The sequence below is a fragment of the Virgibacillus sp. 6R genome, from assembly GCF_001895305.1.
Taxonomy (GTDB): Bacteria; Bacillota; Bacilli; order Bacillales; family Amphibacillaceae; genus Virgibacillus; species Virgibacillus pantothenticus.
The window spans coordinates 4093946-4209288 of the sequence record NZ_CP017762.1 but is presented as its reverse complement, the minus strand read 5'-3'; the positions used below and the strand labels follow the sequence as shown (position 1 = coordinate 4209288).

General features: G+C 37.5%; 101 protein-coding genes, 2 pseudogenes and 1 riboswitch (2 of these 104 running past the window's edge). Of the genes and pseudogenes, 18 read left to right on the top strand and 85 right to left on the bottom strand.

What is annotated here, in order from left to right:
• Positions 1–1118 carry the 3' portion of a flotillin lipid rafts scaffold protein FloT gene (locus BKP57_RS19025; RefSeq protein WP_050352509.1) on the top strand. Its footprint begins 427 nt before the window's first position, so the window shows 1118 of its 1545 coding nt (coding positions 428–1545); its start codon lies beyond the left edge, outside the window; the stop codon is at positions 1116–1118.
• Positions 1119–1550: 432 nt separating this feature from the next.
• Here the strand turns inward: BKP57_RS19025 and BKP57_RS19020 are convergent, their stop codons facing one another.
• The 4 genes from BKP57_RS19020 to BKP57_RS19005 form a co-directional block, all read right to left on the bottom strand.
• Positions 1551–2315: a FixH family protein gene (locus BKP57_RS19020; protein ID WP_050352508.1), complete on the bottom strand. Its 765-nt coding sequence runs from the start codon at positions 2313–2315 to the stop codon at positions 1551–1553.
• Positions 2316–2345: 30 nt separating this feature from the next.
• Positions 2346–2918, bottom strand: coding sequence for a DeoR family transcriptional regulator (locus tag BKP57_RS19015; protein WP_050352507.1), 573 nt, complete (start codon positions 2916–2918; stop codon positions 2346–2348).
• 494 nt (positions 2919–3412) lie between these two features.
• A complete protein-coding gene (locus tag BKP57_RS19010) occupies positions 3413–3781 on the bottom strand; it encodes a DUF4111 domain-containing protein (RefSeq protein ID WP_072742169.1) in 369 nt (122 codons plus the stop codon).
• 302 nt (positions 3782–4083) lie between these two features.
• Positions 4084–5331, bottom strand: a complete 1248-nt coding sequence (locus tag BKP57_RS19005) for a YeeE/YedE family protein (protein ID WP_232231244.1) — start codon at positions 5329–5331, stop codon at positions 4084–4086.
• A 245-nt stretch (positions 5332–5576) separates the two neighbouring features.
• Between BKP57_RS19005 and BKP57_RS22570 the strand changes: the two genes are divergently transcribed.
• The 4 genes from BKP57_RS22570 to pabB all read left to right on the top strand — a co-directional run bounded on the left by BKP57_RS22570 (position 5577) and on the right by pabB (position 9967).
• Positions 5577–5714, top strand: a complete 138-nt coding sequence (locus tag BKP57_RS22570) for a hypothetical protein (RefSeq protein WP_169770803.1) — start codon at positions 5577–5579, stop codon at positions 5712–5714.
• Positions 5715–6200: 486 nt separating this feature from the next.
• Positions 6201–7253, top strand: a complete 1053-nt coding sequence (locus BKP57_RS19000; RefSeq protein WP_050352504.1) for a C45 family autoproteolytic acyltransferase/hydrolase — start codon at positions 6201–6203, stop codon at positions 7251–7253.
• Positions 7254–7665: 412 nt separating this feature from the next.
• Positions 7666–8256: an anthranilate synthase component II gene (locus BKP57_RS18995; protein ID WP_050352503.1), complete on the top strand. Its 591-nt coding sequence runs from the start codon at positions 7666–7668 to the stop codon at positions 8254–8256.
• Complete coding sequence (pabB, locus tag BKP57_RS18990) at positions 8243–9967, top strand: aminodeoxychorismate synthase component I (RefSeq protein WP_072742168.1); 1725 nt, start codon at positions 8243–8245, stop codon at positions 9965–9967. Before BKP57_RS18995 ends, pabB begins: the two co-directional genes overlap by 14 nt.
• Positions 9968–10249: 282 nt before the next feature.
• On the opposite strand, the gene BKP57_RS18980 is transcribed toward pabB, so the two are convergent.
• The gene (locus BKP57_RS18980) at positions 10250–11068 is read right to left on the bottom strand and encodes a ZIP family metal transporter (protein WP_244969450.1); all 819 of its coding nucleotides are present in this window, start codon (positions 11066–11068) and stop codon (positions 10250–10252) included.
• Positions 11069–11688: 620 nt separating this feature from the next.
• On the opposite strand from BKP57_RS18980, the gene BKP57_RS18975 reads away from it, so the two are divergent.
• Positions 11689–12075 carry a TIGR02328 family protein gene (locus BKP57_RS18975; RefSeq protein WP_050352500.1) on the top strand — a complete coding sequence of 129 codons (387 nt, stop codon included), beginning with the start codon at positions 11689–11691 and terminating at the stop codon, positions 12073–12075.
• Positions 12076–12481: 406 nt separating this feature from the next.
• Here the strand turns inward: BKP57_RS18975 and splB are convergent, their stop codons facing one another.
• From splB to BKP57_RS18950, 5 genes are all read right to left on the bottom strand, one after another.
• Entirely contained in the window at positions 12482–13510 is a 1029-nt protein-coding gene (splB, locus tag BKP57_RS18970; protein WP_050352499.1) for a spore photoproduct lyase, read from the bottom strand.
• Entirely contained in the window at positions 13503–13760 is a 258-nt protein-coding gene (locus BKP57_RS18965) for a transcriptional regulator SplA domain-containing protein (protein WP_050352498.1), read from the bottom strand. The genes splB and BKP57_RS18965 overlap by 8 nt, the downstream gene beginning before the upstream one ends.
• Positions 13761–13918: 158 nt before the next feature.
• The gene (locus BKP57_RS18960) at positions 13919–14743 is read right to left on the bottom strand and encodes a phosphoenolpyruvate hydrolase family protein (RefSeq protein WP_050352497.1); all 825 of its coding nucleotides are present in this window, start codon (positions 14741–14743) and stop codon (positions 13919–13921) included.
• A 1-nt stretch (position 14744) separates the two neighbouring features.
• Positions 14745–15971, bottom strand: a complete 1227-nt coding sequence (locus BKP57_RS18955) for a Tm-1-like ATP-binding domain-containing protein (RefSeq protein ID WP_050352496.1) — start codon at positions 15969–15971, stop codon at positions 14745–14747.
• Between the two features lie 394 nt (positions 15972–16365).
• Positions 16366–17553, bottom strand: a complete 1188-nt coding sequence (locus tag BKP57_RS18950; RefSeq protein WP_072742167.1) for a phosphoenolpyruvate hydrolase family protein — start codon at positions 17551–17553, stop codon at positions 16366–16368.
• 1504 nt (positions 17554–19057) lie between these two features.
• Between BKP57_RS18950 and BKP57_RS23190 the strand changes: the two genes are divergently transcribed.
• Positions 19058–19189 (top strand): DUF6544 family protein, encoded by a 132-nt coding sequence (locus BKP57_RS23190; protein WP_257786692.1) that lies wholly within the window; start codon positions 19058–19060, stop codon positions 19187–19189.
• Between the two features lie 395 nt (positions 19190–19584).
• Here the strand turns inward: BKP57_RS23190 and BKP57_RS18945 are convergent, their stop codons facing one another.
• Both BKP57_RS18945 and BKP57_RS18940 read right to left on the bottom strand, forming a co-directional pair.
• Positions 19585–20400, bottom strand: coding sequence for a lipid II flippase Amj family protein (locus tag BKP57_RS18945; RefSeq protein WP_050352494.1), 816 nt, complete (start codon positions 20398–20400; stop codon positions 19585–19587).
• A gap of 579 nt (positions 20401–20979) precedes the next feature.
• Positions 20980–21810 carry a metallophosphoesterase gene (locus tag BKP57_RS18940; RefSeq protein ID WP_050353517.1) on the bottom strand — a complete coding sequence of 277 codons (831 nt, stop codon included), beginning with the start codon at positions 21808–21810 and terminating at the stop codon, positions 20980–20982.
• Between the two features lie 461 nt (positions 21811–22271).
• On the opposite strand from BKP57_RS18940, the gene BKP57_RS18935 reads away from it, so the two are divergent.
• From BKP57_RS18935 to BKP57_RS18925, 3 genes are read left to right on the top strand one after another with little or no spacing between them, the layout of a single operon-like run.
• Entirely contained in the window at positions 22272–22811 is a 540-nt protein-coding gene (locus BKP57_RS18935; RefSeq protein WP_050352493.1) for a TetR/AcrR family transcriptional regulator, read from the top strand.
• Between the two features lie 11 nt (positions 22812–22822).
• Positions 22823–23146, top strand: a complete 324-nt coding sequence (locus BKP57_RS18930) for a DMT family transporter (RefSeq protein ID WP_050352492.1) — start codon at positions 22823–22825, stop codon at positions 23144–23146.
• A 15-nt stretch (positions 23147–23161) separates the two neighbouring features.
• The gene (locus BKP57_RS18925) at positions 23162–23509 is read left to right on the top strand and encodes a DMT family transporter (protein ID WP_050352491.1); all 348 of its coding nucleotides are present in this window, start codon (positions 23162–23164) and stop codon (positions 23507–23509) included.
• A gap of 200 nt (positions 23510–23709) precedes the next feature.
• On the opposite strand, the pseudogene BKP57_RS23005 reads toward BKP57_RS18925, so the two are convergent.
• From BKP57_RS23005 to BKP57_RS18900, 6 genes and pseudogenes are all read right to left on the bottom strand, one after another.
• A pseudogene (locus BKP57_RS23005) lies at positions 23710–23883 on the bottom strand (HD domain-containing protein); the annotation flags it as partial.
• A 130-nt stretch (positions 23884–24013) separates the two neighbouring features.
• Complete coding sequence (locus BKP57_RS18920) at positions 24014–24400, bottom strand: ectoine synthase (RefSeq protein ID WP_050352490.1); 387 nt, start codon at positions 24398–24400, stop codon at positions 24014–24016.
• Positions 24401–24429: 29 nt separating this feature from the next.
• On the bottom strand, positions 24430–25710 hold the full coding sequence (gene ectB / locus BKP57_RS18915; protein ID WP_050352489.1) for a diaminobutyrate--2-oxoglutarate transaminase: 1281 nt from the start codon (positions 25708–25710) through the stop codon (positions 24430–24432).
• 12 nt (positions 25711–25722) lie between these two features.
• Positions 25723–26202, bottom strand: coding sequence for a diaminobutyrate acetyltransferase (gene ectA, locus BKP57_RS18910; protein WP_050352488.1), 480 nt, complete (start codon positions 26200–26202; stop codon positions 25723–25725).
• Between the two features lie 584 nt (positions 26203–26786).
• On the bottom strand, positions 26787–28031 hold the full coding sequence (locus BKP57_RS18905; RefSeq protein ID WP_050352487.1) for a metal-dependent hydrolase family protein: 1245 nt from the start codon (positions 28029–28031) through the stop codon (positions 26787–26789).
• Positions 28032–28046: 15 nt separating this feature from the next.
• The gene (locus BKP57_RS18900) at positions 28047–29216 is read right to left on the bottom strand and encodes a hypothetical protein (RefSeq protein ID WP_072742166.1); all 1170 of its coding nucleotides are present in this window, start codon (positions 29214–29216) and stop codon (positions 28047–28049) included.
• Positions 29217–29670: 454 nt separating this feature from the next.
• On the opposite strand from BKP57_RS18900, the gene BKP57_RS18895 reads away from it, so the two are divergent.
• Entirely contained in the window at positions 29671–30090 is a 420-nt protein-coding gene (locus BKP57_RS18895) for an Hsp20/alpha crystallin family protein (RefSeq protein WP_050352485.1), read from the top strand.
• Between the two features lie 1055 nt (positions 30091–31145).
• Here the strand turns inward: BKP57_RS18895 and BKP57_RS18890 are convergent.
• The 3 genes from BKP57_RS18890 to BKP57_RS18880 form a co-directional block, all read right to left on the bottom strand.
• On the bottom strand, positions 31146–31682 hold the full coding sequence (locus BKP57_RS18890) for a sulfite exporter TauE/SafE family protein (RefSeq protein ID WP_232231242.1): 537 nt from the start codon (positions 31680–31682) through the stop codon (positions 31146–31148).
• 316 nt (positions 31683–31998) lie between these two features.
• Positions 31999–32703: a hypothetical protein gene (locus BKP57_RS18885; protein ID WP_072742165.1), complete on the bottom strand. Its 705-nt coding sequence runs from the start codon at positions 32701–32703 to the stop codon at positions 31999–32001.
• A 4-nt stretch (positions 32704–32707) separates the two neighbouring features.
• The gene (locus tag BKP57_RS18880) at positions 32708–33574 is read right to left on the bottom strand and encodes an ABC transporter ATP-binding protein (protein WP_072742164.1); all 867 of its coding nucleotides are present in this window, start codon (positions 33572–33574) and stop codon (positions 32708–32710) included.
• 577 nt (positions 33575–34151) lie between these two features.
• Between BKP57_RS18880 and BKP57_RS18875 the strand changes: the two genes are divergently transcribed.
• The gene (locus tag BKP57_RS18875; RefSeq protein WP_050352482.1) at positions 34152–34604 is read left to right on the top strand and encodes an SRPBCC family protein; all 453 of its coding nucleotides are present in this window, start codon (positions 34152–34154) and stop codon (positions 34602–34604) included.
• A 252-nt stretch (positions 34605–34856) separates the two neighbouring features.
• Here BKP57_RS18875 and BKP57_RS18870 read toward each other — a convergent pair whose 3' ends face one another.
• The 15 genes from BKP57_RS18870 to hpaB form a co-directional block, all read right to left on the bottom strand.
• On the bottom strand, positions 34857–36038 hold the full coding sequence (locus tag BKP57_RS18870; RefSeq protein ID WP_072742163.1) for a hydroxymethylglutaryl-CoA synthase: 1182 nt from the start codon (positions 36036–36038) through the stop codon (positions 34857–34859).
• A gap of 379 nt (positions 36039–36417) precedes the next feature.
• A complete protein-coding gene (locus tag BKP57_RS18865; RefSeq protein ID WP_050352480.1) occupies positions 36418–37209 on the bottom strand; it encodes a YtvA family blue-light photoreceptor in 792 nt (263 codons plus the stop codon).
• A 44-nt stretch (positions 37210–37253) separates the two neighbouring features.
• A complete protein-coding gene (locus BKP57_RS18860) occupies positions 37254–37706 on the bottom strand; it encodes an antibiotic biosynthesis monooxygenase family protein (protein ID WP_050352479.1) in 453 nt (150 codons plus the stop codon).
• Between the two features lie 622 nt (positions 37707–38328).
• Positions 38329–39633: a TRAP transporter large permease gene (locus BKP57_RS18855; RefSeq protein WP_050352478.1), complete on the bottom strand. Its 1305-nt coding sequence runs from the start codon at positions 39631–39633 to the stop codon at positions 38329–38331.
• Entirely contained in the window at positions 39623–40111 is a 489-nt protein-coding gene (locus tag BKP57_RS18850) for a TRAP transporter small permease (RefSeq protein ID WP_050352477.1), read from the bottom strand. Before BKP57_RS18850 ends, BKP57_RS18855 begins: the two co-directional genes overlap by 11 nt.
• Before the next feature lie 15 nt (positions 40112–40126).
• Entirely contained in the window at positions 40127–41158 is a 1032-nt protein-coding gene (locus BKP57_RS18845) for a TRAP transporter substrate-binding protein (RefSeq protein WP_232231240.1), read from the bottom strand.
• Positions 41159–41770: 612 nt separating this feature from the next.
• Positions 41771–42460 (bottom strand): GntR family transcriptional regulator, encoded by a 690-nt coding sequence (locus BKP57_RS18840; protein ID WP_050352475.1) that lies wholly within the window; start codon positions 42458–42460, stop codon positions 41771–41773.
• Positions 42461–42548: 88 nt separating this feature from the next.
• Positions 42549–42932: a 5-carboxymethyl-2-hydroxymuconate Delta-isomerase gene (locus tag BKP57_RS18835; RefSeq protein ID WP_072742162.1), complete on the bottom strand. Its 384-nt coding sequence runs from the start codon at positions 42930–42932 to the stop codon at positions 42549–42551.
• A 21-nt stretch (positions 42933–42953) separates the two neighbouring features.
• Positions 42954–43715, bottom strand: coding sequence for a fumarylacetoacetate hydrolase family protein (locus tag BKP57_RS18830; RefSeq protein WP_050352473.1), 762 nt, complete (start codon positions 43713–43715; stop codon positions 42954–42956).
• Positions 43712–44503: a fumarylacetoacetate hydrolase family protein gene (locus BKP57_RS18825; RefSeq protein ID WP_050352472.1), complete on the bottom strand. Its 792-nt coding sequence runs from the start codon at positions 44501–44503 to the stop codon at positions 43712–43714. The genes BKP57_RS18830 and BKP57_RS18825 overlap by 4 nt, the downstream gene beginning before the upstream one ends.
• A gap of 109 nt (positions 44504–44612) precedes the next feature.
• Positions 44613–45533 (bottom strand): 2,4-dihydroxyhept-2-ene-1,7-dioic acid aldolase, encoded by a 921-nt coding sequence (gene hpaI, locus BKP57_RS18820; RefSeq protein WP_232231239.1) that lies wholly within the window; start codon positions 45531–45533, stop codon positions 44613–44615.
• Between the two features lie 132 nt (positions 45534–45665).
• Positions 45666–46646, bottom strand: a complete 981-nt coding sequence (gene hpaD / locus BKP57_RS18815) for a 3,4-dihydroxyphenylacetate 2,3-dioxygenase (protein ID WP_050352470.1) — start codon at positions 46644–46646, stop codon at positions 45666–45668.
• A gap of 14 nt (positions 46647–46660) precedes the next feature.
• Complete coding sequence (gene hpaE, locus BKP57_RS18810) at positions 46661–48130, bottom strand: 5-carboxymethyl-2-hydroxymuconate semialdehyde dehydrogenase (RefSeq protein WP_050353516.1); 1470 nt, start codon at positions 48128–48130, stop codon at positions 46661–46663.
• A gap of 106 nt (positions 48131–48236) precedes the next feature.
• Positions 48237–48710 carry a flavin reductase family protein gene (locus BKP57_RS18805; protein WP_050352469.1) on the bottom strand — a complete coding sequence of 158 codons (474 nt, stop codon included), beginning with the start codon at positions 48708–48710 and terminating at the stop codon, positions 48237–48239.
• A gap of 50 nt (positions 48711–48760) precedes the next feature.
• A complete protein-coding gene (hpaB, locus tag BKP57_RS18800) occupies positions 48761–50227 on the bottom strand; it encodes a 4-hydroxyphenylacetate 3-monooxygenase, oxygenase component (RefSeq protein ID WP_072742161.1) in 1467 nt (488 codons plus the stop codon).
• Positions 50228–50676: 449 nt separating this feature from the next.
• On the opposite strand from hpaB, the gene BKP57_RS18795 reads away from it, so the two are divergent.
• A complete protein-coding gene (locus BKP57_RS18795) occupies positions 50677–51555 on the top strand; it encodes a LysR family transcriptional regulator (RefSeq protein WP_050352467.1) in 879 nt (292 codons plus the stop codon).
• A 264-nt stretch (positions 51556–51819) separates the two neighbouring features.
• On the opposite strand, the gene BKP57_RS18790 is transcribed toward BKP57_RS18795, so the two are convergent.
• Positions 51820–53172, bottom strand: coding sequence for an MFS transporter (locus tag BKP57_RS18790; protein ID WP_050352466.1), 1353 nt, complete (start codon positions 53170–53172; stop codon positions 51820–51822).
• 192 nt (positions 53173–53364) lie between these two features.
• Positions 53365–53961, bottom strand: coding sequence for a lysophospholipid acyltransferase family protein (locus BKP57_RS18785; RefSeq protein ID WP_072742160.1), 597 nt, complete (start codon positions 53959–53961; stop codon positions 53365–53367).
• A gap of 616 nt (positions 53962–54577) precedes the next feature.
• On the opposite strand from BKP57_RS18785, the gene BKP57_RS18780 reads away from it, so the two are divergent.
• Positions 54578–55204 (top strand): metal-dependent hydrolase, encoded by a 627-nt coding sequence (locus BKP57_RS18780; protein ID WP_050352464.1) that lies wholly within the window; start codon positions 54578–54580, stop codon positions 55202–55204.
• Between the two features lie 186 nt (positions 55205–55390).
• On the opposite strand, the gene tkt is transcribed toward BKP57_RS18780, so the two are convergent.
• The 5 genes from tkt to BKP57_RS18755 all read right to left on the bottom strand — a co-directional run bounded on the left by tkt (position 55391) and on the right by BKP57_RS18755 (position 62356).
• On the bottom strand, positions 55391–57391 hold the full coding sequence (gene tkt, locus BKP57_RS18775; protein ID WP_072742159.1) for a transketolase: 2001 nt from the start codon (positions 57389–57391) through the stop codon (positions 55391–55393).
• 41 nt (positions 57392–57432) lie between these two features.
• The gene (locus BKP57_RS18770; RefSeq protein WP_050352462.1) at positions 57433–58791 is read right to left on the bottom strand and encodes a PTS ascorbate transporter subunit IIC; all 1359 of its coding nucleotides are present in this window, start codon (positions 58789–58791) and stop codon (positions 57433–57435) included.
• Positions 58792–58819: 28 nt separating this feature from the next.
• The gene (locus BKP57_RS18765; RefSeq protein ID WP_050352461.1) at positions 58820–59101 is read right to left on the bottom strand and encodes a PTS sugar transporter subunit IIB; all 282 of its coding nucleotides are present in this window, start codon (positions 59099–59101) and stop codon (positions 58820–58822) included.
• Positions 59102–59116: 15 nt separating this feature from the next.
• On the bottom strand, positions 59117–61144 hold the full coding sequence (locus BKP57_RS18760) for a BglG family transcription antiterminator (RefSeq protein WP_050352460.1): 2028 nt from the start codon (positions 61142–61144) through the stop codon (positions 59117–59119).
• A 663-nt stretch (positions 61145–61807) separates the two neighbouring features.
• Positions 61808–62356, bottom strand: a complete 549-nt coding sequence (locus BKP57_RS18755; RefSeq protein ID WP_050352459.1) for an NADPH-dependent FMN reductase — start codon at positions 62354–62356, stop codon at positions 61808–61810.
• Between the two features lie 774 nt (positions 62357–63130).
• On the opposite strand from BKP57_RS18755, the gene BKP57_RS18750 reads away from it, so the two are divergent.
• Positions 63131–63754, top strand: a complete 624-nt coding sequence (locus BKP57_RS18750; protein ID WP_050352458.1) for a helix-turn-helix transcriptional regulator — start codon at positions 63131–63133, stop codon at positions 63752–63754.
• A 456-nt stretch (positions 63755–64210) separates the two neighbouring features.
• Here the strand turns inward: BKP57_RS18750 and BKP57_RS18745 are convergent, their stop codons facing one another.
• The 4 genes from BKP57_RS18745 to BKP57_RS18730 form a co-directional block, all read right to left on the bottom strand.
• Positions 64211–66058 carry an LTA synthase family protein gene (locus BKP57_RS18745; RefSeq protein ID WP_050352457.1) on the bottom strand — a complete coding sequence of 616 codons (1848 nt, stop codon included), beginning with the start codon at positions 66056–66058 and terminating at the stop codon, positions 64211–64213.
• The gene (locus BKP57_RS18740; RefSeq protein WP_050352456.1) at positions 66046–67665 is read right to left on the bottom strand and encodes a GNAT family N-acetyltransferase; all 1620 of its coding nucleotides are present in this window, start codon (positions 67663–67665) and stop codon (positions 66046–66048) included. The genes BKP57_RS18745 and BKP57_RS18740 overlap by 13 nt, the downstream gene beginning before the upstream one ends.
• 2 nt (positions 67666–67667) lie before the next feature.
• Positions 67668–68225 (bottom strand): glycerol-3-phosphate acyltransferase, encoded by a 558-nt coding sequence (locus BKP57_RS18735; RefSeq protein ID WP_072742158.1) that lies wholly within the window; start codon positions 68223–68225, stop codon positions 67668–67670.
• 597 nt (positions 68226–68822) lie between these two features.
• Entirely contained in the window at positions 68823–69290 is a 468-nt protein-coding gene (locus BKP57_RS18730) for a hypothetical protein (protein WP_050352455.1), read from the bottom strand.
• Positions 69291–69612: 322 nt separating this feature from the next.
• Here BKP57_RS18730 and BKP57_RS18725 point away from each other — a divergent pair, with 322 nt between their 5' ends.
• A complete protein-coding gene (locus tag BKP57_RS18725; protein WP_050352454.1) occupies positions 69613–70455 on the top strand; it encodes an aldo/keto reductase in 843 nt (280 codons plus the stop codon).
• A 775-nt stretch (positions 70456–71230) separates the two neighbouring features.
• On the opposite strand, the gene BKP57_RS18720 is transcribed toward BKP57_RS18725, so the two are convergent.
• The 14 genes and pseudogenes from BKP57_RS18720 to fdhA form a co-directional block, all read right to left on the bottom strand.
• On the bottom strand, positions 71231–71923 hold the full coding sequence (locus tag BKP57_RS18720) for an OmpA family protein (RefSeq protein WP_050352453.1): 693 nt from the start codon (positions 71921–71923) through the stop codon (positions 71231–71233).
• Entirely contained in the window at positions 71913–73751 is a 1839-nt protein-coding gene (locus BKP57_RS18715; RefSeq protein ID WP_072742157.1) for a MotA/TolQ/ExbB proton channel family protein, read from the bottom strand. The genes BKP57_RS18720 and BKP57_RS18715 overlap by 11 nt, the downstream gene beginning before the upstream one ends.
• Positions 73752–73852: 101 nt before the next feature.
• Positions 73853–74704 (bottom strand): YihY/virulence factor BrkB family protein, encoded by an 852-nt coding sequence (locus BKP57_RS18710; RefSeq protein ID WP_072742156.1) that lies wholly within the window; start codon positions 74702–74704, stop codon positions 73853–73855.
• Positions 74705–75079: 375 nt separating this feature from the next.
• A complete protein-coding gene (locus tag BKP57_RS18705; RefSeq protein WP_156875384.1) occupies positions 75080–75331 on the bottom strand; it encodes a hypothetical protein in 252 nt (83 codons plus the stop codon).
• Between the two features lie 612 nt (positions 75332–75943).
• Positions 75944–77674, bottom strand: coding sequence for a M56 family metallopeptidase (locus BKP57_RS18700; protein ID WP_198035010.1), 1731 nt, complete (start codon positions 77672–77674; stop codon positions 75944–75946).
• Between the two features lie 6 nt (positions 77675–77680).
• Positions 77681–78730, bottom strand: coding sequence for a LolA family protein (locus tag BKP57_RS18695; protein ID WP_083547331.1), 1050 nt, complete (start codon positions 78728–78730; stop codon positions 77681–77683).
• A gap of 56 nt (positions 78731–78786) precedes the next feature.
• On the bottom strand, positions 78787–80244 hold the full coding sequence (locus BKP57_RS18690; RefSeq protein WP_072742153.1) for a sensor histidine kinase: 1458 nt from the start codon (positions 80242–80244) through the stop codon (positions 78787–78789).
• A gap of 2 nt (positions 80245–80246) precedes the next feature.
• Entirely contained in the window at positions 80247–80942 is a 696-nt protein-coding gene (locus tag BKP57_RS18685; RefSeq protein WP_050352445.1) for a response regulator transcription factor, read from the bottom strand.
• A 659-nt stretch (positions 80943–81601) separates the two neighbouring features.
• Positions 81602–82393: a CPBP family intramembrane glutamic endopeptidase gene (locus BKP57_RS18680; protein WP_072742152.1), complete on the bottom strand. Its 792-nt coding sequence runs from the start codon at positions 82391–82393 to the stop codon at positions 81602–81604.
• A gap of 414 nt (positions 82394–82807) precedes the next feature.
• Positions 82808–83035, bottom strand: coding sequence for a DUF3923 family protein (locus BKP57_RS18675; RefSeq protein ID WP_050352443.1), 228 nt, complete (start codon positions 83033–83035; stop codon positions 82808–82810).
• A gap of 287 nt (positions 83036–83322) precedes the next feature.
• Positions 83323–83673: a DUF2200 domain-containing protein gene (locus BKP57_RS18670; RefSeq protein ID WP_050352442.1), complete on the bottom strand. Its 351-nt coding sequence runs from the start codon at positions 83671–83673 to the stop codon at positions 83323–83325.
• Positions 83674–84187: 514 nt separating this feature from the next.
• A pseudogene (locus BKP57_RS23000) lies at positions 84188–84812 on the bottom strand (DUF4349 domain-containing protein).
• Positions 84813–84912: 100 nt separating this feature from the next.
• Complete coding sequence (locus tag BKP57_RS18655; RefSeq protein ID WP_050352439.1) at positions 84913–85098, bottom strand: hypothetical protein; 186 nt, start codon at positions 85096–85098, stop codon at positions 84913–84915.
• A 527-nt stretch (positions 85099–85625) separates the two neighbouring features.
• Positions 85626–86843, bottom strand: coding sequence for a formaldehyde dehydrogenase, glutathione-independent (fdhA, locus tag BKP57_RS18650; protein ID WP_128743467.1), 1218 nt, complete (start codon positions 86841–86843; stop codon positions 85626–85628).
• Between the two features lie 398 nt (positions 86844–87241).
• On the opposite strand from fdhA, the gene BKP57_RS18645 reads away from it, so the two are divergent.
• Positions 87242–88840 (top strand): M4 family metallopeptidase, encoded by a 1599-nt coding sequence (locus BKP57_RS18645; protein WP_072742477.1) that lies wholly within the window; start codon positions 87242–87244, stop codon positions 88838–88840.
• Positions 88841–89213: 373 nt separating this feature from the next.
• Here BKP57_RS18645 and BKP57_RS18640 read toward each other — a convergent pair whose 3' ends face one another.
• From BKP57_RS18640 to BKP57_RS18620, 5 genes are all read right to left on the bottom strand, one after another.
• Positions 89214–91001, bottom strand: a complete 1788-nt coding sequence (locus tag BKP57_RS18640; protein ID WP_072742149.1) for an alpha/beta hydrolase family protein — start codon at positions 90999–91001, stop codon at positions 89214–89216.
• Positions 91002–91536: 535 nt separating this feature from the next.
• The gene (locus BKP57_RS18635) at positions 91537–92772 is read right to left on the bottom strand and encodes a dihydrolipoamide acetyltransferase family protein (RefSeq protein WP_050352436.1); all 1236 of its coding nucleotides are present in this window, start codon (positions 92770–92772) and stop codon (positions 91537–91539) included.
• 15 nt (positions 92773–92787) lie between these two features.
• A complete protein-coding gene (locus BKP57_RS18630) occupies positions 92788–93819 on the bottom strand; it encodes an alpha-ketoacid dehydrogenase subunit beta (protein WP_072742148.1) in 1032 nt (343 codons plus the stop codon).
• 19 nt (positions 93820–93838) lie between these two features.
• Entirely contained in the window at positions 93839–94804 is a 966-nt protein-coding gene (locus tag BKP57_RS18625; RefSeq protein ID WP_050352434.1) for a thiamine pyrophosphate-dependent dehydrogenase E1 component subunit alpha, read from the bottom strand.
• A 243-nt stretch (positions 94805–95047) separates the two neighbouring features.
• Positions 95048–96850 carry a sigma-54-dependent Fis family transcriptional regulator gene (locus BKP57_RS18620; protein WP_050352433.1) on the bottom strand — a complete coding sequence of 601 codons (1803 nt, stop codon included), beginning with the start codon at positions 96848–96850 and terminating at the stop codon, positions 95048–95050.
• 747 nt (positions 96851–97597) lie between these two features.
• On the opposite strand from BKP57_RS18620, the gene BKP57_RS18615 reads away from it, so the two are divergent.
• Positions 97598–98074 carry a hypothetical protein gene (locus tag BKP57_RS18615; RefSeq protein WP_050352432.1) on the top strand — a complete coding sequence of 159 codons (477 nt, stop codon included), beginning with the start codon at positions 97598–97600 and terminating at the stop codon, positions 98072–98074.
• Positions 98075–98101: 27 nt separating this feature from the next.
• On the opposite strand, the gene BKP57_RS18610 is transcribed toward BKP57_RS18615, so the two are convergent.
• From BKP57_RS18610 to BKP57_RS18525, 19 genes are all read right to left on the bottom strand, one after another.
• Positions 98102–98347, bottom strand: coding sequence for a hypothetical protein (locus BKP57_RS18610; RefSeq protein WP_050352431.1), 246 nt, complete (start codon positions 98345–98347; stop codon positions 98102–98104).
• Positions 98348–98613: 266 nt separating this feature from the next.
• Positions 98614–99429: a hypothetical protein gene (locus tag BKP57_RS18605; protein ID WP_050352430.1), complete on the bottom strand. Its 816-nt coding sequence runs from the start codon at positions 99427–99429 to the stop codon at positions 98614–98616.
• A gap of 115 nt (positions 99430–99544) precedes the next feature.
• On the bottom strand, positions 99545–100120 hold the full coding sequence (locus tag BKP57_RS18600) for a DUF5067 domain-containing protein (RefSeq protein ID WP_050352429.1): 576 nt from the start codon (positions 100118–100120) through the stop codon (positions 99545–99547).
• 312 nt (positions 100121–100432) lie between these two features.
• Positions 100433–100744 (bottom strand): DMT family transporter, encoded by a 312-nt coding sequence (locus BKP57_RS18595; protein ID WP_050352428.1) that lies wholly within the window; start codon positions 100742–100744, stop codon positions 100433–100435.
• Entirely contained in the window at positions 100744–101085 is a 342-nt protein-coding gene (locus BKP57_RS18590) for a DMT family transporter (RefSeq protein ID WP_050352427.1), read from the bottom strand. The genes BKP57_RS18595 and BKP57_RS18590 overlap by 1 nt, the downstream gene beginning before the upstream one ends.
• Before the next feature lie 1048 nt (positions 101086–102133).
• Complete coding sequence (sufB, locus tag BKP57_RS18585) at positions 102134–103531, bottom strand: Fe-S cluster assembly protein SufB (protein ID WP_050352426.1); 1398 nt, start codon at positions 103529–103531, stop codon at positions 102134–102136.
• A gap of 71 nt (positions 103532–103602) precedes the next feature.
• Positions 103603–104037, bottom strand: coding sequence for a Fe-S cluster assembly sulfur transfer protein SufU (gene sufU, locus BKP57_RS18580; protein WP_050352425.1), 435 nt, complete (start codon positions 104035–104037; stop codon positions 103603–103605).
• Positions 104027–105247: a cysteine desulfurase gene (locus BKP57_RS18575; RefSeq protein ID WP_050352424.1), complete on the bottom strand. Its 1221-nt coding sequence runs from the start codon at positions 105245–105247 to the stop codon at positions 104027–104029. The genes sufU and BKP57_RS18575 overlap by 11 nt, the downstream gene beginning before the upstream one ends.
• Positions 105247–106554, bottom strand: coding sequence for a Fe-S cluster assembly protein SufD (sufD, locus tag BKP57_RS18570; protein WP_050352423.1), 1308 nt, complete (start codon positions 106552–106554; stop codon positions 105247–105249). Before sufD ends, BKP57_RS18575 begins: the two co-directional genes overlap by 1 nt.
• Positions 106555–106571: 17 nt before the next feature.
• Complete coding sequence (gene sufC, locus BKP57_RS18565) at positions 106572–107357, bottom strand: Fe-S cluster assembly ATPase SufC (RefSeq protein ID WP_050352422.1); 786 nt, start codon at positions 107355–107357, stop codon at positions 106572–106574.
• A 634-nt stretch (positions 107358–107991) separates the two neighbouring features.
• On the bottom strand, positions 107992–108162 hold the full coding sequence (locus tag BKP57_RS22345) for a YuzK family famiily protein (RefSeq protein ID WP_156875382.1): 171 nt from the start codon (positions 108160–108162) through the stop codon (positions 107992–107994).
• Positions 108163–108364: 202 nt separating this feature from the next.
• A complete protein-coding gene (locus BKP57_RS18560; protein WP_050352421.1) occupies positions 108365–109192 on the bottom strand; it encodes a MetQ/NlpA family ABC transporter substrate-binding protein in 828 nt (275 codons plus the stop codon).
• A gap of 28 nt (positions 109193–109220) precedes the next feature.
• The gene (locus BKP57_RS18555) at positions 109221–109889 is read right to left on the bottom strand and encodes a methionine ABC transporter permease (protein WP_050352420.1); all 669 of its coding nucleotides are present in this window, start codon (positions 109887–109889) and stop codon (positions 109221–109223) included.
• Complete coding sequence (locus BKP57_RS18550; RefSeq protein ID WP_050352419.1) at positions 109879–110910, bottom strand: methionine ABC transporter ATP-binding protein; 1032 nt, start codon at positions 110908–110910, stop codon at positions 109879–109881. The genes BKP57_RS18555 and BKP57_RS18550 overlap by 11 nt, the downstream gene beginning before the upstream one ends.
• Before the next feature lie 98 nt (positions 110911–111008).
• Positions 111009–111120: riboswitch (SAM riboswitch) on the bottom strand.
• 131 nt (positions 111121–111251) lie between these two features.
• Positions 111252–111563, bottom strand: a complete 312-nt coding sequence (locus BKP57_RS18545; RefSeq protein WP_050352418.1) for a thioredoxin family protein — start codon at positions 111561–111563, stop codon at positions 111252–111254.
• A 22-nt stretch (positions 111564–111585) separates the two neighbouring features.
• Complete coding sequence (locus BKP57_RS18540) at positions 111586–111942, bottom strand: toprim domain-containing protein (RefSeq protein ID WP_050352417.1); 357 nt, start codon at positions 111940–111942, stop codon at positions 111586–111588.
• A 520-nt stretch (positions 111943–112462) separates the two neighbouring features.
• Entirely contained in the window at positions 112463–112843 is a 381-nt protein-coding gene (gene gcvH, locus BKP57_RS18535; RefSeq protein ID WP_050352416.1) for a glycine cleavage system protein GcvH, read from the bottom strand.
• Between the two features lie 442 nt (positions 112844–113285).
• Positions 113286–113642 carry an arsenate reductase family protein gene (locus tag BKP57_RS18530; protein WP_050352415.1) on the bottom strand — a complete coding sequence of 119 codons (357 nt, stop codon included), beginning with the start codon at positions 113640–113642 and terminating at the stop codon, positions 113286–113288.
• Positions 113643–114892: 1250 nt separating this feature from the next.
• Positions 114893–115343, bottom strand: partial view of an acyl-CoA dehydrogenase family protein gene (locus tag BKP57_RS18525; protein ID WP_050352414.1) — the 3' portion only. The gene runs 1334 nt beyond the window's last position; 451 of the gene's 1785 nt are visible here — the last part of the coding sequence; its start codon lies off the right edge, out of view — the gene reads right to left on this strand; it ends in the stop codon at positions 114893–114895.

The window sequence follows — 115343 nt, the reverse complement described above, 5'->3', positions numbered from 1 at the left end:
TTCGTTCTATTTTAGGCTCTATGACAGTAGAAGAAATTTACAAAAACCGGGATAAATTCTCTCAGGAAGTACAGCGTGTTGCCTCGCAAGATTTAGCTAAAATGGGACTTATTATTGTTTCATTTACCATTAAAGATGTTAAAGATAAAAACGGATACTTAGAATCACTCGGTAAGCCAAGAATCGCCCAAGTAAAACGAGATGCAGATATTGCTACTGCGGAGGCAGATAAAGAAACTAGAATTAAACAAGCAGAGGCTGCCAAGGATGCTAAAAAAGCCGAATTAGAGCGCGCCACTGAAATAGCTGAAGCAGAAAAAGTTAATCAATTAAAAACGGCAGATTATCGCCGGGAGCAAGATATTGCAAAAGCTCGTGCCGACCAAGCTTATGATTTGGAAACAGCAAGAGCAAGACAGGACGTAACAGAACAAGAAATGCAAATTAAAATTATTGAACGTCAAAAGCAAATTGAATTAGAAGAAAAAGAAATTTTACGACGTGAAAGACAATATGATTCTGAAGTTAAAAAGAAAGCAGATGCAGATCGTTATGCTGTAGAGCAAGCAGCTTCAGCAGATAAAATGAAGCAAATGGCAGAAGCGGAGGCAAATCAATACCGCATTGAGGCAGAAGCTAAAGCAGAAGCGGAACGAGTGCGTGTGGATGGTCTTGCTAAAGCGGACTCACAACGAGCACAAGGGGAATCTGAAGCAGAGGTCATCAGGCTTACTGGTTTAGCAGAAGCAGAAGCAAAACGAGAAATTGCGCAAGCATTTGAGCAATACGGTCAAGCAGCGATTTTAGATATGATTATTAAAATGCTTCCAGAATATGCAAAAGAAGTAGCTAGCCCACTATCCAATATTGATAAGATTACTGTCGTGGATACAGGTGGTAATGGTACCGATGGTGGGGCCAACAAAGTTTCCGGTTACGCTACGAACTTAATGGCAAGTTTACAGGAAACGCTCAAAGCTTCATCAGGAATTGATGTCAAGGAATTATTGGAAAATATAAGCGGAAAACATCAATCCACTCCTGATTATGATTTAAATCGCCCGCGCTATCAAAAGGAAGAAATCGATAAGGAATTAGCTGAGGTAGAAAAACAATAAGCTATATGTTGAATAGAGAGACATTTGTTTCAATGTCTCTCTTCTATTTGCTTCCTGTTTTCAGCAATTATCTATCATATAAATCCTTTTTATCTAATACTTATATACTTAGCTGTATAGGTTCTCTATAGTACGATATATACGAGCTCAATGAGTATAATATATGATGGTCACTTCTAAAGCGTGCTCTCGTGAGGATAAAACTGTAATTTTACGTTTAGCCCATTATCTGCATTAATAAGCAAGATAAATAAAAAGCAATCCACCTTGCCCGACAAATTAGGACGTAGATTACTTTTTAAACTTTCATGTCACCGCCATTTTGCCGTATAAATGGCAGTGTTACGATTATATATTGATAATTATAACATATGCAAACTATCTTTGATTTTCAAAAAAGCAGCATTAATTAATTTGTTTTAGAGTCACACTTTATTTAGTCACAGCAATTTCATACTCTTGATGTTCATGTAAATCTTCACCACTTTCCACATGTATCATTACTTGATACGTTCCTTCTTCAGCAAATGTATGGGAAGCAGTGTATTCACCTGCTTTGCTCTCTTTCGCATCTGCCCATTCTTTATTCTCTGCATCTTTACGACCAAATTCATAACGGACAGAAGCTTCCTCTAAAGGATTCCCATCCATTTGTAAATGAACCATTAGCTCCGTTTCTTCTCCTGCTACCACATTTTCAGGTTCCATAAAGTGCAGATCGAAGCCTCCAGCAGCTTCCTGATCGGCATGTTCATCATCTTCAGATGCATCTTCCGTTTGTCCACTATCTCCTGAACCAACTGTAATGAATTTTTTAGGCATGGTATGCAGATCTCTAGCTGTTGTATGAGCATACATCTCATAAACTCCATCTTTATCAAATGTAATTTTTGCTGTGTAGGTGCCATCTTCATGGTTGGTTGAGTCTAATTTGGTACTGTCGTCTTTATTCCCTTTTTCCCAAACTTCGAAAACAACTTCATCAGCGTCTGTTACTTTTTCTTCACCATAGGTTACGGTTGCCTTTAATTCAACATTTTCACCTGGTTCAGCTGATTCAGGAACTTTAAAATCTACTTTTAACTTCTTAAGTTCTTCTTCCGAATCAGCAGCATCTTTTTCTTTTGTTGTTTCTTGCCCACATGCTGTTATAAACAATAAAACAGCGACTGCGATAAAGATCCATATTTTTTTCATGATACAACAAATCCCCTTCTTCTCTTCAAGTTAGTGATGCTTGCATTGCATCGTTCCATTCATTTGTTTCATTAAAACTTCTTTTGCTTTCTCAAAAGAATACACTTTCCCTCCAAAACCCTTTACAAATTTCTCTGCATGCTCTCGAAACTCGAAAGTTAATAATTGCGGATGACAGCACCCCATATGTAAAGTAGTATCGGTTACGTACCAAGCGATTGGTGCACTGATGGTAGTTTGTCTAAGAAAATCTGGGCAAATGGCTTGAATCACTTTATCTCCAAGTTGTTGTTGACGAAGCAACCCACAATGTGCACAGCAGGCCACTTCAATATCGTGATTAGATAAAATTAACCGATAAGCTAATTTTTCATGGATCGATCTGCTGCAATAGACGCAACGGTCTTGCTTGCTTTCCTCCGTTTTCACTAAAGAAATACCACCGAACGTTTTTGTGATGATGCCTTCTTGCTCCAATATTTTAACATCACGGTGAATCGTCATCTCAGAGACACCGAACATCTTGCTTAAGTCAGTTATCTTTAAATTTTTCTTTTGCAAAATCAGCTCTTTAATACGCGCTTTCCTTTCGAGTGGTAACATAGAAACCTCCTCTCGTTTTATAACATATTCTAACAGTCTACAACAAAATATATCATTTGTAATCGGATACAGCAATACATTTTAGGTGACATGTTTGTGAATTTAATTGTGAATTTTATCACATATAATGAATCTTCAATCACCAGCTATTTTCTCCCTACTGATTGTTAGTACCATAATGGTATGACCTAAAGGGCTCTTACGAAACAGGGCATCTAGGTGCTGTTAACTTCCGCTTAGACTTGTTGCTATACAGATTACCATTACCCAACTCCTGAAGTAGGTGTCTTACGGCACCTTATATTCGGGATAAAATGACCTTTCAATTACTGGGTTTTCTTCACTCTCTATTGATTGTTAGTCAATTAGAATCGGAATTCGACTTGCGCTAGATCTTATTCTGCAGTGGTTCAGTTGACTTTGACAGATTAGAAGACAGGTCTTACTCCCACATGTAAGGTAAAACACAAATAGCCATAAAAAACACATAGCTATTACTCGAGGCCTATTTTCTTTAGCATATATGTAGCAAAGTTGACCAAATGCTCCTGGTCCCAACTTGGGTTCGTTAATTTCTGCTGATAATGATCTAACGTTAGATTTATTAATGGTTTCCAGTTATCAGAAATAATCTGCTTCGCCCATTTGCCTCCTTCTAGCTTGGAAGCTATCACACCTTCCCGAAAATAGTAAAGTGCACGACATAAATTTAAACTATAATAGACTGGAGACTGTATTATAGCAGTTTGTGCGTCTTTTATATCACTGCTTATAGAATACATGAAATACTTTTTATCGATCGGCGGAATAACATCTTCCTTATTTGGACCGTCAACAGTCTTTCCTCTATAGAGCGTTACCACAAGGTGTGCGACTAAATCTGGGTCTGTTCCATTATCACAACGATAATCCTCATCATTTTCATAGCGATGCTTATGGAATGGAGAATAATGTAATTCAAACGGCGGAGGAAATTGAAAAGGAGATAACGTAGCCGAGTTAATTACGCTAGTTTCAATTTGGACTTGGTAATCAGCTTCTAAAGCGATAAATTGATATATTAATTGCTTTTTTTATTTCGTTATCCACAAGCACTCATTTTATAGGTTCCTATACAGTAAAAAAAACTGCCGTATGAAGCTATTCCTTCAACGACAGTTTTTCTTTAACAAAACGAATCTTTTGATTTTGGTACAGATAGACCAAATAACGGACGTAAATATAAGGCAATAAATGTTCCGCCTAAAGCTAGTATCCCCCATATATAACCGTGTAAGCTAAATGAGGCAATACCACCGAAATACGCTCCGATGTTACAGCCAAAAGCTAATCGAGCTCCATAACCCATTAATAGACCACCTATCACTGATGCAGTGACGTTTTTCATATTTAAGCTTGTAAATTTAAATAAACCACCAGCAGCAGAGGCGATGAAAGCACCAAGAAGGACGCCAAAGTTCAGTACAGTTGTTGAATCAGCAAAAATGGAAGCTTGCAATGATTGAGCATTCTCGCCTTGCCAATAACCCCAGCTTGCAACATCTACACCTAATAGCTGCGCAATTTTTGAACCCCAAAGCGCAAAGCCAGACGTAATTCCCCAAGGAGTTCCTCGAGTCATAAGCGTAAGTGCGTTTAAAACAGCTAATACAATTGCCGCTGCAAATAAAGGCCATGAACCACGTAATATACGCTTCCACCCTTTTGCCGAAGGAACAGTAGCCATTTTAGGAGGTTGTTTTTTTCGCTCTACGATAAAGGTGATCCATGTAATGATTCCGAATAAAATGATAGATAGCAGCCATGCACCACCATACCCCAGTCCTGTTGATGTAGCTAAAGAAATAGTTCCAAAACTCGGTAAATCATCTGTCCAAAACGGAAGATGCATTGCGCCGATCGTTGAGCCAATAATAAAGAAAACTAATGTTACAAACATGACGGATCGTCCCCCACCAACAGCGTATAGGGTACCAGAAGCACACCCGCCACCAAGCTGCATGCCGATTCCAAAAATAAACGCTCCTACTAGCAAGCTGACCCCAACTGGTGAAACATAGCCGCTTACTTCAGCACCAAAAAAAGAATATCCATATGCAAGAATTGGTGCAAATAGCGTAACCGCTACAGCAAGCATTACCATATGTGAACGTATAGCCTCTCCATTGCCTACTGACATAAACCTTCGAAACGCAGAAGTAAACCCAAAACGCGCATGGAATAACGTATAGCCTAATAATAAACCAAGTACTAGCAAAATTGGCTGTACAATTGCTTGAGTCGCAAATAAATATATTACCAGTATGAAAGCAATCATCAAGCCACCTGTAATCAGTGCTGTTTGTGGTTTCTTTAAACGAGAATTACTTGCGGGTATAGGGTCTCTAACTTCACTTACTGGTTGGACTTTCACACAAACCACCCTTTCCTTATAAAAATAGTCGGATTTAGTTTATTATAATACGCGGAATACATTTTTGTGTCAATATTTTTAAAATAGGTCGAACGGAAAATAAAAGTTAATCGTACTTTCCGGTCCATGTCAATTTGACCTTCTAACTATTTTTCCATTTTTGAGCTTCCCCCTGTTTTAGCTCACGCATACGCATATTTTTTTACAAAAAGGTTAATCTAACAGTTACTAAAGGAGGTATTGCCATGTCTGAGCAAAATAAAAATCGTAACAAAGATAAAAACAAGCAAAATAACCAAAATAAACATAATAAACTGCGACCAGACGTTGAATTTTCCAGAGAAAACCCGATGAACCAAGAAATAACGAAACGTAATCCTTAACTTAATATGACAATAGCTGTCTAATAACTAGAGACAGCTATTTTTAATTAACTAGCTAATATAGAAGTACTCCATATTGTATTCGTTTTTGTAATCAACTCCTCTATTTTTGATAAAGCATTTTCTTAGGCTTTTTCCGTGACATCACGTAAACTCAATATAGCTTCTCATTTTATTACAAGGCAAGGTAACGATATAAAGCTATCTAACATATTTCTATGAAGTGAAGCACGATGTAATTCATTTAAATAAAGTGAATCTTCCATCAGTGAGGGTTTTCATTCACCACTGGATCGTTAGTACCGTAATGGTATGATCTAAAGGCAAGACCTCTTACGAAATAGGGCATTTAGGTGCTGTTATCTCCCACTTAAACTTGTTGTTTTACAGATTATCCAACTCCTGAAATAGGAGGCTTCCGGCACCTTATATGGGATACAGAAAATACTAGATCAGGCAATTTTGATATGTAAAGGAGTTTTTTCCGTGCAACAAGTATATAGTGATATCATCCAATATCGCGGCAAACATTACGATTTTGGCTATTATCAAGGAAGTCTGCTTAAAAATTCATTCATTCTTCCTAACCGTAAAAAGCAATGGGGACCGATAAAGGATCGTCATTTTATCATTGACCATCATAGAATAAAAGAGCTGTTACACCATTATGCACCAGGTATTTGGGAAGAATTGCATGGGTTAGCGGACGCATTAAAAATGAATATCCAGGAAGCCATTCAAGAATTTGGCGGCTATTATCTGGAATATGGACGCAGTGGTTGTTCGATTTACACGGAGGCTCATTATATGGTACGGAACTATGATAATGCACCATCTACCTATGAAGGACGTTACTTGATGTATCAACCAACAGATGTTGGATACGCCACCATTGGACCTACGATGCAAATCACTGGGCGCACGGATGGGATGAATGAACATGGATTAGTGATGGGCTATAACTTTATTAATCGCAAACAGTCAAGTGATGGATTTTTATGCAATATGATTGGCCGGATTATTTTGGAATCCTGCCGGAATGTTCAAGAAGCAATTAACTTGTTAAAAGAAATTCCACATCGGCATACATTTAGTTATGTATTACTAGATATACATGGAGAAAAGAAGGTTGTTGAAGCCTCTCCACGAGCAGTTGTTGTACAAGAATCTTCTATTTGTACCAACCACTTTCAAAAATTAACCAATGAAAACCGATTCCGAATGGACGATTCGCTTCGACGTTATCGAGCAATTGAACAGCAATCAGTGAACGTTTTTAATCCCTATCAGGCTTTTCAAATGTTTAACCGCACAGAGTACGGTGTTTTTTCTACTAAATACGGAGCTTGGGCGGGAACACTGCATACTGCATTATATTTACCAAAAACGAAAAATGCCTGGTTTGCATTAGGAGGAAATAGAGAACCTTTTATGTTTGACTTTGATCGTTGGCTGCAAGGAAGAGACACAAATTTTAAACGCATAAAAGGTGTGCTTAGCAGTTCAGAAGTTTTTGTAAATATGAAATATATGGCTTAAAGTTTACAATACAGAAAAATGGAATCTTTCTCATCACGTTCGTCAAGCGTAGAAATACCGCCACAGATGCTGCAACACCAAAATAAGGTTGCGTTTCATTGAGGGATAAAGCGATCCTTTAATCAGGGGCTATTTTCTTAGCCACTGATTGTTAGTACAGTAATGGTATGACCTAAAAAACTCTTACGAAATAGGGCATTTAGGTACTGTTATCTCCCATTTAGACTTCTTGGACAGATTATCTAACTCTTGAGTCTTACTGCACCTTATATACGGGATAAGCTGAGAAAATAGTACATTATACCAAGAATGCACGCTAAATCATAAGTAATTTATTTCGCTGCTTCGAATACTCTAAACCACTTCCCACCTATGTTATACTAATATACGCAAATGAAAGGAGCAGCTTTTAATGATCCTTATGATAGATAATTATGATTCATTCACCTTTAATTTAGTCCAATATATCAAACAGCTAGATTTCGAAGTCCATGTCGTAAGAAATGATGCTATTACTGTAGAAGAAATACAACATATGCAGCCAACAGCGATCGTCCTGTCTCCTGGGCCTGGTACGCCAAATTCAGCTGGCATTTGCTTAGAAGTTGTTGCCAAATTACATCAACAATTCCCTATACTTGGAATATGCCTCGGGCATCAAACGATTGCCCAAGCATTTGGCGCTACGATTGAAAAAGCAAAAGAACCAATGCATGGCAAAGTATCCCTCATCACCCATGATAATCGAGGAATGTTTCACAACTTAATGAACCCGCTAGCGGTGACAAGGTATCATTCTTTAATCGTGAACAAAGCCACGATCCCAGCTTGTTTGAAAACAAGTGCAACTACGAAAGATGGAGTAGTAATGGCCCTTCGTCATAAAAAATATCCTATAGAAGGGATTCAAGCTCATCCAGAAGCGATTCTATCAGAATGTGGAATCGAATTGTTAAAGAATTTTTTCGCTATGAAGGATGGTTTAGAAAATGAAGCAACATAACCCTTATTTACGCTTTGACTTTAGTAATACAAACCCTATTTCATTTACAGATCCAATTACCATTATTTCTACATATGAACAATCTGAAGTAATTCCTTGTCTACAAGCGATTGAACAATATATCCAAGCTGGTTACTATGCAGCAGGATTTCTTGCTTATGAAGCTGCTCCAGCATTTGACCGTGCATTTGAAGTTCACAACAGTGATCAGTTCCCGCTATTATGGTTTGGTATTTTTTCAGAAGCGAAACCAGCTCAAAAATGGAAGGCACGACCTTTTACAATTGATGAATGGAAACTTCCCATAACTGCTTCAGCGTATAAAAAGAATATCAATCAGATTAAATATCATATTGAAAATGGTGATACTTATCAAGTGAATTATACTGTTCCAATGTTCAGCCGTTTTGCTGGTGATACGTTTGGATATTATCAGCGATTAACCGCATCACAAGCAGCGAACTATTGCGCCTATTTACATATTGGCAGTCACTCAATTTTATCTGCTTCACCGGAGTTATTCTTCCATTTGCAAGCTGGTTTGATTACTACCAAACCGATGAAAGGTACAGCAAAAAGAGGGAATACATTAGAGGAGGATAAAGCAATTGCTGAATGGCTGTACCAATCAGAAAAAAATCGAGCTGAAAATGTTATGATTGTTGACCTATTGCGAAATGACCTAGGTACCATTGCGAAACCCGGCACTGTTCATGTTCCTCAATTATTTACGATTGAACGCTATCCAACGGTATTTCAAATGACTTCAACTGTTACAGCAGAAGTAGAACCAGATATTACTGCTATTTTTAAAGCATTATTTCCTTGTGGATCAATTACTGGTGCGCCGAAAGTAAACACAATGAAAATTATCCACGAAGTAGAAACAGCTCCACGTAATATCTACTGCGGAGCCATTGGATATATGACGCCTCAAAAAGAAGCTATCTTTAATGTGCCAATTCGAACAGTATTGATTGACAATGTTAGTGGTGAGGCCACTTATGGGGTTGGTGGCGGGATTACATGGGACTCTACAAGCGAAGAAGAGTATGAAGAAATGCTGTCTAAAACACTTGTGTTAAAAAAACAGATGAACGACTTTGAACTTTTGGAAAGTATTCGTTTAGAAAACGGAAAATTTTCTTTGCTTGATTATCATTTAAAGCGAATGGCAAAGTCGGCAGCCTTTTTTTCGTATCCATTTGAAGTAACAAAAATGGAATTGAAGTTAGAACAAATTGCTACGCAATGGAATACTGGGACATATAAACTACGTGTTTTATTAGCCAATACAGGTGAGATCACTTCTGATGTACAGCCTATAAAAACAAATCTGCAAACGTTAAAAGTTAAACTCGCGCAACAGGCAATCGATAAAAGCAATCCTTTCTATTATCATAAGACGACTAACCGAGAAATGTATCACACGTTCTTACAAGATCATCCAGATGCAGATGATGTTCTGTTATGGAATGCAGAGTTAGAAGTTACGGAATTTACAATTGGAAATGTCGTGGTAGAAATGAACGGTGCGTTCTACACGCCGCCAGTACATTGCGGGTTATTACCAGGAACCTTCCGTCAACATGCTATTGAAAAAGGAATGATTAGCGAAAAAATCATTACGATTAAGGATTTGGAATCCTGTTCACGTATTTGGCTAATCAATAGTGTTAGGGGATGGGTTCCTGTTACGCTTGACAGTTGAGCTTTTTAAAAAACGAACATAGAATATTTAAAATGCTCACATATATTCAGCCCGTTTTCTTTATTATCATCAGCTGCTTCGTTTTATTCATTTAATGGTCAACAACAAGACAGCAATCCTCTAAACAGACGCTCGAAGACATAATTTGTAGCTTTTAGCAATGAAGAATTGAGAAAACTACATTCACTTTCATATAGCGAAAAAGCTCCTGGATCGCCATTAAGTGGTTCCGGAGCTTTTGCAATTTTTAATTCTATGAAGGATTTTTTCCCTAGTCCTTTTCTAACCAAGTGCAACATCCAATATCATCATAACTGTAAAGCCAATCATTAAACTCATGGAGGCTAAATCACGGTTCCCTTGTTCTTGTGAGCCAGGAATGACCTCTTCGGCTACCACAAAAATCATGGCTCCTGCAGCAAAACTTAATGCATATGGCAATAAAGGCTGAACAAAGGTTACAGCCAAAGCTCCTATGATACCTGCAATTGGTTCAACCATTCCTGAAAACTGCCCGTACATAAAACTCCTTCTTCTCGACATTCCTTCCCTGCGCAGTGGCATGGAAACCGCAACTCCTTCTGGGAAGTTTTGAATCCCGATTCCAATTGCTAAGGCTACAGCTCCAGCAACGGTTGCTGTTGGTAGATCTGCTGCAATAGCACCAAACGCCACACCAACAGCTAAACCTTCTGGGATATTATGCATCGTAATCGCTAAAACTAGTAGCGTACTTCGTTTTTTACGATTCGGATGAATCCCTTCTGCTTCTTGGATTGGTGAAGTAGGATGCAAATGGGGTAATATTTTATCAATCCCCCAAAGGAAAATCCCACCAAACATAAAACCTACAGCAGCAGGGATCCATGGCGTATTGCCATTTGCTTCAGCCATCTCCAACGCTGGTGCTAATAGCGACCAAAAGCTAGCTGCAATCATTACCCCGCCTGCAAAACCTAACATGCTGTCCATAAAACGTTGATTAAAATTTTTGGTTGTAAAAACGAGAGCCGCGCCAAGTGCTGTCATTCCCCATGTAAATAAAGTTGCAATCAGTGCTTGAATTACTGGATGTAGTGTAAGAAAATAGTCTATGATCATGCGCATACCCTCCAAAACTTCTTTTATTTACCATAATGCCATTTTATCATACATCAGCTTCTCCACCATAAAAATTGTTTTCCTAAGAAGGCTGTAACCGATTTATTATTCTGTTGACGATTACATAAATATAGATTATTTTATTGCTATGTGTACGTGCTGATCTTTTTTATGCTTCGAGTCGCTAAATGCTTGCTTCATCTGAACCTTTGCTCGAATTTAAAACGAGAGCTTACTCATTCTAAACTATTGTATGCTCAAATTAACAAATACTTGCTCGATTTTTTTCTGCTACCTGCTCAAATGGATGCTCTACCCCTTCCGTTGCTTACCCCAGACCATCCTTTAGTCCAAAAATAATTCGCAATGATAAAGACAATGTATTACAATTATAAAGTAATACTTAATAAGAGGAGGGGGACATTCCTCCTCCACGGCTTGTTCGTACCGTAATGGTATGACCTAAGGGCCTCTGAACGAAATAGGGCATTTAGGTGCTGTTTTCTCTCACTTAGACTTGTTGCAATACAGAACTCCTGAAGTGGGGAGTCTTACAGCACCTTATATACGGGGATAAACGGTCGTAACAAATAAAATTTACCGTTTAGAAGGAAGATGTGATGAGACTTTGGCATGAAAAACTAATTACAAAACTACCGAGACAACAATTATTAGGTCAACATCGAGAATGCTGTGCTTTACGTGGCAATGGCTGGGGGAAAAAGCATGCAACCGTCAATTATTTATTTTACTATTCTCCTTATCGCCTCTTCTTATACCATCAATTGATTATGGATGAAATGAAAACAAGGGGATACTGCGTTGACCCTTTGTGGGAAAATCCATTTTATCGTGGCAAAGCTTGTAGCCAGCATACAGAGGATAGTTTATATGCGCCAGAAGGGAAAGCCCCTCAAAAGCGACCGATCTATCCGGAACATGATGAAGTATATTTACGTGAATGTATCGATAATTTAAAAGCGAAGGGAATTCATATTTGTTTCTAACTTTATGCCTTTTTAAAGGAGGCTACCTGATCACACTGAGTAGCCTTTTTTCGTTGCTGTATAGGATACTATAAAATTAGGTGCTTGGGGATAACGAAATAACCGACTAGTCACGTCCGGCGCATGAGCTCAGCAACTAGGCGAATTTAGAAATGCGCCCTACGGATAAGGCCTCATCGGTTCGTCTCTAAGAGAAGGCCGTCTAAAAACGGGCTTGCCGCCCAGACGTCGGCATACCCCAGTTTTAGTGGCATGATTCCTTTATCTTTAGTTGATTCGTTCCATTCGCTACGTTGCTAAACGAGCGCCCCGCGCCTTTGTTCCTGTTTACCTTAGTTTTATTGTCTCTATTCTCTCTTTAATACGTTGGCGACGATGAAGTACCTTCCAAAATCAACTCACTATTTCACGTAAAATACTCTATTTTTGCGTTAGGGAAAAGCTTTTCGATATATCCACCTAATGTTGCTTTTATATCAGCCTGCTCCTCATCTTTGTATACATATTTGCCGATTCCGTAACGTCCCCACTTATATTTTCTTTTCGCTTCATCTAACTCCAGCTTTGTCATCGGGTAATTTTTTTCAATAACCCGTTTAGCTGGCTTTGTAAAACGATGCTGAATCAGTTCAAAAGTCATATCTTTTTTCGCTTTTTCTGGTAGCATATCTTTTAGTTTTTCAAACATCTCGTGGTAACCGGACTTCCAGCCTTCATGTAAGTAAATTGGCGCTACAATAAATCCTAATGGATAGCCAGCTTCTGCCACTTTCACTGCTGCTTCTATTCGTTCATGAAGTCGTGACGTGCCAGGTTCAAAATATTTAATAATGTAATCATCATTAATACTGAAGCGAAAGCGCGTTCTTCCATTATGCTTTGCGTCGAGTAAATGGTCTACATGGGCGAATTTGGTAACGAATCGCAACTGTCCATACTCCGATTGTCCAAAAAATTCGATCGCTCGCTTTAACGTATGTGTCAAATGATCGACACCTACAATATCAGACGTACAAGATGCTTCAAATCGAGTGATTTCAGGAGCGCGTTCGCCCATATACCCCTCGGCAGCTTCAAATATTTCTTCTACATTAACATACGTACGAATATATGGCTTACTACCCATTGTTGTTTGTAAATAACAATAATGACAATGCCCCATACAGCCAGTTGCAAACGGAATAGCATACTCTGCGGAAGGCTTTGACGTGTCAAATTTCAATGTTTTTCGCAGACCGACCACTAAAGTAGATTTAGCTACACGATACCTTTGAAAATGATTGTCTCCTGGTAAATTACGAATTTGATTATGAGAGGTAGTTTTCCTTATTTCAATTCCCATATTTTCAAATTTTGTAATAAGCTCTTTTCCTAAAGGGTATTCCAACGCTTTTGGCTCCACATATACAAGCTGCGGTACGAACGGCTTAACCATAATAACCTTCCTGATCTGGGACACCGAACGCAGTCGCGTAAGCTGCTTCTGCCTCATCGGCAGATTTATATACCGCTACTTCCTCCGTTAAAGGATAATACGTTTCATAAACAAATAGTGCCAGCTCATTTTGGCGTTCCGGGTTTTCAACGACTGCAGCTTGTTGAATATGGGCAACATTTTGAGCATGTGGATTGCGAATAATGATATAAACTACTTCGCCTGGTTGAAAGTTATCATTCACTTCCATCTTTTCACCTAGCTTTCTTCATATTTACACTCATTATGCGCAGGACCACTTCAATTTATTACAATAAAGTTAAGAAAATAAGGATAGTTGCAAACAAATATTTCAAGGCACCTTTTGCTCCTATCCATTGAAATTGAATATATATCTGTTTTTAAAATCTAATTACGAATTTGTTTAAATGCCTCTGCTTGTTCCTTAATTCCTTTTTCTGCGGCAAAGCGTTCAATGCTGGAAGCGCCAAAGAACCCAACAATACCGTCGACTCTTTTAATCACATAAGCTGCATCGTCTGGTTCAGCGATTGGACCGCCGTGACAAATAGCTGTAATATCTGGGTTAACGGACTTACCCGCATCAACAATTTTTTGAATCCGTTCTACCGCATCATCTAATGTTAGGGCTGTTTTGGCACCAATGGTACCTTTAGTCGTTAACCCCATATGCGCTACGAGCATATCTGCTCCAGCAGCAGCCATTTTTTTAGCCTGTTCTTCATCAAATACATAAGGAGTAGTAAGCATATCCAGCTCGTGAGCTTTGCGTATCATCTCTACTTCTAAATCATAACCCATGCCAGTCTCCTCTAGATTTTGACGAAAAATACCATCAATTAAGCCTACAGTAGGAAAATTTTGTACCCCACTAAAGCCTTGATCTTTCAGCTGCTTTAAAAATACTTCCATCACTCGGAATGGATCTGTCCCATTAACACCTGCAAGAACAGGAGTATCTTTGACAACTGGAAGTACTTCACTTCCCATTTCTACTACTATTTGGTTCGCATCTCCATAAGAAAGCAGCCCTGCTAAAGAACCACGACCTGCCATGCGGTAGCGACCAGAATTATAGATAATTAACATATCTGCTCCACCAGCTTCACTGCTTTTGGCAGTAATTCCAGTACCAGCTCCAACTCCAAGCAAAATATTACCTTGATTGATTTGCTGATTAAATCGTTGCATGATCTCTTTTCTAGTTAACATATTAGTTCACTCCTTTTTTCTTTTCAATTAATTGAATTAATTTCTCTGCAGCTGCTTCTGCAAAAGCTCGGTCATTTATCGCCTGCTCCAATTCAATTACTTGTACTTTTGTTTGATCTACGTTTTCTTTTAATGTATGAAATAACATTTGATCTTCTTCAGGTCCATAAAATGGTTGCCCTTCTACATCTAGTCCAGATAACCCTTTTAAAGGAAGGATTAAAGCAGTACTACCATGTGCCAGATTTAATTTATTAGCAATGACTTTTCCAATTTGCTTATTCTCGTCCACACTTGTGCGCATTAACGTCACAGTTGGATTATGCTTGTAAAACTTGCGACCTGAAAATTTTTCGGGAACGGTTTCAAAAGGTCCAAAGTTAACCATATCCATAGCGCCAACAGAAACTACTTGTGGAATATGATTTTTCGCTGCTGCTTCCAATCGATTTGGACCAGCCGCTAAAACACCACCAACTAGCTCATCAGCCCATTCTGTTGTAGTTATATCCAGTACACCTTCAATAAATCCATCCTCAATAAGGCTTTCCATTGTTCTCCCGCCAACTCCAGTTGCATGAAAAACGAGCATTTCATAGCCTTGTTTCTCCACATACTCCTTTGCATAATTAATACAAGGTGTGGTTAAGCCAAACATGGTGGCCGCAATAAGTGGTTTCTTTTCTATTTCTTGATCATTTTTAAATTGCAACATTCCAGCAATTGCGAAAACAGCATTGGTAAATATCTTTGTAGATATTTGATTTAATCCAGCCACATCAACAATAGATGGATACATCATAATATCGCTTGTCCCAACATAATGTGCTATATTACCAGAAGCAACCGTTGACACCATCACTTTTGGAACTCCAATTGGCAATGCTCTCATCCCAGGAGTAACAATAGAGGTCCCTCCTGATCCTCCAAAAGAAAGCACTCCGGCAAATTTTCCAGCTTCATAGAGCTTCGGTAATAAAACTTCCATTCCTTTAGACAGAGCAAGTGTTGCTTTTGCACGATCTTTTGCAGTTACAATTGCTTGCATATTTTCTCCAGCAGCTTGAAAGATCGCTTCATTAGAAATATCCGGTTCAAATTGAGGCGTAAATACACCTGTGTGGATCGTCAATACTTGAAACCCTAAAGATTCAATAAGTTCTTTGACATACAAAAACTCTTTCCCTTTTGTATCAAACGTTCCTGCTAAAGCAATCGTATTTGTCAATGTACTCTCTCCTTTTACATTAATAAGAAAACGGCATCATATCGAAACGAAAATAATGGTTGTTCAATGTTTTTCCTTTCATATATATGATACCGTTTTCGCTAGTAAATATTAATGTAGTTATGTATGTTGATTTTGTCTTTTTGTTCACTTTCATCCAATAATTTGTAAGCCTTTCCTTATATATTCAAAGCTTTCGTTGAAAAAAGGTAATTTTATTTATCATATAACTGGAAGTAAGACATGCCTTTCCAACTTACAAGGTAAACACTTGTAGGAAAGCGAGAAATTCAACTGGCACGAAATACCTAATATCTTTAGAAGATTATTGGTCATATCCGTAGTACAAACGATCAGCAATCGAAAAAAGAACCCCACTGATTGAAGTTTCACTTTATTTTTTTAAGAACTGTGTTGGCGGAACTCCTTTTCTTTTTTTAAATATTTTGCTAAATTGCGCGTAATTAGGATAACCAACCATTTCAGCAACCGTTACCAAGGGAAGCTTCTCTTCCTGCATCATTTCAATTGCCCGATTTAATCTAAAATCAACTAAATATTGCACAAATGGAACCCCGACTTCTGTTTTAAATAACGTACTTACGTAAGTTCTGGATAAGTTTAAAATAGCTGCCAAATCATTTAATGTAATTTCCTCCATATAATGATGGCTTATGTAATCCTTTATAAAATCAACATAATCTTTTTTATTTGCAAAGCCTTCCATAATCTTTTGAATAGAAGCTTCATATTGTACGTTATACGTTTCTTTAAATGATTTCGTTACAGTGGTAATTACTTGTTCAGCTGGAATACGTTCAAAAACCGACCCGCCAATATATCCGTCTATGTCTGTGCCATCATACATAAACTGCACATCAATCGGTCGGCTAATAGAACCACCATATACCATTTTAATGACATTCGGATTTACTTCATCACACGCGTTAAAAATATCTACGGCTAACCTCTTAGCAGACTGTAAGGATTGAATTTGTTTTGCTCCTAATACTCCACCCGTTGTTAAACCTAGGTGGACACAAATCACATCCGCTCCAGCTTTAAGCATATCGATTGCTTGCGATTGATTAAATACAAATGCTACCGTAAATAAATTCAATTGGTTCGCTATTTGAATAGCTGCAACCTCTTTTGCAAAAGATAGACCCTGTGCTTCTAAGGCTTCTCGAAATTGACCATCAATTAAACCGACAGTCGGATAATTATTTATTCCAGCAAAACCGCACAATTTTATCCGTCTGATATAATCTTCTATATGGATCGTCGGATCTGTAGCAAATAAGCCGAAAATAGTTGGAATTTTATTTACAATCGGCAATAACTCCCGGATAGCAAAATCCATCACAATTTCATTACTATTTGCACATGCTGTAAAACCAGCTAAAGAGCTTACCCCCATTTGACGAAATCTTCCCGAGCTTAGGGCTAAGATAAAATCCGCCCCTCCTTGTTCCGCATATTTTGCTGTAAGCCCAGAACCTGCTGCAACACCAATAATATGTTTATTTGTTCTAATTTGTTGCTTTAATGTTTCCAATAATCTGCTTCTACTTAGCTTCATTTTCTACTCTCCATACCTTTAATTGAAGTATACATACGACAAGTTCAACTATTATAAAGTAAAACTTCATACAGTAGGAATCTTATTCCATCCATAACTGAATGATAGTCCTGAGCGAATCGGGAATTTATGTGCTGCTATCTAACCACTTCGTATCGACTATAACTCTTGAAGTAGTGTTTTTTGGAATATCTAATCAGAGGAACAGCAGATCATTGCTTTTTCTTCATCATTAGAATCTGTCATCATTGCGGATGAAGTAAGAATCCTTTTCTTTGCAAAAATCACATTCTCTTACGATGCTTTAGAAATCGCACCATTTTGTGGTTATCATTTTTTATTTTGTTTGCCATTAATGTATAGGTAGTTCTTCTTTCAAAAGACCTTCAAAAACAAGGGTATGGCTCTTTCATAACAAGCTTTCCTGCACCATACTTCTTATCGGTTTTAGGGTATGCTATGTGTCTTATGACTAGCTCCCCTTTTTCTAAAATAGAAGAGGAAATACAATCACAACATTAACGATCTCACAGGCAATGATAAGCTCGTTGAAAAGACGAGAAATAATGATGTTCTGGTTAATCTTGCTTGTAACTTTACTCCTAATTGTTTTGTTTTTCAAGTCTCCTTATTCCAAAACATATCGAGCATTTCAGCATAATACGAAGCACTGTGCGGAGCTGGAAAAGAAAAAGACCGAAATTCTTTTACCCTATCAGATAATAAACATCTTCCATCAGCAGTTCAAACATTTTTTGAGCATGGTGGTTATTTGCAAACTGGAAAAACTGGTTCGGCGAAAGTTTACACGAATCATGCAGCTTTGATTCAAGATAAAACAAAGCCCCCTATGAAAGTAAACTATCCGCATTACTGTCCAAGGCTTCCTGCACAGTCAATCGTCTTTTTTTGTTTTATAGGGAAACGAGTGCGATCATAGGCAGTAATAATCTCCATTTTTTTCAAAAAGAAGAAGGATGGCTTATTAAGTGCACCCTTCTACATTAAAAATGATTCCTACACGGTCTTAACATATTGTTGATGAGTAAAAAACAAAATGAAATTCTAAGAAAAACAAAGAAAACAAGAGAAAACGTTAGTATATAGAGGGAGTATAAGATTTGTTGCTTTGGGATAAGGGAATAACTGAATAGCCACGTCCGGCTTCAGCGCCCAGCAACGATGCGACTTTAGAAATGCGCCCTACGATAAGGCCTCATCGGTTCGTCTCTAAGGGGAAGGCCGACTAAACACGGGCTTGCCGCTCAGGCGTCGGCATACCCCTGTTTTTAGTGTATGATTCCTTTATCTTTAGTTGATTCGTTCCATTCACTACGTTGCTAAACGGGCGCCCCGCGCCTTTGTTCGTATACCATTTGAAGTATATGATTGTTTTCAAGATGGAAAAGGATTTATTGAGGGCTGATAACTATATTTTACCAGACTAGTTCTGATATATATGGATAAAGGAAAACTTATCACTAATTTGGGAGAGGGTTTTTGATTGCCAAACGCCATCATAAACGGTTTTATCGACTGGAAGGAAATGGATCATCAACATGTAAAAGTAACAATTACCTATGAAGGATTAACTGTAAGCTTGATCTTTAAATTTGATAAGCACGATTGGTTCTAACATTTTCTACCAGTGAACGACCTTGCATTACCCTTGATGGAAAAATTATCCACATCGACTGGTCAGTCCATTATCAGAATTACGCCAAGCAAAAAAGATTTGATCTTACTCACTCGCTTTCAAGCCACCTGGCACTATGATGATGGGACGTTATTTATTTTAATGATAGCGATGTTAATTTGAAATAAATTAAAACCAAATCAGGTTTTCTTTCCTCCCCCACTGATTTTTTAGTACTGTAAGGATAAGAGCTAAGTGCCATTGAACGAAAACATGAATTTAGTCATCGTTAACCCCAACTTCCTTGTATTTACGCTCACTCCCCGAAATGAGCGTCTTACGGCATCTTACATTTCGGGGAAACAAACACCCTGAAAGAAAGCAAGGTTTGTGTTCTAAACAATAAATTTCGTAAACCAGGCCACATACTTTGCACCTGGAATAAATAACGCTTGTGCTAACAATGTACCTAGCAAACGCGAGCTGACCATCATAAGTGAAACTCCTTTTAACGTTCGGTAGCTCCCTCTGTTATTGACAACATCATCTGCTAAAACAGAAACTTTTGGATCGACAAACACTACTAGCAAAATCGTCGCTATTCCATTAATTAAGCCGGAAGCCATTACTGCTGTCGCGGCGCGTTCTGGCACAAGCAATGATGCATATAAGGCTGCTAGTACACCTATCGTATAAATAGCCGTAATGATTGTATTTATAAGAAATAATTTCACCGGAATGTCACTTATCCGCAACCCTTTTATATCTGTTCGTTTTGGTAAACGGATATGCTTCCACCCTCGCATAAAAAATTCAATCGATAACCCTTTTTGAATAAGTGCAGGGATCGATCCTTTTTCATTAGCTAAGTGTATGATGGCCCGAGAAAACAATGCAATAAATGTCGGAAAAACGATAATTCCAGCTATCGTACCAGCCGTGGAAGCTCCAATTAAAATCCGATATTGCTCTTCTACAACTTGAAGCGCATGCTCAGGTGGTGCTGTATCTATTAAACTACCTGTAAACGGTTGTTGCATCATATTCGCTAAACGAGATACTATAACCATAACATTAAATAACGCAAGCGCAGAGGCAATCATTTTCACCCTCGCCCCTGATAAACGAACAGCATAAGCCAATGTTTCAATACTATGTATAATGAAAATAAACAGAAAAATGAGCAATAATTTACCAGTAATAACTTCCATGGTGATTAACCTACCTTTTCAACAGCAATAAGGTTATCATACCATGAATCGAAACTTCTCAGGTGGAGTTTTTTCTTCATCCCTATAAAGTTAATCTTCAATCAGTAGAGGTTTTCATTCCTCCCCCACTAATTGTTAGTACCATAAAGGTAAGATTAGGTGCTTGTGGATAACGAAATAACCGACTAGCCACGTCCGACGCATGAGCCCGGGCAACGATGCAACTTTAGAAATGCGCCCTACGATAAGGCCTCATCGGTTCGTCCCTAAGAGGAAGGCCGACTAAAAACGGGCTTGCCGCCCAGACGTCTACGTCGGCATACCCCTGTTTTAGTGGCATGATTCCTTTATCTTTAGTTGATTCGATCCATTCACAACGTTGCTAAACGGGCGCCCCGCGCCTTTGTTAAACAAACAAGCCGGACAATCAATTTATAATTGTTCGGCTTTTGCTATATAGTATTTTCTTATGTCCTAGTCTCTTGCCACATTTTACAAAATGAAACTCATGCAGCAAGATTTTGTCCATGTTATTCAAATAAGGGATACTGACGATATTTGGATTTTTTATTACAATATCTACATTGCCTTTTCTATCTGGTTATTCACTGAAAAATGATGAATGGTTATCTCGGGGCGACTGCCAATCCGAATATTAAAGCCGGTTTGACCAAGCCCTTCGCTAATATAAAATGGACGTCCCTTTAATTGATGAAGCCCTTTTACCATATTCATCTTTACTAACTGTCCCATTTTCCGAAGATGATACGGTTTTGGCCAATGAATTTGGCCTCCATGAAAGTGTCCAGAAAGTAAATAATCAAATCGATAGTCATTCATCGTTAATACTACATTAGGATCATGGGTTAAAACTAAATTAGTGCCTCGATTTATACCAGTGAAAGCTTTTTTCACATCGCTATGTTTCGTGGAATAATTGTCAATTCCAACGATATTTATTTGCTTCCCATCTATCTCTACCTGCCTATTTTCATTTTGCAATGTTTGAAAACCATATTGATTTAATACATTCTTAAGCTTGACAAAGTTTGACTCGTTTAACACATAATCATGATTTCCAAAAACAGCAAATGAACCGTACACTGGTTGCAATTTACTTAAAGCTTTTAGATAAGGAATTAGCTTGGGTATACTCCGTTTCCGGTCTAAAAAATCCCCAGTTAGAGCGATTATATCAATTTTATGAGAACCAATGCTTTCTATTAAACGGTCTGGAGTAACAGAGATGTTTTCTAAATGCATATCTGAGATATGCAATATATGAAGCGTATTTTCTTTACTATCTCTATCGTCTGTATCTATCGTAATTTCATTAACGACGAGTTTCTGTGTATTTTGGTAGCCTTTAACTAATAAGTAACTAACAAGAATACATACTACTAAACCAATATACAATATATCACCTCCTCTACCATTATAAAGGAAACTCTATCGTCTGGCTAAAGCAATATATGGAAATGATCAGCTGCTTTTTTTGCGAAGTTTAAAGAATACAAGGGAGAAAAAATCTTTGACAGTTATTTTATAGTCATATATAATTCTAAATAAAACCGTCTGGATGGTTTTTTTATTGTATAGGAACCTATAAAATGAGGTGCTTGGAGATAACGAAATAACCGACTAGCCACGTCCGGCGCATGAGCCCAGCAACGATGCGACTTTAGAAATGCGCCCTACGATAAGGCCTCATCGGTTCGTCGCAAAGAGGAAGGCCGACTAAAAACGGGTATGCCGCTCAGGCGTTGGCATACCCCTGTTTTAGTGTATGATTCCTTTATCTTTAGTTGATTCGTTCCATTCACTACGTCGCTAAACGGGCGCCCCGCGCCTTTGTTCCTGGAGGGATAAATATGTTATCTAAGGCTGAAAAGAAACGACAGCATATATTAAAATCCGGTACAGCGTTTGTTTTAGAGCATGATTTTCATTCGTTAACATTGGATGCCGTAGCAAGCTACGCTGGAATTAGTAAAGGGGGGCTGCTTTATCATTTCCCTAATAAAGATGCATTACTAAAAGGATTAGCTGACTATATTTTTGAACAATATACGCAGCATTTTCATGATTACGCTGCTAAAGACCCTGACGAAAAAGGGAAATGGACAAGGGCCCTCGTTAAAGTGTCCAAGTGGGATCTTGATCAAAATGCTAAACTTAATGTAGGTATTATGGCTAGTTCCATGCTTGATCCTCATATTACAGAAGGAATGGCGAAAGGATATCAGCATATGCAGAAACAGGTAGAACAAGATAGATTAGATCCCGTGGATGCAAGTATTATTCGGCTGGCAATTGATGGACTCTATTATTCGGAGCTGTTAAATATGGCTCCGATAGATAAAGATCTACGAGAGAAAGTAATTGAAAGACTACTTAGAATGACGAAATAGGGGGGAAGAGAATGAATCCATTTATCCTTTTGATGATTGCCATCGTGAGTGAAGTGTTTGGGAGTACCATGTTAAAAGTATCGCATGGTTTTAAACGACTCTTTCCTTCCCTAGGTGTTGTGTTAGGCATGGGAATGGCTTTTTATTTGTTGTCTATAACGTTAACAAAAATACCATTAAGTACCGCTTATGCTATCTGGTCAGGAGTTGGAACGGCGTTAACTGCCGTTGTAGGAATGGTTCTATTTAAAGAACGAGCTCACATTCAAAAAATTATTGGACTTATCCTTATAATTAGCGGAGTGGTTGCTTTAAGAATATCGAACGGGACATAATGGGAGGAATGGCTGATGAAAGGATATATGCATTTAATAATAGCGATCATTTTGGAAGTTTTTGGAACTACGATGATGAAGCTATCTAACGGGTTTAGTAATCTATTACCAACGATAAGTTTTATCATTGGATTTGGTTTCGCATTTTATTTCTTGTCGTTAAGCTTAAAAACAATTTCCTTAAGTTTAGCTTACGCTATCTGGTCAGGAGTTGGAACGGCGTTAACCGCTTTAATCGGTATTGTCCTTTGGGAAGAACCTTTTAGTTATTTAACAGGGCTAGGGCTAGTAGCGATAATTGGTGGTGTAATTTTATTAAATATTGCCCCAAAGCAAGAAAATGTTTCACAATCAGCCAGTTAAACTTATTGCTTCGTATTTTGCCATTTTCAATCATCCCCTTACACTTTGTTAAACATTGACTTATAATAACTCAGCGTAAAAATGGAAACAATCAGCCGTCCTTTATCCTAGTAGGTGGTAAAGGTGGTTAACTTAATGAACATTTGGAATATCATTGTAATACCCGTATTCTTTATCGGTGCTTTTTTTCTGTTTCATACTTTATCGACTCTACCACCAAGCTTTCTTATAAGAAGCAGTACTCCTATCGAATGCTCATAACAAGTAACATTCCATGTAGGATTTACTAAATAACTTGCTCCTCCTTGATGAACGTCCTTTAATCTTTAAATAGGTTTACTGTTGATTAAAGTTTCTAACACATCTTCTACTATACACGCTCCATATAGAGGCTACATCCTTAGTTAATGAATTTCTGGATAGGTTTTCTCTAAACAAAGTATTGCCACACGACCATATAATGAAAGAGGGAGCTGCGACATGCAACTCCTATAACCATTTTGTTTATTCGGTTAATAACGGATAATAACCTTCTTCTGTATGTGTTTCTGTCCCCACCAAAGGAGGATTAAAAACGCAAACCATCCGCATCTGTGTTTTAGCACGAAGTTCGTGTTTATCATGTTCATTTAGTAGATACATCGTTCCAGCCTTTAGTTTATATATTTCACCTGTTTCCAGTTTTTCAATTTCCCCTTCTCCTTCAATACAGTAAACAGCCTCAATATGATTTTTATACCAAAAGAAATTGGTCGTTCCAGCTTTAATAAGCGTATCATTTAAGCTAAATCCCACATTGTCCTTTTTCATGATAAATCGGCGACTCGTCCAATTATCACTCGATGTTTCATCGTCTGTACCTATAATGTCGTCAAGCGATTTCACAATCATTGGTATATCTCTCCTTTGTCTATTGATTATTATTTTTTCAATACATGCTCCATACTTACTTCTAAAATATCAAATCCTTGGTTAATTCCCTCTTTATCAATAATTAAAGGCGGTAGGAATTTGACAACTTCATCGTTTGGACCAGACGTCTCGACAATTAAACCGATATCAAATGCTGCCTTACAAATTTCTGAAGCACAATTAGGCTCTGGAATCACAATTCCTTGCATAAGCCCCCTTCCTCGAGCTTCTCCCTGTAATGATGGGAATTTATCGATGATACGATCTATACGCTGTCTAACCAGTTTACTTTTTTGGATAATAGATTTTGAAAATGTATTATCCTGCCAAAATGCAGTTAAGGCTTCTGTTGCTGCAATAAAAGCTAAGTTATTTCCACGGAATGTCCCATTATGCTCGCCAGGACCCCACTGATCATATTCTGGCTTGATTAATGTAATCGCCATTGGAAGACCGATGCCACCAATTGATTTAGACAAACAGACAATATCCGGTGCTATACCAGCTGGCTCAAAGCTGAAAAATGTGCCTGTTCTGCCGCATCCAGCCTGAACATCATCGATGATCAACAAAATATCCCAACGCTCACAAATAGAGGCAATCTTTTGTAGCCACTCTATACTGGCTGCATTAATACCGCCTTCTCCTTGTACTGTTTCAAGAATAATTGCAGCAGGTAAAGCAACGCCACTGCCGCTGTCTTCTAGAAACCGCTCTAAATAAGCAATTGAATCCTGATCATTCACATATTTATCATACGGCATCGATACGCTATGATGAAGCGGAACGCCAGCGCCATGACGTTTAAACGAGTTACCAGTAACGGATAAAGAGCCAATCGTCATGCCATGAAAAGCATTTGTAAAGCTAATCACTGTATCGCGACCGGTTACTTTTCTGGCAATTTTCAATGCACTTTCTACTGTATTCGTTCCAGTTGGTCCAGGAAACATAATTTTGTAATCCAGATTACGGGGTTTAAGAATGGTGTTATGAAATGTTTCTAAAAAGGTTTTTCTTGGTGTTGTACCCATATCCAAACTATGAATAATATGATCATCTTGAATATAAGCGATCAGTTTTTCCTGCATGGTGTCATGATTATGTCCGTAATTTAGCGCACCTGCGCCCGCAAAGAAATCAATATACATATTTCCATCTATATCCCAAAGTTTATAGCCTTTTGCTTTTTCAAAGATAGTTGGCCAGCCTCTGCTATAGCTTCTAACTGCAGATTCTAATTCTTCAAATATTTGCATCCGATTATTTTTCACTACTGTTGTAGTCACCAAATCATCCTTTTATTTATTATTTGCCCTTCTAATAGGACCGATTTTATACAATTGCTCATCTTCATGTCCTGTTCTTGGAAAATCGACCGAAGTATAATAATTGCCAACGACGCACTCTGTATCTAGCTTTTTAGCCAAGCCTAAGAATAAATACTGCGAAGGCAAATTAGATGGAGCTACTGTGGCTTCTATATATTGAACCTGTGCTATTCGCTTACGATTTAACAACTGCAACAGCATATGTGTACCTAGACCTTTTCCACGCTGCGCGGCCTCTACAGCCACTTGCCAAATAAATAATGTATTCGGTTTATTCGGATGGATAAACCCGGATATAAACCCGACGACCTCTCCTTCCTCCTCCACAACGATGGATGTTTCGGAAAACATATCACACCATAAGAGATAACTATAAGAAGAATTCAAATCCAGGTTGTCAATTTGGTGAATTAATTCCCATACTGCTGCCCCATCATTTTTTGTAGGCATACGAAATGTAAGTGATTGTTGTTCTACTTTACTGTTAATTGACGTCGTACGAATGGTTGTTTGGATGCTCTCACTTCTCCCTTCCTTTAAAAAATAGGATTCTATATAAGCTTATAAATAAATGGACGACATCGTCAAAAGGCTTTAATTGTGATATAGCCCGATTAAATGGGGTCAGCAGCGCTCACAGCTATAGAAAGGTCTATCCTTAAAGAATAGCTACGAAAAATTCTAAATAATAGTATAGTTAACGAAATTCGATTATTTATCAAACAATATTCCCCCATATTCGACAATTATTGCATTATGGTCATTCATATTCTTATATGTAAGCACGATAAAGTGAATCTTCAATCAGTGGGGTTCCCATTCATCCCTCAGTGATTGTTAGAGGAACGAATCGGGCATTTAGGTAATGTTATCTCCCACTTAGACTTGTTGCAGTACAGATATCCAACTCCTGAAGCGGTAGTCTTACAACACCTTATATACGGATAAAACCGTATAAAATCATTTCCATTTAGATTTCATACGGTTTACTTTTTTTGAGAGGGATTTTGAACTTAGGTTCTTTTTTAACAGATTTAGCTCAATATATTTTTTTCGATTTGCCCATGCTTGATAACAACTTGAATCGTATCATTATTTGCTAACGCATCAATTTCATCTAATGGATTTCCATTTACAACAATAATATCCGCTAGTTTACCAGTTTCTAAGGTTCCTACCTGCTCGTCCCAACCTAAGCATTCCGCTGCTGTTTTCGTAGAGGCAACGATTGTCTCCATAGTACTCATTCCAGCATTCCTCATTAATCCTAGCTCTCGCAAATTGGTCCCATGCTTCATAACTCCAGCGTCCGTTCCCATGGCAATTTTTACGCCTGCTTGATGCGCCTTCGCAATACTTGCATGGTGTTGTTCAATCACTTCTTTTGATTTTGCAACTGCCGAATCTGGCATTCCTACTTCTTTTGCCGTCTCTAATACAGCTACTGGAGCTAATAACGTGGGAACGAGATACGTTCCATTCTCTAGCATCAGTTCAATTGCCTCATCATCGATAAAAATCCCATGTTCAATAGAGTGAACACCTGCTCTTACCGCGTTCTTGATACCTTCAGCACCTTGAGCATGAGCCATCACCTTAACGCCTTTACGAAAACGGGCTTCTTCTACAATTACCTTCAGCTCTTCTAATGAAAATTGCGTAAATTCAGGATGGTCTGTTGCGCTTAACACGCCACCAGTCGCATGAACTTTGATGACTTCCGCACCAGCACGCAACATTTCTCTTGTTTTTTTGCGAACCTCTTCTACCCCATCACATTTACCATTTGGCATTCCTGGATAATCAGAAGCTAATAAATCTACTGTATTCCCTGATACTGTATAACCATCACCGTGACCTCCAGTGATCGTCAATGCATTAATACTTAATTGCATCCTCGGTCCTGATATAAGTCCAACTTCAATAGCCTTTTTCACACCTAGGTCAGCACCTAAAGCGTCACGAACAGAAGTTATGCCAGCATGTAATGTTGCTTTTAAATAGTTTGCTGCTTGGTAATACATAAATGAAAATGGCGTCTCTAACCGCTTAGCAATCGGGGAGTATTCAAACATCATGTGTACATGCGTATCAATAAAACCAGGTAAGATGGTTCCTCCTTGTGCATCGATTACAGTTTCCGCCCCATCCGATTGGTATTCTCTTTCATTTCCAACATACGTAATTTTTTCGTTTTCTATTACAACAATTCCATCATTTATTGGTTCTCCACCATTGCCATCAACAATAATTCCGTTTTTTATTAGCTTCTTTGCCAATTTCGCTTCCCCCTTTTACAATGTTTTTACCAGAATACCTGCAAGAACTACAGAAGCTATCGTAACAGTGGTAAAACCACCAATTAGCATTGGTGCAAGCAATTCATTAAATATAATTTTCTCTTCTTGTTTATTTCTAGCGACACTGCGACTAACTTCTTCACATAAAATGTAGTCTGCCGGAAATCCAAATAACGCTGTTAAAGCCACAGGCATTCCTTTTAGAGGATCCCATTTTACAAGCTTTGACATCACATATCCACCAACAGAGATTGCGAATGTTCCTAAAATTAAAATGATTAAAATGCTAGGTAGATTTTGTACAACCTCTTGGGGGGTCACACCTGCCATCGTTCCAATAACTACAAAAATAATTGCAACCATCGTTATAGAAAATGAATTTGCCTGTTCCAAAGATTTGCTTTCCAATAGCCCTAGTTTCAAACCAATAATGCCAATCGCCAGACACCATAAGCTATAATGAATCGGCGTTACTTCACCAAGAGCAACACCAATTGCAGCACCCACAAACACGTAAAACAGCTTTAACGTTAAACTTTGCTTTAATGGATTTATTTTATCTGTCTTGCTCGTCCCTTGTGGATACGTCAAACCTGCATCCATAGGGATAAATGTATTTGCATCCATTTGTTTCTGTAGCTTTAATGCGTACTTACGCATAAAGTTTAGTGCTAACGGCATGCCTAGCACACCTTGAAAAGCAACAACCAATGCAGGGATAACAACAAGGCTAGATTTGCCAATTGCAGCAAGTTCTTCATAAGTAATAATTAAAGCGATAATTCCTCCACTAAGTGGTCCTACTCCGGCAACAGCAGTTGCATAGTCAAAAATAAGTGAAACAACAATCAAAATAACCGCACTTGACACGATTATACCACTTAATGCAATAAAGACGGCTTTGATTTGACTCCTTAATAAAGATAAAGGAATCAGCGTCCCCATATGAACGATTGCTGGACCAATTAAAATCGCTCCTAAGGCTGCAAATTGTGATTTTTCCAAAATATCTTCTGGAAATATCCCTGTCCATACCAGGACAAGAAATCCTGTCATTGCAGTAAGCAACATAGGAATCCTTGCTCTAGAAATAATGGAGAGCCATTCTCCCAGTGCAATTAAAGCAAAAATAAGTACAGTAGCTATTAGTGGATTAGTTAACAAAGAGAATCCCCTCCTAAAAAGAATAATAACTAATATATCACCAGAATTATTTTTTGTCTATACTGTTTTTTTTGATAATTAACGTTTATTTAGACTATTTTACTCTAATATATAATTTTATGACTAATCACAATTACTTATAAATTAACTAAGGTAACGCTTCCAATATATTGCATTTAAACCATTAAATATTTCTTAAAATTTTTTAGAAACAAAGCATATTTTAGAGGTAATTCAATAGAAATAACAGGAAAATTATTGTTTTTATCATGAAATTTAGAATGTAAATACTAGGAATACATTAGTAAAGATTTTACGATCTAGTTCAAGCTTTTTGCTGCTATACTTAGCATTTGATTTAAGTGAATTCTCTATTTTTTATGCGCCCGCCCAAAACGATTGGAACAGCACAGCATATAGTAATAATAAATATGCAAGAAAGAGGTGGGATCTAATGGATCATAATCGATGGAAAAGGGGAGAACGTGGGCCTTTTCAAGGTATTATGGAGCAAATGGACGCTTTCTTCAACGAATCTGCCAAAAATTTCAATGCGCTAATTAAGCGGCCATTGAACGTTCGCACCCGTGAAACAGAAGCTAATGTAATTGTAGAAGCCGAATTACCTGGTTTTAAACGGGATCAAATTCAACTTGAAATATTTGGTAATCAATTACGAATTACCGCCGAAGATCACTCTTACACTGATAACGACACTTACAATCGCAAAGCAGAAAAAAACATTACGCTTCCATTTGCTATATCTGAAAAAGAAACAAAAGCGAGATTAAACAATGGCATTTTGCAAGTCATTATTCCCAAAAACAATTCCAGTAGAAAATTTATTGACATACATGATACAACAGATTCGTAATCAACTGCTATATCCTCTGGTTTTTCAATTCTTTGGCAAAACAGATTCCAGTATAAGTTAATGACCCCTATTAAAGGAAGCCACATGGCATTCAGATTATTAAATTAGAATCCATGTGGTTTGTCTCATTTTAATAGCGTTTTGAACAGCTCTTCTTACGTATATTTACAAATAATTTACGCTACTTTTATACAGAATTAACAACGATTTGTTACTTTTATACTAGAAGTGAACAAATCACGCATGATTGGAGGAGATTCAAGTGAAATTTGCAGGTAAGATTTTTATTTCACTTGTTATTATGGTGATCTATTATGTATAGCTTTTTCATCTAGTTCATTCATGCAATTGCTTCATGCAAACTAGCCTTTATCAGGTAAATATTATTAAATGAACCCTGAATAGAATTATGTTACTTTCTACATTTCGCGTGGGATTTTTTGCGGCTTTCCTAAGCAACTTTCGAGCTTCCCAAGCAACTTTTCCGGAGCCCCTCATTACGTTAACCAAATACTAAACATATTCCTCCTATAGCTGCCAATAGTAAAACTAAACTAGTGAACACTTTTTGTGGTATAAGTGGCAAAATCCTAACACCTAACAAGGCACCCAATAAAATAATCGGAATCATGAATTACATTCAAACTGAATGATGAACTGCTGATTAATCCTAAATACAATTAGAAAAACTTGGCTTGTCGCCAAGTCTTATGGCGGAAGCCTTTGTTTTTCTTATACTATAAACCAAAAAATTTTATACTTTCCTATAGTGGAACAAAGGCGTAAGCGCCCGTTTAGCAACGTAGCGAATGGAACGAATCAACTAAAGATTTAGGAATCATGCCACTAAAACTGGGGTATGCCGACGTCTGGGCGGCAAGCCCGTTTTTAGTCGGCCTTCCCCTTAGCGACGAACCGCTGAGGCCTTATCGTAGGGCGCATTTCTAAAGTCGCATCGTTGCTGGGCTCATGCTCTGGACGTGACTATTCGGTTATTTCATTATCCATAAGCACCTAAGTTTATACTTTCTTATTCTTATAAAAAGGAACTTTAATCAAATTGACGGTGATAAACCGATAAATTCCCTCTTTGGTACACCTTTTACTAACAAATAAATAGTCATAATAGCACCAGCAGCATTTCCTACCATCGTCGTAAAGCCACTGAGAACTCCCATGATAATTGTAAAAAATAAGGAAGTTGGTAAAAGCTGATTAAAGCGTTCTCCAAATCGATCACGAATGACTTTTAAACCAATCATAATGAGTACAATCGCACCAATAATTGGCTTTAGCTGGTCATCATTTACTTGCTGTAAAACAAAAAAACCGCTGATGATACCTAGTAATATCCATGGAAGAAGTGATATTAAATATTTCCAAATAACATTACGACGATAATAGAGAACTGCAAACAAATCCCCAATTAGAAGCATAGGAAGTAAAACTCCAATCGATTCCTTAGCTGGAAATACAAACATAATTAATGTAACAACTAATATAACTAAATTCGGAAGACCTGATTTGGAAAAGCCGATAAATAACGCACATAGTATAACGATTAGCCAGTCGATTGTCGTTAAATCAAACAAAAACGTATTCCTCCTCTATCTAAAAATCCAATAAAGCAATCTTCAATCAGTGAGGGTTTTCATTCCCCCCACTGATTGTTAGACGAACGAATCAGGCATTTAGGTGCTGTTATCTCCCACTTAGACTTGTTGCAGTACAGATTATCCAACTTCTGAAATGGGAGTCTTACAGCACCTTATATACGGAATAAAAAGATTAACAATTTAAGAAGACGCTTAGGAAGTAAGTTTGGTAATATATATAGCAAAGAACAGGGTAAATAGGTTATGTTCATACGTCAAAGCTTCCTCTACCACCCTTGGAACGGCATGTTTTTTATGAAAATTTCTTTTTACGACGATAAATAATAAAAAACGCCGCCACCATAACACCTATATATGCCACGGTCCATAAATAAACACAGAAAATGCCATGAAGGTCTAATGGCTCTCTCATAAGTAGAGCCATTTCTGAAACTGGCGGAAGGATAAATAATATGTATTTCCAATATCCCGGTATTAGTTGTTCTAACCCTAAAGAGGCAATGGACACAATAAGCATGAAGCTGAGTCCTAACCAGGAATTTATCTTTTTAGCAATGATTGCTCTAGAAAATACTCCACTTAAGGTAATTGCAACCATTCCTAATAAACAATGCCTTGCAAATCCAATTCCAAGCTCCTGCAACGTTACCTGCTTGGAAAACATCCCAAATACAAGAGGATAAAATATAGAAACAAAAGCTAACAGAGCCACAATACAACCTGCGGCTAGGTACATACTGCAAAAATATTTTTTATCGTTTCCAGCATGGAGAATGGTTACTTGTTGTTGGACTATATCTTCTGTATGGAAAAAACGAAGGGAAATCCAGGCTGCAATGATATACAAATAGATAGCTGTCGCTCCATAGCTTGCTAAAACGGGATTAGGATAGATAGAATAATTGACTACTAGGATCATAATAAAAATGCTCATTGGCGCAACGTAATTATAAGATTTAATGTAAGCTATTAAATGATACACAATTAAAGCTTTCATTCCTTTACCCCCTCTCTTTATTAAAAACGTCAATCTGTCTAGTTTGCGTAACAGAAATTATGGAAACACCAGCTTGAATCAATTGAAGAATCATTTCATCGCTTTTTAACGGGTGTACTTTGAATATAACTTTATTTGCAAGTATTTGCATCGCATTTATTTTGGGGTTGTTGTCAAATTGCTTCAGTACTAAATAGTCAGCTGGAAGGGTCGTTTCAATCGTAACTGGGTTTTCTTTTGTTGCTAAAATTGTTTCAGTAGCTTCCATGAACTTGCCATTTCGCAAATGGACGATACGGTCTGCAAGTCGTTTTAAAAGTATATCGTCATGACAGGTGAATATGATGGTCAGTCCTTTTTCTTTTAGCTCATATAAAATAGACTCGACTTCTAATTGAGCGGTATCATCCAAACCCGATAATGGCTCATCTAAAATTAGCAGACGGGGAGAATGTAACAATGCTTGCATGATGTTTACTTTTTGCCTCATTCCTTTAGAATAGAGCTTCATTACTTTAGACGTTGCTTGTAAACCAAATTGCTTGAGAAGTTGGCGGGCTCTCTTCTTCGATGTTTCACGGGATAGCCCTTCAATCCTCCCTAAATGATAAAGGTAGTCAAATGCTGTAAACGACATATTTACCGGAAATTGTTCTGGTACATAGCCAATACGACAATTATCACGTTGAATAGTACCACTCGAAGGATGCGTAATCCCAGTTAAAAGCCGAAGCAGCGTGCTCTTCCCTGAACCATTCGTACCAATAATTGCTACTGCTTCGCCTTGACAAAAGGTAAAGTCGATATGATCTAAAATACAATTATTATTCACTTTTTTGGAAACATTCTTTCCTTGAATCAGTATCCCCACTTCACCGTACTCCCTTCTTTTTCACCGTTTGCTTCTACGGCCATTTTATTTGATTTATACTGGATAGCTGGATCGAGGCTCGCTCGAGCTCTCTACTTAGTGCCCATCAGCTTGTGAGTTAAACGTTCGGTTTGCTTACTTACTCGATCTGACTTAACTATTCCCCTTACTCGGTTGCTCGATCTAGCTTGAGGCTTGAATACTATGCTTGGTTGCTCGTTCTTACTTGTGACTTAACTATTCGCCTTGCTTATACTGTGTTGTGTACTTGCTTTACACTATTTCTTCTGTAAATAGCACCTTTTGTGAAAATAATAATCTCGATTACTATACCTATTGTTCATAATTTTTCCTATTCTCCATCTAGATTGATTATCTTCCGATTGATATATGGTTAAATATAGCTTATTTGTGGTATAAAATAAACTATAGCTTAATAATTGTTTTATATTAGCTGTTGATGTACGTTATAATTATTTAAATGAGGCGCGAATTTTCTTTATCCTATTTTGTTGCTGCTAAATTTAATACCAATTGTTACTAAACCTAGATAAATAAAAGGAGGCTGAGACATTTTATGCCTAGTGGAACGAAGAAGGTTACCCTAAATGTGCCAATTGAACATGTGTGGAATTTTGTTAGCGACATGAACTATTGGGCGCCATTAGTACCTGGTTATATTGATCATGAAATTATCAACGATAAGGAATCGACATGGACGTTCAAAGGCGACCTCGGTATCGTTCATAAGAAAGTACATTTAAAGGTGATTATCACCAAATGGGAAAAGCCTGAAAAAGTAACATTTGACTTGAAAGGCTTAAGTGAAAAATTTACCGGTAGTGGAGCATTTAATGCCAAGGCTATTAACGCTGACCAGACGAAAATGACCGGCCATTTGGATATCAAAGCAGGGGGAATAATGGGACCTGTGATCAATCCAGCGTTAAAATCATTTGTTCCTAAAATGACTTCAGAATTAACGGAAGCTATTTCTCAAGAAATAACCAAACGCCAAAGTTTTTCGTAAACTTTTGGACTAAGAAAATAGTCAGAACAGTCATCCAAACGATTTATTTAACAGTAAAAACTCCATGAATTGGGGTTTTCTCTTATTTCCTACTATTTTTAATTAAACAGAAGCGGATATGTGACTTCAGTTGAATCTTCCACTTATCTTCTGAGCTTCCCTACTTACTATGGAATAGCAAGTCTTACTGCAAATTGCATGCATAAAAAACGAGCGGATTTCTCCATACACGAGAAGCCCGCTCATACCTCTTTAAACCTTCACTTGACTACTATTCATGTAATGACGGATATGACCACCAACTCCAGAAAGCTTTATTTTAGCTGGGTCAGCGTCTACATCAAGTTCAAAATCTGTTCCATCCTTAGGCAATTTTGCTTCAAAGATTTGTTCATACTCTTCCACACTCACTTCTTTTCTCGACGCGAGTAAATCCTGATGTTGTTTCGTGTTTAAATGGACTTGATAATTAGGTTGCAGAAGACCAGTAAAGAACTCTCCAACAGCTCCAGAACCATAGCTAAACAACCCTATTCTATCACCCGCATTTAGATTGCTTTGATGTTCAAGCAATGACAGAAAGCTTAAATATAAAGAGCCTGTATAAATATTACCGACATGTTTATTATAAATTTTACTGTATTCCAGGTTTTCCAGTAAGCGATCTTTATCTGTTTCAGTGCCTTGATCATAAATAGTACGTAAAGCCTTTAATCCCATTTTTGTATATGGAAGATGGTAACAAATAGCAGCAAAGTCACCAATACCTAACCCTGTTTTTTGTTTATATGCATTCCAAATTTTTTCAAAGAACGACAAGTACATTTCATTCGAAAGTTTCCCATCTACCTGTGCATATTCCGAATAAACCGGACGCCAAAAATCCATCACATCCTCTGTTAAATAGGACGACGGCTCTTCAAGTGCCAAAATTTTTGGATCCTTACTAATGATCATGGCAACTGCGCCAGCACCTTGTGTCGCCTCACCGCCAGTTCGAAGCCCGTATCTCGCAATATCTGAAGCTAATACTAAAACCTTACTGTCTGGATTTAAAGCAATATGCCCTTTTGCCATTTGAATACCAGCAGTTGCGCCAAAACATGCCTGCTTTACTTCTACTGTTCTCGTATGAGGTTGCAGGTTCAGTAAATGATGAACATAAACCCCTGCTGCTTTTGAGTGGTCAACTCCTGTTTCTGTACCAAATATAACAAAATCAACTGCAGCTCTATCCGCATCATCCAGAATTTCCATTGCTGCGTTGGCAGCTAATGTAACTGCGTCTTGTGTAAGTGGTGCAATAGCCATTTTTTCCTGACCAATACCAATGGTGAATTTTGCCGGTTCTACGTCTCTAGCTTTTGCCAAATTATTCATGTCCACATATAAATGCGGAGCGTAAAAACCTATTTTATCAATCCCTATTTTCATAATAAGCTCCTTTACTTCATACTTGATAACACTTTTTATTTAAGTGACTATTTTCACAATTCATTATAAAAGTTCTACCATAGTACATCATAATATAATCTACTATTAAACACAATATTGGCGCTTCCATTTTTCGATGGAGCTAACAGAGTTAAGCCTTTCATTTTTAAGGATTAGAATTAATTTCAAAAAACAGCTCCCCCTTTCTGGAAACGTTGGAAAGGCGGAGAGTAGAATGAATGTTAGCGATCTCTGCCTCTACCCTTGCAGTTGGAAATCTCCAGTGTAAATTAGGAAGAATTTTCAAGACACAAAAGTTCAAAAAAAGCAGAAGGAGACGCTCGAGTAGTTGTCGCCTTCTGCTTTGTTAACGTGTAACCTATTTATCCTCTTTCTCCTTATCTATAAAATGCAACGCCATCTTTACATTTTTAAACGTATTCATATCTTTAAATGTATCCTGAATAATCACCGTTTTTAATGCCATATCAGGACGAATGCCAGCAAATAATAATTTTTTTCCCATTAATGAAATAAATTGGTGAATCTTTAATAGACGTGATACCGTGTATGTATCTACTTCGTGTAGACCAGATAAGTCAATAATAATATATTCTTCATTCGCTTGTTCCATATAGGTAGATATAGTTGCCATCATTGTTTCCATCCGTTGATCATTCATATTTCCAATGAGCGGCAAGACCGCTACATCATCGCGAATCGGTACAATAGGCGTTGAAAGCTTTTCGATCTCTAACAAACTATTTTGTAATAGTCGTTCGCTCTCCTTCTCATTGGTCACATCTTTTTGCACACCGACGAAGTAATATTTTTGTTCTTCTTCCACCCACATCGGGTCAATCGATAACTCATTCCAAAAGCCTGTCCCGTCTTTCTTATAATTGTATACCTGTATTGTAATCGATTCGTTTGCTTGTATTGCTTTACGAATCCGCTCCAAACTGTAAGGATCTGTTTCTGTTCCTTGCAAAAAGCGGCAATTTTTCCCAACTACTTCATTTTCCATATACCCAGTCAATTCTGTAAAACCTCTGTTTACAAAAATAATCGGATTTTCCTCTAAATTAGGGTCAGTAATAATTAATCCAACCCCAGTATAGTTTAATGCTTTTTCAAATAAATATAATTTTTCATGTCGTTTATTTACCATACTTACAGTCCTCTTTCGTTCATAATCTGCTATTTCTCGATAATTTAATTAGTAATTGGTCGATACAACTTGTGGTAAGGTTTGTTTTTTAGTACACCTGTTTCTTGGTCAATCCCTTGCTGTGTTTTTCTTTTTCTATGTGCATGTTGGTAGGCAGTAGATGCCTGCCAGTTTCGAAAAGCCTCCTCTGTCTGCCACTGAGTCAAGACTATATATATGTCATCTTGTACTGGGCGTAATACGCGAATTGCAACAAATCCTGGCTCATTTTCTATTAATCTAGGCCGGTTTAAAAACCGTTCTTCAAAACGTCTCCTTTTTTCATCATGAACAGGAATACAATTTAAAACAATAATACCCTTTGTTTGTAAAGTATTTGCTTGATCTATAATTTCGTATTTCTTTTTTTGTGCTTCCGAAGCAATCCAAATGTTGTTCCCGATTTCATTTATAGATAATTGTTGCTTCTCGTTTAGCTCTATTATGTTTACTTTCACCGTCAGCATCCTCCCTTGCAGTTCTTAATTTCAGCATAACATATTTTTGCAAAGCTTTAGCAACATAATGAAGTCTCAGCAGTTTACTTGATAGGTTATGTTTCGTTTCTGATCAAGCAATCTTCAATAAAGAAGGGTGGAAGCACCCCACCGTTGAAGCATTAACAAAGGCTACCATCTTAGGCTTCCTAAAAGATAAATACTTTTTATACGCGCGATGTCGCTAACATAGATTCCCTTGTCCTTAAGGCTATTAACAAGCTGGACAAACATGATCACTCTCGTAAGTACGGAAAAATTTAAAAACTATCGCAAGCTATGATGCTATATTTAATGAGAATACTAATTTCTAAAACTTGAAATACTAAAAGAACAAAGGCGCGGGGCGCCCGTTTAGCAACGTAGCGAATGGAACGAATCAACTAAAGATAAAGGAATCACGGTGAGGCGACGAACCGATGAGGACTTATCGTAGGGCGCATTTCTAAAGTCGCATCGTTGCTGGGCTCATGCGCCGGGCGTGGCTATTCAGTTATTTCGTTATCTCCAAGCACCTAATTTTATACTTTCTTATTCTGTAAAAAGAAGCTCTCATGTCCTGAAAGCCCCTTTCGCTAATAATTCATCTCATTAAACTCGGTAAAACAGTGACAATGGAAGGAAAGACAATGAGGATCAGTACGCAAATTATCATCCCAGCAATCATCGGGATAGCGCCTTTAAAAATGGTTTGTACAGGTATATCTGTAGCAACTCCTTTAATTACAAAAATACTAATCCCAAGTGGGGGCGTTAATGAACCGATATTAATTGCCATTACCATAATGATACCGAACCAAACACCGTTAAATCCCAACTCTAAAATAATCGGATAGATAATGGGAATGGTAAGCACAATAAGCGACAAACCTTCAATAAAACATCCAAGCAAAAACAATGCCAACAAAATAGCAATTAGAATAACATATGGGTTCAATTCCAAATGACTAACTAAACTGGTTAGTTCCACTGGTAGTCTGCTAATCGTTAAAAACTGGCTAAATAACGTAGCGCCAATAAGAATTAAAAAAATATATGCTGTCAATTTTACGGATTCATTAAAGGCAAGTTTTAGCTTGTGCCAATTCAATCTTCTTGAAAGAAAAGAAAAAAGCATGGCCCCCATCGCTCCGACTCCAGCCGCTTCTGTAGGTGTAAAAACCCCTACGTAAATTCCGCCAATACTAATTAGAAATAACGCTAAAAATGGCCAAATACTCTTTATCGTATGGAGTTTTTCTCTTGTTGATCCCTGTTCTGATCTTACAGGTGCCAATGAAGGATCCTTCCGCACAAGCAATGCAACAATGAGTATAAAAATGATCATTTGGATCATTCCAGGGATAATACCTGCAATGAGCAACTCTCCAATCGGTTCTCTTGTTTGTATACCATATAAAATTAATATTACGCTTGGCGGTATGAGAATACCCAATGTTCCGCCTGCTGCAACACACGCTGTAGAAAGGCTTGGCTTATAATTATATTTTTTCATTTCTGGTAAAGTTATTTTAGAAACCGTTGCAGTTGTAGCATTTAACGAACCTGAGATAGCCGAAAAAACAGCTGCCGTACCTATAGTTGCCATCGCTAATCCACCTCTTAAATGACCAATCCAGCTATCAACAGCCCGGTATAAATCCTTACCCATTCCTGTATACGAAAGAAGCATTCCCATTAATATGAATAACGGAATCACACTTAACGAGTATGAACTCGCTGTATCAAAAGGAGTTCTTCCTAACTGAGCAAACGCAACATCCCAACCACGGATAAGTGTTGTACCGATCAAACCAATGAGAATTAATGCAATGCCTACTGGTATTTTTAATAACAGCAGCATAATCAATCCAATAATTCCTAACAACCCAATCAGTTCAGGAGTCATTTGTGTTGGCCCCCTTTTGCATATAACGTATCGCATGCAACAAAGCAGCCCAAGCAAATAAACTTAATCCCATAACAGCAAGCCATGCAATTGGATATAATGAAATAGCTAAATCACCTGTCACTGTATTTGCATGATACAAACGAACGGCGTACCTTCCCGTACTCCATGCAACCAAAACCAATAACACCGCAATAATTAAATGAATAATGCCATCTAGAATAAATTGCGTACGCGTTGAAAAACGTTCCACAAAAAAATCGATTGTAATATGTTCTTCCTTTACGTGTGTATAAGCAATGCTTAAAAAAATCACCATTGACAGCCCAAGTTCCATAAAGTCTACCGTTCCTGTGATCGGTCTATTCCAAAGCCACCTTGATAATACATCTAACGTAATAAACATAGCCATCAAAAACAAGATAAATTGGGCCGCAAAATGAGAAAGTTTCGCTAATTGTTTAATCCATCTATCCATTTATAATCGCCTCTTTCATCTTAACTCTTCTTTCAGTTCTAAAGCTCGCTGATAGATTTCGCCTCCAGGCAAACCGTCTTTCTCCATCTCGTTAACCCAAGCGTCAAAAATAGGATCCAAAGCTTCTTTCCATTCGGCTAAATTATTCCCCATCACTTCGTACACTTGGGCACCATTATCTTCTGCTAGCTTTCTCCCTTTTTTGCCATCTTCATCAAAAACACTGCCACTTTTTATTGCAGTTTCTATACCAGTCGCTTGTTGAACGATTGTTTTTTCTGATTCGGACAATCGCTCATACTTATCTTGATTCATAACGGCAAAAAAAGGAGTTGTAGAAAAGTTTCCAATCGTAATATAGTTTGCTACTTCATATAGGTTGTAATTGTACAACGCTTCTAAAGGAATCATCGCTCCATCAATGACGCCACGTTCCATAGATTCATATACATCTCCCATCGGCATAGATACCGGAACAGCTCCTAGCACTTCTAAAATATCATTTGCTAATGGAGAAGGAGAGCGAATTCGTAATCCCTTCACGTCCTCCGGTGATTTAATCGGCTCCGCTTTCGTTACTAGCTGTGCTGGATCGGCTGTAAATAAAAATAAAGGGATCGTGTCATTATGTTCATTTTGAATACTTGGAAACTCATCATACAAATGCTCCATGATTTCAGATCCATGCGCTGCTGATTCTGCAAAAAAAGGCAATTCCAATATCGATACTAGTGGAAACCTTCCGGGTGAATAACCGTGAACACTTAAAGCGATATCAACTTCTCCTGTAACAGCCATATCATATTGTGAACCTGCATCTCCTAATGCATTGGCAGGATACAAATCATATGAAATAGCACCATTAGACTTTTCTTTCATTTCATTACCAATCGCTTGAAAAACATCTGTTTGTATCGGATGACTTCCTGGTAAAAAGTGCGAAATTATCAAATGGTGCTCAGAGCTAGTGGAAGCAATCCCTTCTGAACACGCAACCAGAATAAATAATACTACGATTCCTATCAACATCCTTATTTTACGAAACATCATTTCACCTCCATACAAAAAACAAAACACGATAGCGCTTACAATGATACACATGCAATGTAAAGCTGTTTCTCTTTTATTACGTTTGCACCCATAGTCACGAATAATAATGCATTTTTATATTCGAGCAGTAGCGACCACTCTCATGTTCGGTTACGGCGTGTGCACCACGTTGTTTCTATCAGATCTCTCAACGTAAGCGCACATTCTTCCTCTCCATATCTCAACACCATTTACTCTGTATACCCTTTGGCAGTATGGACTTTGATTTGTTCGGCAATCTCATCCAAGTATAACCTAGCCTTCTATTGAAGTTCATGTTCCTAAAGGCGGAGATTTGCCGCCAATTTCCTTCAGATTCCGGGGTCGCCCTAGACACACTTGTCTTTAGCTAATCGTTACTACTGCCTTCACGATTCGGGACTTTAACCCTATAAAACGTGCACATGCCTGGCATACCAATAATTAATTATATATGAAATCATATATAATTAAGGATATAGCATTTGTTTACTTATTAAATATCCCCTTACATGTTGATAGTAATGGTCTATTCAACCACTATTTTAAGACGCTTCCAATCAATATATAAGGGGAAGGGAGTAAAAGATTTTATACTTTGTTATTCTGTAAAAAAGCTTCTCCATAAACATGCTGCTGACTTAAAAATGAATCTTTCGTATTTAACTTATGGTTTCTCGCCGCCTTCTCGATTGTTTCAAATTCCTTATTTTGACTTAATAAATGGATTAACTGCTTATGTTCTTCAATCGAAGCTATTGCTCGTTTTGGATGGAATGCTGAACCTGCTCTGCGAATGGAATCTAGTTTTCTCCATAATCTATGAATTTCTTCAACCAAATAGGTATTGTTACAAAATAGATAAATTAAATTATGAAAATCACGATTTAATTGTCCAAACGCTTGAAAATCAAACGCTTCTATTGCCTCCTTCATTTGTTGATTTTTCATGGTTAACTCCGCTATCTTTCCCTCTGGAATACCATGTTGGCTGCTTAATGCTGTTGCATATCCTTCCATAACAGCTAGAACGGAGAGCGTATCTACATATTCGTGTTTATCAATCGGCGTCACTACTGGGCCAATATTGTTTTGGTAATCAATGAGCCCTTCCGCTTCTAATTGCCGAACCGCCTCCCGAATCGGAATGGCGCTTGTAGATAGTTCTTTCACTAATTGGTTAATCACGATGCGTTGTCCCGGTGCATAGTGTCCTTCAATAATCCGCGACTTCATATAATCATATGCTTTTTGTTTTTTAGTAATCGGTTTATTTTCCATAGTGGATATATCATATACTAGATGATATATGATGTCAAAAAGGTGGATATTATGCCATAACTTCGATTATTTTACCCCCGCTTTAAATCTACCTTGGATAGCGTTGATGAATATTGTTTAATTTATACGTTGGGAAAGTAAATTCATACAATTCCAGCGAGATAGCTAGGTACCGTGCTTTGAAAACGGAGGTTAAATGGTCTGTCATTGCCGTAAATAAGTCATCGCAAAGCCGTTTTTTTTCAGTCTCCGTTCGTCCTTTTCCTAGTTTTAAAGTTGCATGGATAAAGGCATCATCCTCGGTACCATCAGCAATAAGATAATCTTCTAATGCGATTGCTCTGGAGCGAAGACCCCCTATTGGAATAATGTCATGATGTGATAATAACGCCTGATTGGCGATTTTTAACAAATTCGCGATATCTATTTCTTTCCGAATATTTGTTGTATACTCGATAATCAAATGTGGCATTGCATTATCTCCTTTACTAGTTCAACTGTTTTGCAACACTTCTTCACCAACTACCGTATTTACCAAGCGACCGACCCCTTCAATTTCAGTTACGACTTCATCTCCGACAACTGTATCGACTGATCCTTTTGGCGTTCCTGTTAAGATGATATCCCCTGGATATAATGTCATAAAACTACTTAAGTACTCGATTAATTGCGGTATACTTAAAAGCATATCTGCAGTTGTACCATCCTGTGTTTTCTTTCCATTAATGTAAGTTCGCAGCGTTAAATTCATCGGGTCATGTACATCTTCCTTATCGACAAGCCACGGACCTATAGGTGTGCAACCATCGCGATTCTTCACACGCAGGTTTGGGCGGTAGTAATTTTCTAAATAATCTCGAATGGCATAATCATTCGCTACCGTATAGCCTCTTACATAATCATAAGCTTCTGCTTGTTGAATATGCTTTCCTTGCTTGCCAAGCACCACCGCTAATTCACATTCATAATGCATAAATGTCACGTCATTTGGGCGAACCGTCTTTCCTTTGTGACCAATTAACGTATTCGGACCTTTAAAAAAGACAAGCGGCTCCTCTTGAACTGCTGAAAATGATAGTTCCTTTGCATGATCCGCATAGTTTAACCCTAACGCAAAAATGGTATTCGGTTGTACAGGTGGTAACCAGACTACTTCATCTTCTGTCACTAATCTACCATCAAGCAGTTGAACACCATCACCATTGACAGTTGCCTCTTGAATAAGCCCATCGTATGCTACACGTGCATGCTTCATAATCTCCCTCCTACACTTGCTTTCTCTGTGGCAATGGTATTTTCAAGTACTCCTATCTGATCTATTTCAATATGGATGTGATCTTTCGCTTTTACTCGTGGCGGGTTCTCTGGAACACCGACTAATAATACATCTCCCTTTGCAAGCGTCATAAACTCCGTTATGTCAGCAAGTAATTTTTCTACGGAACGAATAAGCTGATTGGTATTACTTTTTTGTCTCAGCTCTCCATTAACTAGCACGCGAATTTCTAATTCATTTGGATTATGAACAGCAGTTTTTGACATGATCCATGGACCAACAGGACAAAAACCATCGCGCGCTTTTTCTTTCACTGGAGGACGATAAACACTGTCGTGAGGGATGCTGACATCATTGACAATCGTATATCCTTCCACAAAGTCTAAGGCATGAAATTCGTCGATTTTGCTAGCCGTTTTTCCAATTACAACTCCTAAAGCAGCCCCCATATCCAATTCCTGCTCTTCTTCTGGAATTGGGATTAGGGATCCAGCAGCAATAAGCGTATTCTGCGGTTTTATATACAGAACAGGAGCTTGTGGTGGTGCTTGATATGGTTCCTGGTACATTGCCTCTTTTAATTGGGTATAGGCGTTGCGATAATTTAATAGTGTACCGTATATAGTTCCGGTTATAGGAATATCGAATGACAATTCTTTATTTCTGTATGAGTTACCGTCTATCCATACTTCTTGTTCATTCAAATTCACTTTGCCTTCCTGTATGGGTTGTATTCCTGATAATTTCATATATACCGTCTGCAACATTTTCACCATCCTCATTTATTGTGCATGATTTTAAAAATGAATTTAAGCAATACCCAGATGAATTCGTTCATTTGAATATTGCTATAAAATGTATATTGAAAAGCAAAGCTCACGTATGCTGTAATAACTTCCCGTAATCAACTAAAGTTTGATGAATTTCTTTTTGCAATGCCTCATTAGGAACATCCATTGGCAAGCGTAGTACAGGTTCAATTTTCCCCATCATCCCAAGTGCCGCCTTCACTGGAGCTGGGTTCGTATCTTTAAACAATACGTCATTTAATGTCATTAATTCAAAATGTAGGTCCTGCGCACGCTTAATATCTCCTTCTGCCCATGCATTATGCATCTCAGCTACCTTCTTCGGCTCGACATTAGATGTAGCACTAATGGAACCTGCGCCACCAATAGCAAGCATCGGATAACAAAGCAGTTCAATACCTGAAAATAACAAAAAATCTCTTCCGCAATGAAGTAATACACGATTCACATGTTCAAAGTCTTTATTCGATTCTTTTACACCAATTATGTTCGGACAATCTTCTCTTAGTCTTGCTAATGTTTCCACTTCCATATTTACAGCTGTCCGTCCAGGTATATTATAGACAATAATAGGTATATCGACCGTATCAGCTATTGTCTTAAAATGCTTATATAAAGCCTGTTGGTTTGGTTTATTATAGTATGGAACAATTACCATTGCTGCATCTGCACCAATTTCCCGGGCTTTCTTCGTTAAATACATCGTTTCGTCATGATTGGTAGAACCCGTTCCTGGAGCAAATGGAACTCTGCCGTTGATTGCCTGTTTAGCATTTTCCATGACATAGACACGTTCTTCTAGCGTAAGCGAGCTTGGTTCTCCCGAGGTGCCTGTAACGGAAATAGCGTGTGTTCCATTGTCCAGCTGGTATTCGATTAATTCTACTTGTTTCTCGTAATCTATTTCATAGTTCGCTTTAAACGGAGTAATTAACGGGGTGACAGATCCTCGTAAGCGTTGTTTTATCTCTTCATATTTTTTAACCAAGTGAACCATCCTTTCTAAAAGTTAGTGCTTCAAAATACGGATGAAGCAAAATGGTAACAAACTGTTTGAGCATGGACGAATGAGGTCCAATAATATGCCCTTTTATTTCCTTCTCTGTACATCTGCGATACGTTACATTACAAATTGCGGCTTACTTTTCTTCAGTTTTGGTTCCTGTAACGGCAATTTTTGTCCTGTCAGTATATCTAGAACTTCAGAAGCCTCGTCAAACCAGCAGTCAGGTGCTTGATGACCCCAAAACGTTTGCCTCATCGGGTCATCTAAATCCCATTTAATTGGCTTAAAGTCGGGATCACTCGTTAGGTAATCCCCATTGTATAATTCAATCCGATGACCATCTGGATCTCTGACATATAAGAAAAATGCATTCGAAAGCCCATGCCGACCGGGTCCTCTTTCAATATTAGCGCTATATCCTGCGGCTGCTAGCACATCACAACCATCAATGAGACTCATTGGATCTTTCAGCCAAAAACCAATATGATGTAAACGTGGTCCTAAACCATTCATAAACGCCACATCATGGACAGAAGGCTTACGATGAAGCCAAGCAGCCCAAATCTTTTCTTGTTCTCCTTCCGTATACTCAGAACACGCAAAACCTAGCTTCTGTACGTAATAATAATAAGCTGATTCGACGTCACGTACCATGCAATTAAAATGATCAATTCGTTGAACTTTGGCTCCCTTATGCAAGTCATAACGCTGCAATAATCGCTCTACAGACTCCATTTCTGCATAAAATTCCAGAGGTATACCAGTAACATCCTGAACACGAAGCGCCCGACCTATGGCGTGCTGCTCCCCTTTTGGCAGCCACTTTACTTGTCTTCCTTGGCTGTGAAATAGCTTTTCTAGTTCTTCCAAATCATTTTCACAGGTCACTTTATAACTAATTGCTTCCACAGCTGGTTCTGTCGTCTGTTTTAGCCATAAGCTATGATGGTTATGTTCTTCCAAACCGCGAAAAAATATATTTTCGCTATCCGCTTCTGTTACCACAAATCCCAATGCCTCATAAAACGGACGTGACTTCTCTAAATTGGTAACATGCAGGACAGCACGCCCCGCACGTATAATATTAAAATCCATCCCAGTGCCCCCTTCTATTTGCCAAACTGCGGTATGTGATGGTCCTTTAATGCTACATGAACAATCTGTGTTTCTGTATAAAAATCAAACGCATAGTGCCCGCCTTCACGTCCTATTCCACTATGCTTAGAGCCTCCGAATGGCGTGCGCAAATCTCTTACATTTTGAGCGTTAAGCCATAACATCCCCGAATTAATTGCTTGAGCGACTCGATGACCGCGCTGGATGTCTTTTGTCCACACATACCCTGCCAGCCCGTAGCGGACATCATTGGCCAGTTCAATCACTTCTGCTTCATCAGTAAAGGTCATTGCTGCTATAACCGGTCCAAAAATTTCTTCCTGCACCACACGCATATCATTTCTTGCATGAAGTAACAGCGTCGGCGGAATGTAATTACCTTTACTATCAGGCACATTCCCACTAATTACTTCACACCCTTCTTCTTCCGCAATTTTTAAATAATGTTTCACATTTTCATAATGTTGTTGATGAATTAACGGTCCTACTTGTGTACTTACATCTAATGGGTCCCCGACCGTTATATTAGCAATACGCTGTTTTAATCGTTTAATAAACGTTGAGGCAATACTCTCATGCACGTACAAGCGGGAATTAGCCGTACAACGCTCACCATTAAATGAGAAAATTCCCCATGTGCAAGCGTCTAACGCCCTTTCTACATCCGCATCTTCAAACACGATAATCGGTGACTTTCCCCCAAGCTCCATGGAAAAACGTTTTAATTGATCCGCTCCATTTTTCATAATTTCGGAGCCTGTCGTCGTTTCACCTGTAAATGAAATTAACGGTACATCTGGATGGGCGACAAGCGCTGCACCAGCTGTTTCTCCATAACCATGGACAATATTAAATACTCCATTCGGCAGTCCTACCTTGTCAATAATCTCTGCTAACCGATGCGCTGTAAGCGGAGACCATTCTGCTGGTTTTAGCACAACCGTATTTCCAGTAGCAAGCGCTGGGGCAAGCTTCCACGTTTCCAGCATAAATGGTGCATTCCACGGGGTAATTAAACCAGCCACCCCTACAGGCTTATGAATTGTGTAGTTTAAAAATTCATCATCTACCTGATACGCTTCTCCTACCATTCGTGTCGCAACCATCTCCGCGTAAAAGCGAAAATTATAGGCTGCTCTGCTCACCATTTTCTTTGTTTGACTTATCGGAAGCCCAGTATCAAAAGATTCCAGTGGCGCGATTTCGTCAATATGCTCATCGATGACATCGGCAATTTTGTAAATATAGGCTAATCGCTCCCTTACTTTAAGTTTTCCCCACTCGCCATGAAAGGCTTTTTTTGCAGCCTTTACAGCCTTATCAATATCTGCTCTTTCTCCCGCAGCAACTACATTGATTGTTTCGTTAGTAAAGGGACTAATATTTTCAAACACGTCCTGAGAATCTGCATCGACAAACTTTCCATCAATATAATGTTGAACAGCCTTTACTGCTTGTTTCATTTCCTCGTGCTGTTCCGCAATTTGATTTGCCATTAATCCTCCGCTCCTTTGTTAAAAATTAGTACATTGTATATAAAATAATATATGATTTGTGAGGCGGTTTCATTTACACATATTCTGCTGGCTCATACTTTCCATACTGCCCTTTATAAAACGTTAGCGGATTTCCATTATTGGAATGAATGGCTTCTACCTTCCCAATAAAAAGTGTATGGTCGCCTACTTCAAATGCTCGGTCCACTTCACATACAACCGAAACGAGTGCATCTTGAATGATGGGAACACCTTTGAGTATATCGAATGGGACCTCCTCGTATTTTTTCGCTTGATTTGCAAAATGCATGGAAATATCCTGTTGCGTATCCGCTAGAACATTTACCGCAAATTTTTCGGATTGGTAGATTTTTGTTAACATATTCGCTCGATTGTCTATAGATACCGTAATTAATTTTGGCTCTAAGGAAACAGACATAAATGCGTTTGCTGTCATACCATGCGTTTCTTCTTCCACTTTAGTTGTAATCACTGTCACCCCCGTAGCAAAACAACTCATTGCATTTCGGAAAGCTCTACTATCCATATGGATTAACCTCCTGTCAGTTCATAATAACTCCTTCATTTGAATAGCACCTAAATCTGTAATTTATTCATGTTTTGGCTGTTTAAAAACTCTCTAACTCGAGCTTTATACGTTTCTTTATCATATTTATCAAAGTAAGCCATCCCCATTTTAATTGGATCGCCAAAGAAATAATATTCATAATGTGTCTGCCTGCTTCCAAATGCACTCATTGTTAAATCCCATGCTAAGCGGAAAATTTGCACTCGCTCATATCCTTCCACATTTTTCCCTTGCATGGCACGGTGAAGAATCGGACCAATCTCCTCATGTGCAAAATCTGCCTCGGTTGGTATCCCCATCATCCCAGAAGCGCCAAGAATACGAATGATCTCTGCCATCCGCGGATACACACGCGGGAACCAATTTCTGGCAGCATCAAGCGCTGCAAAATCCGGTGTCATCATGCCCCACTTATCAAGCTTTGCATTGTTCTCTGCACGGAATAAATGAGATTTCATTGTTTCTAGCGTGAGCATAATTTCCGTGCCTTTATCTTTCACGTGCTGAAAGCCATCAATGCCAATAGAATCCATTAGAGTCAATACAACCCCAAGCAAAAATTCTGTTTTGGCAATATTTTTTGCAACTACTTGATGTGTCATATGAACAACAGCATTCGTTTCACCAAAAGCTCGATTACAAATCGATGAATTCTCCAATACAAAAATACGGTCCCATGGAACAAGTACATGATCAAAAGCTACGATCGTATCTCCTTCTTCAAATTGATGACTTAACGGATGATCATATGGGTTATCTCTATATACAAAAGATTCGCGGCTTAAATATTTTAACCCTGGTGTATTATTTGGTAGGGCAAATGCTAAGGAGTAAGGGTCATCCAACTCTCCTGACTTTTTAACAGTCGATGGAAACACTAAAATTTCATCTGTAATAGCACCCTGAGTCGCCAACAACCGAACCCCATCGACAATAACCCCATCATCATTCTTTTCCACTACATGTAACGCGACGTTAGCATCTTTTTGTTCCGCTTGTATCTTTGCCCGATTTACCTGTGGGTGGATCAATGTATGCGTTAAGCTAATATCATTTTCTCTGGCAAATGCTGCATAGTTCTTAGCATTTTCAGCAAACATAGGGTCACCCTCGGCGTAGAATTCGCTTGCCTGACCCATCGCCATCACATCAGCATTCAAATAATCGGGCGACCTTCCCATTAATCCTTTTGTAAAACTTTGCCATTCCATGATAGCTTCTCTGCGCTCAACTAATTCGTCAACAGTTGTTGGCACCATAAATGTTTTGCTTACTTTATCGCCTGTAGTTGGTGATGTATACAACATTTTGTCGGGTTTTTCATATTGAAGGTCATACAGTTTTGCCATGGATTGAACCACATTTTTAAATACTGGATGTTCTGTCACATCTTCGACTCGTTCTCCATGAATATACACATTATTATTTGCTTGTTTTAACCGTTGAATATATTGCTGTCCTGTTTTCGCTGGCATAGTTTCCCTCCTTGCATATTTAAAAAGCGTTTTCATAAAATGCGTGCTGTATTCAGGCAATTTTCTGAATAATACCTTTAATTAGAACAATATCATAATTTTTGCTATATTCATAATATCTATTTTATTAACAAACTATATAAAAATGATATACTTTTTGACAACGGCAACTAATATATATAAAATCATATATAATTATCCAGTGTTGCATAGTACACATATTTCTTTTGGTTTTAAATTGCGCCATCAGTTTATTATTGGACCACCATCCAGTTACTCACGCTTTTCCCTCACTTCTACTAATTGTGAACATGGAACCAGGGATATTTTTCTTACATACGTCACTAAATGGTGGAACATAGGCTAGAATCTTCTGGTCCCTTGAAAAACAGCTTCCGTTGAGATTACATACTTTTTAGAATTTAATGTGTACAAAAGGGGGGGAACAATTGGATTTAAGACAGTTACGGTATTTTCAAACTATTGCAAGAGAAGGGCAAATTACTCGTGCTGCAAAAAAACTGCATATGGCTCAACCACCGTTAAGCCAAAGTCTTAAAGCATTAGAAACAGAGTTGGGTGTAAGATTGATGGAGCGTAATGGGAGAAAAATGGAGTTAACGGATGCAGGTGTCATTTTATATCAAAAAATAAATCACTTATTTGATTATATGGAAGAAACGATGACGGAAGTAAAAGACATTGGCGGCGGGATAAAAGGGACTCTTTCCATCGGCTGTGTAAAAACATGCTTTCCACAAATACCCAAAAAGCTCAAGTACTATCATAATAAATATCCACACATTCAATTTCAGCTAAGAGAAGGAGATTCTTATTTACTTGCAGAACAATTACTCCAACGAACTATTGACGTTGCGGTTATTCGCTTACCAATTGAGATGAGTACCTTTGCTTCCCTCTCCCTTCCAACAGAAAACTATGTAGCAGTAATTCCGGAAAATTGGTCGACTGTTTCAGAAACCATCACGATGGAAAAGTTAAGTGAATTGCCGTTACTCTTGCTACATCGTATTAGCGGGCGAGGGCAATATGAATTAATCGTGGAACAATTTGAAAAACGCAATCTTTATCCAAACATTGTTTGTGAATGCCCTGATGTAGACATGATATTACAGTTGGTTAGCGAAGAAATGGGAGCTTCCATCATTCCAGAATCCACACTTCAAGGTCACCATTTGCACGGATTAAAACCATTGACCATTAAAGACCACACTTTCACTTCTCACTCGGCAATTATTTGGCTCAAGGGCCGTTATCTGCCAAAAAGTGCTAGACAATTTATTGAGTTGTTTGCAACAGAAAAATGATCAAGTGAGTCTTCCATCAGTCGAAGTTTTTTGTCCATCTAAACTGATTTGAAACTGAGCAAAAGTAAAAATCCTAAATTCCCTGGAAAAAGAAAAACACCACCTCTGCGTGTCACGCCTCCTGTGATTGGCATCGTACAGATCTAACAAATGGGGAATTTATTTACCGTTATTTCTTTGGATTTCCTTGTCTCGTTGCGACTCTTGATGGAAAAGTTGCAAACCTCGTGCATCCGGGATAAATTTAACCGACATAGTTTCATACTATCTATTACTGTCCGTTAATTTTCCCGGAAGCCTTAACATCATAGCAAATACCAACACGGAAAAAATTAAACAAATAATGGCAACTAGATGCAAATTTTCATAACCTACCTGTTGGTTAAACATGATTCCTAATAAACTGGAAGATAAGATGGCGCCCATATACCTGCTCGTTTGAAATAAACCCGAAGCTTGTCCTGTATCCTCTGGTCTTATATTTTCATATAATGCCGTCTGCATGGAAATATTGTTAAATCCGTTACTAGCTCCTAAAACGCTCATTATTACAAGTAACCAGCCTAACGAAGAAGTTTCATGGTACGTTAATAATAATCCTGTACCGATTACTAGCAAGCCTATCCCTACCACTGCTGGTAATTTCGACCCTAATTTATCGATCATACGCCCTGCCAATGGTGCAATAATTACGCCAAAACCGGCAAGTGCTAGCATAATAATCCCTGTCTGTGTTTCGCTATAAGTAAGGGCCTGTTGAAGAAAGATTGGGAAACCGAAAAAATAACAATAATAAATGAGATTAATACTCATAAATTGCCCATAAACCATGGTTACCTTCGTATTCTTCTTTAAACTGGTCACATCCATAAATGGTGCTCGATGCTGCGCTTCAAATTTATAAAAAATTCCCGAAGTTATCAGGAAGGCAAAGAGTGCCCACCAGCGAATATTTCCCTCCTCAAACGAAAGCAAAAACAGAATTAGGCTCGTTATGGACGCAATGAATAAACCAATTCCAATAAGATCAATCTGCTTTAAAGCAAGATTTTCTTTCGTATCCGGTAAAATAAATATAGCTAAAAGAAACGACATCAGAATAAATGGAAAGTTAATGAAAAAAATGGCTTGCCAATCCCATAAATCAATGAAGAAACCTCCAATGGATGGACCAAAGGCTGCCGATGTGGATGCGAATATAGACAAAATTGCAAGTGCCCGTCCTTGTCCTTCTGTTATATATGTCCGAATCATGCTCATACCACTAGGAAATAAAGTGGAACTGCCAATGGCCTGCAATGCTCGACAAGCTAACAAAAAAAGAAAATTTGGAGAAAAAGGTGCTAGCAATGAAGCCAATGCTACAAGCATTAATCCGGTCATAAATAACCGTTTTGGACCAAACATATCACTTAGTTTTCCCATCACTGGCTGACCTGCTGCACTTGCTAAATAAAAAATAGAGATCAGCCATGAAGCATGTACAAATGATAACGCAAAATCCTCCTGAAGGCGTGTAACTGCAACCGCGATCATGGATGAGTTTAGCGGGTTCAATAGTGTCCCTAATCCAATTGTAATAATAAACAACCATCGTTTCTTTTTTAATTCCGCCATGTAAATCACCAATCAATCTGTATTTACAGTATAAATAGAAATAACCTTTTCAAGCATCAGCTTGTTCCATTACTTCGTGCAAACGTTTATTAGAAAATTGTATCGTATTGTTGATGGAAAAGAAAACGTTATGCCGTGGTTTTTTTAAATCCCCACCGCACATGTCGCACGTCTTCTCCCCATTCTGGATGCTTATTCGAAAGCTTGCAGTTGTTTTTGTAAATCATGTAAAGACAGTTCCAATTGTTCCATCATAACTTCCATGCCTTGCTTTAAAGGCAGTTCTTCAGGTAGATAAATTGGTTCTCCAAAAATGATTCGCGGTTTTACTCGTTTAAAAAGGTCTTTCAAGTTATTTGGACCTTGATAAGCAACTGGTACGATGGGAACTTTAGCATATCCCGCCATTGTAACTGCACCCCTTTTTAGGGGGACTTCCTCACTTGTTCTTGTGCCGCTAGGAAATACGCCAACAACTTTCCCTGCCTTCAATAGCTTCCTTGGTATTTTTATCGCACTTGGTCCAGGATTTTTTCTATCCACAGGAAACGCATGCAACTGTTCCATAAACCACTTTAAAAACCGCGACTGAAACAGCTCTTTTTTAGCCATATAATGGATTTTAACAGGTAACATACTAACTCCGAGCCACAGGATATCTACCCAACCTGTATGTGTACAGGCAAGTACAAAACCACCCGGTACATTCGTATTTTCTTTTTGATACACCTTTATTCTTCCAAACATGCTGAGAATTATTTTTAAAGCATTGGCACAAAAATAGTACATGTATCTAATCTCCTTCTATGTTGCATTTATATGACTTCATTTTAACATATAGTTTTAGTATCTGGTACTAATTTTGGATTATTTTCTCCTTAGATAAACAAATCGGCATTTAGGTACTATTATCTACTGATTAGACTTGTTGCAGTACAAGATTATCCAGCTCCCTAATGTGGGAGTCTCACAGCAATTTATATGCGGGATAAAGAAGAAAATCTGTAGATGCGGCTATTTGGGGTACGTTTTTGAACAAAGCCAAATTTGCATGCGCATTAATCAATAAGTTATTCAGCCAGACAATCCATTTATAATTGCGGCTTTTGCTATATAGTATTTTCTTAAGTCCCAGCCACGTTTTTCACTAAACAGAACACACATTTTGGTGTACAATGAATAAAGAATTAAAGGTCTGCTTGCTCTACATTTTCCAAGCATTATTTTTCTTCTTACTTAGGAGAAGCATATCGTAGGGCGCATTTCTAAAGCCACCTAGTTGCTGGGCTCATGAGCCGGACGTGGCTATTCGGTTATTTCGTTATCCATAAGCACATCATTTTATAGTTTCTTATACTTTATTAAAAAAACGCTCTAGCAATCCTAGAAAGGAGGATTTCTTAACATGAACGGTACAACGCATGCAGCAATTGGTACGGTGACCGGCTTTATTATCGCAAACAACTTACAAAGTCCTCCTGCAGAAACAGCTTTACTCGTTAGCCTAGGAACGATTTCAGCGTTAATACCAGATCTTGATATTGATGGAAAATTACGCGGTAAAATTACTTTATCGCATAAACTATTTCGGACGATTGCTCAAGTCATCGGGCTTTTGCTTATCATCTATAGTTTTTATGAAGGAGAAGGGATGAAACAATGGATAGGAGCTGGCAGTGGATTTGCGTTGCTCTCTATATCCATTCGCCTTAAACAAAAGCATATGCTCACCATCACAGGCGTAGGTGTCATCATTGGCGGATTAGCATTAGAGGAACAATGGCTGCTGTTATTAGGGATTTATATTATTATGGCTTCACTTGTAGCTCATAGAAGTTATACACATTCGATTTTAGGTGTTATATTTTTTGGATTTATTGCTTTTTATTTACATCAGTCGCTGCGGGTGGAGGGGGTGTATTATACATGCCTGATTGGATATATTACCCATTTAGTTGCAGATAGTAAGATTTTACCATTTAATAAACGTGGTGTTAAATTATTTTTACCGTTTTGGAATAAAGAATTTTAAAGTTTTTCAGTGTGTATCAACACTATCGAAAAGTCCGACACAATTACGCTTACTGTGCATCACTACTTAAGGAAACGATAACAAGCACTCTTTAACATGAAACAAGTTTTGTGAACTACCCAAGATCAAAAAAACGGGATACTTATAAAATTTGGACCATCAAAGTATCCCGTGTTTACTACCGTTCTATAAAAGACCTTTAAAGTTTTTTACTACATTTTCTACGGTAAACCCAAACTGCTCGATAACCTGTTCTCCTGGGCCAGAAACACCAAATGAATCAATACTCATTACGGCACCTTTACACCCAGTGTACTCCTTCCAGCCGACCTTAGACCCCATTTCAATCGATAGGCGAGCTTGCAAACTACTTGGTAAGACACTTTCTTTATATTCCTCTGTTTGCTTATCAAATAAATCCCAAGAAGGCATACTGACAACATTTACAAAGATACCTTCAGCAGCAAGCGCATCTTGTGCTTTTAATGCCAAATGCACCTCAGAACCGGCAGCGATTAGAATACCTTGTGGTGCTTCTTTAGCCTCTGAAATAACATAGGCTCCTTTTGCAACACCAATTTGTCCTTTTTCTTCTGTCGCCTTTAATGTTGGTACATTTTGACGACCAAGCACAAGAATAGTTGGACGATCCTTTTGCGCTACAGCAATTTTCCAAGCTTCTTTCGTTTCATTTGCATCAGCTGGTCTGACCACAGTGATATTTGGCATTGCTCGAAAAGAAGCTAAATGCTCAACAGGCTGATGTGTGGGGCCATCTTGACCGACCGCTACACTATCATGTGTAAACACATATGTCACTGGAAGCCCCATTAATGCTGATAGACGAATAGCTGGACGCAAGTAATCAGAAAAAACAAAGAATGTACTTACAAAAGGTTTGAGATAGTGACGAGCCATTCCATTGGCGATGGCTCCCATAGCGAACTCTCGAACACCGAAGGAAATGTTTCTGCCTGCATAGTCTTGTTCTGTTAAATCAGCAAATGCTTGCAGCCTTGTTTTCGTTGAAGCATTTAAATCTGCAGACCCTCCGACTAACTCTGGAAAATGATTTGCTAATGCTTGTTGCACTTCACTTGCTGAAGCTCGAGTAGCGAGTGTATTTCCTTCCTTATAAACAGGTAAATCTTCATCCCAATTTTCCGGTAACTCCCCTGCAATAACTCGCTTTAATTCTACAGCAAGTTCAGGGTGAGCTTGCTCGTACTGTCTAAACAATTCATTCCACTGTTCCTCTTTCTTACTTCCATTTTCTTGAATGCTACGAAAATCTTCATATACTCCTTCTGGTACATAGAAGTCTTCCTCATAGTTCCATTTATAAAATGCTTTTGCCCGTTTAATTTCTTCTATACCGATAGGATCGCTATGCGCATCACTTTTGCCTTCAATAGTAGGAGCACCGTAGCCGATTTTCGTTTTAATTTCTATAATGGTTGGGCGGTCTTTCTCGGCTTTTGCTTCTAGTATTGCTTGTTTAATTCCTTCTACATCATTACCGTCTTCTACATACAAGTATTGCCAATGACAAGATTCAAATCGCTGCTTGATATCTTCAGAAAACGATAGTGCCAGTTCTCCATCCAAGCTAATATCATTGGAGTCATATAGAACGATTAGGCGACCTAATTTCAAATGCCCTGCTAAAGAAGCAGCTTCATAAGAAATACCTTCCATCAAATCGCCATCACCACATATGGTATACGTGTAATGGTCAACGATTGGATAACCCTCGCGATTATAAGTCGCAGCTAAATGTCTTTCTGCTAGTGCTAAACCAACACAAGCAGGTATGCCTTGTCCAAGTGGACCTGTAGTCACTTCCACTCCAGGTGTAACTCCAAATTCTGGGTGACCCGCTGTCTTACTTCCTAATTGTCTAAAGTTTTTCAACTCCTCCAACGGTAAATCATATCCCGCTAGATGTAGTAAACAATATTGTAGCATAGAACCATGCCCTGCAGATAAGACAAATCGATCACGATTAAACCAGTCTGGATTCTTAGGGTTCATGTTCATCACATGTTTCCATAAACTATACGCCATTGGAGCTGCCCCCATCGGCATACCCGGATGCCCATGCTGGGCCCTTTCTACACTATCAATGGTCAGTGTACGTATGGTGTTAATGGATAAATTGGCTACGTGTTTCTCTGATTCCGTCATAGATGATTCCTCCAGTTAGTTTTTTTATATGATTTCTTTACTTAAGCATTTTCCGTGGACTCTTTTTTCTTGCCAAAAGGAATGAGCATAATGCCAAGAATCACGATTAAGCTAATAACAATTGCGATTGGCCCCGCGTAGTTTGCCAGTGATCCGAAGAAGATTCCTGAAACGCCAAAGTCTGCATCAGAAAAGGTTGTATTAGCAAACCCTAATTCTCCAAGAACTGGTAATAAAAATACTGGTAAAAACGAAATAATAATTCCGTTTACAAACGATCCAGCAACAGCACCTTTAATCCCACCTGTTGTATTTCCTAAAACACCTGCTGCTGCTCCAGTAAAGAAGTGAGGTACTACACCAGGGAGGATAATCGTCGTTCCAGCAACAAACATAATTGCCATACTGAATATTCCGCCAATAAAGCTACTGAAAAATCCAATTAATACTGCATTTGGTGCATACGTGTAAATAATTGGAACATCAAGCGCCGGTTTGGCATTTGGCACAATCTTTGTAGAAATCCCCTTAAACGCGGGAATAATTTCTGCTAATACGAGACGAACTCCAGATAAGATAATAAATACACCAGCAGCAAAGCTACCACCTTTCATTAAAGAAAACACAAGATAATTAGTCCCATCACTTAATTCTGTTTCGATAAATGTAGAACCAGCAAAGAATGCAACAATAACGTACATAACAATCATTGTTAATGCGATACTTACAGTACTATCACGTAAAAACCCAAGGCCTTTCGGAAAATTAATATTTTCCGTTGATTGTTCCCTACTATTTTTGAATAATTTTCCAGTTAAGCCACTAATAGCATAACCAACAGCACTAAAATGTCCTAAAGCAACATTATCATTTCCAGTTAGCTGTCTCATAAATGGTTGTAAAATAGCTGGAGATAGTGTCATAACAATTCCTAATGCAACTGCTCCTGCAACAATTAATGGTATCGTGTCAAAACCTGCTACTGCCATAATTACAGCAAACATACATGCTAGGTAAAGTGTATGATGACCTGTTAAGAAGATATACTTATACCTAGTAAACCGAGCAATTAATACGTTTACAATCATTCCAAAAAACATGATTAATGCTGTATTTGTTCCATATTCATTTAAAGCTAATGCAACGATGGCTTCATTGTTCGGTACAACCCCTGATACATGAAATGCTTCTTGGAACATCGCACCGAATGGAGAAAGACCTTGTTCTAAGATCCCAGCTCCTGAAGCGATGACAATAAAGCCAACAAATGTTTTTATAGCACCTTTCATGATCTCAGATAAATTCTTTTTCTGGGCTAATAAACCGATTAGTGCAATGGCGGCAACTAAAATAGCCGGCTGGCTTAAAATATCGACTAAAACACTTAAGAATTTATTCATGGGAGTCATCCTTTCCTTAAGTTAAGTTTTAAATTAGATTTTTTTCTTTCACTACTTTGGTGACTTTGTTCCTCAATTCATCCATATCAATAATATTGTCGAGCACTACGACTTCGCCTAGATGAGCACCTCCTTCAGCAATATCTTTGGCTAAAAAGTAGACATCTGCATCTCCAGGAGCGGCTGAGCTCAAATCAGAGTGAGACACCTCTACCCCTGTGACACCTAATTCCTGCAAAATTTGTTGAATATTCATTTCTACCATAAAGCTTGTCCCTAAACCTGACCCACAAACTGCTAAAAATTTCATTGCTTTCATCTCCTTTTATTTAATAATCTCTATAACTTCCTGAGGTGTTTGAGCAGATTTTAAAGCTTGCAGCGTTGAACTATCTGAAAGCAACTTTGTTAAATGCGACAATGCTTTTAGATGTGCCTCATTATCAATGGCTGCTAAACAAATGAAAATATCAATTTTATGCTCATCTTTGCCCAACAACTTCACTGGGGTTTTTGTTCTTAAAAACGACATCCCTAAATTTACGACACCTTCTTCAGGTCGTGCATGTGGTATGGCAATACCATTACCGATATGAATATAAGTTCCTACTTCTTCAATCTTTTTATTCATAGCTTCAATATATTCTGGTTTAATTTTATGTGCTTTTAGCAAAGGTTGGGCTGCTTTAGCCACAGCGGTCCTCCAATCTAAGGGTTCTTCTGTAAATTGGATCATATCTTGTGTTAGTAGTTCTGAGAGCATTGGTTTATAACCTCCTGTATCTGTATGACTTAGATGAATAACATCAACGAGTTCTGAAAACAGCTTTTTTTCGTCTTTGATTTCCGTATATTTGGAGATCACTTCCATAATTTGATCCATTGAAAAATCATAATTATTCAAATTCGGAAATTGTTTCATTACGGATTCGATTAAATAATTTTTTTCTATCTTTGAGAGCAACGGTTTCACAGCAAAAACTGGTTTTGGTGACTCAACCTCTACTGTTGAGAATATTAAGTCATAGCTCGATAAAGGGATCAAGCATACTTGTTCAACCGTGTGCACCCTGGAAAAATGTATACTTGGAAACATCTCTTTTAATTGTGCGCGAAGCATAATCGATGAACTAATACCATTTGAACAAACAATTAATGCATGAATTTCAGTTGTATTTTTGTGTCTATTTCTTTCAAGGTATCCCCCAAAATGAAGGGTAAAAAAACCAATTTCTTCATCACTGATTGCCTTTTTGGTCCATGTCGATAGAGGGGCTAGCGACCGCTTTACAAATTGGAATAAATCTATATACTTTTGTTTAATTTCCGATGTTAAAGGGTTCACAAGCGGGATTTCAAACATGATTCTAAAAAATGCCGGCACTAGGTGATTATATAAACTTTGTTGCAAATAGGTTTTATTCTCTATCGGAAGTAATGTGTTCTTTTCAAACGCTTCGATAATTTGCACGGTCAATTTTGCTAAATAAGGGTTTTCCTCAAGCTTTGCTTCCCGCAGTGCAATTAATAACTGGAGCGTTACATAATAGTTTTCTTCAGCTTCAGCATCTGGAAAAAGTTGTTCTGCTAGTTGTTGCGTTTGCCCAAAGATACGTTGTGAACGCAACAATTTCTTCTCACCTTCCGAAAACAAAGGTACTCGTTTTGTATTTCGAATTCGAATTAATGTGAGATGGAAAATAACTTCTGTTTTCCTGTCTTTTACGAGATGGATGTTGTGACTTTGTAAAAATTCATTTACAGTTACCTGTGTATCCACATAGTAGTTTTCCTGTTTCCATGATTTTAATACAAGTACAATCATTTCTTTACCTAGCGACTTTGCGAGCAAGTAATTCAAGCAAAAGCTTGCTAATCTTCTTTTCGCCATTTCCGCACCAGTAAGATGGTAACCATCTTTTCTTGTATATTGAAAAATGACACCTTTATCCTTACAGAGATCTTTCACTTTTTTTACATCTGTTAATGCCGTATTCTTGCTCACTTGCAACATTTGCTGATAATGGTAGTTGGAAACAGGCTCCCTACGGATAAATGTATATAAGTAAATTAAATATATCCGTTCCTCTTCGGATAAAACGATTTGTTGTATCGAAATATCCAAAGGAGCACCAGCCTGAAGCAGACTTTTTACTTTCGCATCCACAATAAAATGTTGATCGTGTAGCTCGATTGGCTGCATTTTCATACTTTTTAGTGTATCGTTCACTTTTTCCAGATCGTAGTAAAATTGTCGTTCAGATAAATCCAATTTTCGCATGACCTGAGAAACAGTAATCTGATCATGTGTCATGATTTCTTCAAATAGTTTAAAAGATCTTTGATCAAACAACTTCGCCCCTCCTTTAATAAAATTGTAATCCGCTTACAACATTGGTTCAATAGCCTTTGAGCCCAAACTATGTAAGCTGTTTCACTTGACTATTGTGCTCTTTTCGAGCAAAACTTATGAAATTCGCTTTAAATTTCTCCCTCTATCAGTGGGCTTTTTCCCCTACCGATTGCTAGCACCGCAAAGGATTTGCCTAAAAGATCTTCCATAAAATTGAAAATTCAAGTTCCGTTTTCATCCACTTATACTTTTTAGCTTTTACCTTATGCTTGAAGGGGCATTCTTACAGCACCTTACATCCGGGCTACAACGACACACTCTTTATGATAAAAGGATTCCAATAATTCTCCTAATATCAAGTGAATCAATCATTGTGAGTTTCCTCTCATCCCCCAATGGTTGTTAGTACCACAAGGATATGACCTCAAGGCCTCTGAACGAGTCGAGCATTTAGATGCTGTTATCTTCCTACTTAGTTTTGTTCCGTACACACTTTCCAACCCTTGCAGTGAGTTAGAACAAAGATATCATGCTTCAAAACAAAAAAGCATTCCTTTTATACGTTGGTAACATATAAAATAGAAATGCTTTTAACAGAATTGATGTAGTCTGCTGTTTGAAAAATAAATGGTTTATTTTGTCAGATATATATGTAAAACCAAGCTATTTGATGTTTTTGCTTTGTTCACGCTGTTTGATTTCAATCATTTCTTTAGCTAGTTTACCTATTCTTTCTTTTACATCTTGATCAATAATTTCATTATCATCATTAAAACAGTCGTTGTTAATAAAAACACTACAAGTAGGGATAATTCCTTTTAAATAAGCAAGAATAGGCTTTAATTGATATTCCGATACGAGAAAATGTTTATTAGAGCCTGCAGTAGTAACAATTCCCGTAACTTTTGATTTAAAAGCATCTACCGGAAAATGGTCAAGCAAATTTTTTAAAGCGCCCGAAATAGATGCCTGATAAATAGGCGAGCCAAAAACAATCATATCAGCAGCTAATACGGTATTTACTACCTTCCATGTATCCTTATTATAGTAAGCTAAAGGAGCTCCTTTAACAAACTCTACATCATATTCTTTGAGGTCTATTAACTCTGTCTCGATTTGTTTATCAACCCTTCTGGCTGCAAGTAAAACGTCATATACTGCTTGCGACGTTTTTTCACCAACTAATGAACCAGCTACTCCGACAAGTTTCACAGCTGTCCCCTCCTGCGTTTTAGAAATAAGATATGTTAATAAAAGTGAATCTTCAATCAGTGGGGTGTTTTCATTCACCCCCACTGATTTTTTAGATGAACGAATCGGGAATTTAGGTGCTGTTATCTGCCTCTTAGACTTGTTGCTGTACAGATTACCAACTCCCGAAGTGGGAGTCTTACAGCACCTTATATACGACGGGATAAACGAAATAAAGTTTAATCACATGGCATTTCATAGAAATCACTATGGATGCATTGCATTTATTATACTTATTGGTATAATAAATATGCAAAAAGAATAGCTTACGTTACATATAATAGCAAATGATTTGCTTGCAAAATAATAATTGTATTCGTTCCAAAATTTGCAATAATGATCCTATTTGCAAACGATGAATTTTTTATACAATTGAATAAGTCAAACCTCTTGTTAGTAGGAGTTTTCCCTATTAATCAAAGTAAAACAAAGGTAGATTTTTGATCTGCGTGTCGTTCGTCTCATGATCAACAATAACGTTCCGAACGAATTAAGCATGTAGGTGCCGTTTTCTTCCGTTTGTACCTTTTTGTATCAACCCAGAATTGACAGAAGAGTCTTACAGAACTTACATGCAGGGTAAAGTGCATCTTCCATCAGGCGGGTATTCATTCATCACCCACTGATTGTTAGATAGGGATTTAGGTGCTGTTATCTCTCCACTTAGACTTTGTTATCCAACTCCTTAAGTGAGAAGTCTTACAAGCACCTTATATACGGGGTAAAGGTGATTCTATGAAGCGAAAAACAACGAAAGACAAAATATTATATCTGTTAAAAAAAGAAGGCAAGCTAACAGTTGGAGACTTTATACAACATCTGCAGATTACAGATATGGCTGTAAGAAAGCATTTATCTACCATGGAAAAGGAAGGGCTTATTTCCTCTGTGGAAATGAAGCAGCCAATTGGCAGACCAATCAAACAATACATTTTATCAGTAAAAGGCGAGCGGTTATTTCCGAAAAGTTATGAGACGCTTAGTATAGAATTTCTAAACGATATTCAAACGATTTACGGTGACAAGGCAATCCAACAATTATTTGAAAAGCGTAAACAGCGCTTAAGCAAAGAATATGCCGTTCACATGCAACATAAATCACCAGAAGAAAAAATGTTTGAACTTAAGAGGCTGCAAAACGAAAAGGGATATATGGCTGAATATAAACAAACTGGTACTAAAACTTACGAACTTGTTGAGCATAATTGCCCATTATTAGCGATCGCTCAATCATTTAAAATAGCTTGTCATTGTGAGACCTCTATGTTTCAAAGCGTATTACAGACCGAGCAAATTAAAAGGATCAGCTGTAAAACAGAAGGAAATGATCACTGTCGTTTTTCCATTATCTTCTCGTGATAAGTTATACCCCTCTCCTAAACCGGTTCCATTGTGGCGCTACCTAGTGCGTCATGGACACCGTTAATGATTTAGATGATATTACATTTCTTATAGCTGCAAGTGGAAAATATAGACTTTTTTACACTTATCGCTCACAACGGAAATCTTGTCGAGCTAACAATATTGGTATGATTTATCTTTTTTTATGCTATATAAAAGTACGTTTTTTCATTTAAAAGGAGGGGACTCTCCCCTCCCTACTACTATTTTTTATAAAAAAATCTTCATCCGTGGGGTTTTCATCATCCCCACCTATTATTAATACCGTAATAGTATGACCTAAAGGTCTCTTACGAAATCGAGCAGTTAGGTGCTGTTAACTCCCACTTAGACTTGGTGCATTACACAGATTATCCAACTCTTGAAGTGGGAACCTTACAGCACCTTTTAACTTTATAAGTCTCATTGTATTTCCTATTTCCCCATAAACCGAAATAAATCCCCAAGGATAATTTGATCAGAAGCATGCAACTCATTTCGTGCAGTTTCCAAATGAGTTGTACATTTGTTTGCGCTAACGGCTTTTTTCGTTTGTTTATCAAAGCAACGACCATTTAGATAAGCGTAATCCTTCGTAACGATACTTCCATCTCGAAACACGACTGGGGCTTCGTTATCTCTTGTAAATAAGTTTCGACTAAAATTCATTTGTTCACTATCTCGTATACCCATTAATTCTAAAATAGTTGCATGGATATCAATTGCCCCTCCTACAGTTTCAATCGTTTTACCTTTCTGATGTGGCACATGTATAATCACTGGAACCTTTTGTAACTCAAGATGGTTTAGTGCTGTCTCTTTCTGACCTAATAACTCATGCACACCAGCTTCGTATTTTTGAGAAATGCCATAATGATCGCCATAAATAACAAATATTGTATCTTCATACATCCCTTTTGCTTTTAGCAATTCGAAAAATCGCTGTAAAGCTTGATCTTCATAGCGGACTGTTGTGATATATCGGTTCACAACCCCTACAGAAGTATTTGCTGGGGAAATCATTTGATCCTCTTCCTCCAATAAAAATGGAAAATGGTTGGTCAATGTTAGGAAATTAGCCAAATAAGGCTCGGACAGTTCTGATAAATTATCCATCGATTGTTCAAAAAATGGAATATCTTTAATCCCGTAATTGACGGAGTTTTCTTCTGTCACGTCATAGTCTTTTTTCGAGAAAAACGTATCAAAGCCTAATGATTGATACATTTCATCTCTATTCCAAAATGAAGCGTCATTCCCGTGAAAAGCAGCAGCTGTATAACCATCATTTTCACGTAAGATATGCGGCAAAGATTGAAATTGGTTATTTGGCCTACGAACAAATACAGAGCCACTCGGGAGCGGATATAATCCGGTATTAATCATAAACTCAGCGTCTGATGTTTTTCCTTGGGCTGCTTGATCATAAATATTATTAAAATAAAAACTGTCACGAATTAACTCATTTAAAAAAGGAGTCACTTCTTCTCCATTCACTTTTAGATTGATAACGAAATTTTGTGTAGACTCAAGGCTAATGAAAACAATATTTTTTCCTTCAGCTATTCCAAATTCTGGAAAAGATTCTTCTTCTCCATTTCCTTTCATATACGATTGAACTTCTTGTACATCTGTCTCATCTGCAAAAGCTTTCGTTATCGGAGCTTTCACACCATCTGCCAGATTGATTAGTTGATAATTATATAAGCCAAGTGATTGTACGAGTTCTTCCCGATCGTATCCTGTTTGCAGCAGATGTGGATTTTGAATAAGTGCAGTCGCAAATGTCATGACAATAAACGCCAAACCAGTAAACGCATATTTTTTCTTATTTGGGACTACCGGCTGTTGCTTCTGTTTTTTCATTTTAAATACGATATAGCCAATAACTACAATATCTATAAATAACAAAATATCAAATGGTGAAAACAATTCAACTGTACTTGGACCTAATCCTCCTACATTATTTAGTTGCAGAAAAACAGATACCGTAACAAAATCAATATAAAATCGATAATAAAGTACATTTGCATACAATAAGCCCAGCATCAATACATAGATAATCAATAAAGTAACTGGAGACAGTTGCTTTCTCCAAAAGAAACTAAGACCAAACATTAGCATAATAATTCCAATTGGATTAACAAAGACGATGAAGACATCGAGCCAAGAATATAGTGGTAATTGAAAGCTAGTAAAAGAAACGATCACTGTTTTCAACCATAAAAGGATAATGAACGTAACTAGTAAATTTCTTTCTATGAACAGACTTAACTTTCGCATCGACTGAACTCCTTCGCTTTTGAAAACTGTTGATACACCTCAACAATAATCTTTATCCCCTTTAGAATATTAGACGCTTGGTGCTGACCCATAATAGCCACTTGAAACCAGTTATGATTTAGTAAATAACCACTTTCATAGCTTACATGAACGCCTTTTTGCTTTAAAGCATCACCGAATTTCCTTGAGTCGATCATCGGATTTAAACAAATCGTTACAATACCTGGTGAGTAATTTTCCCCTGTTAATACTTCCATACCTGCTTTTTGAAATTCTTGACAAATTTCCCTGAACAATTCGGTTCTTTCTGGTTGCAGCTGTTGTAATGCAGCTTGTAATGCAAACAGTCCATTGGAAGAATGCGTATATGGTATACTGCCATTTATTTGATACTTCCCAAGATCTAAATAACTAGGGATCGCCTCGTTTGGTAACAGCTTTTCCTGATGAAACACAATTGCCAATCCAGGATAAGACCCGAGACCTTTCCCGCTTACGGTACTTGCTAAATAAACGGATGCTAAATCAACTGACATCACACCAACCGTACTACATGTATCCATGCATAAACGCACGCCATACTTGTTACAAAGCTGTTTTAATTTTTCCAACGGATAAACATATCCCGTGGACGTTTCACAGTGTACCGTCCACAACCAGCCAATTTCACGGTGTTTGTCCAATGTTTGTTCGATTTCAGCTAAAGAAATCGGCTTACTCCAAGGCTTTGTAATCGTGTAGAAAGAAAGATTAAAGCGCGAAGCATGCTTGATCAAACGCTCGCCAAATTCTCCGTTTGCTAAAACTAATCCTTTACTTGAAATAGTTGTTAATTGTGCTGCAATCATATCATTAGCAAGTGTTCCTGTACCTACGGCGATCTCCACATAATTGGCTTTCGTTAACCTACATAGCTGTTGCTGTACATTTTCTATTACATCATGTACATCTTTAGCACGATGCGATACTGCTTTATCACCCCATGCTTTTTTTACCTCATTCGATACTTCAACGGGGCCTGGTAAAAAGTTATAATGATTTCGTTGTTCTTCTTTTCGAAGCATACGTTCAAATAATTTAGAAGCACGTTCAAAATTTTTCTTCGTTAAATACATCGGTTGATAAGGTGCTTCTTCTGTCCCGACGAGCGGTCCAAAAGCTTGAAATCCTAAATGTTTATATAGTTTCGTTTGCCTTAACGTGCCGGAAATAACCGCCATATTAAAGCCTTTTTCCAAACAATAATCTACTAATCTTTCACAAAGCCCATAGAAAATACGGCCACCGCGATATTGTTTTTTAATAGCCAGTAATCGTATTTCACAAGGTATAGCATGCTCTGGTAAAAAGTCATCTAAATTGTTCAGTTTTTGATCGAGCGAAAAAGGTCGCTGATCATTGACAGAAATCATTCCGATTACTTCATCGTTTCGCTTCGCAACGACATATGTGTTTTTATCGTTAAAGCGATCTACCAACCTATGTTCATGATTTGTTTCGTGTTGTGGTATTTCTTCGACAAATGTCTCATAGTTTAAACGATAGATTTGCTCCAATTCTTCTGCTAAATCTGCTATTTTATATACAACAGATAATGATTCTTTCATAATTAGTCCCCATTTCTATGCATAATTACAACAATAGACAGCATAATGAGAAACGTTGCTGTCAACTCTATACTTCTATCAAGTAATAATAAGCCTACAGGTATCGTGCAAAATCCAATCATCGCAATAAGCGTGAGATTTTTGTGGATTTGATATCCAATTAAAATTGTCACACCGCAAACAAGCAAAGGGATCGGCGCTAAGACAAGTGCAGCAGCCAAGTAGACAACCACTCCTTTCCCTCCTCGAAAGCCTAACTGAACAGGCCATAGATGTCCCAACAGGAGCGCAATTGCCATACATGCTATTAAAATGGAGTTCATTTCCAACAGCTTTGTAGCTATTATTAAGGGAATAATCACTTTTATAGCATCTATTACTACTGTAAAAATAAATGCAGAACGACTAAAGACTCTCCCCGCATTTCTAGCACCTGCATTTGTACTGCCTAATTCCCTAATATCTTGTCTATAATATAGCTTCCCTATATAGTAAGCGCCATTCAAGCACCCAAATATATACGCGATTACAATCGAAATTATTTCCTGCAGTGGTATCACCCCACATCAGCATATATAAATATACTCTTTTTATTTTAACATTATAATCCATAAAATTTTAGTTTACCAAAATTATTTTTTTATAAAGCCTAAAACATTGGTTTAGATAGGATTTACGAAGATTTGAATATTTACCACCTTTGTAAAACACTCCATCCTAAATGAAACATTTAAAGAAGAATTTTAGTTAAGCACGAACAGATTTATTCAACTTTTAAGAGATCGACCAAAGGCGCAAGCGCCCCCGTTTAGCAACGTAGCGAATGGAACGAATCAACTAAAGATAAAGGAATCATGCCACTAAAACTGGGGTATGCCGACGTCTGGGTGGCAAGCCCGTTTTAGTCGGCTTTCCTCTTAGCGACGAACCGATGAGGCCTTATCGTAGGGCGCATTTCTAAAGGCGCATCGTTGCTGGGCTCATGCGCAGGACGTGGCTATTCGGTTATTTCGTTATATCTCCAAGCACCTCATTTTATGCTTTCTTATCTTATAAAAAAGAGAAGGCATAACAACCTTCTCTTTTTTATTACTCCGCATCAACAATTATATTAGATCTTATCTTGTAACTTTCAAAATTCTTGGTTTGAAAAATAATCATTTTTGATTTACTATTTTATAAATTGATTTTGCCCTTTCCATTTCTCCGATTTCTTCCATATCTTTTTTGAATTTTTTTAACATGTTTATTATTATTTCTATAGGATAATTACTTTTTTCTTTTTCTGGTACTCCTAGTTCTTCAAGCAATTTTTCATGACATTCCTGTATACTTGGTATTTTACCTGTTTTTCTATACTCTACTTCCATTTTCATAGGTAAACATTTAACTTCAATATATTGTAGAGGTTCCAAATCTAGTTTTAAACAAACATACTCTATGTCTGTATTAAATTTACTAGAAAACGAACTTTCCACCATTTCTTCTACAACATAATTAAGTCTTTTTACCTTTTCACTAACCTTATGGCATTCAGTATCAATAAGATCCATAGTATATTTTAATTTTTGGTTTTCTGTTTCTAATAGTTTAATTCGCTCTTCAAGTTTCTGTATATCACTCACTTTAATGCTTCACTCCACATCTTTTCTTTATTATAGATATCACTTACAATATAACCACCCAAAAAAACCATATTTGTTATATATTATAGATTACTAGTTTGTACTAGGCAATTTTAAGAAGACGGTTGGTAGGTTTGATTTCTTTCAACAGTTACGTGAGATGGATAAAAATAATTAAGTAAAGTTGATGTCATACAAATTTATATTGAAACGTCATAAATCTCTAAACCATGCAAATGTTCCTATTTCCTAATATATTTTAGTTGGATTTTTTTCTGTTTTTATGTACTCTTAAATTAGAATTAAAAAGGAGGCATTTCCAATGAGTCAGTCTATCCCACAAATCACGCTTTATGATGGAATCAAGTTGCCGGCAATTGGTTTTGGTACGTATAAATTAAACGGGAGTGATGGTGTAAATGCGATAACAAGCGCTATTAGTCTCGGATACAGGCTAATTGATACAGCTTACAACTATGAGAATGAAGGCACCGTTGGCGAAGCTATTCGTCGCAGCTCCACTCCTAGAGATAATCTCCTTATTACCTCTAAGTTACCAGGGCGTTACCAAGAATATCAAAAAGCGCTAACAGCTATTCAAGAATCCTTATATCGTGCAAGCCTTGACTATTTCGATCTTTATCTGATTCATTGGCCAAACCCTAAACAGGATATATATGTAGAAGCTTGGCAAGCATTAATAGATGCAAAAAAATGGGGGCTTATTCGTTCGATTGGTGTATGTAATTTCTTACCAGAACACATGCATCGATTAGAAGAAGAAACGGGCGTTAAACCAAGTATCAATCAAATCGAATTACATCCATTTTTCAATCAGGAAAAACAACGCAAATGGCACGAGGAAAACAATGTACAAACGCAATCTTGGAGCCCATTAGGACGCGCGAGCAGCGTACTGGAACAAGAAACGATTAAACAGATTGCTGCTAAGCATCAGAAGACGGTTTCCCAAATCATTTTACGTTGGCATTTTCAGCTAGGCTCGATAGCCATTCCAAAGTCATCATCCTATCAACGTCAACTGGAAAATATTTCAATTTTTGATTTTTCATTAACTGATGAGGAAATGCAAGCGATTGGAGCATTGTCACATGCTGCAGGCAGATTAAAAGATCAAGACCCAGCAGTTTATGAAGAATTTTGATGAAGATAAAAACACAAATACCGATAGTGTTAAACGTTCATACTGTATGGAATAAATTGAATTTTCCATCAGTGAGGGTTTTTCATTCATCCCCGCTGATTTAGTAGCCCAACATTATGATTTAATGGCATCTTACGAAAGACGGCGCTTAGGTGCTGTTATCTCCCACTTAGGCTGTTGCACAGTACAGATTTTCCAACTACTAAGTGGGAGTTTTACAGCACCTTATATGCGGGATAATTTAAATCAATTAATCGATTTGTGACTATAAGCTAGATAGCTAATTCGTGATGAATTCATGAGCCACAATAATACAACAACTTTTCTTAATTTTTCTGTTCGCTCCCCCTGCTACAATCGTCATCATGACAAATCAAACTGAATCGGGATGAAGGTGTCTGGAGAACTTGCACCACTTACAATAATAAGTGCGGTACGGCATCTTGCATTCGAGAAAAGTCTAGGTGCCGGGTCAAAAGAATTTTCACCAAATTAAAATCCGCTCATTAGAAGCGAGGGGGATGCAAATAACCCGCTTCGGGAACTTGTTTCACCTCCCGTGGTTGGTTTGGGCTGAGCCCCATCGTGCTAGCACTCTGGGGTCTCACCGTCCCCTTTCTCTTGCCTTCCGTATATTTTTTGAAAACTATATGAATGTGTGCATTTTAGCCTAAAGTGCTAATCGTTTTGCTAAGTACTAGCCTAAGGTTTTATTAAATAAAAATATGGTTGCTGCTTTGAAATTTTAAAAGGAGACATCGTTTATGAAATGAAACTATCTTCCTAGGATTTCCCTCGTCTTATCCAGTATTTCTTCATCCTTCAAGCGAAATTTGAATTCCACCCGACGAGAATCTTTCGCACTATAATTTCCGTTTTCGTCTGTTCTTACATCAGAAAAGGATTTACTATTAACAGTTAGCTTATCCGCTAAATGCTGCTGAATGTTTTTATACGGAAAATCGTCACTTAAGATATATGAAGCAACACTATAAGCCCTATTTTGAGCTAGCTGTAAATTATACAAATACGAGCCATCACGGTCCGTATGCCCTTCAATAATGATTTCAGCAATATATTTTTCGTATCCATCTCGTAGTAAAATATCCAAATATTTGGGTACGAATTCATCTAAAAAGGTATAAGAGTCAGACTTTAACTCATGATTATCATAGGCAAACAAAATTTCAGTACTAAAAATGATCGCACCTGTTTTTTCGTCCACTTCAACTCCTAAATTAGAACCGCTAAATTCTTCTTTTAAATCTTGAACTAACTTGGCTCGAACCCCCATAATTTGATCTAGTGTTTTTTTCATTTCCTCTATTTGTAATGACTTGATAATCATCATAGCCACGAAAATTAAAATAAAACAAAGTAAAATCGTTGTGAGCAAATCCGTAAACGATGGCCAAAAATGTCCTTCATCCTGGTTCTGCCTGAATAATCGTTGATACTTAGTATTCATTTTGATTCAACCTTATCGCATTGTTTTGGGCATAGTTACGTTGAGTAAATGCCGCTAATTGCTGATTCAGCATCTGAATTTCCCTCTGTAAATCTTGAAAGCTTTGTTGCATAACCCTTGCTTGATTTTGTTGTGCTGAATCCGCCATTCTGCGCAATTCATTCCATTCATTCCATTCATTCCGCGTTTGCTCATTTGTTTCGCGCATGGAAGCTTGTAATGCCTGCCCAATCTGCTCCAGACGTTTTCCTAAAGAATCTTCTAAGTTATGTATATAATTTGCTAACGTATCCTTTAATATATGCACACTGTTATCCCACTGGTTCTCTCGTTGCTGCAAGGATTGTGTTATTTGGGAGATAGTACGATTAATCTCTTGCAACAATTGACCATTTTTCATAGCGATCTGATCAAAAGAACTCGCCGCTTCCTGCATATGCTTTTCAAATGTCATCGTATTCGTAGCATGCGATTTAATGTGATTGCTAAATGTACGATTAAATTCTTTTAATTCTTGAAAGCGGTCAGACAGTAAATGTTTATACTCCGCTTGTGTTTGATGAATAACTTCAAGAGCGCTCGGCAGCTGTGTTAAAGAATCTCCCATTTTATCAAATTCTCGGGATAACTCATTTAGTTGCTGGATAATACCTGTTAACTTCGTTGACAGATCCGCCCCAAAAATCGATTTGAATTCTTTATTCTGCAAATCCATCTGTGTAACGAGCTGCTTCGTTTTTTCATTTACAGTTGAAAATGCATGTTGCATCGATGCTTGCTCGTCCAGTAGAGAAGAAGTAAACTGTTTCATATCTTCCATAGATGCCTCAAAACTTTGGAAGCCATCGATTTGCAAAGCAGTTGTTGCTTTTATCTTCTCATACGTCTGTTCAAATGCTTTCATCTGCCGTTCATTATGGCTGTCCATTCGTTTAAAATACGTAAATAATGTAGCGAAATTTTCATTCAGACTTCTCGTACCAGTAGCAAAACCATCTGTTACCTCTTGCATATCGGTAAACAATTGCTCAAATGACTGCAGATTGTCCGAAAGCCCGTCATTAAAAACAGCTAAATTTTCAGCTGACCGCTCCAGGCTTGATGTATAATTTTGAAAACCTGCAAAAGCAACTTCTATCGTTTCGAAGGATTGTTTATTTGTCTGTTGCAAATGCTGAATGGACTCATTTATCATTTTGGAAATAGCAATTAATCGCTGCATGCCATTTTCCTCTGCTCCTTCTAATCGTGTCTCTGTCATTAGCATAATATCTGTGAGCATAAATTCGGTATTAAGGACTTTAAGCAAAATCGTCATTACTAAAGAAAACCCCATTCCGACGATACTCGTATAAAACGCGACATCAATCCCCGCTAATACACTTGCTACCCCTGAAACAATATCATTTCCTTCTAAATTAATACTGCTTAAAGAAGTAGTTAAGCCGATAAATGTCCCGAGCACGCCAATTAAGATGAATACAGACACCGTCATTTGCACCATTTTAATTAGACTGACAACAGGGATATGAAACATACGCCAATTGGAAAACTGTTCTTGTACGAACGTCTCAACCTTGACCATTTCGTGTTGTTGCTTTGTTGCGTATTGTTCTTTTAATCCTGTTAATGGATCGATATCCATACGACCAGTCGATTTAAGATAGTTACGAACTCTTTTCAATTTATTGTAAATAACAAAATGAATCATTACAGCAAATGCAAACATTGCAAACAATATTACAAAAATAAATTCAATCACGGGATGACTTAAGATCGCCTCTACCCTTTGTTCTGTTGTAAATAATTCCAGAATAAATTCAACCATGGATCCTCCTCCTACTGCTGGCACATTCTAACCTTTATACTTTATAGATATTCAGAGCAAGTACTATTCATGAATGTGGAGGAAAAAGAATCAATGTTTAATTAATTTTTATGCCACACAGAACTAGCCTCATGAGCTACTGGTTCATTATGATAGATGGGAAAAATAATCGTGTTGACTAACCCACCGATAATAGTAACCATTGCTGACATGTAGAACCAGATCATTAATACAACAATGCCTCCTAACTGACCATAAAAAACAGAATAATCGTTTTTACTGACAAATGAAGCAAATTGTATCGAAATGATTTGCCATCCGATCGTAGCCACCAATGCCCCTGGGAGAACGTGTTTCACCTTGACATGTTTATTCGGCGTAAAATAATACAGGATAATGAAAAAAGTGACAATTAAAAAGCTTCCTACTCCCCATTGCATAAAATCCCATAGACGATGAAAACTTTCGTTGGAAAAAATATCCGCTATATAATCTCGTAGCATTCTTTCCAAAACAGGAATAACCACAGAAAATAAAAAAATAACCATAAAGCCAATGGTGAGCAATAGCCCTTGTATGACTTGCTTCACCAAACTTTCCTTTGCAGGTACGTTATATGCGATATTAAGAATTCGTTTCATCGATTGAAACCCCATAGAAGCGAGCCATACGGAAATAAGCAGACTTAAGGAGAGAAACTGTTGACCTTGATTTGTAAGCAAATGATTCAACGTATTTCTAATTAGCAAATATGAAGCATCTGGTGCGTATGGTTCAATTAATGTTAAAATATAATCTTCACTTAATGGCAAAAACGGTAGTAGCGAGTAGATAACAAAGAGGAATGGAAAAACAGATAGTAAGAAATAATACGCCATTTGAGCTGAAAGATCGTACACTTTATACTTCAAAAAGCGATGTCCAAGTTCGCTAAGGAAAGTAAAGATAGACATAATACAACTCCTTCCGTTGTCGTCTATCTTATTTCTGTCCGTTTGCTATTTTTTTATCCGAAATGTGGCTTCAATAAGGACCTAATTTCATCCACGAGGTAAAGACAGAAAATGCAGCAATGTATTAAATTTCCTGTAACTACCCGATTTGTTTAGAAGCCTGTAGGTATACTCTTGCATTAACAACCATTCCGTGATTGTAATTGCTACTGAAGCCACATTATTAAAATTGTTTCATATAAAGATGTCTCCTTAATCAGAGAAATTAGAAATGAGATACGCAACCATTAGAAAACTACTTAAACAACAAAATCGATATGCTTTTGGAAATTGGCTAGGCAAAAGCTTTTTATGTTCAATACTAAACAAACTCGTTTAGAAGTTTGCACATGCACAGAAACGCTTCGTACCTTCAACATTCATTTTTTTCTCTTTTTTTAAATATCCTAAAGATGCAATGAATGAAAATCCAAGTAATAAATAAACCACTGCCAGAGATTGTTTAAATACAAACCAATCTTTAATTTCATTAATTAGAAAATAACTTCCTAAGCTTAGGAATACAGCACCAAAAACCAAATGAAGTTTCCCTAATTGTGTCAGTTTGGACAACATGATCTCTCTCATATACTTCTTTACTAAAACGACTTTTATTGTATCTCTTGTAAACTGTAATTAGCTTAGTGACCTTAAATATGCTCTAGACTGGAGAAACAAAGCTCTTAAAAAGTCTCTTCGCTCTTACATTCTCAAATAGAATAATATAAAAAATTTGCAGTTACAAGCAGAAGCATAGAACAGACATATACCATCCAAATATCCTGTTTTGGTCTATGAGTTGAGTCCGTAATTCTCAACTCCATACATAAATGATACGTTGAAAACAAAAAAATGATTACTGATATAATACTCATCTCATTCATATAAACCACTCATTTTCAAGAATTAATATAATACAACGAATTTTCAATCAGCAGGATTTCCTTTCATTCCCCACTGATTGTTAGTACCATAATGGTATGGTCTAAAGGCCTCTAAACGAATCGGGCATTTAGGTGCTGTTACACTTAGACTTATTCGGTATAGATTATCCAATTCCTGAAGCGGGAGTCTTCTAGCACCTTATATACGGGATAAAGCTTTATTTATAAAAGTTTTAGGAATGTTTAGCAAGATGGAAATGGATACTGTTAGCTCCTACTATATACATCACTTGATATAGGAGCCTTACAGTACCTCTCAAAGCCCATTTGATTTGTAGCGCAAGAAATCCGGTAGCGATTCTTTAAAACGTGCAGCTAACCATGATTTCTTTGTTCTACTCCAATCTTGTTCTTTACGTAGCTGTTGTATTCGCCAATAAAATGGCGGGTGTGGAAAGAATTGAAACTCCAAAAATCGAACAAACCAGTTTCCTCTTTCAACCGTTGATCTGTGAAGTGATTTCTCATCAAGAGTGCTATATTTTAACCCCTGCTCAGTTGCTTTATCTTGAGCAAGTGCTAGCTCTTTTAATCCATCTGCCATTTGCATACTTCCCTCTCCCAGTAGTTTTGCCCCTAAATAATCAGCTCTTATTTCAGTCCATTGGGCAATGACAGATAAACTGATTGGGAAAGATAGCATAATGATATAAATGATTACGATAAACAAGATTAGATGATCCGTTAAGAACTTGAGCTCATCAAAAAACAAATAAATACCAAGCCCAAGAACAGCCATCATAGCCATACGTCCAATTTGATTTATCATAACGTCACGTTTTTTAATATGTATCGCTTCATGTGCTAAAATAGCCTCCACTGTACGCTTAGATAATTTCGTTGTAGCAGTCGTCAGCATGATTGTTCCTTTTCCAATATGCATCCCTGTTGCCAAGCCGTTGTATACTGAGGAATCAATGACATACAATCTAGTACCTATTATTCCAGCTTTCAAAAAAATTTCCTGGGCAATATCATAGATCTCTCCTGCCGTTACTTTTTTCGCGTCGGAGGCGTTAATTAGCATTCGGTCCGCAATATACATATTAAACAGCCACCACAAAAAAACAACTATGATGATGGCATACCAAGGTGCATGAAGCCAAGTCAAAATAATTAACAACCCAGTATATGCGGCAATTCCTTTTACCGCTATTGCAAAATAACCTTTCCATAACAGTCGTTTTATATTGCTTATATGCCAGATTGGGAGGATTGGCTTTTCTATTTTTGCTTGATCCCGTTTCATAAAATTTTGCCAGTGCTCAAACCATCGTTCTGAGTCTGTAGGGGTAAGACAAATAGTTTCACCAGGAAAAGACAAACGCAATACAGTCGAAAACGCAAACGTATAATCTTTCTGCTCAGCCAAAAAAGTAAATCCTGGATGGAGCCTTAACACATCTGGTTCAGATTCTTTACGAATACTAGATAATTCATCCATTGGTAATTCTCTTGCTTCAAATAAAGAGATAATGAAAATCACCTGTTGCTCCGGCAACATATACACCGTTGTAAAAAAATAATCGGCTAAACGATTTAAAAATTGCGGCATCATCATTAATAGATATAAAACAAGCAAGTATTTAATCGTGAGGTATGAATCTGGAACAAATAGAAGGCATAGCAGCGAAATTCCTCCTATTACCCCTGTTAAGATAATATCCATTATAATCCGCTTCGCTTCTCTATTCAGCTCGACTATCTCATAGTTTACGGCAGCGATTTTCTGTTTTAATTGCTGCCTTTTCGAGCGCTTGTCTCGGTCAAAAACAGAGCTGAAGCTAAAAAAAGTGACTAACATCATACTAATTGGTGTCCATGCATCGATAAAATCATGACTCATTAACAGATACACGATCAGACTACTACCTGTAATAAGAAGTAATCCCGCACTTAATTTCTTCGGAAGTAAATAAGCGATGAATGTTACAATGAGCGTAATGATACTGACAATTACAATAGTTATCTGCATAATTATACACACTCTATTCTATGGAAGATATTCCATTTTTTCCGCTAATTGCTTTGCTTGTTCTAAATCAAAAGTTACATCCATCATTAATAATGAATAGCGAAATCCCTTTTCATCCCATAGTAACTCTCGATACGTGTCATCATTTGTATACGTTCCTTTCATACCTCGAATCGTTATTGCCTTTTCATTCGATGTTAAAAATTGATCGATCTCTTCGTCATCATCTGGGGTTGGAAACACAGACAGGTTGAAGATTGGCACATCATTCTTCGTATAATCCATACTTACTTCTGTACGTGCTAGTTCGCCAGTCATTTCTATAAGCTCGACATTGCTTCGTTTCCACTCGTCGTCTTCTGGTACATACAAGAATGAATCTCCCATTTGTTCACGTGCTTCTGCTAAGGAAACTTCGCGATTTGAAGCAAGTTCATCCATATTTTTGATTTCCACATCTTCTGGTAATTTTAGCGAAAACTTATTATCAGAAATATCGGCATCAAAATCAATTTGGTCATATTCCGCTTCTACCGTTTGACTTCCTAAAATGGATTTCATTTTTAAAACAATCCAATTCTCTTTATCAATCCACAATTCTTGCCTTCCTAACAGTTGATTGTTTTTTTGCGGCTCCGCTATGATATGCTGTGTTTTTCGACCAGCTATCTTCTCTTCTTTTCCGTTTGTTAGATCATGTGTTTCAGATATTTGTTCTAAAATAACGCTCACTTGATCCATAGGTGAAAATTGATTTAGTGCAAGCATTTCTGGGTCATCCATTACGACCGCCTGATTTTGCTTAGGTTGATAACTGATTAGAGATTTACCATCATTCACAGTTATAGATGTTTGTTCTCCATTGGCATCTTGCATTTCCGCACGAATTTTGCCCGTCTTACTTCGCCATTCTTTTATTACATATCGTTCAACTTCTGTGTCATTTTCCTTTGTAACTGTTGTGGACTCTCCGTAAAATGATAAATTACCTTCTTCTGCCGCTAATGCTTGACTAACGATGTCCCTTGATGAATAGTTCGTTGATTCGGGTGTACAGCCAAAACTCATCCCAATTCCTCCTATTATGCAGATAAGAACGCTGATCTTTGCTTTTTTCATACTTTTCACCTTTCTTTGGTTTTTGGTAACATACAAACAACGCAAGTACCCACATTTTCTTGAGAGAAGATGGTTATCCATCCTCCATGCTTTTCTATAATTTGCTTAGCGATGCTTAATCCTAATCCCGTTTTTTGCAACTCACTTTTATTGCGAGCCTCATTTTTTTGATAAAATGGTTCAAATACATGCGGCAATAGCTCTGCATCTATTCCCTTTCCTTCATTTTGTACGATTAATAAAGCACCTTGCTCCTTTTTCCGGCAGTCCAGACTTTCTTGAACAAATGAATATATCCAATCTGGTAAATCATCTGACATGGCTCCCAGCCAAATTCGCCCATTTGGAGCAGTGTGAGAAATTGCATTGCTTACTAAATTATCCATGACACGGATCATTTGATTTGGATCTACTTTGTACTCTCCTGTTATTTGCAAATCGACGTGCAAAACAACCCCTTTTTGTTTGCAAAGTGCTTCATAGTCTGAGATCAACATGTCAAAAAACTCTTCACCTTCTACCGAAACAAAATCCATGCTATGCTCCGCAGAATGTAACATCGTATATGTTAGCAAATCGTCTAGCATCGCTTTTAGAAAATCTGTTTTTTCCATAATGATATGTAAATACTCTTGTTGTTCATTGGCTTCAATATTCTTTTCGTACACTAATGACTCAGCATATGCCTTAATCGACGTCAATGGTGTTTTCAAATCATGAGATACACTTGCAACTATAAATTCTTTCGCTTGTTGTTCCTGTTTTGCCGCATCCCGAGCCATATTTATCTGCCTTCTCATTGCATAGAACTGCTTTGTTAATATCCCCATTTCATCTGGTTTCGTCGACCTCTCCTCTACAGTTTCCTCAGCTGCAAATTTATTCATATCATGCATAAGCATATGTAGGGGTCGAAGCAATTTTTTATTTAGTAGGATAATAACCATAGCATAAACGAGTACAAACATAATAATTAATCCGCCACCAATTAAAATAGCGCGATTAGCTACACCTTTCACCCATTGTTCTCTTGGAATTTGTATATCAAAAAAACCAACGATCTCATCTTGGATAAAGACAGGCTGGCGGTACGTATAAGATCGATAACCTTGTTGTAGTTCATACAGTCCGTCATATAGCTGTTCTTTCCCATAATTCATAAATGTTGAGGCAACAGATGAATGAGAAGCAAAGATCACAATTCCATCTTTATTCAGTAAAACGACGGATTCATTCGAGTCCACTGCTTGCTGAATCTTATTCCAATTGCTATTCGGCTTATATAATGCTGGATCAGCAAGCAGCTTTTTTAATGAGGCAATTTCCGCCACCGTTTCAACATGTTCTTTTACTTTAAGCTCATCATTATAGCCTTGGATAAACAAGAATAAAACATAGGTTGCAATAACTGGAAGAATCATTACTAAAAAATAAGATAACAGTAGCCATGTTTTTATTTTCATATTCATTCACCAATAAATCGATACCCTTTACCCCAAACTGTTTGAATATATCTAGGAGTCTTTACAGAGTCATGAAGTTTCTTTCTTAATGATTTGATATGTACCGTAACCGTATGTACTTCATCTGTTTCCACCTGCTTCCAAACATGTTCATATAGCTCATGCTTGGAAAAAGTTCGTTCTGGGTGTTGTGCTAAAATAGCAAGCAAGTCAAATTCTTTCCCTGTTAAAGTTACTCTCCTACTATGCAGAAAAATTTGCTGCTCATCCCAATCCACCATGAGCCCATGTCGATATGCTGTTTGATTTGCTTTTTCTGGAATGCCTTGATATCTTCGCCAGCGTCGTAAATGGGATTCAACCCTAGCTTTTAATTCCAGCATACTAAATGGTTTTGCTATATAATCATCTGCACCCAAACCTAAGCCTTTTACTTTATCTTCATCCGCTTTTCTCGCACTAATGATAATCATCGGAATATCACTTTTCAACCGAATATTTTTACATAGCGAAAGCCCATCCATTTCCGGAAGCATGACATCTACGAGAACCAGATCATAGGTCGCAGATTGAAAATCTTCCCATCCTTCTAGCCCCGTAGTAGCCCAGGTTACCTTGTAATCATTACGGATAAGCATATCTCTAATGATCCGCGCAATTTCCAAATCATCTTCAACAAGTAAAATGTTTCCTTGCATCCATATTTCCTCCTGTATAGATAATGTATCATAACAAAAATAAAAGCACCGAAACTTTATAATTCGTTTATTTTTATCCTGTATATAGGGTGCTGGAAGACTCCCACTTCAGGAGTTGGATAATCGGTACTGCAACAGTCTAAGTGGGAGATAACAGCACCTATAAATGTCCTATTTCGTAAGAGACCCTTAGGTCATACCATTACGCCACTAACAATCAGTGGAGGGTGAATGAGAACCCCCCACTGATGGGAGATACACTTTATTAAGCATACCGCTTTTATTGTTCGGATAAAAGTGAATATCACCGTACGTCACCACCATGCAAAAATGTAAGCTTCTATTGATAAGCAATTAAAAATTAAGCCCAGCGCGCAAGGTATAAATAAACTTTATCATTTTGCGGACAACAAAAAACTGCAGTACACGGGAATACTGCAGTTCACACAACAATAGTATCATTACTTCTTTATGGCAAGTAAAGTTTGCTTAAATTATCATGCAACTCTATATTTTACGTTAAATTAATAGGAAGTTGGGAAAAAATTTGATTAGGGTGGCTTCACTATTTGTGAAGTATTATACATTTTGTTATAAAAAGTTTGATCTTCCTACGCTAGTTTCCAACGATCGTGTCCGATTGCAGAAACAGATCATTTTTAGCTAGACATTCTTTTATTTAATATGAACAAGTATGTAATCAGGATTAAATGAACAACTAAAACTATCATACTACCTTCCATTTTATAAATGCCACCTGATAGTAATAGATTACCGTGGAAATTACTGGTTAAGAGATTTGGATAATCACTTGCCAATGAAACGCCTCCAAGGATAATCCCTCCAATTACATTCCAAATGAAATGAGCAATGATTGGAGCAACTATTGTACCTGTATATTCTAACAGTAATGTTACAAATATACTCATTGAAACAACATTCAACACGGGAATAATACCTGCTTCAAATGCGCCACCGTGCATCGCAGTAAATAAAATTGTAGTTAAAACTGTCGCCACAACAAAATTATATTTTTGCTTCCATAATTGGTATAAATATCCTCTCACTAACAATTCCTGCATTACAGCATTCAAGAGTGCGGCAAAAATCCAAATCCATATGTAATTAATACTGTTTTGTCCTTGTATATTCATTGTTTTTGTAAGTAAAAGAACAGCTACCACGCTACCTAACCATAAGAAACCTATTGCAACACCTATTAGAAAATTTTTAAAGAACCTTGATGCTACGGGAATCTTTATTTTGCCCTTTTCTATTACTAAAACAAAAATAACAGAAAATAAAAGCACCGCAATAAATGGAGTAAACTCCCACCAAAGTCGTAATAACGCCGAATTTTTTGTTGGTATATCGGGAGTAAAAGAAATTAAAATTGCCCAGCTAATAAAAAAGATGACTGTTTTTAAAATAGTACTTATTAATCTTTTCACAATTGATTCCTCTCTCTATTTGTTGTAAACTGTTCAACAAAATGGACCTTATAGCAATAGCGAACGCATTTCTTATCGCGTTTGCCACCAATTTTCACCAGAGGCGCCTACAGCATTTAAATTCTCGGAAGGCAGATCTTCATACATTTCTTTGAATATCTATAAAGTACATAAACCTGTAACGTCACTGATATAATCTATTTTTGTCAGTAAGTTTAACAAGCTCATTTATCTCCAATATTTAATTTTCTACTTTTTTCAACGGCTAACGGACCGCAACTGTTTTTCTGCCTGAAATAATGGAATAAAATGGTGCCTCAAATAATCTCATCTTGTGAACTGCTTTTTCATCCATTACAAATAAAGCTATTGTTTTATTTTAACTATCTATGATTCCTGATTTGCGCTTAATTGTTATTTATTACTGCTAATGATCAAATTAACAATTAGCCATATAACTTGAATAATGATGGGAAGTATAAATCCAATCAATAAAACTATTAATGCCACTAATTTAAGCTCAGGTGTTTGCGTAACACCTGCGCCATCAACCTTTCTTAACCAAATAATAGACGCCCCAACTACAAAAATGATAATCCAAAATATGTTACCGATCCACCAAAAGATCCATCGTTTTTTCACATTATCATTCCTTACACTTCCTCAGCTGAAATTTTATGTAACAATATAGTCCGATTGAAGCTAACTCTTTGGCGTAATTTTTAATACTTCTTTAAAACACACGTTAAATGTAGAGTTTTTCCTTTAATAAACTGCTTAAAAACTCCCAAGAGATACGTTTTGATAATAATGAAGCGTCATATCCTCTCACCTATTCAACAATTCACTTATGTCGTCTACGTATCCTCTTACAAAAAGCAACGACTTTTTTATATTTTATACATAGAATCAGGCTTCTTCGTTTACCATTATTGGCGCAAAATCTTTTCCATCGATTTTCCCTTTGCTAATTCATCGATAAGTTTATCCAAATACCGTATTTCCTGCATCGTTGGCTCTTGGATGTCTTCCACTCGGACTCCACAAATTACACCTTTGATTAGGACCCGTGAAGGATTCATTTGGGGAGCTTCCGCAAAGAAAGTCTCAAAGTCTGTCTGTTTTTCCAGTTGCGCTTCTAACTCTTCTTGGCTATACCCTGTTAACCAACGAATAATTTCATCGACTTCCGTTTTCGTACGTCCTTTTTTCTCCGCCTTCGTAACATAATGGGGATAGACACTTGCGACACTCATTGTATAGATCTTATGTTTTGTCATAATACAACTCCTCGTTTATATGGCTTTCTTTATTTTATCATAAAAATAGTTGCGCAACACGTAGCTCCATGCTTGGCACCTGATTCCTAAACTTTATTACTTGTTTAACTGAATTGTAATTGCTAAGCTTAAGGGCTATTTCTATATCAAAAAGAGAGCCAAATTTCGCATATTCTCTGGCTCTCCATTTCTCAATTTTAAAGATAGTTTGTGAAAGAACTTTTATGATGGAAGCCCTTAATCTGCTCCATCCAAAGTGCTAATTTCTAATATTTATTAACAACGGGCAAGGATGGAGAACTTGGAGAACTAAACTTATTGAATTAGCTAACATCAACCTCACCTCTTTCAACTTAATATACACATCAACATATAATTCCTCTAAACGAATTTTTTGAATTTAGATATCGTTTTATCCAGCTATCTTCTCTTTCTGAAGAATTTTATAGTCCAGTATGTTAATGCAATCGTATCAACAACACCATGTTATCAACACTTAATTACTGCACCCGACTCACTTCTTACGATTTTTCTTTATCCATTTTTTTATGATCCTCCACCCTAGCGTAATTAGCCCACCAAACAAGAGAATAATTGGGATATTACCTGCTATAAAAACAAATATAGTTGAAACCATTTTTAAAAGAAAGTTTGTACTCTTAACGAATTGTTGCGTCGTTGCTTCCCATGTATTTAAATCTTTATTTTTTAAGGATACATCATTTTCTCGTACTTCAATATGAATCGTTGCTAGATCAGCTTTAATTTGCAAGTAATTCATTCGTCCTGTAATCTGCTCTATTTCCTCCTGTACTTTGGCAAGGTCTGCCGAAATATTTAAAATCCTCCGTTTTTTCAGCTTGTTCTATAAAAGCTAGCAATCGTTTTTCCACCACTTTTTTTGAATGAAGCCGAGATTCTAAGTCCACATATTCTTCTGTTACATCCTGACCTGATACATTGCTATTTAATAATTTGCTAACACCTGATTCGACTTTATCCATAAAAATATGAAATCGCTCTTGCGGAATTCTTGCAGTTAAAAAACCTGTTCGCTTTCCTTCCTCGGAATCGTTATCTCTCGTAGACTCCACAATATAGCCGTCGTGATTAGAAATCAACTTTTCTAGATCTGCCATTTTTCTTTCATATTCTATTACCTCTATCCTAATATCCGCAGTATAAATCACCTTTCGCTCAGCAACGTTATATGTGTCCGCTTTAGGCACTTCATTTTCTTCAAGGTTGCTCTTCTTCACTCCCTACTTCAGCCATTTCTGTACTACTTTCACTATCTTCGACTTGCATTTCCACTTTTGCTTGTTCATTTTGCGTAGTGGATGTATCACTGTTGTCTGAACGTTCAGAACAACTAGTAATTACGATTAAAAATAAAAACAAGTACAATAAATATCTCACCTTCATCTTTTCTTCCACCCCTTATCCCTTGTTAAAGACATTTGTAGTACTAACGATCAATACGAGTAAATAAAAGTTACATTCCTTTTTAAAAAGTGTTTATCCAAGTATGGTCTTTATTTTCTGTAAGCAAGTTGAAGCATAATTATTTAACTAATCAAAATTTGGATAACGAAAAGCCTTATTCCATTATTAGCAGCGAAATAAGGCTATGCGTTAAGATGGTTCATCTTTTGACCAAAGGCGCAGGACGCCCGTTTAGGAACGTAGCGAATGGAACGGGAATCAACGGAAATAAAGGAATCATGCCACTAAAACAGGGGGATGTCGACGTCTGGGCGGCAAGCCTGTGTTTAGTCGCCTTCCTCTTAGCGACGAACCGATGATGACTTATCTTAGGGCGCATTTCTAAAGTCGCATCGTTGCTGAGGATGGAGCCGGACTTGGCTATTCGGTTATTTCGTTATCCTCAAGCACCTTATTTTAAAAATGCATGGTTACTGCACTTCTAACAGGAATACTCGCAATTCATTCTATGCTTTTGCCATTCCATGCGGGTCAATGACAAATTTCTTAGAAGCACCCCCATCAAATGCCTCGTATCCTGCTGGTGCTTCATCCAGTGATATTAAAGTAGCGTTTACCGCTTTTGCAATTTGTGCCTTGCCACTTAAAATCGCCATCATCAAATCATGATGATATTTCATCACAGGGGTTTGCCCAGTAACAAAAGTATGTGCTTTCGCAAATCCAAGGCCGAAGCGAATTTTCAACGTACCTTCTTTGGCATCCTGATCAATCCCCCCTGGGTCCCCCGTAACATATAATCCTGGAATACCCAATTTCCCGCCAGCTCGGGTGATAGCCATGATCGTATTCAATACTGTTGCTGGAGCTTCACTTGCTCCTTCACCGTGACCACTTGCTTCAAATCCAACTGCATCAATGGCGCAATCCACCTCTGGGATACCAATGATTTGCTCCATTTGCTCACCGATATTTATATGATCGCGAAGGTTAATCGTTTCACACCCAAAACTGCGAGCTTGTGCTAATCTTTCCTCAATCAAATCGCCAACAATTACAACAGAAGCTCCAAGTAATTGCGCTGAATGAGCAGCAGCTAGACCTACCGGACCTGCACCCGCAACATAAACTGTCGATCCTGTCTTTACTCCAGCACTTACTGCACCATGATATCCAGTAGGGAAAATATCAGATAACATCGTTAAGTCAAGGATTTTCTCCATCGCTTGGTCTTTGTCAGGAAATTTTAATAGTTGAAAATCGGCATATGGAACCATTACATATTCCGACTGACCACCAATCCAACCACCCATGTCCACATAACCATAGGCAGATCCTGGTCTATCTGGATTCACGTTCTCACAGATATGGGTGTCTTGTTGTTTACAATTTCTGCAACGTCCACAGGCAATGTTAAAGGGTACAGATACCAAGTCTCCTTCATGGATAAATTCCACATCGCGCCCTACTTCAACAACTTCCCCAGTTATTTCATGACCAAGCACCAAACCGCTTGGAGCCGTCGTTCTGCCACGGACCATATGCTGATCACTACCACAAATATTTGTCGTTACCACTTTAACAACCACGCCATGATGACATTTTCGCCCTACATTTAGTGGATTTACTCCCGGTCCATCCCGTAATACTAAATCCGGATAACGAATATCCTGCACCTCGACCTTTCCAGCACCTACATAAACGACACCCCTGTTCTCAGCCACTAAAACACTCCTTTTCATTCCAAATTTGATGTTTTGGAAGCGATGTTAATCTAGTTCCATTATACTGCTTAAGAATTAATATTTCTATAATTCTATAAATTTAAATAAAACTATTTTATTATAGCAAATATTAAACTTATCTCAAATTCGGTAAATTTTCCCTATTATTGCTGAATATTTTCTACTTCTGTATTCATTTTATGGACGAGCGCAAGCCTTTTTTCTATTAATTTGTAGTTCTATAGATATAAAAAAATTGCAAAAATAAGTCGAATAGTATATTGCATGTCACCCAAATCTACGATACTATTAATTTCAAATTTAATACCAATAATTCCCATGAAAAAGGAGAGAGGCATGTGCAAAAAAAATGGCTAAAAAAAGTTGGCGTTGCTTCTATGACGACAGTTCTAGTCCTTGGTAGTAGTCAAATGGTAAATGCTGAAGAAAGTGGAGAATGGAAACTTAAAGAAGATGTTGAAACGTTGTGGGAAGAAAATAAACAAGAAGAGGTACCTTCATTTATTAATGGAAAACTTTCCGATCAAAGAATCACCAGCGAAAAGGATGTAGCAAAGTTTTTTCAAGCTAATCAAGCTGTTTTTAAATTAAACCCTGAAACAGAGCTGAAATTTTTAGAAGCAGATGTAGACAATGTTGGAATGACACATTATAAGTACCAACCAAAAATTCAAAATATTCCTATAGATAATTCCAAAGTAGTCGTTCATGTTAATCAACATAATAAAATAGCTGCAATAAATGGCGAGTTTCATCCGAAAGCTCCAGCTAAACTAAAAGAAGAACGTAAATTAACAAAAAAGGAAGCTGTTAGTAAAGCTTGGCAACATATTGACGTAAAACGAAGCGAAGCAGACCAAAAGATACAGTCATTAACTGGTGAAGTTTTTAACTCCCTCGAAGAAAATGCTCAGTTAGTAGTTTTCCAAAATAACGACAATTACACATTAGCCTATCGAGTTGAACTGCAATTTGCACAGCCTTCTCCAGCAAACTGGCAAATCTGGTTGAATGCAGAAAATGGAGAAATTCTCAAAGCCTCTAATCAAGTGAAGGAGGCAGCAAAGACTGGAACTGGAGTAGGTACGCTAGGTGATACAAAAGATTTAAATACGTTCTTACACCAAAATAGCTACTACCTATATGATACGACTAAGGAAATGGACGGGGTGATTGAAACATTCGATAACCAAGGCGGTAGTCAATATCAGCTGCCAGGCATTTATGTGACAGATAGTGATAATCAGTTTATGAGTGAATCGCAAAAAGCTGCTGTCGATGCCCATTATTATGCTAGTGAAGTATTTGATTATTATTATGACACCTTTGATCGCGTAAGCTATGATAATAATGGAGCTTCCATCCGCTCATCTGTCAATTTCGGAAATGATTATAATAACGCAGCTTGGGTCGGTAATCAAATGATCTATGGCAACGGTGATGGTGATACATTCACTTACCTATCAGGAGCAAAAGACATTGTTGCTCATGAATTAACACATGCTGTGATTCAGGAAACAGCCGATCTCGTATATGAAAATCAACCCGGTGCTTTAAATGAGTCTTTTGCAGATGTTTTCGGCTATTTCGTTGATGAAGAGGATTGGTTACTAGGCGAGGATGTATTTACTCCAGGTACAGAAGGAGACGCACTTCGTAGCTTAGCGGACCCTACTGCTTACAATCAACCAGATCATATGGATGATTATCAAAATCTACCAAATACAAGCGAAGGAGATTGGGGTGGCGTTCATATTAATAGCGGGATTGCTAACAAAGCAGCCTACCATACGATTGAAGCAATTGGCGCAAATAAAGCCGAACAAATCTACTACCGAGCATTAACTGTTTATTTAACTCCGAACAGTAGTTTTCTAGATGCACGTCAAGCTCTCATTCAATCAGCACGCGATTTATACGATAAAGAAACTACAAATGCGATTGCTGAAGCATGGAAGCAAGTTGGCGTTCAATAAAGTCAATTAGGGATTTTCATTCACCCCCGTTGATTGTTAGTACCGTAATGATAGGAGCTAAAGGCCTCTGAACGCTCGAGCATTTAGGTGCTGTTATCTCCCACTTAGACTTGTTACAGTACAGATTATCCAACTCCTTAGGTGGGAAGTCTTACAGCACCTAATATGCAAGATAAAAGGGATTTGTAATACCAAGACTAGCAGTTAATTTCCAGCTAAATTGAAATAAATTACATCAGTGGGGGGGTACTTTTATCCCCCACTGATCCGCTTTTTATTAAAGAACAAGTTTGTTAGGTTAAACTTAGTAATAAAAATCCCTTTTGGTATACTAGTAATCTTTGCTTTTATATCTTTATAAGTGAATCCCAGCTTACTTTTGCGCTAGATGCTTTTGCATAAATGCAATAATTAATTTATTCATAGTGATGTGGTTTGTCATTTTTTCTGTTTGATGCCCTTCATCTTCAAAAATGAGCAGTTCCACATTTTTTCCTTGCTTTTGTAAATCGCTTGCCAATTGTTCCGCTTCTGAAACTGGTACACGCGTATCATTTCGGCCATGAAAAATAAGCAATGGTGCTTGTATATTTGCTGTATGGCGAAGTGGTGCAATTTCCTCAAAGAAATCGACATCCTCTTTTAAAGAGCCATATTCATACTCTCTTAATTTGCGACGCCACGGACCCGTGTTTTCTAAAAATGTTTTGAAGTGAGATATTCCGACAATGTCAACTGCTGCTGCCCATAAATCAGGATAGTGGGTAATCGCAGCTAAAACCATAAATCCTCCATAACTTCGCCCCATAATTCCTATTTGGTCACGATTTACACCTCTATTCTGAACAAGGTCTTCTACTAACCATTTGAGATCTGCGACTGCATTCATTCGTTTTCTTTGATCATCCAATTTTGAATACGTTCTTCCATATCCCATACTGCCTCGCACATTCGGAACTGCCACCGCAAACCCATTTGCTGCTAAATATTGAATGACTGGATTAAATTCATCGCGAATCTGGTACTCCGGACCTCCGTGAACATAAATCACTGCTGGTTGTGATTGCTTTACATCTCCGTAAAAGAAGTAAGGAACGTTTAACCCATCAAAGGATGGATAAGTAAATAAATTCGGTTCTATCAAATATTTGGTGATCTCCGAATGACCAATATGCGTTAATCTTGTGCAACTCCCCGTTCCTAAATGCAGCTGCCAAATATCACCAGGTAATACTGCGCTTTTTATATGCAATATTAACTCTTGATCGTTCACCCAACTCACCGAGTTATAAACACCTTTTGGTAATGTCTCTATATAGTCATATGTTTTAACATCCAAATGGTATACTCCCAACTTCGATCTTCCACCTTCATTTACGGTAAAAGCTAGTTGCATTTGATTTGGTGATAACTTCAGTTCTTCTATATCCCAATTATCATCAGATAATACTTCTGTTAAAATAGCTGGTTGATTTAAGGAAAATTGATAAATTGCTAACGTATCTCGTTGAATATCTGTGAGGACAAACCCTTCTTTACCATTAGCAGTTAACTCTACCTCCTTAAATCTTGCTAAAGAATCATCTCCTAGTCTAACTGTGCTACCAGTTGCTATATCCAACAAAAACAACCTATCTTCAATGTTAGTTTCTGGTATCCGAATTAACAATTGGCTACCATCCTTTGACCAGAAAATAGATTTACAATTTCCATCCGATTCAAAAACGACCTTCTGTTTCTTGGTCGTTAGATCTAATACGAAAACATCGAAAATACCAGGGGACCGTCTATTGCTAGAAAATGCAATTTGCTTTCCATCGGGTGACCAGCCCCCAAAATAGTGGAAATGCTGCTTAGAAACTACTAATTCTTGAACATTTCTTCTACCACTGTCCATTAGATAAAATTGTTGTTTCTCATTACCGTGTTCATCCATCCCGACGATGGTTTGCTGTCCTGTCGGGGAGTGAAAGACAGAAAGTACTCGATCAGGCAAATCTGTAAATTGCTCTAACTCAGTTGTTACTAAATTCAATTTCCATACTTGCGGTAGCCCCGTTTTCTTCGTTAAAAACGTTATCTCATCTTGCTGACCTGGAATAACAATTGGTTCATAAGCGTGTTGCATTTGCAAGTATTCTTTAAGTAAAGATTGCTCCATTTATAAGCCTCCTTTTTAATTTATAATAAGTTCTATTTTCACTCTAACTATTCAGAACAAAGGTGCGGGGCGCCCGTTTAGCAACGTAGCGAATGAAACGAATCAACTAAAGATAAAGGAATCATGCCACTAAAAACAGGGGTATGCCGACGCCTGAGCGGCAAGCCCGTTTTTAGTCGGCCTTCCCCTTAGCAACGAACCGATGCTGACTTATCGTAGGGGCGCATTTCTAAAGTCGCATCGTTGCTGGGCGATGAAGCCGGACGTGGTTATTGGGTTTTTCGTTATTCCAAGCACATCATTTTATCTTTCTTATTTCTTGAATTAAAACTATTCTATCATTTATTTATACATTCGTCTTTGGTTGGTAAAGAAATAATATATAAAAACCACTCTTTCCATTTAAAAAATTGGACTTGAAAAGAGTGGTAACAAAACTTTTTCTAAACCAGAGAGGAAGTAACAGGCTTATTCCTTTGGTTTATTTCTCTATTATAAGGACATGACGTAACCTACGATGCTACAACATTAAGCTCTAAAGTAATAACAAATATGGATTTGCTAGATAATGAGCAATCGTATTTAAAAAAGCAGCTGCTGGCGCCCCATCTAACACTCGGTGATCAAAGGTTAAGCTTAATGGTAATGATATCTTTTGCTTTACAGCTTCATTTTCACCTAACGCAAATTCTTTAATAAATGTACCTACACCTAAAATACCACTTTCTGGCGGATTAAGAATGGGTGTAAAATATTCGACCCCTTGTGCTCCTAAATTGGAAATCGTAAATGTAGCTCCATTTAATTCCACATTCTTACCCTCTCTAGCTGATTCTGTTACTAGTTTAATTTGCTCTGCTAAACTGCCAAGTGGTAATCTTTCTGCATGCTTTACAACAGGAACGACCAAACCATTTTCTAACGACGTTGCAATGCCTAAGTGTACTACATCATATTGATGAAGCTGTTCATCTATTAAATGCGTATTTACTTCTGGATGTTGTTGTAAGCTTAACGTCACCGCCCTTGCTAGAAAAACGGTTAATGTTAATTTTATATCTAAACCGTTTTCTGCTGCTTCTGCACGCATTTTGTTTTGAAAAACAAGTAGATCTGTTATATCTGCCTTTCGATGTAAGGTTAATTGAGCTGTATTTGCAAGGCTTTGCTGCATATTTGTAGCAATTGATTTTCTCATAGACGACAAGCCAGTTACATGGGTCGCTTTTTCTTGAGCAGTTTGTTTTTCTACCGTTTGTTCTTCCATTATTGTAGCTGCTGCTTGTTGCTTTGCAGCCTGTTCAATATCTCTTCGGGTGATCCTTCCCTTTGGACCAGTACCGGTTATGTTTGAAATATCTATCGCTAATGCTTTTGCCTTTTTCCGAGCAGCTGGTGAAATACGTTTTTTTCGTTGTGGACCATCCATTTTCTGATTCAGTTCACTTTGTTGGATTGTCTCTTGGTGTACCTCTGGTTCTTGTTCCGTTTTTGTTTCTTCAACGTTCGATACAGCTTCTCCAACTTCTTCTCCATCTTGACCGACAATACCAATTGGCTCACCAACAGTCGCTTCTTCGGTTACATCTTTGATAATTTTTAATAACACACCATCGGCTGGTGCTTCTACTTCACTCGTCAGCTTATCAGAACTGATTGTAACAATTCCCTCCCCCTCTTTTACTGTATCGCCAGGCTGCTTGAGCCATTCTTCCACCGTTCCTTCTGTCATCGTCATGCCGAGTTTCGGCATTACAATCGATGTAGCCATATAATCCCCTCCTATTTATCTAGATAAGGTTAATTCCCCAATCATTTCTTTTGCTGTTTGTACAACTGTTTCAGCTCGTGGTATATATAATTGCTCCAAATTAGTTGCAAATGGCGTAGGCGCATGCGGAGCCGTTACCATCTTAATTGGTGCATCTAATGAATCGAATCCTTTATCCACAACCAGCGCAGAAATATCTGTTGCCGCATTACAACGCGGATTCGCTTCATCAATAATCAGCAAACGACCTGTTTTTTCAACAGACTGTAGTATGGTATCCTCATCAAGTGGAGATAAAGATCTTGGATCAATGATTTCAGATTCTACACCTTGCTTTGCTAGCTGATTTGCAGCGTCTGTGGCAACATGCACCATTTTTCCAATCGCAACGATGGTTAAATCATCTCCGTTACGTTTTATTTCTGCTTGACCAAGAGGAATCGTGTAATAGCCTTCTGGAACTTCACCTTTCATGCTATATAATGTTTTATCTTCAAAAAAGGCAACTATATCATTATCTTCAATTGCTGTTAGTAATAACCCTTTGGCATCGTATGGATTAGAGGGGACGACTACCTTTAATCCTGGTATTGCTGTTAATATGCCGTACAAAGATTGCGAGTGCTGAGCGGCCGCTCCAGCCCCTGCACCGTGGCTCGTACGTATGGTCAAAGGGACTTCCGCTTTTCCACCAAACATATAACGAATTTTTGCACCTTGGTTCATAATTTCATCCATCGCGCTTCCGATAAAATCGTTAAACATTAACTCTGATATCGGTCTTAATCCAGTGACCGCAGCTGCTACTGCTGCTCCCATGTAGCCAGCTTCAGCGATTGGCATGTCAATAACACGTTTACGTCCATATTTATTACCTAAACCTTTCGTAACGCCGAATACGCCACCCCAAGCTTCTTCGTCCTGCAAATGATCAACCGTCGCTCCTCCAGCTACATCCTCTCCAATCAAAATCACTTTATTGTCTCGCTCCATCGCTATATCCATCGCTTCATTAATCGCTTTTGAAAATGTTAATTTTCTAGCCATTTATCTCACCTCATTGATATTATTTGTAAGTAACATATACATTCTCAGTTAAAGCTTCCGCACGTGGCACTTTACTGTTATGTGCAAATTCAACCGCTTCTTTAACAGCTTTTATCGACGTTTTTTCAATTTCTTCCAGCTCTGCTTTATTTAATAGATTGTTCTCTAATGCATATTCCTTGAAATGTTCGATACAATCCACTTCAACAGGCCATTTTTCTTTATCGGTTTCAGACTTATACGATTGATTATCCCCTTCAAAATGACCATGTGTACGGTAGGTAATTGCTTCAATTAAGGTTGGACCTTCTCCATTTCTTGCCCGTTCTACTGCTTCTTGGGCGACTTGATACACCTTTGTAACGTCATTTCCATCTACACGAACGCCTGGAATATCATATGCTTTCGCTCGTTCAGCAATCGTTTTTGCTGAAGTGGCGTATTCAAATGGTGTCGCTTCACCAAAACCGTTATTTTCCGCTACAAATATGACTGGTAATTTTAAAGCCGCTGCAATATTAATTCCTTCATGAAAAGTACCATGGTTATTCGCACCATCTCCGAAGAAACATACAGCCACACCGCCAGTTTCTAATATCTCTGCAGATAACCCCGCCCCAACCGCTAACGGGAATCCTCCCCCAACGATTCCATTTGCTCCAAGCATGCCAACTTCCAAGTCTGCGATATGCATGGAACCACCTTTTCCATTACATAAACCCGTTTCTTTACCAAATATTTCAGCCATCATTCCATTTAAATCACAGCCCTTAGCAATACAATGTCCGTGACCGCGATGGGTACTTGTTATATAATCATTGTTTTCTAAATGGGCACAAACTCCCACAGCTATTGCTTCTTCTCCCGCATATAAATGTACAAATCCTGGGATTTCCCCTGTTGCGAAGATTTTTTGTACTTGGTTTTCAAAATTACGAATATCATTCATTTTGGCATACATCCAACTGGCCATTTTCTTATCCATTTAAAATCCTCCTTTATGATTTTGTCCCTTCACTTAATACAAGCAAAATTCATGCCAACTTTTAAAGCGGATAAAATAAAGCGTTTTCATAAACAGCAACTAAAAATGAGACAACTTTTGCAAATTGTCTCATTTTGTCGCAATTTTTATGAAGGGATTATTGTCCAACGTCCACTATCTATTTTTTGTTCAATTATCATTTTAATAATGAAATCGACAACAGACCAACGGTGCTGTCTTTAACTACAATTGATACTTTTTAATCTTTCGATATAGTGTACTTCGCGACATGTTTAAATCAGTTGCTGCACTCGCCACATGATTATGATGTTTTTTTAAAGCTTGTTTAATCTTCTCTACTTCTAGTTGTTCCCGAAAATTTTTCGTTTCCTTCTTATTAGTCCTTCGTTCTAACAGTTCAGCTTGTTCCCATATCGAAATGATGTGATACAACTCTTCTTCCTTAGGCGTATGATCTTGAAATAAGATGCGGCAACGATCTAACGCATTAAATAATTCTCGAATATTACCTGTCCATCTCCCATTTTTAAAAATAGACGTCAACTTTTTAATCCAGCTTGGATGCCAGTTCTGTATATTACAATAGTGGTCAATTAAAAATGGAATATCTTCCTTTCGCTGCCGCAACGCCGGCACATGAATGGGAAAACCATAAATGCGATAAAATAGATCGGCCCGCATTTTTTCCTCTGCAACTAATTGTCTAATATCTACATTTGCTGCCGAAATAATTCGTACATCTATGGAAATCGGCTGATATCCTCCAATACGTGTCACCTGCTTTTGTTGTAATACACGAAGCAAGGCAACTTGCATGGAGTGAGGTATATCACCAATTTCATCAAGAAACAATGTACCGCCATTGGCTGCTTCTAGTTTCCCCTTTCGCCCATGTTTATGGGCTCCAGTAAATGCCCCAGGTTCATAGCCAAACAATTCACTTTCCAATAGCTGTTGGGGAATGGCACCACAATTGATCGAAACAAACGGTCGATTTGCACGATCACTGTTGCGATGAATTGCTTCAGCAACTAATTCCTTACCAGTACCTGTCTCTCCATAAATATGCACAGCAGCATCAGTTGAAGCAACTTTGTTTACATCGTGTAATACTTTTCGGAACGCTGCACTAGTTCCTGTTACCCCGGCAAAATAAATAGGCTTTTTATCTGCTGCTTCTTCTACATAAACCTCGTATCCGATCGTGCGTCCATTTGCTCGAATTGCTTTTTTATTCTTGGATAAACTTAATTCCAACTCTAGCTTGTATAAAGGTTCGCCAACAATATGTCCATACTGGCTTTCTAAATATCTAGGCACTTTACAAATAAGATAATCATTCGAACAAATAATTGCATCCACTGGTTGCGGATATTTGAGTAGTAATTCCATATCTTCATACATCGTTTTTCGCCAAGCAAGGGCAATCGAATCAGCAATCATCTTCACCGTAGCTAAGACATAATTAAAATTAATCGGCTTATACGGACTCGATATATTAAGTATACCGAGCAATTGGTTATGGTGATCTACGATTGGAGCAGCAGCACAGTTCCACATTTGGGAAGCTATCGCAAAATGTCCATAGCCCCTTACAGTAAACGGCTTTTTAAATCGATGCGCTAAACCAATCGCGTTTGTACCAACCTCTGTTTCTCCCCAATTTGAGCCTTGGATAAACAAAATATCATAAGCTCTTGCTTCTACCGACGGTTCTCCTTTATTTTGTAAAATATAACCGTCTTTATCGGTTAAGGTGGTCACATACTGCCATCCTTTTAAGAAATATTGTAATTGGTCGCGTTGTGCATTTACTAAAGAGATAAGCAGTGCATTTTGTTCTAAACGATATTGTAATTCATCTGCTTGTAAAATTGCTTTAGAAACGCCGTCAAATGGATCCACACCTTGTTGTTTACATCTTTTCCACGAATCAATCAGTTCGGAGGATATATTTTCATTAACCAGACTCCCCTCGCGAATAAAACGCTTCCAATTTTCTTTAGTAACCACATCAGTAATCAAAAGCATCAGCTCCTATCAAGGATATATACCAAGTATTACTAGGAAGACACATTCTATCTTTTACGTGTACTTATGATAATCATAAGCGCGTTTAAGACATCAGATCAAATATTACAATTAATGCGTGTTTATTGCTTCACACCTAAAGTCATATTCCATTTTAATCTTTGCAAGTTGTTCGGTTAAACCCTCATTTGCATTTTTAGTCGTCATCGAGAGCGTAATCATTTTCTCCCTTCATTTTATAAATCGCTGAATCATTACAGCTTGCTCGGTTATTCTGCCTTTCATTAGCTGTTTGTTTGTTTTATAAGTTCTCTGTCGGCTGCAGTAACCAATGGCTGGTTTAGAAGGATAACAGGAATTGGATCGTTCATTATAAAAGCAGCCTAAGGAATAAAATGACTTTTTATTTCCGCCATACTCCATTAATCCTTTCTAATCGGCGTAAACCAAAAAGCTGAAGAAATATCTTCAAAGTAGTTCCTCATTGAATCATACCTTTTGATAGGTAATCATCTGTTACTTACAGGTTGACATCGATTTACCCTACTTCCATAAAAATTTATGCTTTAAAGGCTAATTGTTGAATAATCTGTCCATTCAACGTATATTTTCATTTGCATTGCCTATACTATAGGAAAACAAAATAAAGGAAAAACTACTTTTTTCTGACGTTATCTTTGAAATAAAGAAGAGTATAAATCTTCTATACGATTTGACTTTCAAAAATAAGGAGCTTGAAGCATGGACAAAGTTATTCATAATCTTGATTTACATTCTAAAGGTATTTGGTTTCCTATTACTATTAGCATTGTACTGGCGCTAATCATGCTTTTCGTTCCAAAAAAGCATATCACTTGGAAGGAACTATATGCTATGTTTGGAATAATAGCTTTTATTACTTGGGTTAGTGATGCAATAATTGGCAGAACATTAGACCTGATTGATCTCGGAAACCCCAAAACAGCGGGGCTTGCAGAGATATTAGTGTATACATTTGTCCCTTCGTCTCTTTCTATACTTTTTTCTAACTATTATACATCTAAAAATAAATGGTTGTTGGTACTAATCTTCACCATCATTGCTTCTGTTATTGAATGGATTATGGTACAGCTAGGTTACTTAAAATATAAAGGCTGGAATCCACTTATTTCAATAACTGTTTATATCATTGCTTTTGGATTTCTTATACCTGCACATATTAAAATGCTGCGAACATAAAAAAGTTCTGTTAGCGAAATATTGCTTTCATAGCGAGTGCTTTATAACTTTTCGCTGAATAAAGTAGGAAATAACAGCAGAAACCAAAACAAAAATAATAGTTAGCAAAACAGAACTACCCTGTAACACAAGAGATTGCGATAGACCATCACTTGCGTTCCAAGCTTCCGTTATATCTGGCTCGTATAAAAAGGTAACCATAACACCAGCTGAAATTTGCAACACTAAAAAACAAAATACAAAACTGACTGAAAATAAAAGCAACCTTTTCATTTGCTTCAAACCTCTTTTCAATTGGTTTTTTCAACACACTAGTCCAGTACTCCAACTACAATTCTATTTCTCGACTTTCCTTCATTTTAGCAAATTATGCAACGTATTGGAACCTTCCTTCCCTCATTTTCGTACGTAAGAAAATGAAGTGATGGTATTCTTATTTTCATCTAGCATTAGCATGAAAAAGCGCTAACTGTGGAAATATCGAAGAATACATCAAATTATACGTCATCTCCAGAATTTCGCTCGTAGATTTCATTTCATTATTTTTCTGTTCTATTGTCCTCAGAGGATAAGCGATAAGTAACCAATAAATCACCTTCAAGATAAGTGTTAAAAATTTGGTAGATTACACCATTCCTCCAGCCTATAAATAATTGCATTTTGACGATACCTTGTCTAATTGCATCTTCATCAACGGAATCAACTATTCCTTCACCTAGTTGTTTATCTAGCTCATTCTCGTAATCATCCGAAGCTCCAATATCATATCTCCAATTAGGTAAAGCGTTAATCGCGTCTACTCCCACTGCATCAGCTTCTCCAATCAGATCCATTACCTCTGACTCTGTCATTCCGATACTTAGGTTTTCTTTAATGAATTCATTGTCAAACCCAAATCTTTCGTACTCTATTTGATAAATATATTCTATAAAATTTTCAAACTGCTTATCAAAAACATGTTTAAAAGACCACTTAAACATCTGTGTCACTAATTTGTACAACCAATTCGAAGGAACCAAAGAAACATTAACAATAAAATTTGTTCCTTCAGGAGTTTCTTCAAGAATATATTCTGTCTTACTAAGACCTTCTTTTGTTTCAGTTTCGACTGTGGCGTAGTTTGGTGGCTCATATTTCGTATATTTACCTTGCAATTCATATACTTTTTTCCCTATTTTTTGCCTGGTAATGAAAGTAGCACCTTCTCTTAGTTCCTCTTCATTTCCATTATAAATATTTTCAATTATTTGTGTATTCCATTTCAAAACATGTTCATCTTTGTTTAAACATTCTGATACTAGTTCCATATTAGTATATATTTCTGATTCAAAACGATAACAATGTATTTCTTTCACTTTATACATTCTCCTATCCAGTTTTATTCGATTTATTATACTATGGAAAGGAAAAATATACTATATTACTATGTAAAGAAAAGGCACTCATCAAATGAGCACCTTTACTTGTTTTTTATTTTATTTCATATTCTTGTCTGCCTAGCTCTTCACCCATAGCTCCTTGACTGGCTACTAAAGTTACAGGAGTTTCTAAATCATCTAATTCATAAGCGACGGAGTTTTCTACAGTACCATCTTTCTTTATTTTTTCCAATTGCGTATCTAAGTGATTTTCATCAGGCAAGCTACCCAATTCCAATTCATTTACTGCATTTGGATCATTGTCTTGCACCGCTGTAAATACTGCTATCCAAGCTGTTGATGGATCTATCTCTTTATCAGTAAAGTTCGTTACTTCATACCAAATAGCAAAAACTGGTTTTTCTCCATCTTCGTTTCCTGGTTCTCCAGCAGGTATAACCTTCGTTTCTGTTATTTTAATTTTTAAATCTTCAATTTTAGCTTCGTTATCTTTGAAATATACATCTTCGTTTTCGTTTGTTTCTGCTTTATCTTTGCTTTCTTCGCTCGCTGCATCAGCGCTTTCTTTGCTTTCTCCTTTTTCTGTATCTTTACTCTCGGTTGATCCACCGCATGCAGATAAAACTACTAACATTACAGCAAATAAAACAAATAAGTATTTTTTCATATCTTTGACCCCCATATATATATAATCATCCTAATTATGGACTAGTTTACAATATTTATCAATATAAATAGCACTTTTAGATGTGCTAAATATAAAGGCAATTTTTCTGTTTGTATAAGCTATTAACATACCGAACACTAATATCTTTATTATTGACATTTATATAATAAAGATATATATTTTAGGTGTATGTAACTTACTTATACTATGAATTAATTGACAGAAAATTGCCCTAAGAAAAATTATTATTCATACATACATCAACATAGTCTAGTAGCTATATTAACATATGTATGTTAGGTATAAATTTAATTAAAAGGCTTCTAATATAATTACTCCTACAACAATAAGGGCTAGACCTTTTAATTTCCGTAACGTAAATTCTTCTTTGTATACGATGATGTTAAATAAGTTATTAAACACAATGGATAGACCTGACCAAATCGCAAAAGCTATACCCATATTCATATATTTTATGGCTATAGACAGTAAAATGATAGCTGTCAAAAATGAAATCAAAGCAAAAATAGTGTGATTCATTTTTGCCATACCTTCAGATTTTTTTACGAAAATATGACCTATTACAGCACATATCGTTGATATTAACAAAATAACTATTCCCATCAGTGAACCACTCCTTTTGCTTGATGAGGCTTCCTACTAAGACTGGTAACACCTGTGAGAATTAGAATAACGCCTATTAAGTTCAGTGTAGATACTTTTTCATTAAATAAAAAGAATCCTACTAAAAGGACGATAACTGTGCCAAGTCCTGCAAATAAAGCACCAACTACCCCTACCTCTTTCCCTCTAGTACTCCCCATATATAATAATATAGAGAAAAGATAAAAGGTAATTGCTATGATACTAGGGATCAATTTAGTTAAACCGTAAGAATAACTTAAAAAAACTACACCCATTACTTCGAATAGAATAGCTAATGATAAACCTATCCAGAATTTCATATAATTACCTCCCCCTAACAAAAAGCCTAATATTAACAATATATCAATTGATTTACAGGATATCAATGAGTCAATAAAAAGTCGGAATAGTAACCCTTAAGTGAAGATAAAGACATCATTTATTTTGACAATAAACTTAAACCCTAAGATGAAACAAACTAAGTGCATACGAATTTGCTTTCCTCATCAAGCTAAAAAGGGATTTATCACTTGTTGATAAGTATAAGGGGGAATCGCTATGCATCGTGGACACTGCGGAGAAAAATGTAAACAAACCAACTATGTTTATCTGGGCGAGTATCACACTGTTTACGTACTATTATTATTTTTAAAATATTAGTTTCTTAGTTCTACATTCGTTAGCAAGGAGAATTATTCTTCATTTTTCACATAAAAAATAACATAGTGTTTTATTAAATCTTTTCTGTTTTAGCTATTCCTCGTCTTTTAACCTCCTTAATCCATAAATTGGAAAAACTTCTATTCCAAAATATCCGCCCTGCTTGCTTTAAGACATTCGCGTGCAGTACATCTATTCAAAGCTGGAGCTTCTCTTAAATATGTGTCACATCGATTAGGAAATTACAGCATTAGAAAAACTTGGCTTGTCGCCAAGTCTTATGGCGGAAGCCTTTGTTTTTCTTATACTATAAACCAAAAAATCTTATCCTTTCCTATAGTGGAACAAAGGCGCAAGCGCCCGTTTAGCAACGTAGCGATTGGAACGAATCAACTAAAGATTTAGGAATCACGGTGAGGCGACGAACCGATGATGACTTATCGTAGGGCGCATTTCTATAGTCGCCTAGTTGCTGGGCGATGGAGCCGGACGTGGCTATTCAGTTATCCCTTATCCCAAAGCAACAAATTTTATGCTTTCTTATCTTTTTAAAAAAACTGCTGATACATATTTGCACATCCCTGAGAAAATAAAAGATGATGCAATAAAAATGTATCAGCAGTATTTAGATTAATTTTAATTCCATTAATTATGAGCGATTTATCGGTGCTAATTCCCACGAACTTTTAAAAGCATTGTTATCAAGCCTTAACCAATCGAACCTTCCATCTCGAAGCTAATCAATCGGTTCATTTCCACTGCATATTCCATTGGCAATTCTTTTGTAAATGGCTCGATAAAGCCCATTACAATCATTTCTGTTGCTTCCTCTTCTGTTAAGCCACGGCTCATTAGATAGAATAGCTGTTCTTCAGAAACTTTAGATACTTTTGCTTCATGCTCTAATGAAATATTGTCATTGTGAATTTCATTGTAGGGAATAGTATCAGACGTTGATTCGTTATCCATAATGAGCGTATCACATTCGATGTTGGAACGAGCGCCTGATGCTTTACGTCCAAAATGCACTAGCCCACGGTAGGATACTTTTCCGCCATTTTTTGAAATAGATTTCGACACAATGGAAGATGACGTATTTGGTGCTAGATGATGCATTTTAGCGCCGGCATCTTGTAATTGACCTTTTCCAGCAAAGGCAATGGAGAGCGTATAACCACGAGCTCCTTCGCCTTTTAGTAAAACTGCAGGATATTTCATAGTAATTTTAGAGCCAATGTTACCGTCGATCCATTCCATCGTTGCATTTTCATCACAAGTAGCTCGCTTAGTTACTAGGTTATAAACGTTGTTCGCCCAGTTTTGGATCGTTGTATAGCGGCAGTATGCATCTTTTTTAACAAAAATTTCTACTACAGCACTGTGCAAGGAATTCGTTGTATAGATTGGTGCTGTACAACCTTCTACATAATGAACAGAAGCCCCTTCATCAACGATAATTAGCGTACGCTCAAACTGTCCCATGTTTTCCGAATTTATACGGAAGTAAGCTTGCAATGGGGTTGTTGTCTGTACACCTTTTGGTACATAAATGAACGAGCCACCAGACCACACAGCTGAGTTTAAGGCAGCAAATTTATTGTCCGTTGCCGGGATAACTTTACCGAAATACTCTTTGAACAGCTCTTCGTTTTCCTTTAACGCCGTATCGGTATCCTTAAAGACAATTCCCATCTCTTCCAAATCTTCTTTTAAGCTATGATAAACAACTTCGGATTCATACTGTGCAGAAACACCTGCTAAATATTTTTGCTCTGCTTCAGGAATCCCCAGTTTATCAAACGTCCGCTTAATTTCTTCTGGGACCTCATCCCACGTTCTTCCTTGTTTTTCTGAAGGCTTTACATAGTAGACAATCTCATCAAAGTTTAACTCAGATAGGTCGCCACCCCATTGTGGCATTGGACGCTCGTAAAAATGCTCCAATGCTTTAAGGCGGTAGTCAAGCATCCATTGTGGCTCCTCTTTCATTCTGGAAATCTCTTCAACAATTTCACGAGTCAAGCCTTTTCCTGAACGAAAGACAGAAACGTCACGATCACGAAAACCATATTTATACTCTTCGATTTCTGGCATATTTTTTGCCATAAATAACCCCTCCTTTAGGTATAATTCAACATCGATATCCATTTCGTAATAACGCTCTTACTATTACGACCTTATTCGCCTTTAACACCCTTTTCCATTGCTTTCCAGGATAGGGTGGCACATTTAATTCTCGCAGGGAACTTGGATACACCTTGAAGTGCTTCAATATCTCCTAAATCTAACTCTTCCGTATCGACATCTTCTCCCAACATCATTTTGGAAAAAATATGGGACATTTTTATAGCTTTTTCTACCTCTAACCCTTTAATCGCTTGTGTCATCATAGAAGCTGAAGCCATGCTAATGGAACAGCCTTCACCTTCAAATTTAGCTTCTTTGACAATTCCATCTTCCACTTGCATGTTAAGCTGAATGCGATCTCCGCAGGTTGGGTTATTCATATCGACAGTAAGAGCATCCCCGTCTATTCTACCTTTGTTTCGTGGATTTTTATAATGATCCATAATTACTTGTCTGTAGAGTGTATCTAGGTTATTAAAAGCCATTCCCAAAATACTCCTTTGTTTTCTGAAGTCCATCCACCAGACGATCGACATCTTCTGCTGTGTTATACAGATAGAAGCTTGCTCTTGCAGTCGCTGTCACATTTAACCAGCGCATTAATGGTTGAGCACAATGGTGTCCAGCTCGAACCGCAATTCCTTCTGCGTCTAGGACAGTAGCTGTATCGTGAGGGTGAACATCATCAAGATTAAAGGTAATAAGTGCAGCGCGATGCTCTGGACCATAAACCGTAATGCCATCCATCGCTTGCATCTTTTGCATCGCATATTGCGCTAGCTTTTCTTCATGCTTGGTGATATTGTCCATACCAATATCTTCCAAAAAATCGATAGCTGCTCCCAAGCCGATAGCTCCAGCAATGATTGGTGTCCCACCTTCAAATTTCCACGGAAGCTCTTTCCATGTGGAATCATAAAGATTTACAAAATCAATCATTTCTCCACCAAACTCAACTGGTTCCATATTTTCAAGCAGCTCTTTCTTTCCATAAAGTACCCCAATGCCAGTTGGAGCGCCCATCTTATGACCAGAAAAGGCGTAGAAATCGCAATCAAGCTCCTGTACATCTACTTTCATATGTGGTGCGCCTTGTGCCCCGTCTACTAGCAAGACAGCTCCATGTTCATGGGCTATAGAAGCTACTTCTTGAATCGGATTAATCGTCCCCAATACATTGGATACATGTGTCATGGCAACAACTTTTGTTTGCTTCGTAATGGTTTTCCTAACATCCTCTAACCTAATTGTCCCATCCTCTTGCATTGGTATATATTTTAATGCAGCACCAGTGGCTTTAGCAGCTTGCTGCCAAGGGATGATATTACTATGATGCTCCATTGGTGTAATTACAATCTCATCCCCAGCTTTTAAGTTAGCACGTGCATAACTTGTAGCAACTGTATTAATCGCTGTTGTTGTTCCCCGTGTAAAAATAATTTCCGCACTGCTGGAAGCATGAATAAATCGGCGAACTTTTTCTCTTGCTCCCTCATAAGCAGAAGTTGCTTTCGTTCCAAGTGTATGCACACCACGATGAACATTTGAATTATATGAACGATAATAGGTATCGACAGCTTCAATCACCTGGATCGGTTTTTGTGACGTTGCTGAAGAATCCAAATAAACAAAAGGATGGCCATTCACTTCCTGGTTTAGAATAGGAAATTGCTCACGAATGGCTTTTACATCCATTAATATACCTTCCTTTCAATGACCTGCGTTAATTGATTTTTAACTGCTTCGATCGGTAATTGATTTACAACAGGTGCTAAGAAGCCATGAATGATTAAACGCTCGGCTTCTTCTTGGGTAATCCCTCGGCTCATTAAATAATACAACTGCAGTGGATCAACTCTCCCGACAGAAGCTGCGTGACCAGCTGTTACATCGTCTTCATCAATTAATAGAATCGGGTTTGCATCCCCACGCGCTTTTTCACTTAGCATAAGCACACGAGATTCTTGTTCGGCATTTGCTTTGGAAGCGCCATGCTCAATTTTCCCAATGCCGTTAAAAATAGAAGTAGCACTATCTTTCATCACGCCATGTTGTAAAATATAGCCTTCTGAATTTTTACCGAAATGGACAATTTTCGCAGTAAAGTTTTGCGTCTGCTTTCCACGACCAACAGATACTGTTTTTGCATTAGACAACGAATTTTCACCAACTAGATGGGTAATATTTTCAGAAACCGTATTCCCATCATTCATTTGTCCCAATGCCCAGTCAATGTTAGCGTCACGATAAGCAACGCCACGACGGTTATTGTATGCTGTTGTACCTGCTGCAAAATTATCAACCGCTCCAAATGAGATCTTTGCATTGTCTTGTGCAATGACCTCCGTTACAATATTCGCAACCGTAGGTTCATTCTTATTGTGAGAAATATAGTTTTCTACATAAGTTAATGAACTGCCTTGTTCTGCCACTACAAGCACGTGGTTAAACATAGCTACTTCTGGATCTTCCTGCCAGAAAATCGTTTGCAGCGGTGCTTCCACAATGACATTTTTAGGAATGTAGACAAAAACTCCGCCGTTCATTAAAGCTGCATGCATTGCGGTTAAACGGTGCTCATCAACAGATACGGCATCTTTCATATAATAACGCTGTACGAGATCACTATGATTTAGTAATGCAGTAAAAATATCGGTAAAAATAACACCTTTATCTTGTAACTCTTTACTTAACGTACTGTAGGCAACAGAATGATTGCGCTGAATCAGGAGGTTCTCCGGTAAATCGTTTTCATCTAGATATTCCTGTAATTCAACAGGTAGATCTTGTAAAGAAGTAATCTCCTCGCCTGTTGCTGTATGCTTAAACTCGGTAAAATTCCACTTACCAATTTTCGTTTTATCTGGCTTTGGTAGCTCCAAGCCTTCAGCACTGCTTAGCGCCTGAAGACGTAAATCCAACATCCATTGTGGCTCGTTTCGTTCTTTCGAAAACTGTTCAATGTATTCTTTATTATATGGCAGCTTTGTTTCTACAGTCATGAATACCCCTCCTTACATTACGCATTTTGCTCAACAGTATGGTCTTCGATACCAAGCTCTTCTTTGATCCACTCATAACCCTCTGACTCAAGACGTTTTGCTAATTCTGGACCGCCAGATTTAACAACACGACCTTGCATCATAACATGTACAAAATCTGGAGTTATATAGTTTAATAAACGTTGATAGTGAGTAATAATCAAGCAGCCGAAGTTGTCATCACGAAGCTTGTTAATACCTTTAGAAACAACCTTTAACGCATCTATATCCAACCCAGAGTCGATTTCATCTAAAATCGCAATTTCCGGTTTTAACAACATAAGCTGAAGAATTTCATTACGTTTTTTCTCCCCGCCTGAAAAACCTTCATTTAGATATCTTTGTGCCATGTTCTTATCAATCTCTAAATAATCAAGTACACTGTCCATTTCTTTAATAAATTTCATTAAAGAGATCTCATTTCCTTCGCCCCGGCGAGCATTCATAGAAGAACGTAGAAAGTCGGAAGTGGTAACACCGCTAATTTCACTAGGGTATTGCATAGCTAAAAACAATCCAGCTCTAGCACGCTCATCTACTTCCATTTCCAATACATCTTCTCCATCTAATAAGATGCTTCCTTCAGTAACTTCATACTTTGGATGCCCCATGATAGCAGAAGCTAGTGTAGATTTACCGGTACCGTTGGGCCCCATAATTGCATGGAATTCTCCACCTTTTATTGTTAGGTTGACACCTTTCAGTATCTCCTTGTCTTCGATTGATACATGTAGATTCTTGATTTCTAGCGTTGATCCAGCCATATTTATACCTCCAAATACATTATTATAATAGTCACATTGATATGAACGTGATATTCATTCTCAATTTATTCTCATTACAATCTTAAATCATTTCGAATTTATTATCAACTCTTTTAGAACAGGAAATCATATGTAGGTTCTAGGTGCATCATTTCTTCTAAGTGAGAAATAGAATAAAATAGGAGCATTTATTTAATTCGCATCACCAAAGCAAAAAACATAGCATTTACTTTCACGTTTCCCTTTATTTTTCTTTTATTTCTACATGTAGACTACCATCTACTACAACAGTTAGCAAACAAGTCTGCTCATCATAGAATAAGATTTTTACGATGCGATCCGAAAATAATGAAAAAGCTTATATCTATAAGGATTTTAAATCAAAGAAATAAAGTGAATCTTCCATTAGTGTGGGTATTCATTCCCACACGGCTTGTTCGTACCGTAATGTATGACCTATGGCTTTTTAGAAATAGGGCATTTAGATGCTGTTATCTCTCAATTAGACTTGTTGCAGTACAGATTATCCAACAGTCTACAGCACCTTATATACGGGATAAGCATAGGCAAAAGGCCGTCTATGCCATGTGCACAAACGCCCTTTTGCCTGTTATCTATCTCGTTTTCAAGATGGTTATCTGCTTTGTTGGTTGATATATGCTGCTGCAAAAAGCTTACACTTCTGGTGATCTTGCTGACGTTTTCTTTCAACTGCCAGTCGTTGCTTCAGCTTACGTTGATATTCAGCAAAGCCAATATGGTGTGATTGTTGCATTGCCTTCTCCATTTCAGAAGTGTACTTCATTTTTATTCCGCTATGAATAGGGAATCATCCTTTCTTGATCTCGACTCATAATAAGATTATCATAAGACAGGTTCCCTGTTCAAAACGCATTTAAACGCGTCTTAGCTCAAATAAACGATTCATTTTTAATTATCGACAGAAAAGGATGGCGATATCTACATATGCGTTAACATACGCTGTATCTTATCGAATTCCTTCTCGATTATTCTTTTCCACCTACCGGAACAACAGCGCCATCATATTTTTCTTCCATAAAAGATTGAATTTCTTCTGATTGTAAAATTTCTGCCAATTTATTTAATGCCTCATCGTCTTTATCTTCTTTCTTAACAGCTAGCACATTCACATACGGTGAATCTTCATCTTCAATAAACAAGCCATCCTCTGTTGGCTTTAATCCCGCATCAATAGCATAGTTTGTATTAATAGCAACTAGAGCATTTTCTTCCCTTTCATAGTACTCTGGAAGGGTAGCTGCTTCATATTCAGGTGAAAACGTTAAATTCTTTGGATTTTCGGCAATATCATCAATCGTAGCTTTTGCTTTATCTACACCATCATCTAATTTAATCAGTCCCTGCTCCTCAAACAAAGTTAAGATACGTCCATGATCTGGTACAGAGTTACTCATAATTACTTCCGTGCCCTCGGGGATATCATCAATGCTGGAAATACCTTTAGAATAGACACCAATTGGCTCAATATGAATACCAGCAATATAATCAAGTTCATATCCCGTATCACTTATTGTTTGTTCTAAAAACGGAATATGCTGAAAATAGTTTGCATCAATCTCTCCTCTATCTAAATCATCATTTGGCAAAACATAGTCCTGATATTCACTAATTTCAAGAGTGATGCCCTCTTTTTCCAATAATGGCTTCGCCTCTTCTAAGATTTCTGCGTGCGGTACACTGGAAGCACCGACAATGATTTTATTATCGTCCGCTGTTTTATCATCCCCGCCACATGCTGCTAAAACACTTCCAAGACTAATAAGAAATAGAATAGATAGAATGTATTTTTTCATTTTGTACGCTCCTCTTTTCGTTTTTGAATTATCTTTTATCTAATTTGCGTGTAATAAAATCACCAATAAATTGAAATAAAAATACGATCAGTACAATAATAATGGAACAAAGCAGGACGATATCAAAATCTCTGCGCTGGAATCCGGAATAGTAGGCGTAGCTTCCTAATCCACCAGCACCAATGGCACCTGCCATTGCTGTATAGCCAATAAGTGCAATCGCCGTAACCGTAATACCTGAAATTAATGCAGGCATCGCTTCAGGTAACAATACTTTAAAAATAATCGTTCTTGTTTTTGCTCCCATCGCTTTGGCAGCCTCGATAACACCTTTATCCACTTCTCTTAAAGCAATTTCGACAAGCCGCCCATAAAATGGTGCTGCGCCGATGATTAATGCCGGCAACGCAGCATTAGGACCACGGATCGTCCCAACGATAAAATCGGTAAATGGGAATAAGAGCAGTATTAATATAATAAATGGAATGGCGCGAAACACATTCACGAAAGTGGCTGTTAAAAAGTTAATCCACTTATTTTGCCATAACCCCCCCTTATTTGTAAGGAATAATAGCAAGCCAAGCATGATGCCAAAAATAAATGTCCCGATTAGTGCAATAATCGTCATATAAAATGTTTCATAAGTTGCTTCCATAAAATCTTCTATTTTAATTGTAGAAAATAGGTCAGTCAACATTACGGATCACCTCCAACTCCACAGAGGTTTCTTCAGACACGTGCTGGATTGCCTTAGCGATTTCTGCCTCATCACCGGTCATTTGGATAAATAAAGTACCATACGCTCCAGCTTGTGTGCGAGTAATTTTTCCTTGTAAAATGCTAATATCAATATCGTATGTTTTCACAAGCTTACTGATTAAAGCATCGTTTGTTGTTTCGCCAACAAAATGAAGACGAATAAGCCTGCCTTGCTTAAATGTGTTGATTAGATGTTCGAACTCATTCTCAGCTTCAGCATCCCCCATCAATTGTTGGACAAACTTTTTCGTAACATTGTTTTTCGGATGAGAAAATACGTCCAAAACATTGCCGTGCTCCACTACTTTTCCATTTTCCATAACGGCAACATGGTTACATATTTTCCGAATGACATGCATTTCATGCGTAATCAAAATAATAGTTATCCCTAACTGCTTATTAATATCAACAAGCAAATCCAATATCGAATTCGTTGTTTCAGGATCTAAAGCTGATGTTGCCTCATCACAAAGTAATACAGAAGGTTTATTTGCCAATGCACGTGCTATACCAACTCGTTGCTTTTGTCCACCGCTTAATTGCGAAGGGTATGTTTTCTCTTTGCCAGATAAGCCAACTAAATCAATTAATGATTGCACACGTTGTTGCCTTTCTTCTTTTTCAACTCCAGCGATCTCCAATGGGAAAGCAATATTATCCTCTACCGTGCGTGACCATAGTAAATTGAAATGTTGAAACACCATTCCAATATCTTGTCTTGCCAGACGCAGCTCATTCTTTTTGAGTGCAGTTATCTCCTGCTTATTAATATAAACTTTTCCACTTGTTGGCTCTTCTAGACGATTAATTAATCGTACAAATGTACTTTTTCCAGCACCACTATAACCGATCACACCAAAGATATCTCCTTGCTCAATCGACAGGGTAACATCGTCTACAGCTGTTGTTTCTGTCTTGTTTGCAGTAAAAACTTTACGCAAACCCTCAATCGATATCACACCTACTCCTCCTTCTTAGCTCTTCCTATTATGCCCATATAAGCAATTAAAAACGCCTTTCTGAAGAGAACAGAAAGACGTATGAATGTCAAAATGTCCCCTCATCTATCAAGGTTTATCACCTTGCAGGAATTAGCACCTTTCAAATAGTTCTATTTGAAGGTTGCCGCGGGTTCACTGGGCCAGTCCCTCCACCGCTCAAGATAAGAGTAAATTATTATTTAATTGGAATAGACACTATAATAGCATGTTGCTTTCCATCTGTCAATATACTTTTTTGGGTTCATCATCACTTTTTGTAAAATTAAATCACAAACAATGGTGAAGAGACATTTATTGTATTAGAATGCAAACATTTCCGGTTTATGCTTTAACAAATATTGATAAATATTTGCCACATCTCGAAACGCATAAATTTTTTCTACTATTTGTCCATCTTTCTTAATAAGCAAACAAGGTACGCTTTCCACTTGATATGTTTGCATAAATTCTGGATGTAGCGAAGCGTTCATTTCTAAAAACACTTCTTGCTTTTGCATTTGTTCAATTTTAAGCAACATGCTTTTAGCTAGGTTACAAGTTCCGCAAAGCGGCGTGAAAATATAGAGAAAGTAATCAGATTGCTGCAATTGCACTTTTGTTACCTGTTGCAAACTATCACCTTTTTACTGTAATTTAAATCAAAAAGATAGGGTTAACCGCTATTCTTTTACTTACTAATACTTGCGCTAAAACATTTTCCGGCGTGGTTGCGACTTCCCGGTACTCACTGCTTACATATACATGCTCGGCATGGGGTAATTCTCTTGCTAATTGTTTACGAAGCTTCATACCAGAAGGGTCTTCGTCTACAAGAATATAAACTTCCTTATCATCTAATGCGTACTCCTCCAACATTTGGTCAAATCGTTCCACCCCGAGGGTTCCATTTGTGCAAACAATCGTCAAATCTTCCGCAAGTACTTTATTTACTTGCTTTTTATCCGTTAACCCTTCCACAATCAAAACCTTCTCTGATCCATCTGTTATCATCACATAGCACTCCTTGGAAAATCAAGCGACAAGCTTGCATATGCAGAGAGAGCATTGTTTTATTATTAGATGCCGTTCAAAAAACAGAGCAAATTTCCATTTACATACAGTTCGAACAATGGTATGTGCTTTGCAAAATGAATGTTATGCTCGTAGTGGATGTCTGACTTTTTAACGTATCATTATATAATAAAAATAAGTCTTCTGCAATTCATTTATGTCCATTGTCATCCATGATTCGCTTGTAGTTTATGTTAAAATCATCCAATTATTAATCGTTCTCCATTTATGCGTATCTTGAAAAAAGAGCCATTTTAACATCATGATGTTCAGACTAATTATTTAAGTATATAAGTACTTGCTGATTGATTTACTTAAAAAATGAAACAGTATCACTTTATAGTCAAACTTTTTTATAACAGAACCTTAAATAAACAATCCTAACTTTTCTATTTCGTTACATTTATTTTAGTAAAAACAAAGCTGATTGCAAAATATTGCATATCAGCTATTGAATTATTTATTCACTTATCATTTCTTCATATGCTTCTGCAGATAATAAATCGTCCAATTCGGCTTCATTTGTTGGCTCTACAACAAGCATCCATGCATTTTCATATGGTGATTCATTTACAAATTCAGGACTGTCTTCCAATTCTTCATTTACCTCGACTACTTTACCACTGATGGGAGCGTATAGTTCCGACACCGTTTTCACGGATTCTACACTACCAAAAGGCTCATTGATTTCTAATTCATCACCAACTTCAGGAAGTTCAACAAATACAATATCTCCTAATTCGTCTTGGGCAAAATCAGTAATACCAATACGTACATTTCCATCTTCTTGTTTTACCCATTCATGCTCTTTTGAATATAGTAATTCCTTTGGTACGCTCATATATATTCCCCTCCAAATGATATATTCCACTTTCACTATACAAGGTTCAGAGTCATTTATCCAGTATTTATTTTCTATATTCTCTATAGAAACTGTTTGAAAATCTAGTCCATTCAGTTACAAATAAATAGTCACTTTAAAAAACTTGCATTACACCCGGAATAAAGGTGCAAGCGCCTGTTTAGCAACGTAGCGGATGGAACGAATCAACTAAAGATAAAGGAATCATGCCACTAAAAACAGGGGTATGCCGACGCCTGAGCGGCAAGCCCGTTTTTAGTCGGCCCTCCTCTTTGCGAACCGTTGAGGCCTTATCGTAGGGCGCATTTCTAAAGTCGCCTAGTTGCTGGGCTCATGCGCCGGACGTGGCTATTCGGTTATTTCGTTATCTCCAAGCACCTAATTTGATACTCTCTTATCGTATAAAATAAACAAGCAATCCTTACAGCCAATTTTTTGCAAATTCTTCTTCTTTATATCCAACAGTCACTTGAGAGCCATCGGTTACGATTGGTCGCTTAATTAACATACCGTCCGATGCTAATATTTCTGCCATTTCCTCGTTTGTAGCATCTGCTATTTTTTCCTTTAAATTCAGCTCTCGGTATTTCTTACCACTTGTATTAAAAAACTTCTTTGCGGGCAGCCCACTTTTCTGGATTAGATCAAGTAATTCCTCTTTAGTAGGCGGGTTTTGGACAATATGTATAGGCTTATAATTCACTTGTTGATTTTCTAACCATTTCTTTGCTTTTTTACATGTACCGCAATTCGGATACCAATAGAAAGTTAACATCAAATTGCAACCCCCATTCAATAATATGTTCCATTATACCAAAATAGACAAATGTTATTCGAATAAAATGAGTCCGTTTTACAATATTGCTTAAATACACTTTTTGGTAACTTTACATTGTTTTAAAAAACAAGAGCTGAAAATCCTAATCTAGCGAAGATTTCCTTTTCCTTTCATAAAAAATGCTTTATACAAATATACAAATGTATGTGCATAGGGGAATAACAAATACAGAAGAGATTAGGACATAACTAACACAGCTGATTAAAAAAACGAACCATAAAGTGAATCTTCAATCGCTGTGAGTTCTTTCAACCCCTACTTATTTTTAGTACCACAAGAGTATAATCTAAAGGCTACTAAACGAGTCGGGAATTTAGGTGCCGTTATCTTCTAGCTTAGCTTGTGGTTGTATGATATCGCCAACTCCTGAAGTGGAAGTCTTACAGCGCCTTATATGCAGGATAAATGGATAGTTCGGCTTTTGCTATATCGAATTTGCTTATGTCCTTGGCTTACCTGATGAAAAGGGGTATTTATTAAAAACCTGCAAACTGATGTTAAATACTTAAACTATTAAATCGTATAACTTGAAGCAATTTTATCTTGTTCGTTAGCAAAATGCGTAAGTTTTAGAGATTGTCTATTTGTGAACTTCGGCGAATTTACATTTAAATCCATGAATCAGAACCAATTATCCATATTTTTTTCTGTCCACAACGTTTAAATATTCAAATGGAAGATAGTATAATTTGAATGCTCTAAGGGGATTAAGATAACCTTAATGATAATCTTGATCGCTAAGCTAGCTTCGCTGTTTAATGTCGGGAAAGAAGTTAGTTTAGGAAAATTTGGGCATCGTTCGACAAGTTCTACTATAAACGCCTATCGCACGAAAAATAGGAGATGATAATTTTCTAATCTTAACTTTGCAACGAAGAGGGAAACTCGCCCGTTCCAGTAAAGCAGGAGAAAAGCTGGAGATACATCAAACGCAAACCTATTGCTGACGATAGAATGAAAAGCGTGAGCCGACATCCCTGGATACTGACCTCTCGACTCCTAAATTAAGCCCGTAGAGGTTCTATACATTTAGCTACCCTTTCCTATTAAATAGCGAGAGCCTTTATAAGGAATTAGCAGGTATTTCTTGTTTCGCTTTTTGCTTAACAAGCCTCCATCAATTATTACAAGGAAAAAAGACGAGCTAATCTAACATAGTCATAGATTTAGCCCGTCTTTTTATTCCCTTTTTATAAAGTATATTTTTCTTCTTCAATGATAGCAGCGGCGATTTCCCGTTTTCTTGCTATCACATTTGTTGGTGTATGACGTGTTAATTTACGTAAGGTAGAAAGCATCATTCGTAGTGTGTCTCCCTCTTCTACTGCGATTAGCGTTTCTTTAGCATTTGCCTCCATACGGTTAAACGCTTCTTGCACGTAAACTTGTGTATACCATAATTTTTGCTTACTCTTTTCCTCTCCATCTCGATGGATTGCTTTTTCGGTACGAAGAATAGCTGACTCCATATTATAAACTTCTGCTACCATATCAGCCAGATTTACAAGGATTTCCTGCTCATGCTCGATGTTTTGCATGAATTTCTGTGCTGCTAAACCTGCACCAAGTAAGACCATTTTCTTCGCATTTTTGAGTAAATGTTTTTCCTGCTCTAATGCAGCAGTGCCCACTTCTTCTGGC

What these genes read in the sequence shown, in the direction of transcription:
- BKP57_RS19020 (WP_050352508.1), bottom strand. Translation starts at nt 2,315, where the DNA reads ATGAAAAAAATATGGATCTTTATCGCAGTCGCTGTTTTATTGTTTATA.
- BKP57_RS19015 (WP_050352507.1), bottom strand. Translation starts at nt 2,918, where the DNA reads ATGTTACCACTCGAAAGGAAAGCGCGTATTAAAGAGCTGATTTTGCAA.
- BKP57_RS22570 (WP_169770803.1), top strand. Translation starts at nt 5,577, where the DNA reads ATGTCTGAGCAAAATAAAAATCGTAACAAAGATAAAAACAAGCAAAAT.
- BKP57_RS18995 (WP_050352503.1), top strand. Translation starts at nt 7,666, where the DNA reads ATGATCCTTATGATAGATAATTATGATTCATTCACCTTTAATTTAGTC.
- pabB (WP_072742168.1), top strand. Translation starts at nt 8,243, where the DNA reads ATGAAGCAACATAACCCTTATTTACGCTTTGACTTTAGTAATACAAAC.
- BKP57_RS18980 (WP_244969450.1), bottom strand. Translation starts at nt 11,068, where the DNA reads ATGATCATAGACTATTTTCTTACACTACATCCAGTAATTCAAGCACTG.
- BKP57_RS18975 (WP_050352500.1), top strand. Translation starts at nt 11,689, where the DNA reads ATGAGACTTTGGCATGAAAAACTAATTACAAAACTACCGAGACAACAA.
- splB (WP_050352499.1), bottom strand. Translation starts at nt 13,510, where the DNA reads ATGGTTAAGCCGTTCGTACCGCAGCTTGTATATGTGGAGCCAAAAGCG.
- BKP57_RS18965 (WP_050352498.1), bottom strand. Translation starts at nt 13,760, where the DNA reads ATGGAAGTGAATGATAACTTTCAACCAGGCGAAGTAGTTTATATCATT.
- BKP57_RS18960 (WP_050352497.1), bottom strand. Translation starts at nt 14,743, where the DNA reads ATGTTAACTAGAAAAGAGATCATGCAACGATTTAATCAGCAAATCAAT.
- BKP57_RS18950 (WP_072742167.1), bottom strand. Translation starts at nt 17,553, where the DNA reads ATGAAGCTAAGTAGAAGCAGATTATTGGAAACATTAAAGCAACAAATT.
- BKP57_RS18945 (WP_050352494.1), bottom strand. Translation starts at nt 20,400, where the DNA reads ATGGAAGTTATTACTGGTAAATTATTGCTCATTTTTCTGTTTATTTTC.
- BKP57_RS18935 (WP_050352493.1), top strand. Translation starts at nt 22,272, where the DNA reads ATGTTATCTAAGGCTGAAAAGAAACGACAGCATATATTAAAATCCGGT.
- BKP57_RS18930 (WP_050352492.1), top strand. Translation starts at nt 22,823, where the DNA reads ATGAATCCATTTATCCTTTTGATGATTGCCATCGTGAGTGAAGTGTTT.
- BKP57_RS18925 (WP_050352491.1), top strand. Translation starts at nt 23,162, where the DNA reads ATGAAAGGATATATGCATTTAATAATAGCGATCATTTTGGAAGTTTTT.
- BKP57_RS18920 (WP_050352490.1), bottom strand. Translation starts at nt 24,400, where the DNA reads ATGATTGTGAAATCGCTTGACGACATTATAGGTACAGACGATGAAACA.
- ectA (WP_050352488.1), bottom strand. Translation starts at nt 26,202, where the DNA reads ATGCCTACAAAAAATGATGGGGCAGCAGTATGGGAATTAATTCACCAA.
- BKP57_RS18895 (WP_050352485.1), top strand. Translation starts at nt 29,671, where the DNA reads ATGGATCATAATCGATGGAAAAGGGGAGAACGTGGGCCTTTTCAAGGT.
- BKP57_RS18885 (WP_072742165.1), bottom strand. Translation starts at nt 32,703, where the DNA reads ATGAAAGCTTTAATTGTGTATCATTTAATAGCTTACATTAAATCTTAT.
- BKP57_RS18875 (WP_050352482.1), top strand. Translation starts at nt 34,152, where the DNA reads ATGCCTAGTGGAACGAAGAAGGTTACCCTAAATGTGCCAATTGAACAT.
- BKP57_RS18870 (WP_072742163.1), bottom strand. Translation starts at nt 36,038, where the DNA reads ATGAAAATAGGGATTGATAAAATAGGTTTTTACGCTCCGCATTTATAT.
- BKP57_RS18865 (WP_050352480.1), bottom strand. Translation starts at nt 37,209, where the DNA reads ATGGTAAATAAACGACATGAAAAATTATATTTATTTGAAAAAGCATTA.
- BKP57_RS18855 (WP_050352478.1), bottom strand. Translation starts at nt 39,633, where the DNA reads ATGACTCCTGAACTGATTGGGTTGTTAGGAATTATTGGATTGATTATG.
- BKP57_RS18850 (WP_050352477.1), bottom strand. Translation starts at nt 40,111, where the DNA reads ATGGATAGATGGATTAAACAATTAGCGAAACTTTCTCATTTTGCGGCC.
- BKP57_RS18845 (WP_232231240.1), bottom strand. Translation starts at nt 41,158, where the DNA reads ATGTTTCGTAAAATAAGGATGTTGATAGGAATCGTAGTATTATTTATT.
- BKP57_RS18840 (WP_050352475.1), bottom strand. Translation starts at nt 42,460, where the DNA reads ATGGAAAATAAACCGATTACTAAAAAACAAAAAGCATATGATTATATG.
- BKP57_RS18835 (WP_072742162.1), bottom strand. Translation starts at nt 42,932, where the DNA reads ATGCCACATTTGATTATCGAGTATACAACAAATATTCGGAAAGAAATA.
- BKP57_RS18830 (WP_050352473.1), bottom strand. Translation starts at nt 43,715, where the DNA reads ATGAAGCATGCACGTGTAGCATACGATGGGCTTATTCAAGAGGCAACT.
- BKP57_RS18825 (WP_050352472.1), bottom strand. Translation starts at nt 44,503, where the DNA reads ATGTTGCAGACGGTATATATGAAATTATCAGGAATACAACCCATACAG.
- hpaD (WP_050352470.1), bottom strand. Translation starts at nt 46,646, where the DNA reads ATGGATTTTAATATTATACGTGCGGGGCGTGCTGTCCTGCATGTTACC.
- hpaE (WP_050353516.1), bottom strand. Translation starts at nt 48,130, where the DNA reads ATGAAACAAGCAGTAAAGGCTGTTCAACATTATATTGATGGAAAGTTT.
- BKP57_RS18805 (WP_050352469.1), bottom strand. Translation starts at nt 48,710, where the DNA reads ATGGATAGTAGAGCTTTCCGAAATGCAATGAGTTGTTTTGCTACGGGG.
- hpaB (WP_072742161.1), bottom strand. Translation starts at nt 50,227, where the DNA reads ATGCCAGCGAAAACAGGACAGCAATATATTCAACGGTTAAAACAAGCA.
- BKP57_RS18790 (WP_050352466.1), bottom strand. Translation starts at nt 53,172, where the DNA reads ATGGCGGAATTAAAAAAGAAACGATGGTTGTTTATTATTACAATTGGA.
- BKP57_RS18785 (WP_072742160.1), bottom strand. Translation starts at nt 53,961, where the DNA reads ATGTACTATTTTTGTGCCAATGCTTTAAAAATAATTCTCAGCATGTTT.
- BKP57_RS18780 (WP_050352464.1), top strand. Translation starts at nt 54,578, where the DNA reads ATGAACGGTACAACGCATGCAGCAATTGGTACGGTGACCGGCTTTATT.
- tkt (WP_072742159.1), bottom strand. Translation starts at nt 57,391, where the DNA reads ATGACGGAATCAGAGAAACACGTAGCCAATTTATCCATTAACACCATA.
- BKP57_RS18770 (WP_050352462.1), bottom strand. Translation starts at nt 58,791, where the DNA reads ATGAATAAATTCTTAAGTGTTTTAGTCGATATTTTAAGCCAGCCGGCT.
- BKP57_RS18765 (WP_050352461.1), bottom strand. Translation starts at nt 59,101, where the DNA reads ATGAAATTTTTAGCAGTTTGTGGGTCAGGTTTAGGGACAAGCTTTATG.
- BKP57_RS18750 (WP_050352458.1), top strand. Translation starts at nt 63,131, where the DNA reads ATGAAGCGAAAAACAACGAAAGACAAAATATTATATCTGTTAAAAAAA.
- BKP57_RS18745 (WP_050352457.1), bottom strand. Translation starts at nt 66,058, where the DNA reads ATGCGAAAGTTAAGTCTGTTCATAGAAAGAAATTTACTAGTTACGTTC.
- BKP57_RS18740 (WP_050352456.1), bottom strand. Translation starts at nt 67,665, where the DNA reads ATGAAAGAATCATTATCTGTTGTATATAAAATAGCAGATTTAGCAGAA.
- BKP57_RS18725 (WP_050352454.1), top strand. Translation starts at nt 69,613, where the DNA reads ATGAGTCAGTCTATCCCACAAATCACGCTTTATGATGGAATCAAGTTG.
- BKP57_RS18720 (WP_050352453.1), bottom strand. Translation starts at nt 71,923, where the DNA reads ATGAATACTAAGTATCAACGATTATTCAGGCAGAACCAGGATGAAGGA.
- BKP57_RS18715 (WP_072742157.1), bottom strand. Translation starts at nt 73,751, where the DNA reads ATGGTTGAATTTATTCTGGAATTATTTACAACAGAACAAAGGGTAGAG.
- BKP57_RS18710 (WP_072742156.1), bottom strand. Translation starts at nt 74,704, where the DNA reads ATGTCTATCTTTACTTTCCTTAGCGAACTTGGACATCGCTTTTTGAAG.
- BKP57_RS18705 (WP_156875384.1), bottom strand. Translation starts at nt 75,331, where the DNA reads ATGAGAGAGATCATGTTGTCCAAACTGACACAATTAGGGAAACTTCAT.
- BKP57_RS18695 (WP_083547331.1), bottom strand. Translation starts at nt 78,730, where the DNA reads ATGAGTTTTGGCTGTACACCCGAATCAACGAACTATTCATCAAGGGAC.
- BKP57_RS18690 (WP_072742153.1), bottom strand. Translation starts at nt 80,244, where the DNA reads ATGAAAATAAAAACATGGCTACTGTTATCTTATTTTTTAGTAATGATT.
- BKP57_RS18685 (WP_050352445.1), bottom strand. Translation starts at nt 80,942, where the DNA reads ATGCAAGGAAACATTTTACTTGTTGAAGATGATTTGGAAATTGCGCGG.
- BKP57_RS18670 (WP_050352442.1), bottom strand. Translation starts at nt 83,673, where the DNA reads ATGACAAAACATAAGATCTATACAATGAGTGTCGCAAGTGTCTATCCC.
- BKP57_RS18655 (WP_050352439.1), bottom strand. Translation starts at nt 85,098, where the DNA reads ATGAAGGTGAGATATTTATTGTACTTGTTTTTATTTTTAATCGTAATT.
- BKP57_RS18645 (WP_072742477.1), top strand. Translation starts at nt 87,242, where the DNA reads ATGACGACAGTTCTAGTCCTTGGTAGTAGTCAAATGGTAAATGCTGAA.
- BKP57_RS18640 (WP_072742149.1), bottom strand. Translation starts at nt 91,001, where the DNA reads ATGGAGCAATCTTTACTTAAAGAATACTTGCAAATGCAACACGCTTAT.
- BKP57_RS18635 (WP_050352436.1), bottom strand. Translation starts at nt 92,772, where the DNA reads ATGGCTACATCGATTGTAATGCCGAAACTCGGCATGACGATGACAGAA.
- BKP57_RS18630 (WP_072742148.1), bottom strand. Translation starts at nt 93,819, where the DNA reads ATGGCTAGAAAATTAACATTTTCAAAAGCGATTAATGAAGCGATGGAT.
- BKP57_RS18625 (WP_050352434.1), bottom strand. Translation starts at nt 94,804, where the DNA reads ATGGATAAGAAAATGGCCAGTTGGATGTATGCCAAAATGAATGATATT.
- BKP57_RS18615 (WP_050352432.1), top strand. Translation starts at nt 97,598, where the DNA reads ATGGACAAAGTTATTCATAATCTTGATTTACATTCTAAAGGTATTTGG.
- BKP57_RS18610 (WP_050352431.1), bottom strand. Translation starts at nt 98,347, where the DNA reads ATGAAAAGGTTGCTTTTATTTTCAGTCAGTTTTGTATTTTGTTTTTTA.
- BKP57_RS18600 (WP_050352429.1), bottom strand. Translation starts at nt 100,120, where the DNA reads ATGAAAAAATACTTATTTGTTTTATTTGCTGTAATGTTAGTAGTTTTA.
- BKP57_RS18595 (WP_050352428.1), bottom strand. Translation starts at nt 100,744, where the DNA reads ATGGGAATAGTTATTTTGTTAATATCAACGATATGTGCTGTAATAGGT.
- BKP57_RS18590 (WP_050352427.1), bottom strand. Translation starts at nt 101,085, where the DNA reads ATGAAATTCTGGATAGGTTTATCATTAGCTATTCTATTCGAAGTAATG.
- sufB (WP_050352426.1), bottom strand. Translation starts at nt 103,531, where the DNA reads ATGGCAAAAAATATGCCAGAAATCGAAGAGTATAAATATGGTTTTCGT.
- sufU (WP_050352425.1), bottom strand. Translation starts at nt 104,037, where the DNA reads ATGGCTTTTAATAACCTAGATACACTCTACAGACAAGTAATTATGGAT.
- BKP57_RS18575 (WP_050352424.1), bottom strand. Translation starts at nt 105,247, where the DNA reads ATGGATGTAAAAGCCATTCGTGAGCAATTTCCTATTCTAAACCAGGAA.
- sufD (WP_050352423.1), bottom strand. Translation starts at nt 106,554, where the DNA reads ATGACTGTAGAAACAAAGCTGCCATATAATAAAGAATACATTGAACAG.
- sufC (WP_050352422.1), bottom strand. Translation starts at nt 107,357, where the DNA reads ATGGCTGGATCAACGCTAGAAATCAAGAATCTACATGTATCAATCGAA.
- BKP57_RS22345 (WP_156875382.1), bottom strand. Translation starts at nt 108,162, where the DNA reads ATGAAGTACACTTCTGAAATGGAGAAGGCAATGCAACAATCACACCAT.
- BKP57_RS18560 (WP_050352421.1), bottom strand. Translation starts at nt 109,192, where the DNA reads ATGAAAAAATACATTCTATCTATTCTATTTCTTATTAGTCTTGGAAGT.
- BKP57_RS18555 (WP_050352420.1), bottom strand. Translation starts at nt 109,889, where the DNA reads ATGTTGACTGACCTATTTTCTACAATTAAAATAGAAGATTTTATGGAA.
- BKP57_RS18540 (WP_050352417.1), bottom strand. Translation starts at nt 111,942, where the DNA reads ATGATAACAGATGGATCAGAGAAGGTTTTGATTGTGGAAGGGTTAACG.
- gcvH (WP_050352416.1), bottom strand. Translation starts at nt 112,843, where the DNA reads ATGAGCGTACCAAAGGAATTACTATATTCAAAAGAGCATGAATGGGTA.